Annotated in this window: 116 protein-coding genes (2 of these 116 cut by a window edge); 39 read left to right on the forward strand and 77 right to left on the reverse strand. The window is 71.9% G+C overall.

The window, feature by feature from the left end; all coding sequences use genetic code 11:
* From rpoC to ABRP24_RS02510, 6 genes are all read right to left on the reverse strand, one after another.
* Positions 1-557: the start of a DNA-directed RNA polymerase subunit beta' gene (gene rpoC, locus ABRP24_RS02485; protein ID WP_349847669.1), read on the reverse strand. 3,325 nt of this gene lie to the left of the window's left edge; 557 of the gene's 3,882 nt are visible here — the first part of the coding sequence; it begins with the start codon at positions 555-557; its stop codon lies beyond the left edge, outside the window.
* Positions 558-601: 44 nt separating this feature from the next.
* Positions 602-4,090 carry a DNA-directed RNA polymerase subunit beta gene (gene rpoB, locus ABRP24_RS02490; protein ID WP_349847668.1) on the reverse strand — a complete coding sequence of 1,163 codons (3,489 nt, stop codon included), beginning with the start codon at positions 4,088-4,090 and terminating at the stop codon, positions 602-604.
* A gap of 401 nt (positions 4,091-4,491) precedes the next feature.
* A complete protein-coding gene (locus ABRP24_RS02495) occupies positions 4,492-5,127 on the reverse strand; it encodes a hypothetical protein (RefSeq protein WP_349847667.1) in 636 nt (211 codons plus the stop codon).
* Positions 5,128-5,459: 332 nt separating this feature from the next.
* Positions 5,460-6,155, reverse strand: coding sequence for a response regulator transcription factor (locus ABRP24_RS02500; RefSeq protein ID WP_301566027.1), 696 nt, complete (start codon positions 6,153-6,155; stop codon positions 5,460-5,462).
* Entirely contained in the window at positions 6,152-7,366 is a 1,215-nt protein-coding gene (locus ABRP24_RS02505; RefSeq protein ID WP_349847666.1) for a histidine kinase, read from the reverse strand. Before ABRP24_RS02505 ends, ABRP24_RS02500 begins: the two co-directional genes overlap by 4 nt.
* Positions 7,363-7,884 carry a hypothetical protein gene (locus tag ABRP24_RS02510; RefSeq protein ID WP_071245515.1) on the reverse strand — a complete coding sequence of 174 codons (522 nt, stop codon included), beginning with the start codon at positions 7,882-7,884 and terminating at the stop codon, positions 7,363-7,365. Before ABRP24_RS02510 ends, ABRP24_RS02505 begins: the two co-directional genes overlap by 4 nt.
* A gap of 131 nt (positions 7,885-8,015) precedes the next feature.
* On the opposite strand from ABRP24_RS02510, the gene ABRP24_RS02515 reads away from it, so the two are divergent.
* From ABRP24_RS02515 to ABRP24_RS02540, 6 genes are all read left to right on the forward strand, one after another.
* Positions 8,016-8,858 (forward strand): spermidine synthase, encoded by an 843-nt coding sequence (locus ABRP24_RS02515; RefSeq protein WP_071245518.1) that lies wholly within the window; start codon positions 8,016-8,018, stop codon positions 8,856-8,858.
* Positions 8,859-8,966: 108 nt separating this feature from the next.
* Entirely contained in the window at positions 8,967-9,725 is a 759-nt protein-coding gene (locus ABRP24_RS02520) for a DUF4064 domain-containing protein (protein ID WP_349847665.1), read from the forward strand.
* Positions 9,726-9,868: 143 nt separating this feature from the next.
* Positions 9,869-10,699 (forward strand): hypothetical protein, encoded by an 831-nt coding sequence (locus ABRP24_RS02525; RefSeq protein ID WP_111056561.1) that lies wholly within the window; start codon positions 9,869-9,871, stop codon positions 10,697-10,699.
* The gene (locus ABRP24_RS02530) at positions 10,696-11,187 is read left to right on the forward strand and encodes a SprT-like domain-containing protein (protein ID WP_349847664.1); all 492 of its coding nucleotides are present in this window, start codon (positions 10,696-10,698) and stop codon (positions 11,185-11,187) included. Before ABRP24_RS02525 ends, ABRP24_RS02530 begins: the two co-directional genes overlap by 4 nt.
* A 47-nt stretch (positions 11,188-11,234) precedes the next feature.
* On the forward strand, positions 11,235-11,930 hold the full coding sequence (locus tag ABRP24_RS02535; protein WP_027466753.1) for a CGNR zinc finger domain-containing protein: 696 nt from the start codon (positions 11,235-11,237) through the stop codon (positions 11,928-11,930).
* A gap of 386 nt (positions 11,931-12,316) precedes the next feature.
* The gene (locus ABRP24_RS02540; RefSeq protein ID WP_349847663.1) at positions 12,317-13,576 is read left to right on the forward strand and encodes an Nramp family divalent metal transporter; all 1,260 of its coding nucleotides are present in this window, start codon (positions 12,317-12,319) and stop codon (positions 13,574-13,576) included.
* A gap of 30 nt (positions 13,577-13,606) precedes the next feature.
* On the opposite strand, the gene ABRP24_RS02545 is transcribed toward ABRP24_RS02540, so the two are convergent.
* Both ABRP24_RS02545 and ABRP24_RS02550 read right to left on the reverse strand, forming a co-directional pair.
* Entirely contained in the window at positions 13,607-13,909 is a 303-nt protein-coding gene (locus tag ABRP24_RS02545; RefSeq protein WP_027466755.1) for a DUF427 domain-containing protein, read from the reverse strand.
* A 42-nt stretch (positions 13,910-13,951) separates the two neighbouring features.
* Positions 13,952-14,557 (reverse strand): hypothetical protein, encoded by a 606-nt coding sequence (locus ABRP24_RS02550; protein WP_244993276.1) that lies wholly within the window; start codon positions 14,555-14,557, stop codon positions 13,952-13,954.
* Positions 14,558-14,648: 91 nt separating this feature from the next.
* Between ABRP24_RS02550 and ABRP24_RS02555 the strand changes: the two genes are divergently transcribed.
* The 4 genes from ABRP24_RS02555 to ABRP24_RS02570 all read left to right on the forward strand — a co-directional run bounded on the left by ABRP24_RS02555 (position 14,649) and on the right by ABRP24_RS02570 (position 16,946).
* On the forward strand, positions 14,649-15,287 hold the full coding sequence (locus ABRP24_RS02555) for a GNAT family N-acetyltransferase (RefSeq protein WP_027466757.1): 639 nt from the start codon (positions 14,649-14,651) through the stop codon (positions 15,285-15,287).
* Positions 15,288-15,388: 101 nt separating this feature from the next.
* Positions 15,389-15,871 (forward strand): hypothetical protein, encoded by a 483-nt coding sequence (locus ABRP24_RS02560; protein ID WP_349847662.1) that lies wholly within the window; start codon positions 15,389-15,391, stop codon positions 15,869-15,871.
* A gap of 132 nt (positions 15,872-16,003) precedes the next feature.
* On the forward strand, positions 16,004-16,576 hold the full coding sequence (locus ABRP24_RS02565) for a DUF1684 domain-containing protein (protein ID WP_111191902.1): 573 nt from the start codon (positions 16,004-16,006) through the stop codon (positions 16,574-16,576).
* A 10-nt stretch (positions 16,577-16,586) separates the two neighbouring features.
* On the forward strand, positions 16,587-16,946 hold the full coding sequence (locus ABRP24_RS02570) for a GntR family transcriptional regulator (protein WP_250899017.1): 360 nt from the start codon (positions 16,587-16,589) through the stop codon (positions 16,944-16,946).
* Positions 16,947-17,108: 162 nt separating this feature from the next.
* On the opposite strand, the gene ABRP24_RS02575 is transcribed toward ABRP24_RS02570, so the two are convergent.
* Positions 17,109-17,942: an endo alpha-1,4 polygalactosaminidase gene (locus ABRP24_RS02575; RefSeq protein WP_349847661.1), complete on the reverse strand. Its 834-nt coding sequence runs from the start codon at positions 17,940-17,942 to the stop codon at positions 17,109-17,111.
* A gap of 288 nt (positions 17,943-18,230) precedes the next feature.
* Between ABRP24_RS02575 and ABRP24_RS02580 the strand changes: the two genes are divergently transcribed.
* On the forward strand, positions 18,231-19,841 hold the full coding sequence (locus ABRP24_RS02580; protein ID WP_027466761.1) for a DEAD/DEAH box helicase: 1,611 nt from the start codon (positions 18,231-18,233) through the stop codon (positions 19,839-19,841).
* Positions 19,842-20,092: 251 nt separating this feature from the next.
* Positions 20,093-20,296 carry a CsbD family protein gene (locus tag ABRP24_RS02585; protein WP_027466762.1) on the forward strand — a complete coding sequence of 68 codons (204 nt, stop codon included), beginning with the start codon at positions 20,093-20,095 and terminating at the stop codon, positions 20,294-20,296.
* A gap of 87 nt (positions 20,297-20,383) precedes the next feature.
* Here the strand turns inward: ABRP24_RS02585 and ABRP24_RS02590 are convergent, their stop codons facing one another.
* Positions 20,384-20,926: an NUDIX hydrolase family protein gene (locus ABRP24_RS02590; protein WP_027466763.1), complete on the reverse strand. Its 543-nt coding sequence runs from the start codon at positions 20,924-20,926 to the stop codon at positions 20,384-20,386.
* A 73-nt stretch (positions 20,927-20,999) separates the two neighbouring features.
* On the opposite strand from ABRP24_RS02590, the gene ABRP24_RS02595 reads away from it, so the two are divergent.
* Positions 21,000-21,620 (forward strand): alpha/beta hydrolase-fold protein, encoded by a 621-nt coding sequence (locus ABRP24_RS02595; RefSeq protein ID WP_349847660.1) that lies wholly within the window; start codon positions 21,000-21,002, stop codon positions 21,618-21,620.
* A 71-nt stretch (positions 21,621-21,691) separates the two neighbouring features.
* On the opposite strand, the gene ABRP24_RS02600 is transcribed toward ABRP24_RS02595, so the two are convergent.
* Positions 21,692-22,366 (reverse strand): PadR family transcriptional regulator, encoded by a 675-nt coding sequence (locus ABRP24_RS02600; RefSeq protein ID WP_027466765.1) that lies wholly within the window; start codon positions 22,364-22,366, stop codon positions 21,692-21,694.
* Positions 22,367-22,526: 160 nt separating this feature from the next.
* On the opposite strand from ABRP24_RS02600, the gene ABRP24_RS02605 reads away from it, so the two are divergent.
* Both ABRP24_RS02605 and ABRP24_RS02610 read left to right on the forward strand, forming a co-directional pair.
* The gene (locus ABRP24_RS02605; protein ID WP_349847659.1) at positions 22,527-27,284 is read left to right on the forward strand and encodes a DEAD/DEAH box helicase; all 4,758 of its coding nucleotides are present in this window, start codon (positions 22,527-22,529) and stop codon (positions 27,282-27,284) included.
* Positions 27,285-27,376: 92 nt separating this feature from the next.
* Entirely contained in the window at positions 27,377-28,156 is a 780-nt protein-coding gene (locus ABRP24_RS02610; RefSeq protein WP_110859462.1) for an Fpg/Nei family DNA glycosylase, read from the forward strand.
* Here ABRP24_RS02610 and ABRP24_RS02615 read toward each other — a convergent pair.
* Positions 28,147-29,061: a LysR family transcriptional regulator ArgP gene (locus ABRP24_RS02615; RefSeq protein WP_110859461.1), complete on the reverse strand. Its 915-nt coding sequence runs from the start codon at positions 29,059-29,061 to the stop codon at positions 28,147-28,149. The genes ABRP24_RS02610 and ABRP24_RS02615 overlap by 10 nt on opposite strands.
* Before the next feature lie 69 nt (positions 29,062-29,130).
* On the opposite strand from ABRP24_RS02615, the gene ABRP24_RS02620 reads away from it, so the two are divergent.
* Complete coding sequence (locus ABRP24_RS02620) at positions 29,131-29,862, forward strand: LysE family transporter (protein WP_349847658.1); 732 nt, start codon at positions 29,131-29,133, stop codon at positions 29,860-29,862.
* A 111-nt stretch (positions 29,863-29,973) separates the two neighbouring features.
* Here ABRP24_RS02620 and ABRP24_RS02625 read toward each other — a convergent pair whose 3' ends face one another.
* From ABRP24_RS02625 to ABRP24_RS02635, 3 genes are all read right to left on the reverse strand, one after another.
* Positions 29,974-31,449 carry an amino acid permease gene (locus ABRP24_RS02625; RefSeq protein WP_349847657.1) on the reverse strand — a complete coding sequence of 492 codons (1,476 nt, stop codon included), beginning with the start codon at positions 31,447-31,449 and terminating at the stop codon, positions 29,974-29,976.
* A 238-nt stretch (positions 31,450-31,687) separates the two neighbouring features.
* Entirely contained in the window at positions 31,688-32,560 is an 873-nt protein-coding gene (locus ABRP24_RS02630; protein WP_349847656.1) for a hypothetical protein, read from the reverse strand.
* Between the two features lie 18 nt (positions 32,561-32,578).
* A complete protein-coding gene (locus tag ABRP24_RS02635; protein ID WP_051597007.1) occupies positions 32,579-33,400 on the reverse strand; it encodes an alpha/beta fold hydrolase in 822 nt (273 codons plus the stop codon).
* A 210-nt stretch (positions 33,401-33,610) separates the two neighbouring features.
* Between ABRP24_RS02635 and ABRP24_RS02640 the strand changes: the two genes are divergently transcribed.
* Positions 33,611-34,177 (forward strand): hypothetical protein, encoded by a 567-nt coding sequence (locus ABRP24_RS02640; RefSeq protein ID WP_349847655.1) that lies wholly within the window; start codon positions 33,611-33,613, stop codon positions 34,175-34,177.
* Positions 34,178-34,186: 9 nt separating this feature from the next.
* Positions 34,187-34,780: a TetR/AcrR family transcriptional regulator gene (locus ABRP24_RS02645; RefSeq protein ID WP_138802081.1), complete on the forward strand. Its 594-nt coding sequence runs from the start codon at positions 34,187-34,189 to the stop codon at positions 34,778-34,780.
* Between the two features lie 39 nt (positions 34,781-34,819).
* On the opposite strand, the gene ABRP24_RS02650 is transcribed toward ABRP24_RS02645, so the two are convergent.
* The 4 genes from ABRP24_RS02650 to ABRP24_RS02665 are packed head-to-tail and all read right to left on the reverse strand — an operon-like array spanning position 34,820 to position 37,467.
* Positions 34,820-35,080: a type II toxin-antitoxin system RelE/ParE family toxin gene (locus tag ABRP24_RS02650; protein WP_017885834.1), complete on the reverse strand. Its 261-nt coding sequence runs from the start codon at positions 35,078-35,080 to the stop codon at positions 34,820-34,822.
* The gene (locus tag ABRP24_RS02655; protein ID WP_027466775.1) at positions 35,077-35,337 is read right to left on the reverse strand and encodes a type II toxin-antitoxin system Phd/YefM family antitoxin; all 261 of its coding nucleotides are present in this window, start codon (positions 35,335-35,337) and stop codon (positions 35,077-35,079) included. The genes ABRP24_RS02650 and ABRP24_RS02655 overlap by 4 nt, the downstream gene beginning before the upstream one ends.
* 28 nt (positions 35,338-35,365) lie before the next feature.
* Positions 35,366-35,878: a methylated-DNA--[protein]-cysteine S-methyltransferase gene (locus tag ABRP24_RS02660; protein ID WP_071245560.1), complete on the reverse strand. Its 513-nt coding sequence runs from the start codon at positions 35,876-35,878 to the stop codon at positions 35,366-35,368.
* The gene (locus ABRP24_RS02665; protein ID WP_349847654.1) at positions 35,875-37,467 is read right to left on the reverse strand and encodes an AlkA N-terminal domain-containing protein; all 1,593 of its coding nucleotides are present in this window, start codon (positions 37,465-37,467) and stop codon (positions 35,875-35,877) included. The genes ABRP24_RS02660 and ABRP24_RS02665 overlap by 4 nt, the downstream gene beginning before the upstream one ends.
* Before the next feature lie 89 nt (positions 37,468-37,556).
* On the opposite strand from ABRP24_RS02665, the gene ABRP24_RS02670 reads away from it, so the two are divergent.
* Entirely contained in the window at positions 37,557-38,141 is a 585-nt protein-coding gene (locus tag ABRP24_RS02670; protein ID WP_349847653.1) for a molybdenum cofactor biosysynthesis protein, read from the forward strand.
* 39 nt (positions 38,142-38,180) lie between these two features.
* On the opposite strand, the gene ABRP24_RS02675 is transcribed toward ABRP24_RS02670, so the two are convergent.
* The 5 genes from ABRP24_RS02675 to folE all read right to left on the reverse strand — a co-directional run bounded on the left by ABRP24_RS02675 (position 38,181) and on the right by folE (position 42,390).
* On the reverse strand, positions 38,181-38,723 hold the full coding sequence (locus ABRP24_RS02675) for a type 1 glutamine amidotransferase domain-containing protein (protein ID WP_071245566.1): 543 nt from the start codon (positions 38,721-38,723) through the stop codon (positions 38,181-38,183).
* Between the two features lie 682 nt (positions 38,724-39,405).
* Positions 39,406-40,059, reverse strand: coding sequence for an HAD-IA family hydrolase (locus ABRP24_RS02680; protein ID WP_349847652.1), 654 nt, complete (start codon positions 40,057-40,059; stop codon positions 39,406-39,408).
* A gap of 56 nt (positions 40,060-40,115) precedes the next feature.
* Positions 40,116-40,865 carry a pyrimidine reductase family protein gene (locus ABRP24_RS02685; protein ID WP_349847651.1) on the reverse strand — a complete coding sequence of 250 codons (750 nt, stop codon included), beginning with the start codon at positions 40,863-40,865 and terminating at the stop codon, positions 40,116-40,118.
* A complete protein-coding gene (folP, locus tag ABRP24_RS02690) occupies positions 40,862-41,782 on the reverse strand; it encodes a dihydropteroate synthase (protein ID WP_214521985.1) in 921 nt (306 codons plus the stop codon). The genes ABRP24_RS02685 and folP overlap by 4 nt, the downstream gene beginning before the upstream one ends.
* Complete coding sequence (folE, locus tag ABRP24_RS02695) at positions 41,779-42,390, reverse strand: GTP cyclohydrolase I (protein WP_214522049.1); 612 nt, start codon at positions 42,388-42,390, stop codon at positions 41,779-41,781. Before folE ends, folP begins: the two co-directional genes overlap by 4 nt.
* A gap of 157 nt (positions 42,391-42,547) precedes the next feature.
* On the opposite strand from folE, the gene ABRP24_RS02700 reads away from it, so the two are divergent.
* Positions 42,548-44,023, forward strand: a complete 1,476-nt coding sequence (locus tag ABRP24_RS02700) for an NCS2 family permease (protein WP_349847650.1) — start codon at positions 42,548-42,550, stop codon at positions 44,021-44,023.
* 147 nt (positions 44,024-44,170) lie between these two features.
* On the opposite strand, the gene ABRP24_RS02705 is transcribed toward ABRP24_RS02700, so the two are convergent.
* From ABRP24_RS02705 to ABRP24_RS02715, 3 genes are all read right to left on the reverse strand, one after another.
* Positions 44,171-44,623 (reverse strand): hypothetical protein, encoded by a 453-nt coding sequence (locus ABRP24_RS02705; RefSeq protein ID WP_349847649.1) that lies wholly within the window; start codon positions 44,621-44,623, stop codon positions 44,171-44,173.
* Between the two features lie 39 nt (positions 44,624-44,662).
* Positions 44,663-44,911: a hypothetical protein gene (locus ABRP24_RS02710; protein WP_349847648.1), complete on the reverse strand. Its 249-nt coding sequence runs from the start codon at positions 44,909-44,911 to the stop codon at positions 44,663-44,665.
* Between the two features lie 99 nt (positions 44,912-45,010).
* On the reverse strand, positions 45,011-45,475 hold the full coding sequence (locus ABRP24_RS02715; RefSeq protein WP_349847647.1) for a prevent-host-death protein: 465 nt from the start codon (positions 45,473-45,475) through the stop codon (positions 45,011-45,013).
* A 103-nt stretch (positions 45,476-45,578) separates the two neighbouring features.
* Here ABRP24_RS02715 and ABRP24_RS02720 point away from each other — a divergent pair, with 103 nt between their 5' ends.
* Together ABRP24_RS02720 and ABRP24_RS02725 are read left to right on the forward strand one after the other, a co-directional pair.
* Positions 45,579-45,842: a hypothetical protein gene (locus tag ABRP24_RS02720; RefSeq protein WP_349847646.1), complete on the forward strand. Its 264-nt coding sequence runs from the start codon at positions 45,579-45,581 to the stop codon at positions 45,840-45,842.
* 26 nt (positions 45,843-45,868) lie between these two features.
* Entirely contained in the window at positions 45,869-46,384 is a 516-nt protein-coding gene (locus ABRP24_RS02725) for a DUF1697 domain-containing protein (protein WP_349847645.1), read from the forward strand.
* A 107-nt stretch (positions 46,385-46,491) separates the two neighbouring features.
* Here the strand turns inward: ABRP24_RS02725 and ABRP24_RS02730 are convergent, their stop codons facing one another.
* The 3 genes from ABRP24_RS02730 to ABRP24_RS02740 form a co-directional block, all read right to left on the reverse strand.
* Positions 46,492-47,259, reverse strand: coding sequence for an SDR family NAD(P)-dependent oxidoreductase (locus ABRP24_RS02730; RefSeq protein ID WP_349847644.1), 768 nt, complete (start codon positions 47,257-47,259; stop codon positions 46,492-46,494).
* A 187-nt stretch (positions 47,260-47,446) separates the two neighbouring features.
* Entirely contained in the window at positions 47,447-49,957 is a 2,511-nt protein-coding gene (locus ABRP24_RS02735; RefSeq protein WP_349847643.1) for a glycosyl hydrolase family 65 protein, read from the reverse strand.
* Positions 49,958-50,030: 73 nt separating this feature from the next.
* Positions 50,031-50,798: an HAD family phosphatase gene (locus tag ABRP24_RS02740; RefSeq protein ID WP_111056544.1), complete on the reverse strand. Its 768-nt coding sequence runs from the start codon at positions 50,796-50,798 to the stop codon at positions 50,031-50,033.
* A 201-nt stretch (positions 50,799-50,999) separates the two neighbouring features.
* Between ABRP24_RS02740 and ABRP24_RS02745 the strand changes: the two genes are divergently transcribed.
* Entirely contained in the window at positions 51,000-52,355 is a 1,356-nt protein-coding gene (locus ABRP24_RS02745) for an APC family permease (protein ID WP_035809271.1), read from the forward strand.
* A gap of 71 nt (positions 52,356-52,426) precedes the next feature.
* Here ABRP24_RS02745 and ABRP24_RS02750 read toward each other — a convergent pair whose 3' ends face one another.
* From ABRP24_RS02750 to hxlB, 3 genes are all read right to left on the reverse strand, one after another.
* Entirely contained in the window at positions 52,427-53,149 is a 723-nt protein-coding gene (locus ABRP24_RS02750; protein WP_027466790.1) for an alpha/beta hydrolase, read from the reverse strand.
* Positions 53,150-53,272: 123 nt separating this feature from the next.
* Positions 53,273-53,896 (reverse strand): 3-hexulose-6-phosphate synthase, encoded by a 624-nt coding sequence (gene hxlA / locus ABRP24_RS02755; protein WP_027466791.1) that lies wholly within the window; start codon positions 53,894-53,896, stop codon positions 53,273-53,275.
* A gap of 11 nt (positions 53,897-53,907) precedes the next feature.
* On the reverse strand, positions 53,908-54,471 hold the full coding sequence (gene hxlB / locus ABRP24_RS02760; protein ID WP_349847642.1) for a 6-phospho-3-hexuloisomerase: 564 nt from the start codon (positions 54,469-54,471) through the stop codon (positions 53,908-53,910).
* A 110-nt stretch (positions 54,472-54,581) separates the two neighbouring features.
* Here hxlB and ABRP24_RS02765 point away from each other — a divergent pair, with 110 nt between their 5' ends.
* On the forward strand, positions 54,582-55,427 hold the full coding sequence (locus ABRP24_RS02765) for a LuxR C-terminal-related transcriptional regulator (protein WP_071406217.1): 846 nt from the start codon (positions 54,582-54,584) through the stop codon (positions 55,425-55,427).
* Here ABRP24_RS02765 and ABRP24_RS02770 read toward each other — a convergent pair.
* The 8 genes from ABRP24_RS02770 to ABRP24_RS02805 form a co-directional block, all read right to left on the reverse strand.
* Positions 55,411-55,929, reverse strand: coding sequence for a helix-turn-helix domain-containing protein (locus ABRP24_RS02770; protein WP_027466794.1), 519 nt, complete (start codon positions 55,927-55,929; stop codon positions 55,411-55,413). The two genes, ABRP24_RS02765 and ABRP24_RS02770, sit on opposite strands and share 17 nt — an antisense overlap.
* Positions 55,930-56,025: 96 nt before the next feature.
* A complete protein-coding gene (locus tag ABRP24_RS02775; RefSeq protein WP_349847641.1) occupies positions 56,026-56,709 on the reverse strand; it encodes a response regulator in 684 nt (227 codons plus the stop codon).
* A complete protein-coding gene (locus ABRP24_RS02780) occupies positions 56,706-59,198 on the reverse strand; it encodes an ATP-binding protein (RefSeq protein WP_027466796.1) in 2,493 nt (830 codons plus the stop codon). The genes ABRP24_RS02775 and ABRP24_RS02780 overlap by 4 nt, the downstream gene beginning before the upstream one ends.
* Before the next feature lie 130 nt (positions 59,199-59,328).
* Entirely contained in the window at positions 59,329-59,928 is a 600-nt protein-coding gene (kdpC, locus tag ABRP24_RS02785; RefSeq protein WP_173032680.1) for a K(+)-transporting ATPase subunit C, read from the reverse strand.
* Positions 59,929-59,930: 2 nt separating this feature from the next.
* Entirely contained in the window at positions 59,931-62,030 is a 2,100-nt protein-coding gene (gene kdpB, locus ABRP24_RS02790; RefSeq protein ID WP_173032678.1) for a potassium-transporting ATPase subunit KdpB, read from the reverse strand.
* Positions 62,027-63,709 carry a potassium-transporting ATPase subunit KdpA gene (gene kdpA, locus ABRP24_RS02795; RefSeq protein WP_301600545.1) on the reverse strand — a complete coding sequence of 561 codons (1,683 nt, stop codon included), beginning with the start codon at positions 63,707-63,709 and terminating at the stop codon, positions 62,027-62,029. The genes kdpB and kdpA overlap by 4 nt, the downstream gene beginning before the upstream one ends.
* The gene (locus tag ABRP24_RS02800; RefSeq protein ID WP_259410128.1) at positions 63,709-63,798 is read right to left on the reverse strand and encodes a potassium-transporting ATPase subunit F; all 90 of its coding nucleotides are present in this window, start codon (positions 63,796-63,798) and stop codon (positions 63,709-63,711) included. The genes kdpA and ABRP24_RS02800 overlap by 1 nt, the downstream gene beginning before the upstream one ends.
* A complete protein-coding gene (locus ABRP24_RS02805; RefSeq protein WP_155896901.1) occupies positions 63,795-63,932 on the reverse strand; it encodes a hypothetical protein in 138 nt (45 codons plus the stop codon). Before ABRP24_RS02805 ends, ABRP24_RS02800 begins: the two co-directional genes overlap by 4 nt.
* 125 nt (positions 63,933-64,057) lie before the next feature.
* Here ABRP24_RS02805 and ABRP24_RS02810 point away from each other — a divergent pair, with 125 nt between their 5' ends.
* Complete coding sequence (locus tag ABRP24_RS02810) at positions 64,058-64,396, forward strand: hypothetical protein (RefSeq protein WP_259410127.1); 339 nt, start codon at positions 64,058-64,060, stop codon at positions 64,394-64,396.
* Here the strand turns inward: ABRP24_RS02810 and ABRP24_RS02815 are convergent.
* Entirely contained in the window at positions 64,383-65,327 is a 945-nt protein-coding gene (locus tag ABRP24_RS02815) for a WYL domain-containing protein (protein WP_349847640.1), read from the reverse strand. The two genes, ABRP24_RS02810 and ABRP24_RS02815, sit on opposite strands and share 14 nt — an antisense overlap.
* 62 nt (positions 65,328-65,389) lie before the next feature.
* Between ABRP24_RS02815 and ABRP24_RS02820 the strand changes: the two genes are divergently transcribed.
* Positions 65,390-65,809: a VOC family protein gene (locus ABRP24_RS02820; RefSeq protein WP_214523032.1), complete on the forward strand. Its 420-nt coding sequence runs from the start codon at positions 65,390-65,392 to the stop codon at positions 65,807-65,809.
* Positions 65,810-65,828: 19 nt separating this feature from the next.
* Here ABRP24_RS02820 and ABRP24_RS02825 read toward each other — a convergent pair whose 3' ends face one another.
* Complete coding sequence (locus ABRP24_RS02825; protein ID WP_349847639.1) at positions 65,829-66,704, reverse strand: putative RNA methyltransferase; 876 nt, start codon at positions 66,702-66,704, stop codon at positions 65,829-65,831.
* Positions 66,705-66,738: 34 nt separating this feature from the next.
* Here ABRP24_RS02825 and ABRP24_RS02830 point away from each other — a divergent pair, with 34 nt between their 5' ends.
* The 4 genes from ABRP24_RS02830 to ABRP24_RS02845 are packed head-to-tail and all read left to right on the forward strand — an operon-like array spanning position 66,739 to position 69,737.
* On the forward strand, positions 66,739-67,494 hold the full coding sequence (locus ABRP24_RS02830; protein ID WP_349847638.1) for an SDR family oxidoreductase: 756 nt from the start codon (positions 66,739-66,741) through the stop codon (positions 67,492-67,494).
* A gap of 49 nt (positions 67,495-67,543) precedes the next feature.
* Positions 67,544-68,164 (forward strand): hypothetical protein, encoded by a 621-nt coding sequence (locus ABRP24_RS02835; RefSeq protein WP_349847637.1) that lies wholly within the window; start codon positions 67,544-67,546, stop codon positions 68,162-68,164.
* Between the two features lie 51 nt (positions 68,165-68,215).
* Complete coding sequence (locus tag ABRP24_RS02840) at positions 68,216-69,154, forward strand: aldo/keto reductase family oxidoreductase (RefSeq protein ID WP_111056531.1); 939 nt, start codon at positions 68,216-68,218, stop codon at positions 69,152-69,154.
* Positions 69,155-69,191: 37 nt separating this feature from the next.
* Positions 69,192-69,737 carry a GNAT family N-acetyltransferase gene (locus ABRP24_RS02845; protein ID WP_301597235.1) on the forward strand — a complete coding sequence of 182 codons (546 nt, stop codon included), beginning with the start codon at positions 69,192-69,194 and terminating at the stop codon, positions 69,735-69,737.
* Between the two features lie 81 nt (positions 69,738-69,818).
* On the opposite strand, the gene ABRP24_RS02850 is transcribed toward ABRP24_RS02845, so the two are convergent.
* The 14 genes from ABRP24_RS02850 to ABRP24_RS02915 all read right to left on the reverse strand — a co-directional run bounded on the left by ABRP24_RS02850 (position 69,819) and on the right by ABRP24_RS02915 (position 84,915).
* The gene (locus ABRP24_RS02850; protein WP_349847636.1) at positions 69,819-70,364 is read right to left on the reverse strand and encodes a hypothetical protein; all 546 of its coding nucleotides are present in this window, start codon (positions 70,362-70,364) and stop codon (positions 69,819-69,821) included.
* A gap of 72 nt (positions 70,365-70,436) precedes the next feature.
* A complete protein-coding gene (locus ABRP24_RS02855; RefSeq protein ID WP_155896902.1) occupies positions 70,437-70,649 on the reverse strand; it encodes a hypothetical protein in 213 nt (70 codons plus the stop codon).
* Between the two features lie 64 nt (positions 70,650-70,713).
* Complete coding sequence (locus ABRP24_RS02860) at positions 70,714-70,944, reverse strand: hypothetical protein (protein ID WP_027466809.1); 231 nt, start codon at positions 70,942-70,944, stop codon at positions 70,714-70,716.
* A 34-nt stretch (positions 70,945-70,978) separates the two neighbouring features.
* The gene (locus ABRP24_RS02865; protein ID WP_349847635.1) at positions 70,979-74,191 is read right to left on the reverse strand and encodes a GH92 family glycosyl hydrolase; all 3,213 of its coding nucleotides are present in this window, start codon (positions 74,189-74,191) and stop codon (positions 70,979-70,981) included.
* Between the two features lie 46 nt (positions 74,192-74,237).
* The gene (locus ABRP24_RS02870) at positions 74,238-75,833 is read right to left on the reverse strand and encodes a protein kinase (protein WP_349847634.1); all 1,596 of its coding nucleotides are present in this window, start codon (positions 75,831-75,833) and stop codon (positions 74,238-74,240) included.
* Between the two features lie 122 nt (positions 75,834-75,955).
* Positions 75,956-76,774 (reverse strand): phosphatase PAP2 family protein, encoded by an 819-nt coding sequence (locus tag ABRP24_RS02875; RefSeq protein ID WP_214523024.1) that lies wholly within the window; start codon positions 76,772-76,774, stop codon positions 75,956-75,958.
* Positions 76,775-76,817: 43 nt separating this feature from the next.
* Positions 76,818-78,503: a bifunctional 3'-5' exonuclease/DNA polymerase gene (locus ABRP24_RS02880; protein ID WP_349847633.1), complete on the reverse strand. Its 1,686-nt coding sequence runs from the start codon at positions 78,501-78,503 to the stop codon at positions 76,818-76,820.
* Positions 78,504-78,557: 54 nt separating this feature from the next.
* Positions 78,558-78,752: a hypothetical protein gene (locus tag ABRP24_RS02885; RefSeq protein WP_017887924.1), complete on the reverse strand. Its 195-nt coding sequence runs from the start codon at positions 78,750-78,752 to the stop codon at positions 78,558-78,560.
* A gap of 34 nt (positions 78,753-78,786) precedes the next feature.
* Complete coding sequence (locus tag ABRP24_RS02890) at positions 78,787-79,560, reverse strand: hypothetical protein (RefSeq protein WP_301581728.1); 774 nt, start codon at positions 79,558-79,560, stop codon at positions 78,787-78,789.
* The gene (locus tag ABRP24_RS02895) at positions 79,557-80,417 is read right to left on the reverse strand and encodes a carbohydrate ABC transporter permease (RefSeq protein ID WP_071245605.1); all 861 of its coding nucleotides are present in this window, start codon (positions 80,415-80,417) and stop codon (positions 79,557-79,559) included. Before ABRP24_RS02895 ends, ABRP24_RS02890 begins: the two co-directional genes overlap by 4 nt.
* Positions 80,414-81,391 (reverse strand): sugar ABC transporter permease, encoded by a 978-nt coding sequence (locus ABRP24_RS02900; RefSeq protein WP_349847632.1) that lies wholly within the window; start codon positions 81,389-81,391, stop codon positions 80,414-80,416. The genes ABRP24_RS02895 and ABRP24_RS02900 overlap by 4 nt, the downstream gene beginning before the upstream one ends.
* Before the next feature lie 9 nt (positions 81,392-81,400).
* Positions 81,401-82,726: a sugar ABC transporter substrate-binding protein gene (locus ABRP24_RS02905; protein WP_349847631.1), complete on the reverse strand. Its 1,326-nt coding sequence runs from the start codon at positions 82,724-82,726 to the stop codon at positions 81,401-81,403.
* 23 nt (positions 82,727-82,749) lie between these two features.
* Positions 82,750-83,979, reverse strand: a complete 1,230-nt coding sequence (locus ABRP24_RS02910; protein WP_349847630.1) for a Gfo/Idh/MocA family oxidoreductase — start codon at positions 83,977-83,979, stop codon at positions 82,750-82,752.
* Positions 83,980-84,126: 147 nt separating this feature from the next.
* Positions 84,127-84,915: a DeoR/GlpR family DNA-binding transcription regulator gene (locus ABRP24_RS02915; RefSeq protein ID WP_027466817.1), complete on the reverse strand. Its 789-nt coding sequence runs from the start codon at positions 84,913-84,915 to the stop codon at positions 84,127-84,129.
* A 133-nt stretch (positions 84,916-85,048) separates the two neighbouring features.
* Here ABRP24_RS02915 and ABRP24_RS02920 point away from each other — a divergent pair, with 133 nt between their 5' ends.
* From ABRP24_RS02920 to ABRP24_RS02940, 5 genes are read left to right on the forward strand one after another with little or no spacing between them, the layout of a single operon-like run.
* Entirely contained in the window at positions 85,049-85,927 is an 879-nt protein-coding gene (locus ABRP24_RS02920) for an SIS domain-containing protein (RefSeq protein WP_349847629.1), read from the forward strand.
* A complete protein-coding gene (locus tag ABRP24_RS02925) occupies positions 85,927-86,838 on the forward strand; it encodes an ROK family protein (protein WP_349847628.1) in 912 nt (303 codons plus the stop codon). Before ABRP24_RS02920 ends, ABRP24_RS02925 begins: the two co-directional genes overlap by 1 nt.
* Positions 86,835-87,953: an N-acetylglucosamine-6-phosphate deacetylase gene (gene nagA / locus ABRP24_RS02930; RefSeq protein WP_349847627.1), complete on the forward strand. Its 1,119-nt coding sequence runs from the start codon at positions 86,835-86,837 to the stop codon at positions 87,951-87,953. Before ABRP24_RS02925 ends, nagA begins: the two co-directional genes overlap by 4 nt.
* Positions 87,950-88,975, forward strand: a complete 1,026-nt coding sequence (locus ABRP24_RS02935; RefSeq protein WP_349847626.1) for a PfkB family carbohydrate kinase — start codon at positions 87,950-87,952, stop codon at positions 88,973-88,975. Before nagA ends, ABRP24_RS02935 begins: the two co-directional genes overlap by 4 nt.
* Complete coding sequence (locus ABRP24_RS02940; protein WP_111056516.1) at positions 88,972-89,808, forward strand: class II fructose-bisphosphate aldolase; 837 nt, start codon at positions 88,972-88,974, stop codon at positions 89,806-89,808. Before ABRP24_RS02935 ends, ABRP24_RS02940 begins: the two co-directional genes overlap by 4 nt.
* A 70-nt stretch (positions 89,809-89,878) precedes the next feature.
* On the opposite strand, the gene ABRP24_RS02945 is transcribed toward ABRP24_RS02940, so the two are convergent.
* The 3 genes from ABRP24_RS02945 to ABRP24_RS02955 all read right to left on the reverse strand — a co-directional run bounded on the left by ABRP24_RS02945 (position 89,879) and on the right by ABRP24_RS02955 (position 92,561).
* Positions 89,879-91,285 carry an L-serine ammonia-lyase gene (locus ABRP24_RS02945; RefSeq protein WP_349847625.1) on the reverse strand — a complete coding sequence of 469 codons (1,407 nt, stop codon included), beginning with the start codon at positions 91,283-91,285 and terminating at the stop codon, positions 89,879-89,881.
* Between the two features lie 56 nt (positions 91,286-91,341).
* A complete protein-coding gene (locus ABRP24_RS02950; RefSeq protein WP_027466823.1) occupies positions 91,342-91,536 on the reverse strand; it encodes a PspC domain-containing protein in 195 nt (64 codons plus the stop codon).
* A 98-nt stretch (positions 91,537-91,634) separates the two neighbouring features.
* Positions 91,635-92,561 (reverse strand): NADP-dependent oxidoreductase, encoded by a 927-nt coding sequence (locus ABRP24_RS02955; protein WP_349847624.1) that lies wholly within the window; start codon positions 92,559-92,561, stop codon positions 91,635-91,637.
* Positions 92,562-92,656: 95 nt separating this feature from the next.
* On the opposite strand from ABRP24_RS02955, the gene ABRP24_RS02960 reads away from it, so the two are divergent.
* Positions 92,657-93,475, forward strand: coding sequence for a shikimate 5-dehydrogenase (locus tag ABRP24_RS02960; protein WP_301581711.1), 819 nt, complete (start codon positions 92,657-92,659; stop codon positions 93,473-93,475).
* Positions 93,476-93,550: 75 nt separating this feature from the next.
* Here ABRP24_RS02960 and ABRP24_RS02965 read toward each other — a convergent pair whose 3' ends face one another.
* The 7 genes from ABRP24_RS02965 to ABRP24_RS02995 form a co-directional block, all read right to left on the reverse strand.
* A complete protein-coding gene (locus ABRP24_RS02965) occupies positions 93,551-93,994 on the reverse strand; it encodes an SRPBCC family protein (protein ID WP_027466826.1) in 444 nt (147 codons plus the stop codon).
* A gap of 4 nt (positions 93,995-93,998) precedes the next feature.
* Complete coding sequence (locus ABRP24_RS02970; protein ID WP_301624310.1) at positions 93,999-95,444, reverse strand: NAD(P)/FAD-dependent oxidoreductase; 1,446 nt, start codon at positions 95,442-95,444, stop codon at positions 93,999-94,001.
* Positions 95,445-95,483: 39 nt separating this feature from the next.
* Entirely contained in the window at positions 95,484-96,176 is a 693-nt protein-coding gene (locus ABRP24_RS02975; protein WP_349847623.1) for a hypothetical protein, read from the reverse strand.
* A gap of 118 nt (positions 96,177-96,294) precedes the next feature.
* The gene (locus tag ABRP24_RS02980; protein ID WP_027466829.1) at positions 96,295-96,963 is read right to left on the reverse strand and encodes a hypothetical protein; all 669 of its coding nucleotides are present in this window, start codon (positions 96,961-96,963) and stop codon (positions 96,295-96,297) included.
* 216 nt (positions 96,964-97,179) lie between these two features.
* Entirely contained in the window at positions 97,180-97,707 is a 528-nt protein-coding gene (locus ABRP24_RS02985) for a GNAT family N-acetyltransferase (RefSeq protein ID WP_051597013.1), read from the reverse strand.
* Positions 97,708-97,734: 27 nt separating this feature from the next.
* Positions 97,735-99,012: an ABC transporter permease gene (locus tag ABRP24_RS02990; protein ID WP_349847622.1), complete on the reverse strand. Its 1,278-nt coding sequence runs from the start codon at positions 99,010-99,012 to the stop codon at positions 97,735-97,737.
* Positions 99,009-99,737: an ABC transporter ATP-binding protein gene (locus tag ABRP24_RS02995; protein ID WP_051597014.1), complete on the reverse strand. Its 729-nt coding sequence runs from the start codon at positions 99,735-99,737 to the stop codon at positions 99,009-99,011. The genes ABRP24_RS02990 and ABRP24_RS02995 overlap by 4 nt, the downstream gene beginning before the upstream one ends.
* A gap of 80 nt (positions 99,738-99,817) precedes the next feature.
* Between ABRP24_RS02995 and ABRP24_RS03000 the strand changes: the two genes are divergently transcribed.
* Positions 99,818-100,447: a TetR/AcrR family transcriptional regulator gene (locus tag ABRP24_RS03000; RefSeq protein ID WP_349847621.1), complete on the forward strand. Its 630-nt coding sequence runs from the start codon at positions 99,818-99,820 to the stop codon at positions 100,445-100,447.
* A gap of 81 nt (positions 100,448-100,528) precedes the next feature.
* Here the strand turns inward: ABRP24_RS03000 and ABRP24_RS03005 are convergent, their stop codons facing one another.
* From ABRP24_RS03005 to ABRP24_RS03040, 8 genes are all read right to left on the reverse strand, one after another.
* Complete coding sequence (locus tag ABRP24_RS03005; protein WP_027466832.1) at positions 100,529-101,554, reverse strand: glycine betaine ABC transporter substrate-binding protein; 1,026 nt, start codon at positions 101,552-101,554, stop codon at positions 100,529-100,531.
* The gene (locus tag ABRP24_RS03010) at positions 101,551-102,315 is read right to left on the reverse strand and encodes an ABC transporter permease (protein ID WP_111056509.1); all 765 of its coding nucleotides are present in this window, start codon (positions 102,313-102,315) and stop codon (positions 101,551-101,553) included. Before ABRP24_RS03010 ends, ABRP24_RS03005 begins: the two co-directional genes overlap by 4 nt.
* Positions 102,312-103,583, reverse strand: coding sequence for an ABC transporter ATP-binding protein (locus ABRP24_RS03015; RefSeq protein WP_017887899.1), 1,272 nt, complete (start codon positions 103,581-103,583; stop codon positions 102,312-102,314). The genes ABRP24_RS03010 and ABRP24_RS03015 overlap by 4 nt, the downstream gene beginning before the upstream one ends.
* Positions 103,570-104,217, reverse strand: a complete 648-nt coding sequence (locus ABRP24_RS03020; protein WP_071245638.1) for an ABC transporter permease — start codon at positions 104,215-104,217, stop codon at positions 103,570-103,572. The genes ABRP24_RS03015 and ABRP24_RS03020 overlap by 14 nt, the downstream gene beginning before the upstream one ends.
* Before the next feature lie 208 nt (positions 104,218-104,425).
* Positions 104,426-105,163, reverse strand: coding sequence for a DinB family protein (locus ABRP24_RS03025; RefSeq protein WP_349847620.1), 738 nt, complete (start codon positions 105,161-105,163; stop codon positions 104,426-104,428).
* Complete coding sequence (locus tag ABRP24_RS03030) at positions 105,160-105,771, reverse strand: hypothetical protein (protein ID WP_349847619.1); 612 nt, start codon at positions 105,769-105,771, stop codon at positions 105,160-105,162. Before ABRP24_RS03030 ends, ABRP24_RS03025 begins: the two co-directional genes overlap by 4 nt.
* Positions 105,772-105,829: 58 nt before the next feature.
* Positions 105,830-106,705: an aminoglycoside phosphotransferase family protein gene (locus tag ABRP24_RS03035; protein ID WP_349847618.1), complete on the reverse strand. Its 876-nt coding sequence runs from the start codon at positions 106,703-106,705 to the stop codon at positions 105,830-105,832.
* A 117-nt stretch (positions 106,706-106,822) separates the two neighbouring features.
* Complete coding sequence (locus tag ABRP24_RS03040) at positions 106,823-107,473, reverse strand: ScbR family autoregulator-binding transcription factor (protein WP_349847617.1); 651 nt, start codon at positions 107,471-107,473, stop codon at positions 106,823-106,825.
* 90 nt (positions 107,474-107,563) lie between these two features.
* Between ABRP24_RS03040 and ABRP24_RS03045 the strand changes: the two genes are divergently transcribed.
* On the forward strand, positions 107,564-108,007 hold the full coding sequence (locus ABRP24_RS03045; RefSeq protein ID WP_027466840.1) for a disulfide bond formation protein B: 444 nt from the start codon (positions 107,564-107,566) through the stop codon (positions 108,005-108,007).
* A 42-nt stretch (positions 108,008-108,049) separates the two neighbouring features.
* On the opposite strand, the gene ABRP24_RS03050 is transcribed toward ABRP24_RS03045, so the two are convergent.
* Positions 108,050-109,207, reverse strand: a complete 1,158-nt coding sequence (locus ABRP24_RS03050) for a PP2C family protein-serine/threonine phosphatase (RefSeq protein ID WP_301566069.1) — start codon at positions 109,205-109,207, stop codon at positions 108,050-108,052.
* Entirely contained in the window at positions 109,204-109,980 is a 777-nt protein-coding gene (locus ABRP24_RS03055) for a ThuA domain-containing protein (protein ID WP_232536545.1), read from the reverse strand. Before ABRP24_RS03055 ends, ABRP24_RS03050 begins: the two co-directional genes overlap by 4 nt.
* 141 nt (positions 109,981-110,121) lie before the next feature.
* On the opposite strand from ABRP24_RS03055, the gene ABRP24_RS03060 reads away from it, so the two are divergent.
* Positions 110,122-110,472 carry the beginning of a DUF4832 domain-containing protein gene (locus ABRP24_RS03060; protein ID WP_301628803.1) on the forward strand. The gene runs 1,092 nt beyond the window's last position, so the window shows 351 of its 1,443 coding nt (coding positions 1-351); its start codon is at positions 110,122-110,124; its stop codon lies off the right edge, out of view.

Below are 110,472 nucleotides of genomic sequence, written 5' to 3' on the forward strand. Positions count from 1 at the left end.
TCCTCAAGGGCTGCGAGGTCGTCCTCGAGCCTCTTGAGGCGGTCGGCGATGATCGAGTCGCGCTGGCCCTCGAGGGTCTTGATCTCGAGACGCATCTCGTTCTCGAGACCCGGCATGTCCGCGTGACGGCCCTCTTCATCGATGTCGATGATCATGTACGCCGCGAAGTAGATGACCTTCTCGAGGTCCTTCGGCGCCATGTCGAGGAGGTACCCGAGGCGCGACGGGACGCCCTTGAAGTACCAGATGTGCGTGACGGGGGCAGCGAGCTCGATGTGGCCCATGCGCTCACGACGGACCGAGGACTTGGTGACCTCGACGCCGCAGCGCTCGCAGACGATGCCCTTGAACCGGACACGCTTGTACTTGCCGCAGGCGCACTCCCAGTCGCGGGAAGGACCGAAGATCTGCTCGCCGAACAGACCGTCCTTCTCGGGCTTCAGGGTGCGGTAGTTGATGGTCTCCGGCTTCTTGACCTCGCCGTACGACCACTGACGGATGTCCTCGGCGGTCGCGAGGCCGATCCGAATGGCGTCAAAGGAAGTTGCTTCGAGCAATGTTCTTCTCTCTTGCTGATTCAGGCTTCGATGTACGGGCGGGATCAGATGTCGTCGACAGAGGACGACTCGAACCGCGAGGAGATGTTGATGCCCAGCTCCTCCGCAGCGCGGAAGACCTCGTCATCGTTGTCGCGCAGGCTGACCGCCTGGCCGTCGGCCGAGAGGACCTCGACGTTCAGGCAGAGCGACTGCATCTCCTTCATGAGGACCTTGAAGGACTCGGGGATGCCGGGTTCCTGGATGTTCTCGCCCTTGACGATCGCCTCGTAGACCTTCACGCGGCCGAGGATGTCGTCGGACTTGATCGTCAGGAGCTCCTGGAGGGCGTAGGCGGCGCCGTACGCTTCGAGCGCCCACACCTCCATCTCACCGAATCGCTGTCCACCGAACTGCGCCTTACCACCCAGCGGCTGCTGCGTGATCATCGAGTACGGACCGGTCGAACGCGCGTGGATCTTGTCGTCGACCAGGTGGTGCAGCTTGAGGATGTACATGTAGCCGACCGAGACGGGCTCCGGGAACGGCTCGCCGGAGCGGCCGTCGAAGAGCTGCGCCTTGCCGGACGAGCCGATCAGGCGCTCGCCGTCGCGGTTCGGGAGGGTCGAGTCGAGGAGGCCCTCGATCTCGCGCTCGTACGCACCGTCGAACACCGGGGTGGCGACCTTGGTGCCGGGCTCGGCGCTGTGCGCTGCCTCCGGCAGGTTCTCGGCCCAGTCCTGGATGCCCTCGACGTTCCAGCCCTGCTTGGCGAGCCACCCGAGGTGGATCTCGAGCACCTGGCCGAAGTTCATGCGGCCGGGGACGCCGAGCGGGTTGAGGACGATGTCGACGGGGGTGCCGTCGGCGAGGAACGGCATGTCCTCGACCGGAAGGATGGTCGAGATGACGCCCTTGTTGCCGTGACGACCGGCGAGCTTGTCACCCGCGGTGATCTTGCGCTTCTGGGCGATGTAGACGACCACGCGCTGGTTGACACCAGAGCCGAGCTCGTCGTCGCCGTCCTGCGAGTCGAACACCTTGACGCCGATGATCGTGCCCTCTTCACCGTGGGGCACCTTGAGCGAGGTGTCGCGGACTTCGCGCGACTTCTCGTTGAAGATGGCACGGAGCAGACGCTCCTCGGCGCTCAGCTCGGTCTCGCCCTTCGGCGTGACCTTGCCGACGAGGATGTCGCCGGGGCGGACCTCGGCACCGATGCGGATGATGCCGCGCTCGTCGAGGTCGGCCAGCAGGTCCGGGCTGACGTTGGGGAGGTCACGGGTGATCTCCTCCTTGCCGAGCTTGGTGTCGCGGGCGTCGACCTCGTACTCCTCGATGTGGATCGAGGAGAGCGTGTCGTCCTTGATGAGGTTCTGCGACAGGATCATCGCGTCCTCGTAGTTGTAGCCCTCCCACGGCATGAACGCGACGAGGAGGTTCTTGCCGAGCGCGAGCTCGCCGTTCTCCGTCGCGGGACCGTCGGCGATGACCTCGCCCTGCTCCACGCGCTCGCCTGCGGAGACGATGACGCGGTGGTTGTAGCTCGTGCCCTGGTTGGAGCGGTCGAACTTGCGCAGGTAGTAGGTCTGCGTGCCGCCCTCGTCGAGCTGCAGGGTGACGGCGTCGGCCGAGACCTCGGAGACGACACCGGCCTTGTCGGCGGTGACGACGTCGCCGGCGTCGATGGCCGTGTAGCCCTCCATGCCGGTGCCGACGAGCGGCGACTCGGAACGGAGCAGCGGGACGGCCTGACGCTGCATGTTCGCACCCATGAGGGCGCGGTTCGCGTCGTCGTGCTCGAGGAACGGGATGAGCGACGTCGCGACCGACACCATCTGGCGCGGGGAGACGTCCATGTAGTCGACCTCGTCCTTGGCGACGAGTTCGACCTCGCCACCCTTCTTGCGGACGAGCACCTTGTCGTCGGCGAAGTGGAAGTCGTTCGTCAGCGGGGCGTTGGCCTGCGCGACGACGAAGTCGTCCTCTTCCGAAGCGGTGAGGTAGTCGATGGTCTTCGTGACCTCGCCGTCGACGACGCGACGGTACGGGGTCTCGATGAAGCCGAAGGAGTTGATCCGACCGAACGACGCGAGCGAACCGATCAGGCCGATGTTCGGGCCTTCCGGGGTCTCGATCGGGCACATGCGGCCGTAGTGCGACGGGTGGACGTCACGGACCTCGACGCCGGCACGCTCACGGGACAGACCACCCGGGCCGAGGGCCGAGAGACGACGCTTGTGCGTCAGGCCCGCGAGCGGGTTGTTCTGGTCCATGAACTGCGACAGCTGGGACGTTCCGAAGAACTCCTTGATCGCGGCGACGACCGGACGCACGTTGATGAGCGTCTGGGGCGTGATCGCCTCGATGTCCTGCGTGGTCATGCGCTCGCGGACGACGCGCTCCATGCGGGACAGACCCGTGCGGACCTGGTTCTGGATGAGCTCGCCGACGGCGCGGATGCGACGGTTGCCGAAGTGGTCGATATCGTCCACGTCGAGGCGCAGCTGCACCGGCTCGCCGTCACGGACGCCGTCGATCGTGGTGCGCTCAGCGTGCAGCGACACCAGGTACTTGATCGTCGCGACGATGTCGTTGACGGTGAGCACCGAGTCGGACAGCGGGGCGTCCATGCCGAGCTTGCGGTTGACCTTGTAGCGGCCGACCTTCGCCAGGTCGTAACGCTTCGGGTTGAAGTAGAAGTTGTCGAGGAGCGCACGCGCGGCCTCGGCAGCGACCTGCTCGCCCGGACGGAGCTTGCGGTAGATGTCCTTGAGCGCCTCTTCCTTCGTGAGGACGGCGTCCTTCTCGAGGGTCGACTCGATCGACGCGAAGCCCTGGAACTCGTCCATGATCTCTTCGCTCGTCAGGCCGAGGGCCTTGAGGAAGACGGTCACGGACTGCTTGCGCTTGCGGTCGATGCGCACGCCCACCTGGTCGCGCTTGTCGATCTCGAACTCGAGCCAGGCACCACGCGACGGGATGATCCGCGCCGAGTAGATGTCCTTGTCGGAGGTCTTCTCCTGCTGGCGCTCGAAGTACACGCCGGGCGAACGGACGAGCTGCGACACGACGACGCGCTCGGTGCCGTTGATGATGAACGTGCCGCGTTCGGTCATGAGCGGGAAGTCGCCCATGAAGACCGTCTGCGTCTTGATCTCACCCGTCATGTGGTTCATGAACTCGGCGTTGACGTACAGCGGAGCGGCGTAGGTCTTGCCGCGCTCCTTGCAGTCGTCGATCGAGTACTTCGGGTCTTCGAGCTCCGGCGCGGTGAACGAGAGCTGCATGGTCTCGCCGAGGTCCTCGATCGGGGAGATCTCCTCGAAGATCTCCTCGAGCCCCGAGTGCAGCGCGAGGTCGGTACGACCCTGCTCCTGCCCTTCGGCGAGGCGGGCCTTCCAGACGTCGTTGCCGACGAGCCAGTCGAAGCTCTCCGTCTGGAGTGCGAGCAGATCAGGAACCGTGAGGGTGTCCGTGATCTTGGCGAACGAGAGTCGCGAGTGGTTGCGACCGTTCTTGGGGTTGGTGGATGCGTTGGGCGCAGCAGCCAAGGGTGTGACCTCCGGTAGGCCCCGTCGGGCCGACACTGACGAGCAGTGTGTAGGTGAGTGGATTGATCGCTCGGCGAACCCTGAGATGCAAGCCCTGCGACCACGCCGACGCGTGCCTGACGCGGAACGTCGGTGCACGTGTGGGATGATCTCCGTGAGCGGTACCCGCCGCCATATACGGGTCCGGCTGCACCAGGGCGAGATGAGTTTCTGTCTCAGAACTCTGCGTCGACCGCAATATGACGACACGGATGCCAGGGAGCGCGAACTGTCATCATAGTTCGCTCCGTGGCGCGCTGTCCAGTCCCGGCTTGACCGGATTCGGCAGTGGCGTGTATAAGCCGCCACACACCGCTTCCATTCCCGTGCTCAGCCGGGTCCGTGCTCAGCCGAGCCCCTGATCAACCGAGACGCTCGCGCTCGACGTGATCCGCGCCTCCCGGCCCGCCTGGCAGCCCGGCCAGCGCACGGAACGCGTCCTCCGGTCGACGCGTGCGGACGAACGTGACCCGGCCCCGGTCGTCCGTGAGCTCGATCCCGAGCCCCGGCGTGAGGATGAGCGCACGCACGCCGCGACGGATCCGCAGGCCGACACCGCCGTAGGTGGCCGCGTCCGCCTCGACCAGGCGGACGTCGGTGATCCGCCGGCGCGGGATGCGCCGCGGCGGGAGCGGACGGAAGTGCAGGGTCACGTGCCGCTCGGTGACGGTGAACCCGGCACGCGCGAGCAGGAGCAGCGCCCCGAGGGCGACGGCGAGCAGGGCCGGCACCAGCAGCGCGACCTCCGGCGCGTCCCCGGGCCAGCCGAGCACGGCGGCGGACAGGCCGGCGCCGCCGACGAGCAGCGCCGTGCCGACGACCCGCATCCAGGTGGGCGCCGTCTCGCGGTCGGCGTGGAACGGCAGGGAGGCGCGCGACGGCCGGGAAGCGCGGGTAGGTCGGGAGGCCCGGATCACCCGGGTGGGTCGGGTGCCGGCCCGGCGGGTGTCCGGGGTGGTGGAACGAGCGGTGGGCACGCTCATGGTGTCGGCGGTCATGACGGAGGTCTCCTGCGGCGGATCAGCAGTGGTGCACTCGTCATCGGGTGCGGTGCGTTCGACGGCCAGCGCGCGCGGGTGGCCGGAGGGGTGGCGCGCAGCAGCACGCCGACGACGCGCGCGCTCGAGCGGTGGGGGCGCTCACGGGCACGTCGTGGTCACGGTGTCCGGGCGGACGCGTGGTGTGTGGGGCACACACGCATCGACGCTCTGGCGTCGTGACGACAGTCGTCAACGGTACGCAACGAGTCTTGGCGTCCGCTGGTTGTCCATGTGTACGCATTCACGTGTCCGCGGTGCGTCGCCTGGGGACGACGGGGTGCTGCTGACGGTCAGCGCAGGACGCGGGCGACGGCCTCGGCGCGGGTCCGGACCCCGAGCTTCGCGAACACCTGGTTCACGTACGACTTCACGGTGGGGACCGTCAGGAACAGCTCGGCGGCGATCTGCGGGTTCGTCCGGCCGTCCGCGATCCGCTCGAGGACGTCCAGTTCGCGCGGGGTGAGATCCGGGAACCGGGCAGCGAGGGACCGGCCCGGATCAGCTCCCGCCGGCGCAGCGGAACCAGCAGCGGAACCAGCAGCGGCCCCGGCATCGGCACCAGCACCACCGGCGAGGCGCGCCACCAGCCGCGCCCCCACGGTCGCGTCGAAGGTCGACTGCCCGGCGGCCACCGCCCGCACCGCGGTCGCGATCTCCGCCCGCCCGGCGTCCTTCGTCAGGTAGCCGCGCGCTCCCGCCCGCAGCGCGGTGACGATGGAGTCGTCGTCGGCGTAGGTCGTCAGCACCAGGACCGCCACCCCGGGGTGCTCGGCGACGATCCGCGCGGTCGCGGTCGGCCCGTCGACCCTCGGCATCCGCAGGTCCATCAGGACGACGTCGGGCACGTACCGGTCGACGGCGGCGATCGCCTCGGCACCGTCCGCCGCCTGCCCGACGACCTGCAGGTCGGGCACGAGCGACAGCACCGTCACCAGGCCGTCGCGGACGATGGCCTGGTCGTCGACCACGAGCACCCGGATCGTCACGAGCGGTCGTCCTCGGCGACGCCCGGAGCGTCCGCGGTCTCCGCATCGACCGAACCGTCGACGGGCAGGTGCATGGCGACGACGAACTCGTCGTCGGAACGCTCGGCCTCCACCGTGGCCTCGCTGCCGAGTTCCGCGAACCGCTCGCGCATCCCGAGCAACCCCTGTCCACCGCTCGGCAGCGGGTTGGCCACGACGACGTCCACGGCGTCGCCGTCCCGGATCACCGACAGGGACACGGGGCGGCCGGGAGCGTGCCTGCGGGCGTTGCTGAGGGCCTCCCGGACGACCTGGACCACGGCGGCCCGGTGGGCGTCGTCGAGGACCGCGAGGGCCGCGTCGCCCTGCACGACGACCTCGCCGCCGAACGAGCGGTGCGCGTCGAGCAGGGCCGTCAGGCCCGACGCCTGATCGGCGGACGGACTGGAGGCACGGGTCGGCTCCGGCTGGTCGGGCTGCGGTTCGTCGCGGAGCGCGTGCACCGCACGCCGCGCCTCGGCCAGGCCGACCGCGGCCAGCGCGCGGGCATCGCCGGCTCGGCGGGTGGCCTCGTCGACGCGGCCGGCCTCGAGCAGGGCCTCGACCGCGTCGAGCTGCAGCACCAGGCCGCCGAGCGAGTGGGCGAGGACGTCGTGGATGTCCCGGGACGCCCGCGACCGGTCGGCGAGGAGCCGTGCGCGCTGCTGCTGCCGCTCGGTCTCGCGGGCCTGCGCCGTCGTGATCCGGACCTGCCGACGGCTGAATCCGACGAGCACGCCGAGCAGCAGCCCGCCGCTGACGCCGAGGACGAGCTGCACCGACGCCTGCTCGAGCGTCGCGGTGACGGCGACGACCACGACGGCGGCGAGCGCGGCGACCGCGGCCGTCCAGACCGGCAGGCGGAGGTCGGCGCCGAGGACGACGAGCCCGACGATCACCGGGACGACCAGGAGCGAGTCGGTCGGCACCACGACGCAGGATCCGGCGGCGGTCATCACGCCGGCTGCGGCGACGAGCACGCGGGGCGTGCGTGCTCCTTCGCGGACGGCCCAGGCGGCGAGCGCCACGGCCCCGAGGACCCAGACCCACGCGGGGTGGTGGAGCAGGAGGCCGTTCCGGACGAACCAGAAGGCGACCACGGCGATCCCGACGGCGTTGAGTCCCCAGGAGAGCACCGAGCGGGACCGGACCCCGGCGGGGTCGGTCGGGTCCGGGTCGGTGGGCAGGCTCACCGGACCATCATGCCGCGGCGGGCGGCCTCCGACCGGTCGCCGCCGCGGGGGATGCGCTGGTCGACGACCAGGGCACGGGCGGCCCGGTTCAGGGCGAGCACGAGCAGGATCGTGCCGGTCGAGGTGAGCAGGTGCGCGCCGAGGTGGCCGCCGAGGACGTCGAGCCCGATGCGGGCGGCGATCAGGACGAGCCAGAGCGCGGCGCCGAGCCAGCCCGTGCGGGACTGCAGGGTGCGGCCCTTGGCGTCCGGCGTCGTGACGGTGCGGAACCGGGTCATGGCCCCCATCGCGAGGCCGACGCCGACGGTGAGCAGGGCCTCGAGGCCGAGGAACACGACGTCGGTGGTGGTGACGGTCGTCGTGGTCTGCGCGAGGACGACCACGCCGACGATCGCCATCACGAGCGGACCCCGCCAGATGCGCGCCGGGTCGAGGAACCGCCAGGTCGCCTGCCGGTACGCCAGGAGGCCGACGAGGGCGAGGCCGATGAGCACGTTCGCGAGGAGCTGGACCGACATGGTGTGCCTTTCGAGGTGGTCCGGCGGGGCGTTCCCGACCGGTGTGATCAGCCTCGTTCCGGGCGTCCCCCGGGCACACCAACCAGGGGTGGGGGCGCGGGTGGTGATCGCGGTGGTGTTCCATTGACGGCATGGCTGATGCGTTCGACGGGTTCCGGATCGGTGCGGGGTACTCGGTGGTGGAGCCGGACCGGCACCGACCGGGGTCCTTCACCCTGGTGGTGGACGGCACCCCGCAGTCGCACGTGGACCTCGAGGACCCGACCCACCTGGCGTTCGAGTACATCCGGCGGATCGGGCACGCGATCGACCTGCTGCCGGACGGCCCGATCACGGCACTGCACCTGGGCGCCGGCGCCCTCACCCTGCCCCGCTACGTCGCGGTGACCCGTCCGGGTTCGCGGCAGCAGGTGATCGAGCTCGAGCGTGACCTGGTCGAGCACGTGCGCGAGGCCCTGCCGTTCCCCCGTGGCGCGTCGATCCGGGTGCGGTACGGCGATGCCCGGGAGGTCCTCGGCAAGCTGCCCGCCGGGCTCCGCGGCACCGTGGACCTGGCGGTGGTGGACGTCTTCGGCGGTTCGCAGATCCCCGCACACGTGACGAGCGTCGAGTTCTACCGCGAGGTCGCCGCGTTCCTGTCGCCGACGGGCATCGTCGCGGTGAACGTGGCCGACGGCGCCGGGTTGGCTTTCGCCCGCGGGCAGGCGTCGACGCTGCAGTCGGTGCTGCCGTCGGTCGCGGCGGTGGCGGACACCGGGATGCTCAAGGGCCGGCGGTTCGGGAACATCGTGCTGCTCGGGTCGCCGACCGACCTGCCGGTGGCGGACATGCCGAGGCGGTACTCGTCCGACCCGATGCCGGCCAAGGTCGTGCACGGTGCGGAGCTCCGGTCGTTCATCGCCGGGGCGCCGATCGTCACGGACCAGACGGCGGTCGCGTCGCCGGAGCCGAACCGGAGCGTGTTCGGGGGCTGACGCCCGCCCACGGCGTCGCCGGGGACGGACTTCGGGCACTCGACGGGTCCGGCTGTCAGGATGGTCTGAACGACCGCGCAGCTGCGCGACCGAGCGATGGGAACCCTGATGACGAACGACGACCGGAACGACCAGGACCGGACGGGCGACGGCCAGGCGCCGCGCTGGGGCGACGCCCCGCAGCAGCAGCAGCCCGACGCCGATGCCCCGCGGTACGGCGAGCGGGTGGACCCGGCGCCGACCTCGACCCCGCAGTACGGCGAGCAGTACGGGCAGGGCCAGCAGCAGTACGGGCAGGGCGAGCAGCAGTACGGGCAGCAGCAGTACGGCCAGCCGTCGAGCACGCCGAGCTGGAACGACCAGCAGCGTCACGACCAGGGCCAGCACCACGACCAGCAGCCCTACGCCGCCGCGCCCGCGCACTCCGGTGCCCCGGCCTGGCAGAGCCACGACGAGCCGAAGCCCAAGAAGAAGAAGACCGTCGGCATCATCGCCTTCGTGCTCGGCCTGCTCGCGCTCGTGCTCGGCGTCGTCGGCGGCTACGTCATGGGTTCGGCCATCAGCAACAGCGGTGTGATCGACCAGATCACGCAGAACGGTTCGACGAACCTCACGCCCGAGCAGATGCAGAGCGAGGTCATGAGCGACCCGGACGTCCGCTCGCAGCTCGTGGGCGGCATCGCCGTGATCGGCATCGCCGCGTTCCTCGGGCTCTGGGCACTGGTGCAGGGGATCATCGCGGCCGTCGCCAAGCGCGGTCGTGTCTGGGGCATCCTGGCGATCGTCCTGGCGGTCGTCGCGACCATCGCGACGTTCGTCACCTACGCCGGCGTGGCCGCCGCCGGCGCGATGGGCGCCAACTCCTGATCGACCCCTCGACCGAACGGCCCGTCGCGCTCCGGCACGGCGGGCCGTTCGTCGTCCCGGGGGTACGCGCCCACGCCTGCACCCGCGCAACCTGAGCGCGTCGCACCGACCGCTCCCGGGAGACCGCGGCTACCCTCGAACCGATGTCCCTCCCGCCCGACGACCGCCAGCAGCCCGACCTGTCCGACCGTTCCCGTGAACCGCGCCACGCGGCTCCCGTGACGGCCGGAGTCAGCCCGGGCAGCACCTTCGCGCCCATCAGCCTGCGACCCGCGGTCGACGTCGACGCCGTGCACCAGCGGCTCCGTGACCTCGGTCAGAGCCGCAGCACCGACGCCCTCGCCGAACGGGCCGAGCTCCTCCGCCTGCTCGGCCGTCTGGACGAGTCGCTCGTGATCGCCGAAGAGGTGTTCCGCCTCGCGATGTTCACCGGGGAGCGCCAGGACAAGGTCGCCGCGCGGATCCGTCGTGCGCACGTCCTGCACGACCTCGGCCGGCATGACCGCGCCGCCGCCGAGGCCGCCATGGCCCGCGACACCGCCGCCACCGAGGAGTGGCCCGAGCTCGAGGGCGCCGCGGCCGAGATCGAGGGCTGGTCGCTGTTCGAGAACGACCGCTTCGACGAGGCCCGCGCCGCACTCTCGCGGGCGTACCAGGCCTTCCGGCAGGCCGGTGCGCCGTCCGAGCGCACCGACGCGCTGCGCACCGCGGTCGAGGCCGCCATGCGGGCATCGATCACGAACCCGGCGGAACCGTCCGACCGGCCCCGGACGGCCCGCGAGGTCGCCGCCCGCCGCGCCGAGGACGACGAACCCACGACCCGCGTCGCCGAGCCGGTGAAGCAGGTCCCGCCGATCCGCCGGCGCGTGCTCGGTGCGCCCGACGCCGCCCGGACCGAGGCCGACGACATCTGGGGCCGGATCGCGGCCCGGGCAGCGAAGAAGGGCCAGGCCGACCCGCGTTCCGAGCAGTGACCGCGCTCGAGACCGTCCGGCTCCGCGCCGAAGCGATCATCGCCGAACACCTCGGCGCCGGGACGTGGGCGTTCGGGTTCGACCACGCCAAGACCCGCGCGGGTCAGTGCGACTTCGCGCGGAAGCGGATCACGGTGAGCCGCCACCTGGCCACCCGGTTCTCCGACGACGACGTCGAACAGGTCCTGCTGCACGAGGTCGCGCACGCCCTCGCCGGCGCCCGGGCGGCACACGGACCGAAGTGGAAGCGCACGGCCGCGTCGATCGGGTACACGGGTTCCCGGCTGCACGACGGGCCGATCGCCAGCGAGCTCGCCCCCTGGATCGGCACCTGCCCCGCGGGACACGAGCACTTCCGGTACCGCACGCCCACCCGTCCCCTGGCCTGCGCCCGCTGTTCCCGGCGGTTCGACGCCCGGAACGTCATCACGTGGCGGCGTCGGACCGCGGACGACGACGCGGCCACGATGGCGTCGACTACCGCATGAGGTGCCCGACGCACGGAGGCGCGCCGGTAACCCGTTAGCCTGGGCGGATGCACACGGGGCAGCACATCCGCACGGACGCCGGTTCCTCCTGGTTCTTCGACGCCGGACGGATCGCGCTCGACTTCGCGCACACGGGTGGCTTCGCCGACGACCCCACCGGACGCCGACCGCGGTCGCAGCTCGGGGAGCTGCTCGCGAGCCCGGCCGACCTGGACGAGTGGCTCAGCGAGCACACCGAGCCGATCGACGTCGGTGCCAGTGCCCGCGAGCTGCAGGACGCCCGTGCCCTGCGTGCCGCGATCGCCCGGCTCGCCGTGGCTGCCGCCCCCGCGCCGGCGAGCACCGCCGCGGAGCGCACCGCCGTGGCGGCGGGCCTGCGTGCCGGAGCCGGCCGCACGCGCCCCGCGCCCGACGACATCGACACCGTCAACCTGTTCGCCGCCCTGCCGGACGTGCCCCCGAGCCTCCCGGGTGGCCGACGCCGCGCCGGAGCGAACCGGGTCCGCCTGGCGCAGGCCCTGTCGAGCGTCGCGCGCGACGCCGTCGCGCTCTTCACCGAGGTCGGCTTCGACGACGTCGAGGCCGACGGCCGGCCGACGCGCCTGAGCCGGTGCTCGGCCGAGGACTGCGGCCTGGTGTTCTACGACTCGTCGCGCGGTGGGACCCGTCGCTGGTGCTCGATGCAGCGGTGCGGCAACCGGGCGAAGGTCCGGGCGCACCGCGCTCGCCGCGCCGCCGAGTGAGCCCGAGCAGACACCTTCCTCTCGTCGTCCGGGAGGGCTCGAGTCGCGACACCCCGCTCACCTCCGCCGAGCGGTCTCCAACCGTCGCCCGACCGCGTCGCAACCGTCAGGTTGCGACCATCCGACGCGAAGCAAGCGACGAGTCGTGACCAGCCACCAGCCGGGAGGCGCGTGGCGGCGCCGCCACGGGCCTCCTGTCCGCCTTCTGCGAGCGGTCACGACACCCCGCGCACCTCGGCCGAGCGGTCACCGACCGTCTGCTGGCTGCGTCCCAGCCGACGAGTCCTGACCACCCGACACACGCACGCTCGAGCGGCGACCGGCCAGCACCACGACACGACGAATAAAAAGATTCGGTGAGCCGAATTCTCTGGCAGGATCGGTGCATGACCGACACTGCCGGCCCCCGGCTCGACGAGAACCCATCCGGTGCCCCGCGTCGTCGCGCAGCCGGGCTCACCCTGCTCGGCCCGGCCTTCGTGGCGGCCATCGCGTACGTCGACCCGGGCAACGTCGCCGCCAACCTGACGGCCGGCGCCGAGTACGGGTACCTGCTGCTCTGGGTGCTCGTGGCCGCGAACGCCAGCGCCGTGGTGGTGCAGTACCTGTCCGCCAAGCTCGGGGTGGTGACGGGCAAGTCGCTGCCCGAACACCTCGGCCTGCGGATGCGACGAACCCCGCGCCTGCTGTTCTGGGGCCAGGCCGAGATCGTCGCCGCCGCGACCGACATCGCCGAGGTCATCGGCGGCGCGCTGGCGCTCTACCTGCTCTTCGACCTGCCGCTCGTGGTCGGCGGGATCATCACCGGGCTCGTCTCGATGCTCCTGCTGACCCTGCACAGCCGCCGGGGCACGCGCCTGTTCGAGACCGTGGTGACGGCGATGCTCGCGATCCTGACGGTGGGCTTCTGCGCCGGGCTGCTGTTCGCCAGGGTCACACCGGCCGACCTGGTCGCCGGGCTCGTGCCGCGGTTCGAGGGCGCGGGGTCGGTGCTGCTCGCGGCCTCGATGCTCGGGGCGACCGTGATGCCGCACGCGGTGTACCTGCACTCGGCGCTCGCCCGGGACCGCCACGGGGACGTCCCCGCCGGGCCGGAGCGTCGCCGGGTGCTCGTCGCGACCCGGTGGGACGTCGGGCTCGCGCTGATCGTCGCGGGTGGGGTGAACATCGCGATGCTCGTCCTCGCCGCGGCCACCCTGCCCGGAGTCGCGGGCACCGACTCCATCCCCGGTGCGCAGCGCGCCATCGCCGAGAACGTCGGCCCGGTCGTCGGGGTGCTCTTCGCCGTGGGCCTGCTGGCGTCCGGCCTGGCCTCGACCTCGGTGGGCTGCATGGCCGGCGCGGAGATCATGAAGGGCCTGTTGCACGTCCGGATCCCGCTCGTGGCCCGGCGCGCGATCACCCTGGTGCCCGCGATCGTGCTGCTCGCGCTGAACGCCGACGCGACGATGCTGCTCGTCGTCAGCCAGGTGGTGCTGAGCTTCGGGATCGCCTTCGCGATCGTGCCACTGGTGGTCTACACGTCGCGACGGAGCGTGATGGGGACCGACGTGAACGCCGCGCCCACCCGCGTGGTGGCGTGGGTGATCGCGGCGGTCATCGTGGCGCTCAACGTCGCACTGATCGTGCTCACCCTGACCGGCTGAGGCGCAGCCGGTCAGGGTGACGGGCGGTCGTCACTCGACGACCTGGACGTCCTTCCAGAACGCGACGTAGCCCGAGTAGTCCTTGCCGACGCGGTCGAACGACGACGGGATCGGCGTCGGGTACGACCACGCGCGGTCCTGCAGCGCCTGTCCGTCGACGTTCACCGTGAAGTACTGGGTGTCGCCCTTCCACGGGCAGTGGTACTGGGTGGGGCTCTCGGTGAAGAGCTCGGTCTTCACGCTCGACGGCGGGAAGTACCAGTTGCCCTCGATCTTGATGAGGTCCTCTTCGGGGGCCTCCGCGATCACCGTGTCGCCGACGACTGCCTTCATGGCGTTGCTCCTTCGCTCGCTGGTTCCGTGACGGGGCGAACGCTACGCGCGCTCCCCCGATTCCCGCAGGACGGTCAGGTCCGGGCCCGCGGCGAGCGCCGCGTGCACGTCGTCACGGCTCAGGACGGCGGCTCCCTCGGACGCGCTGACCAGGTGCCGCACGGCCCGGCGCAGCCCCGTGTACGCCGCGCAGGCCGCGGCGGCCTCGGGTGAGGTGTGGTCGATGCCGACCTCGGTGAGCGCGTCGACGACGGCTCCCGCGGCGAGCAGGTCCTCGACGGCGAAGTCGGGTGCGTCGGCGACGTCGACGGACTCCCCCGCCGCCTCGGCCGCGTCGTCGAGGGCCGCGGTGTGGTGCAGCCCGGCGGCCACGATCGCGACGACGCACCGGTCACCGCGTGCGGCCTGGAGGCCCGTCACCCGTTCCGCCACCGCCGCCGCGTTGCCGAGGTGGCCGAGCACGACCTCCGGACCCTGCGGCAGCTGGGCGGTCACGTTCCGCAGCGCGCGCCGCTGTGCGGCGGCATCGGGAGTCGGCGGCAGGGCGTCGACCCAGACGAGCAGGTGGGTGCCGTGGGCGATGCGAGCCGCACCCCCAGGACCCCACGCGAACCGGACCTGGTACTTCTCCTGGGTGCGTTCTGCCACGTCCGTCACGATAGCCGCCCGGGCGATGCTGTCCCTCTCCACAGGGTCGCTGTCCGACCGGGTTCCACCAGGGTCGTCGACCCTAGGATGCATGGTCATGGAGATCGCCCCCGTACCCACCCTGACCGGCGACCGTGTGACGCTCGAGCCCCTCGGGCAGGAGCACGCGGAAGACCTGCGGGCGGCGGTCGCGGACGGCGATCTGTGGCGCACCTGGTACACCTCGGTGCCCGCCCCGGCACAGGTCGAGGCCGAGATCGACCGGCGGCTCGCCGAGCACGAGGCCGGCCGTATGGTGCCCTTCGCCGTGCGGGACCGCCCGACCGGCCGGGTGGTGGGTGCGACGACCTTCATGAACATTGACTCGGGCAACCGCCGTGTCGAGATCGGCAGCACGTTCCTGGCCAGGTCCGCGCAGCGATCGGGGATCAACACCGAGTCGAAGCTGCTCATGCTGTCGCACGCGTTCGAGGCGTGGCAGTGCATCGCGGTCGAGTTCCGCACCCACTGGCACAACCTGCAGTCCCGAGCGGCCATCGCGGGCCTCGGCGCCAAGCAGGACGGCGTGCTCCGGAACCACGCGATCGGCCGTGACGGCACCCTGCGCGACACCGTGGTGTTCTCCGTCATCGCGTCGGAGTGGCCGGCGGTCCGCCTCTCACTGGCCGAGCGGCTCCGGCGGCACGACCGCGCCGAGGGGTCCCGCCGTCGGTCGGCCCGGCACGCCTGAGGCGTCGCGCCAGCGTCGTCGCGCCAGCGTCGTCGCGCCGGCATCGTCTCGCCCGCCGAGCCACGGCGCGCCGTCCAGCCCGCGGGCGTAGCGTCACCGCCATGCACGTCGGCCTCCGGATCGTCCTCGATGCGCCGGTCGACGCCGTGCGCGATGCCCTGCTGTCCCCGTCCGTGATGGTGGCGGTGACGAAACCGTTCCTGGCGTACCGCTCGCTCGACCCCCGGGGCTTCCCGGAGCGCTGGGAGCCCGGGCACCCGCACCCGATCACCGCGGACGCCTTCGGCCTGGTGCCGAGCGGCGACACGCACGTCGACCTCGACCTGTACGAGGTCCGGGGAGTCCCCGTGCAGCGCGACAACGGCGGCGGCACGTCCGGGTTGTTCGGGCGGATGACGATGTCGCACCGGATGGCCGTCGTCCCCGCGCCGGGTGGCCGGACCCTGCTGCTCGACCGCCTGACCTACCGGATGCGACCGGCCGTCCTCGGGCTCGCCCTGTGGCCCGGCATGTGGGTCATCTGGCAGTGGCGGGCGTTCCGGATGCGCGCCCTCGCGCCCAGCTGGCGGACCGACGGCGAGTGACGTGACGCGGGTCGGGCCTCCCGTCCACCGCGGAGCGGGCGTAGCCTCGACCACGTGAGCCAGACGCGCCCCCAGGAGCCGACGACCGACGACCGCGTGCGCAGCACGCTGGCGACGACGGATTGGCGGCGGATGACGTTCGACCTGTACCGCCGCGTCCGCGCCACCCCGGACCCCCAGACGGCGCACGCGCTCTGGCGCGAGACCCGGGACGCGATGTTCGCGGAGCACCCCGCGTCGCCGCTGCTCGACGAGGACGCCCGCGACTTCGAGTCCCTGCCGGTGCCGGACTACGACCCCGCGTGGCGGTTCCAGGTGCGCATCGAGGCCACGGAGCCCGCCGAGTTCGACTTCGAGACCGGCACCGACGGCATCGTCCACTTCGACCGGCTCGGCCTCGTGCGGGTCCCCGGGGTCGGCACGCTCGACGTCTGGAAGCACGGCGGCTACGCGGGCGGGGTGTTCGTCCCGGTCAAGGACGCCAGCGCCGGCAAGGCCCGCGGCACCTACGGCGGCGGACGCTACCTGCTCGACACCATCAAGGGCTCGGACCTGGGCGGCGACGACCTCGGGTCGCTCGTGCTCGACTTCAACTTCGCGTACAACCCGTCGTGCGCGTACGACCCGGCGTGGGCGTGCCCGCTCGCGCCTCCGGGCAACACCGTGCCGGTCCCGATCCCCGTCGGCGAGCAGTACGACTTCTAGGGTGGAACGCATGACAGGACTCGTCGCCCTCGACGTCGGTGGCCGCGTGCCGCCGTTCGAGCAGGTCCGATCGCAGATCGCCGCGCAGATCACCGCCGGGTACCTGGTGGACGGCGAACGGCTGCCGAGCGTGCGTGGACTGGCGGACGAGCTCGGGCTCGCCGCCGGCACCGTCGCGAAGGCCTACCAGCTGCTCGAGGAGGCCGGACTCGTGCACACCGCACGGGGCGCCGGCACCCGTGTGGTGCGACCGGCGGCGGTACCGGACGCGGTGGCCGATGCCGCTCGTGCCCTGGCCGCTGCGGCCCGCTCGGCGGGGCTGTCGGCGGACCAGGCCGCGACCGCGTTGCGGGAGGCCTGGCCGGCGTAGCGCTGGCGGGCGTGCGGGCGCGGGTGGCTGGCTGGCGCAGGTGACTGGCTGGCGCTTCCGGGCGTACCCGGTCGTTCCGGCGTACCTGGTCGGAAGTTCTGACCCGGTACGCCCGATCCGACCAGGCATCGCAGGCGTTCTGGGAAGGACCGTTCCGAGCGCTCAGCAGTGCTCGTAGACGTACCCGTCGTCCGTCGGGGTCACCAGGTCGCGGTCGCGCAGGATCGTCATGGCCGGACGGCTCTCCAGCCCGCAGACCGACGCCCACGAGCCCTCGAGCGTGTCCGAGTACTCGACGTCGATGACCCGTCCGCCGTAGGCCTTCGTGTACGCGGCGCACTCCCGGTACTGCACGCACTCCTCGGCGACGACGAAGTCGAACCCGGTCTGCTTCCTGCCGGACGCCCCGAGCTGCGGGGTGTTCTTCTGCCCCACGGCCAGGCCGTGCCGGTGTCCCTCGGCGACGAGCGACTTCGCGAGCGCCAGGTTGCCGGCACGGGTCAGCCGCTTGCCGCTCCGGGTCCACGAGTCGAGGTTGTCGAACTCCACCGCGTCGAACCCGCGGTCACCGCAGCGGGCGACGCTCTTCGCGAGCACCTTCGTGATCAGGGCACGCTTCGCCGCGGTCCGGGTGTCGAGGAGCATCTCGTCCGGCCACCCCGGGTCCGAGACCGGCTTTCCCGCACGGTCGCGGAGGATCGCCGACGGGTACGACTTCTTCCACGTGCTGGCGGCCTCGGGCTGCGTCTGGAATCCGTTGACGTAGCAGATGTTGTACTTGCCCTTCGCCGGGCGGTCGGTGCTGTCGCGCTCGACGATCGTCACGCCGGAGGGCGGGGTGTACCCGCCGCCGAGCTGGTAGTCCACGCGACCCGAGGTCGGCAGGTTGCGGTAGCTCCCGGCCGCGCTGGTCGTGGCGGCCTCGGCGCAGCCGGCGGCGCCGAGGACGGCCACCAGGGCCATCGCGGTGGTCAACAGGACGGATCGCGTGCGCACCCCGGAATCCTCGCACGCCACGGGCGAACGACCCTGCCCTCGCCGTTCCGGGGATGTGCACGCTATGCTGGTCGTACTCGAGGCGCCGATCGCCTCGTGCGTCGTACGGACGCCCCGAACTCCCGACCAGCTGTCTCCAGACTCCGGTCGATGATCGAGCACCTCACGAAGGTGCCCAGGCTTCTCTGCTGCGGCGACTGCGCCAGCCACATCCGTTGGCGCGCATCCCGCCCGCGCGCTGCCTCAGAGCGCGCCCACAGCCGGACTGCTCCGGCTCGAAAGGTCACCATGACCACCGAAGACATCCGTTTCTCCGACCTCGGCGTCCCCGCGCCGATGGTCTCCGTCCTCGCCGACCAGGGCAAGGACATGGCGTTCCCCATCCAGGCGGACACCCTCCCGGACTCCCTGCAGGGCAAGGACGTCCTCGGCCGCGGCCGCACCGGCTCCGGCAAGACCATCGCCTTCGCGATCCCGCTCGTCGCCCGCCTCGCCGCCAGCGGCCGCAAGCGCCGCGCCGGCCGCCCCCGCGCCCTGGTGCTCGCGCCGACCCGTGAGCTCGCGACGCAGATCGACGTCGCCCTCGCCCCGCTCGCCAAGGCCATGGGCCTCAACACCACGACCATCTTCGGTGGCGTCGGTCAGGGTCGTCAGGTCGACGCCCTGCGCGGCGGCGTCGACGTCGTGGTCGCCTGCCCGGGTCGCCTCGCCGACCTCATGCAGCAGGGCCACGTGAACCTGGGCGACATCGAGGTCACCGTCCTCGACGAGGCCGACCACATGGCCGACATGGGCTTCCTGCCCGGCGTGACCAAGATCATGCAGGCGACGCCCGAGAACGGGCAGCGACTGCTGTTCTCCGCCACGCTCGACAACGGCGTGGACAAGCTCGTCAAGAAGTTCCTGCACAACCCGGTGATGCACTCCGTCGACGAGGCGAACAGCCCCGTCGAGGCGATGACCCACCACCTGTTCGAGGTCGCCGACGCCGACGCAAAGAAGCACCTCGTGAGCGCCCTCGCCTCGGGCAACGGTCGCCGCATCCTCTTCATGCGCACGAAGCACCACGCCAAGCGCCTGGCCAAGCAGCTCAGCAGCCAGGGGATCCCGGCCGTCGACCTGCAGGGCAACCTGTCGCAGGGTGCCCGTGAGCGCAACCTCGCGAAGTTCTCCTCCGGCGAGGCCCTCGTGCTCGTCGCCACCGACGTCGCCGCCCGCGGTGTGCACGTCGACAACGTCGAGCTCGTCGTGCACGTCGACCCGCCCACCGAGCACAAGGCGTACCTGCACCGCTCGGGCCGCACGGCGCGTGCCGGTTCGTCCGGTGACGTCGTCACGGTGACGATGCCCGCCGAGCGTCGCGACGTCGCGCAGATGATGCGTGCTGCCGCGATCAAGGTCACCCCGCAGCACGTCACGGCGACCTCCCCGGCCGTCACCGCGCTCGTCGGCGAGGTCGCTCCGATCCGCCACGTCGCCGAGGAGCAGCCCACCCAGCAGCGTCAGCCCAAGCAGCGCTCGGCCGAGTCCGCCGGTGACGGCGGCGGTCGTCGCCGTGGTCGCGGCGGTCGGTCTGGAGGCGCGGCGCAGCCCGCGCGCTCCGGCTCGGCTGGCGAGTCCGCCGGTTCGGCCGGGGGCCGTCAGGGCCGTCCGGCCCGTGGCGCACGGACCGAGGGTGCCGGGCGCTCCGGTGCCGCGGCCGCCGGTTCGACCGGTGGTCGCCGCAGCGGCGGCAACCGTCGCTCGGGCAGCAGCGACGTCGTGCGCGGCGGCTCGTCGGCCGTCTGGTCGTCCGAGGGCGGCTACGCCGCGGGTCGGTCCGGCAACGAGTCGGGCGGCAACCGTCGTGGTGGCTCGCGCCGCGCCTCCCGTCCGGCCGGCGCTGCCGACCGCCACTGACCCACGCGGTCTGACCCGCGCGGCCTGACCCCGTCGGGCTGAGCTCGTCAGTGCGCGCAAGACACCGGTGTTCACGTTTCGAACCCCCGCATCCCGCGGCGTGTTCCGTGAACACCGGTGTTTTGCGTCCGGGGACGGGCGAACCTTGGCGGGGGCTGGGGGTGGGGTACTCCGCCGGGCGTACGGTCTCACTCACCGGATGCCGCGCAAGCGGCTGACGGGGAACACGTCCGCTTCTGGAAGGAGTGCCTATGGCTGGCATCGATGACATCAAGAACGCCGCTGAGAAGGCGGCAGGCAAGGTCAAGGAAGCCGCCGGCAACGCGACCGGCAACGACCGGCTGAAGGCCGAAGGCCAGACCGACCAGGGCAAGGCCTCGGCGAAGCAGGGCGTCACCGACGTCAAGGACGCCGCGCACGGCGTCGCCGACAGCTTCAAGGACGACAAGCACTAAGCCGGTTCGCGACCGCGCTGCGAAGCCCCCGGATCCGATCGGATCCGGGGGCTTCGTCGTGCGCGGGGCGTGGACGCCCCGATCGGGCTAGTGCAGGGCACCGACCGATGCCAGGCCGGCCCGCAGCAGTGCGCCGCGACCGCCTTCCATCTCGTCGGCGACGGCGTCGGACGCGGCTTCCATCGGGCTCATCCACGTGAGCTCGAGGGCGTCCTGCCGGGGCTCGCACGTCCCCGTGACGGGGACGACGTAGGCCAGCGAGATCGCGTGCTGCCGCTCGTCGGTGTACACCGAGGCGCCGGGCAGCGGGAAGTACTCGGCCACGGTGAACGGCGTCGGGCTCGAGGGCAGCTGCGGGAACGCCATCGGCCCGAGGTCCTTCTCGAGGTGGCGGAACAGCGCGGTGCGGATCGACTCGCCGAACATCACCCGGCCGGACACCAGGGTGCGGGCGATGAGACCGCTCGGGGAGACACGCAGGAGCACGCCGACCTCGGTCACGACGCCGAGGCCGTCGGTGCGGACGGGGACCGCCTCGACGTAGCAGATCGGCAGACGACGGCGGACGTTCGCGAGCTCCTCGTCGGACAGCCAGCCGGAGTCGGGGTCGGGGGTGCGCAGCGAGGACATGCACCGTGTCTACCAGGGACGGCGGCGAGTTCGGCGGAAGGCGCGGGAGTTGGGGATGGTTAGCGTTGTCCACATGATCGATGCGAACCTGGTGCAGTGGACACGGAGTGCCGCCGACCGGAGGGGCACACCCCTGCTCGTGGCGATGCACGGGGTGGGCTCGAACGAGCACGACCTGCTCGGGCTCGCCCCCGCGTTGCCGCCCGCGTGGACCGTCGCGTCGCTCCGCGCGCCGATGCCGTGGGGGCCCGGCTTCAGCTGGTACCCGCTCGGCACGCCCGGCTCCCCAGCGCCCGAGGCGGTCGACGCCGCGGCCGCCGAGGTGCTCGACTGGATCGACTCCGTCGCCACCGACCACCCGCGGATCGGGCTGCTCGGGTTCTCGCAGGGCGGCTCGATGGCGCTCCAGCTCCTGCGCGCCCGGCCCGCGGCGTTCGCGTTCGCGGTGTCGCTGTCGGGGTTCGTCGTGCCCGGCGTCACGGACTCCCGCGACGAGGCCGTGTCGGCCGTGCGACCACGGGTGTTCCTCGGGCACGGTGACCTCGACCCGGTGATCCCGCCCGAGGCCACCGCCCGGACGCAGGCGTGGGCCGCAGCGCACACCGACGTGACCGACCGTTCCTACGCGGGCTTGCCGCACGCCGTGTCGACGGCGGAGCTGGCGGACGTGGCGGCCTTCGTCGACGCGGTGTAGGCGCACGACGACGGACAGGAGGCCCGGTGCCAGCTGGCACCGGGCCTCCTGTCCGTCATGGGTGACGTCCGTCAGTCGGCGAGGATCTGGAGCAGGTCCTTGCGGAGCTGGTCCACCTTGGCCGTGGCGGCCTTGGCCTGTTCCTCGGTCGCGGTGCTGCGGTACATCTGCAGGACGCCCATGGTCTTCCGCAGCGCCTCGAAGAACTCGCGCTGGGCGTCCGGGATGCCCGGGGCCCCGTCGAGTGCCGCAGCGATCTCGTCAGCCTTGGCCTCGGTCTCGGCCTTGCCGGCGTCGGTGAGCTCGAAGAGCGTCTTGCGGCCGTCGCCCGACGAGACCACGAGGTCTTCGTCGACGAGCTGCTGGAGCGTCGGGTAGACCGAGCCGGGGCTCGGCTTCCAGGCGCCGCCGGTGCGCTCGGCGATGGTCTTGATCACGGCGTACCCGTTCTGCGGGCCCTCGGCCAGCAGACCGAGGATCGCGAGGCGGACGTCACCGCGGCGACGGCGTTCGCGGCCGAAGCCGGGCCCGCCGAAACCGGGGCCGAAGCCCATGCCCGGGCCGAAACCGGGGCCGAACCCGCGACCACCGAAGCCGCGGCCGCCGTGGTCGTGGTCACCGCGGTCACGGCCGGGGAACCCGGCGCCGTGGTGCTGCCGCGCGCCGCCGAAGCGGGGGCCGCGCGGGCCGAACCCGCGCTGGTCGCGGGGGGACGTGTTGCTGTCGTCGTCATACGAGGGGCGCATGAGGAGTCCTTTCATCGTGCTGAGTCGGCTCGCGACCGGTCTGACCTGATCGTCTTCGTCGTATCGCGATGTGTTTACGATAGATCGGTAACTATCGCTCTGTCAAGGGGTACGTGCGCTCGGCCTGCTGTCGGTGGTGGCGGGCAGGATGGGACGGACCATGACGGACGTCTTCGAGCGCTTCTCCCCCGCGACCACCGAGTGGTTCCGCGGCGCCTTCGACGCACCGACGCCGGCACAGGCCGGGGCGTGGGACGCCATCTCGACCGGGCAGCACGCACTCGTGATCGCCCCGACCGGCTCCGGCAAGACCCTGGCGTCGTTCCTGTGGTCGATCGACCGGCTCATCAGCGCGACGGACCGCCCGCCGGCGAAGCAGCGCACGCGGGTGCTCTACGTCTCGCCGCTCAAGGCCCTCGGCGTCGACGTCGAGCGCAACCTGCGGAGCCCGCTCGTCGGCATCACCCAGACCGCTCGGCGCCTCGGCACCGAACCGCCGGACGTCACGGTCGGGGTGCGCAGCGGTGACACCCCGTCGTCCGACCGCCAGAAGCTCCTGCGCCAGCCGCCGGACATCCTCATCACCACGCCCGAGTCGCTCTACCTGATGCTCACCTCGCAGGCACGCGAGACCCTGGTGAACGTCGACACCGTCATCGTGGACGAGGTCCACGCGGTCGCCTCGACCAAGCGCGGCGCGCACCTGGCCGTGTCGCTCGAGCGCCTCGACGACCTGCTCGACAAGCCCGTGCAGCGCATCGGGCTGTCCGCGACCGTCCGCCCGCCGGAAGAGGTCGCGCGGTTCCTCGGCGGCCGTGCACCGGTGACGATCATCGCGCCGCCCGCGCAGAAGACCTTCGACCTGCGGGTCGTCGTGCCCGTCGACGACATGACCGAGCTCGGGGCGCCGCCGGTCGGCGCGGACGCATCCGAGTCGCCGACGAACGGGTCGATCTGGCCGCACGTCGAAGAACGTGTCGTCGACCTGATCGAGGAACACCGCTCGACCATCGTGTTCGCGAACTCGCGCCGGCTGGCCGAACGGCTCACGGCGCGGCTCAACGAGATCCACGAGGAACGCGTGCTGGCCGCCGCCGGTGACGGCGTGCTGGTGCCGGCGGGGGCGTCCCCGGACGACGACGGGCTCCCCGTGGCGCGGGGTCGACCACAGTCTCCGGCCCGTACCTCGGCGCACGCCGTCGCGCCCCAGGGGGCCAAGCGACCGCCGGCGCAGCTGATCGGCGGGTCCGGGCAGACGGGTGGCGGGGGCTCGGACGCCTCCGTCCCGGTGCTCGCCCGCGCACACCACGGCTCGGTGTCGAAGGACCAGCGCGCGATCATCGAGGACGACCTGAAGTCCGGTCGGCTGCGGTGCGTCGTCGCGACGAGTTCACTCGAGCTCGGCATCGACATGGGCGAGGTCGACCTGGTCGTCCAGGTCGAGGCGCCGCCGTCGGTCGCGAGCGGCCTGCAGCGCGTCGGTCGCGCCGGCCACCAGGTGGGTGAGATCTCCCGCGGCGTGCTGTTCCCGAAGCACCGGGCCGACCTCGTCAACAGCGCGGTCACGGTCGAGCGGATGGTCACGGGTCAGATCGAGTCGATCTCGGTGCCGGCGAACCCGCTCGACGTCCTGGCGCAGCACACCGTGGCCGCCGGGGCGATCGACACCCTCGACGTCGAGCACTGGTTCGAGCTCGTGCGGCGGAGCGCCCCGTTCAGCGGCCTGCCCCGGTCGGCGTTCGAGGCGACGCTCGACCTGGTCACGGGCAGGTACCCGAGCGACGAGTTCGCCGAACTCCGGCCACGGCTGGTCTGGGACCGCGTGCACGGCACCCTGACCGGGCGCCCCGGTGCACAGCGACTCGCGGTGACGAGCGGCGGGACGATCCCCGACCGCGGCATGTTCGGCGTCTTCATGGTCGGCGAGAAGGCGTCCCGTGTCGGCGAGCTCGACGAGGAGATGGTCTACGAGTCGCGCGTGGGCGACGTCTTCGCCCTCGGTGCGACGAGCTGGCGGATCGAGGAGATCACCCACGACCGCGTCGTCGTGAGCCCGGCGTTCGGGCAGCCCGGACGCGTGCCGTTCTGGAAGGGCGACGGCATCGGCCGGCCCGCCGAGCTCGGCCGGGCGACCGGTGCGTTCGTTCGCGAGGTCGAGGGCGCCTCGGACGACGACGCCCGCGCCCGCGTCGCCGCCGGTGGGCTGGACGAGCGCGCGATCACCAACCTGCTGACCTTCCTGCGCGACCAGCGCGCGGCCACCGGTCACGTGCCGAACGACACCACGCTCGTCATCGAGCGCTTCCGCGACGAGCTCGGGGACTGGCGACTCATCCTGCACTCGCCCTACGGCATGCAGGTGCACGCGCCGTGGGCCCTGGCCGTCGCCGCACGGCTGCGCGAACGGCACGGCATCGACGGTGACGCGATGGCGGCCGACGACGGCATCGTCGTCCGCATCCCGGAGACCGACGCCGAGCCACCGGGTGCCGACCTGTTCGTGTTCGAGCGCGACGACCTCGAGGCCCTGGTCACCGACGAGGTCGGCGGCTCGGCGCTGTTCGCCGCCCGGTTCCGCGAGTGCGCGGCGCGCGCCCTGCTGCTGCCCCGACGGAACCCCGGGCAGCGGTCGCCGCTCTGGCAGCAGCGGCAGCGGGCCTCGCAGCTGCTCGAGGTCGCGCAGAAGTACCCGACGTTCCCGATCGTGCTCGAGACCGTGCGCGAGGTGCTGCAGGACGTCTACGACGTGCCCGCGCTGCTCGGGATCGCCGACGACATCGCCGGACGCCGGATCCGCCTGGTCGAGACGGAGACCGAGCAGCCGTCGCCGTTCGCCCGGTCGATCCTGTTCGGGTACGTCGCGGCCTTCATGTACGAGGGTGACACCCCGCTCGCCGAACGCCGGGCAGCGGCCCTGTCGCTCGACTCGACGTTGCTCGGCGAACTGCTCGGACGCGCGGAGCTGCGCGAGCTGCTCGACCCGGCGGTCATCACCTCGGTGGAGCGCGACCTGCAGCGGCTGTCGCCGGACCGCCGTGCCCGTGATGCCGAGGGACTCGTGGACGTGCTGCGGCTCGTCGGCGCGCTCGACCTCGACGAAGCGGTCGACCGGAGCTGGCTCGCCGACACCGCCGACCGTCCAGCGGCCACCGCCGAGCTGCGGAGCACGCTCCAGGTGTTGGAGCGGGACCGCCGGGTGCTCTCGTTCTCGCACGCCGGCGCGACACGCTGGGCCGTGATCGAGGACGCCGCCCGCCTGCGCGACGCCCTCGGGGTCCCGCTGCCGATCGGTGTGCCCACGGCGTTCGTCGAGCCCGTGGCCGACCCCCTCGGCGACCTGATCGGCCGCTACGCCCGGTCGCACGGACCGTTCTCCGCGCAGGAGGCCGCCGGTCGCCTCGGGCTGGGCATCGCCGTCGTGCAGGACACCCTGCGCCGACTCGTCGCCGACCGCCGGGTGGTGGAGGGCGAGTTCCGCCCCGACCGCCAGGGCGCCGAGTGGTGCGACGCCGAGGTCCTGCGACGGATCCGCACGAAGTCCCTGGCAGCCCTGCGGCACGAGGTCGAACCGGTCTCGCCGGACACCCTCGCCCGGTTCCTGCCCGCGTGGCAGCACGTGCAGACCCCCGGGACCCGCGGTGGACTCCGTGGCGTCGACGGTGTCCTGCAGGTGATCGACCAGCTCGCCGGGGTCGCCCTGCCCGCCAGCGCCTGGGAGACCCTGGTGCTGCCGTCCCGTGTCACCGACTACTCGACGAGCATGCTCGACGAACTCACCGCCACCGGCGAGGTCCTGTGGTCCGGCGGGGGGACCCTGCCCGGCAACGACGGCTGGGTGCGCCTGCACCTGGCCGACACCGCGGCGACGACGCTCGCCGAGCCCTCCGGGGACGAGACGACCGAGCTGCAGCGGGACGTGCTCGGTGCCCTGGCCGGCGGTGGCGCGTACTTCTTCCGGCAGCTGGGCCAGGCCGTGGGCAGCAGCGACGACCAGGCGCTCACCACCGCGCTCTGGGACCTGGTGTGGGCCGGGCAGATCACGAACGACACGTTCGCCCCGCTGCGCTCGATGCTCGGCGGCAAGGCGAAGAGCTCGAGTGCTCCGCGGGCTCGGGCCTACCGCGGCCGTCGGCGTCCGACGATGCCGACACAGTCCGGGCCGCCGTCCGTCGGGGGTCGCTGGTCGCTCCTGCCGCTGGCCGAGTCCGATTCGACCGTGCGGGCCGCCGCGACCGCCGAACAGCTGCTCGAACGCTACGGCGTCGTCACCCGCGGAGCCGTCCAGGTCGAGGGCGTCCGGGGTGGTTTCGCCGGGGTGTACCGGGTGCTCTCGCGGTTCGAGGAGTCCGGCCGGGCTCGTCGCGGGTACTTCGTCGAGGGGCTCGGTGCCGCCCAGTTCGCCACCGGCCCGACCGTCGACCGGCTGCGCACCTACGCCCGCGAACTCGGCGACGACGAGCGCGACGATCCGGACCGGAAGCGCGAGGCGCTCACGCTCGCAGCGACCGACCCGGCGAATCCGTTCGGGGCCTCGTTGCCGTGGCCGACGGGCGACGCAGACCACGATGTCGCAGCCGACGACGCCGAACCCGCCCCGTCGGGGACTGCGGTCGGCAGCGGCGTGAAGACCGCGCGGGGCCACCGGCCCGGCCGGAAGGCGGGCGCACTGGTGACGACCGTCGACGGCAAGCTCACCGTGTACGTGGAGCGCGGTGGCAAGTCGGTGCTGACATTCACCGACGACGCCGCGGACCTCGCTGCCGCCGCCGCCTCGATCGCCGGCATCGTCCGGACCGGGCTGCGGAAGCTCTCGGTCGAGCGGGTCGACGGGGACTTCGTGCTCGAGACGCCGCTCGGCGGCGCGCTCCGGGCCGCGGGGTTCACGGCGACCCCGCAGGGGCTGCGGCTCCGTGTGTGAGGCGAGCCGCGCCTCCCGGCAGTGCAGCGACCACGTGCCGGACGCGACCCGTGCCGCCCGGACGGGCTGCGCGCACCCGTCGGAGGTGACCTGTGCCTGAAGGCGACACCGTCTACCGGGCTGCCCGCCGCCTGCACACCGCGCTGGCGGGCAAGGTCCTGACGAAGAGCGACTTCCGGGTCCCCGCCTTCGCGACGCTCGACCTGGTCGGCCGCACCGTCGACGAGGTCGTCCCCCGCGGCAAGCACCTGCTGCACCGCATCGGCGACCTGACCGTGCACTCGCACCTGAAGATGGAGGGCCGGTGGGACGTCTACGCGCCCGGTGACCGCTGGCGACGCCCTGCGCACCAGGCCCGGGCGATCCTGGACGCCGAGGGGGTCTCCACCGTCGGTTTCGCCCTCGGGGTGCTCGAGGTCGTGCCGCGCGACCAGGAGTCCGAGGTCGTCGGACACCTGGGGCCCGATCTGCTCGGCCCGGACTGGGACGCCGACCTGGCGCTCGCCAACCTCACCGAGGACCCCGAGCGCCCGGTCGGGCTGGCACTGCTCGACCAGCGGGTGCTCGCCGGGCTCGGCAACGTGTACCGGAACGAACTCTGCTTCCTGCGCGGTGTGCTGCCCACGCGTCCGGTCGGGCAGGTGCCGGACCCGGCGCGGACGATCACGCTCGCGAGCCGACTGATCCTGGCGAACCGTGACCGCAGTGCCCGCGTCACCACCGGCGTCGACCGCCCGGGGCGACGCTTCTGGGTCTACGGTCGTGCCGGCAAGCCGTGTCTGCGGTGCGGGACCCCGATCCGGCACGGCGAACTCGGCGACTCGGAACTCACCCTGCGCGACACCTACTGGTGTCCGCGCTGTCAGACCTGACGCGCGGGGTGCAGGCGCGACGAGGCGGTCGCACGGACGGCGTCGGTGACCCGTTCGAGGAGCGGTGACGCCAGGTTCCAGCGCTGCCACCACAGCGCCACGTCGGCGTGCCGACCGGGGGCCAGCTCGACCAGGACGCCGCGGTCGATCGCCTCGAGGCACTGCGCCTCGGGCAGCAGCCCCCACCCGAACCCGAGCGTGACCGCACGGGCGAAGTCGGCGGAGGTCGGGACGAAGTGGCGCGGGCCTCCGGGAGCGTGACCGAGGACCTGCCGCAGGTACCCCTGCTGCAGGTCGTCGTCGCGGTCGTAGTCGACGAGCGGGACCTCGTCGAGCCGCCGGAGCATCCGCCGCTCGGTGCCGGTGTCGCCGAGGTAGCGGGCGACGAACGCCGGGGACGCCACCGCCCGGTACCGGTCGATGCCGAGCGGCACCGACGAGCAGCCCTGCACCGGATCCGCCTCGGCCGTCACGGCACCCATCACCGTGCCGGCGCGGAGCAGTTCGGCGGTGCGGTCCTGGTCCTCGCGGTGCAGGTCGAAGACCACCTCGGTGTCGGCTCGGACGAGGGCGAGGGCGTCGAGGAACCAGGTGCCGAGCGAGTCGGCGTTCACGGCCAGCGGGATCGACGGCACCACAGATGATCCGCCGCCGAGTGCTCGGGAGGTCTCCTCGTCGAGCAGCCGGACCTGCCGTGCGTGCCGGAGCACCACTGCGCCGTCCGCGGTCGGGCGCACCGGGGTGGTGCGCTGGAGCAGGACCCGACCGACCTGCTGCTCCATGGACTTGATCCGCTGCGACACCGCCGACGGGGTGATCGCCAGCGCGCGGGCCGCCGCGTCGAGCGTGCCGTGGTCGACGGCGGCGAGCAGCGTCTCGAGGTGCTCGCGCTGGAACCGGGTCATGCAGTTGAGCTTACGGCGCTGCAGGAACGTGAGCTGTACTACACCGGGGTCGGGCCTTAGCGTCGGACCGTGACCACGCTCCTGCCCCTGCTCTCCGGCCTCGGCACCGGCCTCGCACTGATCGTCGCGATCGGTGTGCAGAACACCTACCTGTTGCGCCTCGCCGTGAGCGCCGGGCTCCGGGTGGTGGCCGCTGCCGTCGTGGTGTGCGCCGCTTCGGATGCGCTGCTCATCGTCGCCGGGGTGCTCGGGGTCGGCGCCGTGGTCGAACGGTTCCCCGTGGCGCTCCTGGTGGTCCGGTTCGTCGGTGCCGCGTTCCTGCTCACCTACGGGGTGCTCGCGGCACGGCGTGCGCTGCGGCCCTCGGGGGACGCGATGCGCGTGGCCGACGAGGCGGCCGACGACGGCGTGGTGGGCGCCAGCGCGGGCGCGGGCGCGGGGGTCGGCGCGACCACCGGCGCGACGGTGGCGGCGGGGCGGACGCGCACCGCGCCTCCCGGCCAGGTGGTGACCATGCGGACGGCGGTGCTCACCATGCTCGTCTTCACGTGGGCGAACCCGCACGTCTACCTGGACACGCTGGTGTTCCTCGGGTCGGTGGCGAACCAGCAGGGCGCGGACGACCGGTGGCTCTGGACGATCGGTGCCGTCACGGCGAGCTGCCTGTGGTTCGGTGCGCTCGGGTTCGGCGGACGCCTGCTGCGGCCGCTGTTCGAGAAGCCGCTGACGTGGCGGGTGTTCGACGGGCTGGTCGCCGTCGTGATGCTCGCGTTCGGCGCGCTCCTGCTCGTCGGCGCGTAGCGGCGCGCGGCGGCGCGCGGCGGCGGCGGGCAGCAAAACACCGGTGTCCACACGTCGAACCGCGTTGTGCGGGTGTGCAACGTGCGAACACCGGTGTCTTGCGGAACCGCCCTACTGCATGCGCTGGCCGACGCGGCTGTGGCGACGGCTGTAGCCGAAGTAGATGACGAAGCCGATGACCAGCCAGACGACGAACCGGAGCCAGGTCTCGACCTCGAGGTTCAGCATCAGCCAGAAGCACAGCACCGCCGAGATGATCGGCAGCACCGGCGACCACGGCACGCGGAAGGCCCGCGGGGCGTCGGGCCGCGACCGGCGCAGCACCACGATGCCGATCGACACCAGGACGAACGCGGACAGCGTGCCGATGTTGATCATGCCCTCGAGCTTGTCGACCGCGGTGAACCCGGCCAGCAGCGCCACGACGACACCGGCGACGACCTGCACGCGGACCGGGGTCTGCGTCTTCGGGTTGGTCTTCGAGAACCAGCGGGGCAGCAGGCCGTCGCGGCTCATCGAGAAGACGATGCGGGACAGGCCGAGCAGCAGCACCATGACGACGGTGGTCAGACCGATCAGCGAGCCGATGGCGATGATGCCGGCGGCCCACGGCAGTCCGACGATGTTGAACGCCGAGGCCAGCGACGGCGTCTTCTCCTCCGCCAGGCGCTGGTACGACACCATGCCGGTGATGACGATGCTGACGCCGACGTAGAGCAGGGTCACGATGCCGAGGCCGATGAAGATGCCGCGCGGCAGCGTCTTCTGGGGGTTCTCGGTCTCCTCCGCGCTCGTGGCGACGACGTCGAAGCCGATGAAGGCGAAGAACACCAGGGACGCCGCGGCGAGCAGGCCGAAGACGCCGTACTGGGCGGGCTCGGCACCGGTGAACCAGGACACGAGCGACTGGGTCCAGACGCTGCCCTCGGCGCCCTTGGCGGGCTCGGCCGGCGGGATGAACGGGGTGAAGTTGGCGGCCTTGACGAAGAACGCACCGGCGACGATGACGAACACGACGATGGCGACCTTGATGACGGTGATGACCGCCGACACCCGCGAGGACAGGCGGGTGCCGAAGGCGAGGAGCACCGTGAAGATCCCGACGATGAGCACCGGACCCCAGGTGAACGGGATCGGACCGAGCTGGGTCGTGCTCGGCAGGCCGACACCGAACACCTTGAACGCTTCGCTGAGGTAGATGCCCCAGTACTTCGCGATCACGGCACTGGCCGTGAGGGTCTCGAGGATGAGGTCCCAGCCCACGATCCAGGCGAGGAGCTCACCCATCGTGGCGTAGGTGAACGTGTACGCGGAGCCGGCGACGGGGATCGTCGACGCGAACTCGGCGTAGCACATGATCGCCAGGCCGCAGGTGACGGCGGCGAGCAGGAAGGAGATGATGACGCCGGGCCCGGCGAAGTTCGCGGCGGCGTTCGCGCCGACCGAGAAGATGCCGGCGCCGACGGCGACCGCGATCCCCATCGCGGCGATGTCGAACGTCTTCAGGGAGCGTTTCAGGGACCTGCCCTGCTCCTCGGAGTCGGCCAGGGAGGCCTCGATCGACTTGATGCGGAGCTTCGTTGCCATGGGGTGGATCCCGTCATCGGCTGGCGGCGGACCTCGGAAGGGTACTGGTGTACCACTGTGTCACGCAAAGCGTCCGCCCGGACGGTCGCCGGGTCCGTCGACGGCCAGGAGGCCCGGCACCGGTCCGGCACGCACCGCTCGGTCGGCCGACGGTGCGTCCAGGGCCGCGGCGCGACGGCGGGGTGCGGTTGCGGAGTGCGGTCGCAGAGTGCGGTTGCGGAGTGCGGTTGTGGTCGCGTCAGCGGCCGGCGCGCCAGTCCGCCAGGAACCGGGCGCCGGCCTCGTCGTGGATCACGCCGTCGGGGGCCGTGAGCACCGGGTACGGCGTGGTCGGCACCCCGTCGGCGGGACGGACGTCGACGTGGGCGACCTCGTGGCCGTGGGCGTGCAGCCAGTCCGCCATGGCGTAGTCGCTGCGGGAGTCCCCCACGGTGCGCCAGGTGACCGGGAGCTCGCCGTCCTGCCCGAGGAGCTCGAGCGAGCGCTCGGCCCCGAGGTCCTTGCCGCTGCGGTCGGACTCGACGTCGGTCGAGATGATCGTGGGGTCGATGCGCCACTGCACGGCGCCGTCGGCGTCGGGGCGGACGTCGTCGAGTCGGCGGACACCGAGCCCGCGACGCTCGAGCGCGGCCATGGCCTTCGCGTCGAACTCCGGCTGGCGGGCCAGGTAGGTGGCGTTCGGCACCTCGACACGCTGCTCGATCGACACCATGGCGCGCTTCGTCTCGTCGAAGAACACCAGGTCGGCGTACTCGTCGCGGACCAGCTCGCGCATCTCGTCGGCGTAGTCCCGCGGCAGCGCGAGGTCCTCGGCGACCGTCAGTTCGCCCATGCCGCCGTCGTACTGCGGACCGATCGAGCACCACACGGCGCCCTTCTCGCAGACCGCGTGGACCCGCCCGCCCTCGGCGAGGCCACCGGCGAGCAGCGGGCCGACGACCTCGGAGCGGATGAACGCGTCGCTGCGTCCGGTGTTGAAGACGATCGGGATGCCCTCGGCGGCGAGCGCGACGATGTCCGCGACGATGCTCGGGATCGCGATGGTGCGGGAGACCGGGCTGGCGATGGGCCCGTCGACGTCGAGCAGGAGACCGAGGCGGGGTGCGTTCACCCGCCCATCCTCTCGCAGTCAGCTGCTGGGCGAGACGATCCGGCTCCGGACGCGGTCGATCAGGGCTCCGAGGGCCGCCGGGGCGGGGACGTGTCCCTGCCCGGGCACCTCGGTGTACTCCGAACCGGGCACGGCGTCGACGAGGGCGCGGGCAGCACGACGCATCCACTCGAGTCCGTCGCCACCGGCGCCGACGAGCACCGGCACCCCCACTGCGGCAGCGACGCGCTCGGGCACGGCGAGGCCGTTCAGCACACGGACCTCGCGGCTGAGCACGTGGGCGTCGACGACCAGGGAGCGCCAGAGCGACCCCTTGAGCCGCAGTGCCGTGACCTGGCCCATCGGGACCCCGAGCACCTGGGTCAGGAACCCGCGGACGGCCTGGGCCCGGCGGCCGGCACCGACGTGTTCGTCGAGCAGGTCGGCGAACACGACGTCGTCGGCGTGGGGGTCGACCGAGGCGCGGTACGGCGGTTCCCACAGGACTGCACCGTCGACGGGCAGTCCGGTGGCGAGCCCGTGCAGGACGACGCCGGCGCCGACGCAGATGCCGACGGCGGTGGTCGGTGCGCCGATGCTCTCGACGACGGCGCGCAGGTCGTCGACCTCGCGCTCGATCGCCCACGTCGCGGAGTCACCGCTGGCACCACGGCCACGGCGGTCGTAGGTCACCACGCGGTGGGTCGAGCCGAGCTCGGCGACCACGCGGTCGAGGTACGGGGTCCCCCGGTGGTCGAAGGCACCGCCCACGACGACGACCGCCGGCCCGTCCCCCGCCTCGGAGACGGCGATGGTGGTGCCGTCGGAGGAGACGACCGTTCGGTCGACTGGAGGGAGCATGGGGTCCTTTGCGAGCTGTCGACGGCGATGCGTCGGGCCTCGGAGGGGACCGTGCGGATTACCGGTCCTCCGAGTGTCGCAGGCGTGGAAGCCCGTGTCTCCCCCCGCTTCCAGGGGCAGAACCCCGTCGCTCGACACCGGGGTTGTCGCCGTGCCATGCTGTTTGAGTACACCTGTACTCACACGATCACCGCCACTGCACGGGGAACCATGACACTCATCGCCATCGTCGCCTGCGAGATCGCCTTCTGGGTCGCGATCCTCGGCGGCCTGACCACCCGGTACCTGCTGCGACGGCCGCGGACGGGTGCGGCGATGCTCGTCGCGGCACCCGTGATCGACGTCGTGCTGCTCGCGGTCGTCACGGTCGACCTGCTCGGCGGTGGGACCGCGTCGTGGCACCACGGGCTCGCGGCGATCTACATCGGCTTCTCGGTCGCGTACGGGCACCGGATGATCGCGTGGGCGGACGTCCGGTTCACGCACCGGTTCGCCGGCGGTCCGGCACCGGAACGCCTGAGTGGACGGCGGTACACGGCCCGGTGCTGGGGCGACGTGCTGCGGACCGGGCTCGCCGTGCTGATCGCCGGTGGGATCATCGGCGGACTCGTCCTCGTCGTCGGCGACCCGGAGCGCACGGACGAACTGCAGGGCACGGTCGCACTGCTCGGGGTGGTCCTGGGCGTCGAACTGCTGTGGGCGATCAGCTACACGATCTGGCCACGCCGAGTCACCACCGCAGCCGCGGACCCGGCCAGCGCGTCGAGCCGGCCGTAGGCTGACCCGGTGCCCCGCCGTGTCGACCTCGAGGAACGGGGATCCCTGGTGGCCGCGGCCTGCCTGCGGATCCTGGAGCGGGACGGCCTCAGCGCACTGTCCGTGCGGAACGTCGCGGACGAGGCCGGCATCGCCCCGGCGTCACTCCGCCGCGTGTTCCCGACGCAGGACGCCCTGCGCGAGCACTGCCTGACGATCATCGAGGAACGGGTCACCGCTCGGCTCGCCGCCCTGCGTTCGACGGGTCGTGCGCTCGCACTGGACGTCCTCGCCCAGGTGCTGCCGCTCGACGCTGAGCGCACGACCGAGATCCTGGCGCAGGTGCAGCTCGGCGTGCTCGCGCGCACCGACGAACACCTGGCCGCGAGCGCCCGACGCCTGAACGACGGGGTCAGCCGGGTGTGCACCCGGGCGCTGGAGATCCTGCGCGAGGACGGCAGCTTCGGTGCCGATCGCGACCTGACCGATGAGGCGGACCGGCTGCACGCGCTGATCGACGGGCTGGCGATCGAGCACACGTGGGACCCGACGGCACGTGCGCCGGAGCGGGTCCTGGCGCTCGTCGAGCTGCACGTGGACAGCCTGCGCGGCGCGATCGGCTGACGACTGACGACTGACGGCTGACGGCTGACGGCTGCCGGCTCAGCGGTCCCGGTAGACCTCGCGCCGATGCCCAGCGTCGACGACCACCACGACGAGCTTGCCGTCGTCGATCCGGTAGATCAGTCGGTAGTCCCCCGAGCGGACTCGCCATCCGGGCCGGTTCACGAGCTTGCGTGCGGCGGGTGGCCGGGGGTGCTCGGCGAGGATCGCGAGGAGCCCCTCGATCCGCCGCCGTCCGTCGAGCGGGAGCTTGCGGATGACGCGTTGCGCGGCCGGGATGACCTCGACCGAGTACGTCACCCGAGGCCGAGTTCGCGCTTGAGGTCGTCCCACTTGACGTTCTCGCCACCGATGCGGGCACTCTCGGCGACGGCTTCGTCGTAGGCGACCAGGTCGTCCAGGTCCTCCGCCGCCTCGAGCAACCGGTCGAGGACGGCCGCGTCGACCACGGCAGCGACGCGCTTGTTCCGCCGGGTCAAGTAGACGGGTTCGTGACGGGCGTCGTCGATGATCGACGCCAGACGGCCACGGGCTTCGGAGATCGACACTTCGCTCACCTGTACATTCTAGAGTGTTTTGTACAAATCAGACGAGTGCCGTGGTGCCGACTGACTCCCGTTCGAGCAGGGAGCGCTTGACGTCGAGGCCCCACGCAAAGCCCCCGAGCGTGCCGTCCGAGCGCAGCACCCGGTGGCACGGGACGAAGAGCGCCGGGGCGTTCCGGGCGCACACGCTCGCCGCCGCCCGCACCGCGTCGGGCCGGCCCATCGCCGCCGCGAACCCGGTGTAGGTCAGGGTGCCGCCGGCGGGGATCCGGCGGAGCTGGCGCCACCCCTCGGTGAAGAGCTCGGTGCCGAACTGCCGGACCGGTACCTGCATGGCGTGCTCGACCTCGCCCGAGTAGAAGGCGTCGACGGCCTCGGCCGAGGCGACCACGCCGTCGAGCACGCGGTCGGGGCGGTGGCGGTCGGCCAGGCGGGCGAGGATCCGCTCGACGGAGTCGGTCCACCCGGAGGCGAGGACCCTGCCCTCGGCGTCTTCGAGCACGGTGAACGGCCCGTCGGGGGTGTCCAGGGTCTGGATGGTTGCGTCGGTCATCGGTCGTCCTTCCGGGGGTCCTCGGGGGCACGCGCTGCACGGGCGCCGGCGGTCGCGGTCATCGCGCGGTCGATGATCGGTCGCCAGCAGTGCATCGTGAGGTAGCTCCGCCAGGGGGCCACCTGCTCCGACCATAGGGAGAGCTCACGCGCCGTACCGGGCAGCCCGAGTTCCTGTGCACCGTTCCGCACGGCGAGGTCGCTGTGGAGGAAGATGTCGGGGTGGTGCCGGACCCGCAGCGCGACGTAGTCGGCGGTCCACGGCCCGATGCCCTTCACCGCGAGCAGTCCGTCGCGCAGGTCACCGAGGGACTGCCCACTGTCCACCACCAGGGACCCGTCGGCGAGCGCGGCGGCCACCCGCAGGATCGTGTCGACGCGGGCGGCCGGGCCACGCAGGACCTCGTGCCCGCGTTCGGCGATCACCGCCGCGGACGGGAACAGCAGCCCGCCGGGCCGGATGGCGTCCGGCACCGTCGCTCCGAGTGCGGCCACGAGCCGGGTCTGCGCGGTGCGCGCCGCGGCCACCGAGACCTGCTGCCCGATCAGGGTGCGGAACACGATCTCGTGCGCGTCCACCGCGCCGGGGAGCCGGAGACCGGGCACCCGGGTGACGGGTCCGGCGAGCTCGGGCACGGCCCCGAGGACGGCGTCGACGGCGACAGGGTCGGCGTCGAGGTCGAACAGTGCCCGGACACGCGCCACGAGGGCCGGCAGGTCGGAGAGGTCGGCGACCCGCACGCGCAGGTCGATCCCGGTGCCCCGCCCGGCCACGTCGGGGACGGCGGCCGACGCGGTGAACCAGCCCGGGCCTCCCGGCAGGTCGACCAGCCGCCCGTACGACGTGACGCGGCCGGCGGGGTCGGTGTCCACCTGCTCCGTGCCCGGCAGGGCGTGCAGCGCGTGCCAGTCGAGCAGGCCCTGCGCGTCGAAGGGTGCCCGGGCCGGCAGGTGGACGCGGAGTGCGCCGTCGCCGCCGTCCGTGGCACCGTCGACTCCCCCGGACCGGCGTGCGCGGAGCTCGGTCGGGGTGACGGCGAAGACCTCGCGAACGGTGTCGTTGAACTGTCGGACGCTGGCGAACCCCGCGGCGAACGCGACGTCGGCGACGGGCAGGTCGGACGAGGTCAGCAGGGTCCGCGCGGTCTGCGCCCGGTGCGCCCGGCTGAGCGCCTTCGGCCCGGCGCCCAGCTCGGCCGTCATGATGCGGTTGAGCTGCCGCTCCGAGTAGCCCACCCGCGCGGCGAGCCCGGGCACGCCGTCGCGCTCGACGACACCGTCGAGGACGAGCCGCATCGCCCGGCCGGCGACGTCCTCGCGCAGGTCCCACTCGGGGCTGCCGGGGGTCGCCTCCGGCAGGCAGCGCTTGCAGGCGCGGAAGCCGGCCAGGTGCGCTGCGGCGCTCGTGCGGTAGAAGGTGACGCCCGAGACCCTCGGCGTGCGGGCCGGGCAGCTGGGCCGGCAGTAGATGCCGGTGGAGTGCACGGCGGTGACGAACTGGCCGTCGAAGCGCGCGTCGCGCGAGGCGACGGCGCGGTGCCGTTCGGCGTGCAGCGCGTCGGGCTGCACGTCGGTGTCCGGGGTGGTCATGGGCTCAGCCTGACATGGGCCGCCGACGTCGACTGGCGGGAATCGGACGGAGCAGCGCACGGCCGGGAGGCCCGGCTAGCGTTGGCCGCGTGACTTCCGCAGACGACGTGGCCGGTCTCGACGACCTGCCGTTCCGGACCGAGGTCGAGGTCGCGCTGCTGCTCGTCTCACCGCGGCACCGGTACGAGGGGCGCCCGGCCGACGGCGCGCTGCCGATGGCCGCGGACGATCCGGACGAGTCACGCGACCGGATCGAGCTGCGGGCCGGGCTGGGCATCGTCGGCGACCGGTACTTCGCGGCCCGGGCGCACGTGCACGCCTCGGTCACGGTGATCGGCCTGGAGGGGCTCGAAGCCGTCGGTCAGGCGATCGGCGCCACCGTCGACCCCGCTGCGACCCGCCGGAACGTGTTCCTGCGGGGCGCCGACGTCGAGGCACTGCGGGGCGAGCCGTTCTCGCTGGAGAGCGTGACGCCGGACACGGGTGACGGACCGGTCCGGTTCCGTGGCTACCGCGCGGCGAACCCCTGCGCCTGGATGGACCACGAGGTGGCACCCGGGGCGTTCCGGGCGATGCGGGGTCGGGGCGGCGTGCGGTGCGACCCAGAGTCCGACGGTGTGCTCACCCTCGGACCCGCGGTGCTCCGCACGGCCCGCCCCGTGGCGCTCGGCTGACGCGGTCGCCGAGCGGCGAGACGCTCGTCGGCGCAGTGCTCAGGCGGTGAGGGCGCTCTCGATCGCGTCGACGAACGCCGGCAGGTCGTCCGGGGTGCGGGAGGTGATGAAGCCGCCGTCGACCTGGACCTCCTGGTCGACCCACTCGGCTCCGGCGTTGCGCAGGTCGGTCTGCAGCGACGGGAAGGACGTGACGGTCTTGCCCGACAGCACGCCCGCCTCGACGAGGGTCCACGGACCGTGGCAGATCGCCGCGACCGGCTTGCTCGCCTCGGCGAAGGCCTGCACGAGCGTCGCGGCGCGGGACTCCTGTCGCAGCGTGTCGGCGTTGATGGTGCCGCCGGGGATCACGAGGGCGTCGAAGTCCTTCGCGTCGACACCGGCGATGGTGGTGTCCGGCTCGAGCGTCTGCCCCGGGTCCTTGTCGCCGACCAGCGTCTGGATCGTGCCGGTCTCCTTCGCCGCCACGGTCACCGAGGCACCGCGCTCACGCAGCTGCTCGGTGGGGACGACGATCTCGTCCTGCTCCACGCCGTAGTTCGTCGTGATGACGAGGATCTTCTTGCCGTCGAGGGTTGCCATGATCGCTCCTTCCGCGGCCCGGTCGTTCCGGCCGCACACCCGAGGGTCGTCGGCGTCGGCTGGGCAGGCGTGCAGGGGCGGGTGGGGGGGTCCGGTCGGGCGGTCGGGCGGTCGGGCGGTCGAGCGGTCGGGCGGTCGGGCGGTCGCAACACCCCGCTCACGTCCGCCGGGCGGTCGTGGACCGTCGGCTGGCGGCGGCGCAGCCGACGGTTCCTGACCACTGGGCGCAGGCCGGGCGGGGAGTCCTGACCGACGGGCGAGGCGCCGTGGACGCGCCCACGGCCGGCCTGGAGGCACGGTGCCGGCCCGCCACGGGCCTCCAGGCCGCCACCGGCCGGTCGCAACACCCCGCTCACGTCCGCCGAGCGGTCACGAAGCGGCGGCTGGCGGCGGCGCAGCCGACGGTTCCTGGCCACTGGGCGCAGGCCGGGCGGGGTGTCCTGACCGACGGGCGAGGCGCCGTGGACGCGCCCACAGTCGGCCTGGAGGCACGGTGCCGGCCCGCCACGGGCCTCCAGGCCGCCACCCGGCCGGTCGCAACCCCCCGCTCACGTCCGCCGCGCGGTCGCAAAACGTCGGCTGGCGGCGGCACAACCGACGGTTCCTGGCCACTGGGCGCAGGCCGGGCGGGGCGTCTTGACCAGCCGGCGGGCCGACGCGCCAGGCAGGACGGGCGCCGCGCTCAGCCGCGGATGCGGAAGGCGTCACCGTCGCGCTCGACGGTCAGGCCGTCGTACCCGTGGACCCGGTGCAGGCCGGCCGTCACCGGGTGCTCGAGGGGCCCGACGACGACCGTGGTCGCGCCGGAGGCGATGGCGGACTCGAGTCCGGCCGGGGCGTCCTCGAACGCCACGCAGTCGGTCGGGTCGACGCCGAGCAGGGCAGCTCCGCGCAGGTAGCCGTCGGCGTGGGGCTTGCCGTGCTCGACGTCCTCCGAGGGGACGAAGGCCTCGGGCACGGCGAACCCGGCGGCCACCATCCGGCCCGCGGCGAGGTCACGCGGGGCGCTGGTCACGAGGGCCACCGGGACACCGAGTTCGACGAGTCGCTGCACGAAGGCGACGGCGCCGGGGATCTCGAGGATGCCCTCGGTGCTCGCGGTCTCCTCGGCCACGAGCTCCGCCGCGATCCGCTGCTGCTCGGCCAGGGGCAGGTCGGGCAGGAAGCGCCGCAGGGTGTCGATCGCCTGCCGCCCGTGCGAGAACGCGAGGATCTCGTCGGGGTCGATGCCGTTCGCGTTCCCGAACCGGGTCCAGGTCGCCTCGACCACCGCGGTCGAGTCGACGAGGGTCCCGTCCATGTCGAAGAGGACCCCGGACGCCACGATGTCGATCACGCGCCCGACCCTAGTCCACGGGCGTCAGCGCGCCCCCGACGCCCGCACGGGCGGTGTCAGCGCACCCGGACGTACCGGGTGAGCAGCACGCCGCCGGCGCCGAGCAGCACGTGCGCCGGTCGCATCCGCCGGAGCTCCGGCGACGACCCCCGGGCGATGCGCGGCCCCGCCCCGCCCTCGAGCGACGGGTCGATCGTCAGGGTCAGCTCGTCGACGGCGTCCGCGGCGATGAGTGCTCCGAGGAACGACGGCCCGCCCTCGCAGTGGATCATCCCGAGGCCACGGCCCGCCAACAGCCCACGGATCCGTCCGGCGTCCACCGAGTCCGGGTCGTCGTCCGCGCTGCACGCCACGACGTCCGCGACCTCGGCGAGCGCCCGGGCCTTCGACGACGCAGCCGCCGTCGCCGAGGTCAGGACGATCGGGCGCACCGGTGCCTCGGTGAACACCCGCGACGTCGGGTCGAGCGACAACGACCCGGTGACGATGGCGAACACGGGGTGGTCCGGCTTGCCGTGCGCCCGACGCCAGGCGACGTCGGCGTCGTGCAGGACCATCGGCCCGTAGCCCTCGTCGCGGACGGTGCCGGCGGCGACGAGCACGACGTCGGCCACCCGCCGGAGCAGGTCGAAGACGCGCAGGTCGTCGTCGCCGCCGAGCGACCCGGACACCCCGGCGGCCGAGGCCGAACCGTCCAGCGTGGCGACGAAGTTCACGCGGAGCCAGGGGGCCCCGGCGTCGGCGGTGTAGAGGTCGAGCAGTTCGTCGTCGGACAGGTCCGCGATCGACGGGGGCAGGACGTTCACGTGTTGTGCCTCGATTCCACGGGGGTGCGCCATCCGAGCGTGGCCTCGACCATGCGCATCGCGTCGACGCTCTCGGCGACGTCGTGCATCCGGACGATCCGGGCGCCGAGCATCGCGCTCACGGTCGCCACGGCGAGCGATCCGGAGAGCCGTTCACCGCGGGGGCGGCCGAGCGACTCCCCCACGAAGTCCTTGTTCGACACCGCGGCGAGGACCGGGTAGCCGAGCGCGACGACCTCGGGCAGTCGACGGGTGAGCTCGAGGGTGTGCACGGTGTTCTTGTGCAGGTCGTGGCCCGGGTCGACGATGATCCGCGACTCGGGGATGCCCGCGGCGAGTGCCCGGTCGACCCGTTCGCGCAGGAACGCGACGACCTCGCCCGCGATGTCGCCGTACTGCGGCGGCGCCGGCAGGGGCCGTCGGGGTTCGGCGAGCGAGTGCGTGATGACGACGGTGGCGTCGGAGTCGGCGACCACGGCGGCCATCCGCGGGTCGGACAGGCCGGTGGTGTCGTTGACGACGGTCGCCCCGGCCGCGATCGCCGCCGCGGCGACCTCGGGACGGAAGGTGTCGACGCTGATGACGACGTCGGACTGCTGGGCGAGCTGCTCGACGACGGGCACGACGCGGTCGATCTCGTCGGAGGCGGGCAGCTCCGGGCCGGGGGCGAACTTCACGCCGCCGATGTCGACCCAGTCGGCGCCCTGTTCGGCGGCGCGCACCGAGGCGGCGACGGCCCGGTCGAGCTCGAAGGTGGCGCCGCGGTCGTGGAACGAGTCGGGGGTGCGGTTCACGATCGCCATCACGGCGATGCGGTGGTCGAAGTCGATCGTGCGGCGGCCGAACGTCCGGACCGGGTGGCGCAGGTCCGGCACGACCCAGCCGGGTCCGGCCGTGCCGTCGGGGAGGCCCGTCATGCGTCCGCCCCGGCACTCGCGTCGTGCCCGGCGTCGGTCGCATGCCCCGCGCCGATGAGCGCGATCGCCTCGGCCCGTCCCGCCGTGTCGGCCAGCGAACCGGTCGCCGCCACCGTCACGGTCGTCGAACCGGTCTGGCGCTCCCCACGCGTCGTGACGCACTGGTGCTGCGCGTCGAGGACCACCAGGACGCCCTCGGCGCCGAGCCCCTCGGCGATGGTGGCGGCGACCTGTTCGCCGAGCCGCTCCTGCAGCTGCGGACGGGAGGCCACCGCGTCGAGCACCCGCGCCAGCGTGCCGAGCCCGATGAGGCGATCGCCCGGAGCGTACGCCAGGTGCGCGACCCCGAGGAACGGCAGCAGGTGGTGCTCGCAGACGGAGCGGAACTTGACGTCGCGGACGATGACGAGTCGACCGCGCTCACCGTCCTCGGCGTGCACGGTGCCGTCCCGGGCGATGGCGACCGCGTCGGTGCCGATCCCGGAGAAGAACTCGGCGTACGAGTCGGCGACACGGGAGGGGGTGCGGGTGAGTTCCGGGCGGTCGGGATCCTCGCCGATGGCGAGCAGCAGCTCGCGGACGGCGGCCTCGACACGGGCGCGGTCCATGGGTGACGTCACCCGCTCATCCAACACCAGCCATGGCCGGAGAACGCGGGCAGACGCCCAGCGCGAGGTGCGCGATCCGCGTGGAACGGGCCTCCCGGCTGTCACAACCTGTGAGACCGGTGTGACACGCCCGAAACCCAGCGTCCTTTAAACTCTCGTGGTGAGCGCCCCGCAGACCGACACCACGCCCCGGAACCGCTTCGCGACCGGCCTCGATCGATTCTTCTCCATCTCGCAACGCGGATCGTCGATCCCCCGCGAGGTCCGCGGTGGCCTCGTCTCGTTCGTGACGATGGCGTACATCGTCATCCTGAACCCCCTCATCCTCGGCGGGTTCAGCGCCGACCAGGCCGCCAAGGACGTCAGCGGCGGATGGCTCGAGAACGCTCAGGTGGCCGCGGCGACCGGTCTCGTCGCCGGCGTGATGACCATCGCGATGGGCATCATCGCGAACCTGCCGTTCGGCATCGCCGCGGGGCTCGGGATCAACTCGTTCCTCGCCGTCAGCGTCGTGCACCAGGTCACCTGGGCCGAGGCGATGGGCCTGGTCGTCATCAACGGTGTGATCATCGTGATCCTCGCGTTGACCGGCATCCGGACGATGATCTTCACCGCCGTCCCGGCACAGCTGAAGGCCGCGATCACGGTCGGCATCGGCCTGTTCATCGCGTTCATCGGGCTCGTCGACTCCGGCTTCGTGCGGTCCTCCGGGCTCGCGTCGCCGCCGCTGCAGCTCGGCGAGGACGGCTCCGTCGGCGCCCTGCCGACCATCGTGTTCCTGATCGGCCTGATCATCATCGGCACGCTCATGGCCCGCCGGGTCAAGGGTGCGCTGCTCATCGGCATCGTCGCGACCACGATCATCGCGATCATCCTGCAGGCGATCTTCCAGGTGCCGACCTCGGTCGACTCGAAGACCGGCTGGAACCTCAACGCCCCCGGCCTGCCGAGCGCACTGTTCGCCGTGCCGGACCTGTCGCTCGTCGGCCACGCCGACGTCTTCGGTGCCTTCACCCGCATCGGCCCGCTCGCCGCGTCGATGCTCGTCTTCACCCTCGTCTTCACGAACTTCTTCGACGCCATGGGCACCATGACCGGTCTCGCCAAGGCCGCCGGTGTCGCGAAGCCCGACGGCACGTTCCCCCGCCTGAAGTCGGCGCTCGTCGTCGAGGGCGTCGGCGCGATCGCCGGTGGTGGCGCGTCGGTGTCGTCGAACACCGTCTTCATCGACTCGGCCTCCGGCATCGGCGAGGGCGCCCGCACGGGCATGGCCTCGGTCGTCACCGGCCTGCTGTTCCTGGCGTCGATGTTCCTCACGCCGCTCACCCAGGTCGTCCCGCTGGAGGTCGCCGCCGCCGGGCTCGTCGTCGTCGGTGCGCTCATGGTCGCGCAGGTCGCGGACATCTCGTGGTCGGACTTCGGCTCGGCCCTGCCGGCGTTCCTGACGATCGTCGTCATGCCGCTGACCTACTCGATCGCCAACGGCATCGGCGCCGGCTTCATCAGCTGGGTGCTCATCAAGCTGCTGTCCGGCCGTGGCCGTGAGGTCTCGTGGCTGCTCTACGTCGTCGCCGCGGGCTTCCTGCTGTACTTCGCGCGGGGGCCGCTGGAGGCGCTGCTCGGCGTCGGCTGAGGCATTCGTCCGAGCTTGCTTCGGCACGGTTCGGTTCTGCACAACCGAAGACGGCTCGCGCCACGGGATCCCGTGGCGCGAGCCGTCTTTGGTTGTGCGACGGCGGGCGAGGGACGCGGCCGGCCGCGTCGGCCTGGAGGCCCGTGGTCAGTCCGGCAGGTCGCTCGGCGTGGCCTCGTGGTGGCGCTGGTCCTGGGTGCGACGGTCTTCCTTCATGCCCGCCTCGAACAGGTGGCGACGGCCCTGCACGAGCTCGTCGCGCGCCGTGCGCTCGAGCTCCTTGGCGAGGGCGTAGTAGCCGTCGTCGTAGTCCTCGACGATCTGGAACGTCCAGCGGCCCGCGATGACGTTGCGGCCCACGAGTTCGGTGTCGATGCGTTCGGCGAGTTCGGTGTGCCCGGCCTTGCGCAGCTGCTCGACCGCCTCACCGAGGTTCAGGTCAGCGGTGCCGGTCAGTCGGTGGAACCCGTAGAGCAGGCCGCGGGCGTGCTCGATGACCTCGACCGCGGCGGACAGGCTGCCGAGCGCCTCGACCGTGGCCTCGGACACCCCCTCGGGAACCTGGTGCTGCTCGTCGGGGCCCTGTGCGTCGTTCGTCATGGGTCCCGTCTACACGACGGCTGCCGAGGCCGAGCGCAGTCACTTCGTCTGGTTGGGGTGGTGGGTGTGCACGTCGGTGATGCACACCGCCCGGTCATCCACGTCGACCGTGAACCAGATCCGGGCGCCGCGCTTCAGCTCGAACTGACGACGCGTCCACTCCCGGCCGGAGTGCCGAATCACGCCGATTTCCCCGCGAAGGGCGTGGCAGGACAGGTCCTCGGTCAACGGATCCGTGGTCAGCCGATCCCAGGCGGCAGCGACTGCGTTCCGCTGCACCGCCACCACGTCGCGCCACCCTGTTCCGCGCCGCGCGTCCCGAAGACGATCGTGTACTCCGTCGAACGGATCGGCCGGGGGACCCCGCCGCGCCGGCCCGCTACCGCGTCAGGGCTTCTCGACGCGGATCGGCTCAGCGAGGATCTCCGGCTCTCCGGTGTCCCAGCCCGCTGCGATCGCCTCGGCGCTGTTGCGCCACGCCTGCATCTCGAGCAGGAGTCTGCGCGGCTGCCGGAGCGAGAACGAGCCACGGGCGACGTCGACGATCTCCCGGGCGAAGCGCTGCTGGTCTGCGGCGCTGAGGAGCTTGATCCACGGGTACGGGATCGCCAACCGATCGTGGAGTGGCAGTTGCTCGTTGAGCGTCACCGCTGCGATGAGCTGCGCCGCGATGTCCAGGACCGCCTCGTCGTCGTCGGACCGTTCCTTCGTGGTGAGGACGAGGGGCTTCCCGTCGCGACGGGTGACCTCGAGCGGGGCTTCTTCCGCGGCGGCGAACACCTGCTTGGCGTGGCGGGAGAGGTCAGAGGACTGCACCGACCGTCGGGATCGGGGCGGAGCAACGAGCGTCATGGATCGAGCCTATTCAGAACGTGTTCTGAACGCAACGGTCGGTTGCGACGTCGGAGGTCGACATCTACCATTCGAACACACGTTCGAATGAGGAGACCCGATGATGATCACCGACACGGCCGCCACGGTGTGGTGGGCCGAGGGCACGCCGACCCGGCTGGTGTGGGCAGGACGGCGCTGGCGGGTGAGCGACACCCCCACCCGGCTGACCGTGACGCGCGCTGAACTGCCCACCGCGATCACCCATGCGCCCGAGCGCACCGTGGGCGGGCGGTTCCAGGCGACCAGCGACGACGACGGCGAGGCCCTGGTGGTCGACATCGTGCCGCAGGGCACAGGCTGGGGCGTGGCCCGGACGTGGACGTGAGCGGCCCGGACCGCTACCGTCCGGACATGGACAGGTGGGTGGCGCTGCTGCGCGGCGTCAACGTGAACGGCATCACGATCCGGAGCGCCGAGCTCGCGGAGCTCTTCCGAGGGCTCGGGTTCGACGACGTCCGCACCGTGCTCGCCTCGGGCAACGTCGTGTTCTCCGCCGACGTGCCCGCCGAGCAGCTCAAGACGTCGATCGAGCAGGGGCTGCGCGACCGCTTCGGGAACGACGCCTGGATCGTGCTCGTCCGGCACGACGCCCTCGCGGCCGTGGTCGACGGTTTCCCCTTCGCGCGTTCCGACGAACGGCACGACTACGTCGTGTTCGGGTCCGACGACGGTGCGCTCGACGCGTTGGTCGGGGACGTCGAACTCGACGAGTCGGTCGAGCAGGTCGCCCACGGCGACGGGGTCGTCTACTGGTCGTGTCCGAAGGGTTCGAGCACCGACACTGCGTTCGCCAAGCGGGCCGGCGCCGCACGCTTCAAGCGCACGACGACGACCCGCAACACGAACACGCTGCGGAAGCTCCTGTGACGCTCGTGCACTCGAAGCGGGCCGAGACTCGCTCCCGCGGACGATCCGGGCGTTCCTGACCGCCCGAAGTGTCCGCCGCGCCGAGTCTCCGCCGACGCCGGGGTGGCTCAGGCCTGCGGCGGCTGCCCGTTGCTCGCCATGGTGCCGCCGTCCACGGGTAGGACCGCACCCGTGATGAACGAGGCCGCGTCGCTGGCCAGGAACAGGATCGCCTCGGCGACCTCGGCAGAGCGGCCCCCGCGGCCGAGGGCGATGCGCTCGGTGAACTTCGACTGCAGGGCCTCGTCCTCCGCCTGCTCCTGGGTCAGGTCGGTCCAGATGAGTCCCGGAGCGACGGCGTTCACGCGCACGCCGAACTGCCCGTTGTCGAGTGCAGCGGCCTTGGTGAAGTTCGTCACGCCACCCTTCGCCGCGTTGTAGGGGCTCATCCGCCAATCGGCGTCCTCACCGGAGACCGACGACGTGTTGACGATCGACCCCTTCGTCTCGCGCAGGAACGGCAGGGCCGCCCGGGTGCCGTAGAACACACCGGACAGATCGGTCTCGATGACCCGGCGCCACTCGTCCGTGCTGATGTCGGTGATGTCGCCCGAGCTGAAGGTCCCGGCGTTGTTCACCAGGACGTCGAGCCGGTCGAAGCGGTCGATCGCCGCCGAGACGACGGTCTCCCAGTCCTCCGGGCTCGCCACGTCGGCGTGCAGGGCGACGACCCGGTGCGTCGGCAGGGAGTCACCCACCGCGCGGACCTTCTCCTCGACGCTGTCGGTCAGCACGACCGACGCGCCCTCGTCGATGAGCGCCCGCACCGTCGCCTCACCGATGCCGGACCCAGCGCCCGTGACGATCGCGACCTTGCCCTCGAACCGCTTGCCCATGATGTCTCCTCTCGTTGCACGAACCGTGCCCGGGGAGACGCCATCGACCCGAGGGGCACGGCAGACCACGGTGCCCCGGGCCGACTGGACGCGTTCGGAGGCGCCGGGAACACCCCGGGGACGCAGGTCGCCCCGGCCCCGCGAGGCGGAACCGGGGCGACGTGCGACTGCGGCGCAGGGACGGGCGTCAGCCGGTCGAGTCGTCGAGGTCGAAGTCGCGCTCCAGTGAGATCGTCGGGATCGACGCGGTGATGACCGAGCCGTCCGCCCGCAGCGTGCCCTGGATGTCGCTGGTGGTCGGGGCGTGCCCGGACATGCGCGGCCCGTGGTGCGGCAGCGGCACCACGGTGGGCTCCCCGGCCTCGATGTCCCACTGCTGGTTGTGCACCCACACCGTGAAGCCCGAACCGGTCTCGACCGTGAGGGTCATGGCTTCCTGCTCCAGGTCCACCCGGACCCGCGACCCGCGCACGGTCAGACGGTAGGACAGCCGGTCCCAGTGCTTCGGCAACCGCGGGTTGAAGGTCATCCGACCACCGTGGTCGCGCATGCCCCCGAAGCCGTTGACGAGCGCACCCCAGATGCCACCGGTCGACGCGATGTGCACGCCGTCCGAGGTGTTGCCGTGCAGGTCCGCCAGGTCGACGTAGAGCGCGGTCTGGAAGTACTGGTCGGCCAGGTCGTGGTACCCGACCTCGGCCGCCATGATCGACTGGACGACCGCGGACAGAGTCGAGTCACCGGTGGTGAGTGCGTCGTAGTAGTCGAAGTCACGACGCTTCTCGGCCGCCGTGAACTCGTGCCCCTGCAGGAACAGCGCGAGCACGACGTCGGCCTGCTTGAGCACCTGGAACCGGTAGATCACCAGCGGGTGGTAGTGGAGCAGCAGCGGGCGCTTGGACTCGGGGGTGTTCTCGAGGTCCCAGAGTTCCTTGTCGAGGAACTGGGCGTCCTGCGGGTGGATGCCGCGGTGCGGGTCGAACGGGATCTCCATCGACTCGGCGGCGTGCTCCCACTCGACGAGCTCGTCCGGCTGCAGGCCGGTCCGGCGCACCATGCGGTCGTACTCTTCGGCGTCGTCGGCGGCGAGCTCGCGGCAGGCGTTGACGGCGAACCACAGGTTCGCCCGCGCCATGACGTTCGTGTACAGGTTGTCGTCGACGACGGTCGTGTACTCGTCCGGCCCGGTGACGCCGTCGATGTGGAACTTCTTGTCGCCGTTGGACCGCCAGAACCCGAGGTCGGCCCAGAGCCGGGCGGTCTCCACGAGCACGTCGATGGCGCCGCGCTTCAGGAACTCGCGGTCGCCCGAGGCCCGGACGTACTGCATGAGCGCATGCGAGATGTCGGCATCGATGTGGTACTGCGCGGTGCCGGCGGCGTAGTACGCGCTGGACTCTTCCCCGTTGATCGTCCGCCACGGGAACAGGGCACCGCGCTGGTTCAGCTCGCGGGCCCGAGCCCGTGCCGCGTCGAGCATGTTGTAGCGGAAGCGCAGGGCGTTCCGGGCGACGATCGGCGCCGTGTACGACAGGAACGGCAGGACGTAGATCTCCATGTCCCAGAAGTAGTGGCCGCCGTAGCCGGAGCCGGTGACGCCCTTCGCGGCGATGCCGTGGCCGTCGGTGCGGGCGGTGGCCTGCGCCAGCTGGAAGAGGTTCCAGCGGACGGCCTGCTGGATCGCGGGCTGACCGGCGATCTCGACGTCGCTGCGGGCCCAGTAGTCGTCGAGCCAGTCGCGCTGCTTCGCGAAGGTCTCGTCGACGTTCTCGGCGTGCGCGCGGTCGAGCGTGCGGTCGCACCGGTCGGCGAGCTCGCGCACGGGCACCCCGCGGGAGGTGTGGTAGACCACGTGCTTCACGAGCCGGATGGGCTGCCCCGCGCGGGCCTGCACCCGGTAGACGTGCTTCGCCAGGTCGTCCTCGATCGAGGACGACTCGTCCCAGCTGTTCTCGGTCTCGATGTGGTGCTCGACGCCGACGCAGATCGTCATGCCGGAGCTGGACGCCTGGTACCCCAGGACCGAACGGCCGCCGGTGCTGCGCTTGAGCTTCGGCACGAGCACCCGCTCGGTGAACGACTCGGCCTTGCGCGGGTCGAAGGCGTTCGCCGCGGCCCGCATGCCGGCGTGGTACTCGTCCTGCACGTCCTGGCGGTTGAGGATCTGGCTGGACAGCAGGATCGAGGCGTCCGCGTCGAGCACGGTGACCTCGTAGTCGATGACGGCGAGGTGCCGGTCGGTGAACGACACGAGTCGACGTGCCCGGATGAGCACCCGCTTGCCGGACGGCGTCGACCACTCGGTCTCGCGGAACAGGTAGCCGTCGCGGAACTCCAGCCGGCGGGTGTGCCGGAGGATGTCGGCCTCGGCCAGCACGAGCGGCTCGTCGTCGACGTAGAGGCGGATGACCTTGGCGTCCGGCGCGTTGATGATCGTCTGCCCGGTCTTCGCGAAGCCGAAGGCGTCCTCCGCGTGCCGGATCGGCCAGGTCTCGTGGAACCCGTTGATGTACGTGCCGTACTGCACGCCGCCACGGCCTTCGTCGAGGTTGCCGCGCAGGCCGAGGTACCCGTTGCCGACGGCGAAGTTCGTCTCGGCGACGCCCTGCTCGTCGGGGGTGTACTCGGTCTCGACGAGGGCCCACTCGTCGATCGGGTAGCGGACGCGGTCGAGGGGGTCCGAGGTGATGGGGTTCATGCTGCTCCGTGGGAAGGGAGGGAGATGGGTACGTCGGTGCGGCCGGCAGGTAGGGAGTGTCCGGCCGGGTGGCCTACGTCGTGCTGGTGGCCGGTGCGGGCAGCTCGTCGATGAGTTCGGCGAGGTCGGACACCACGACGTCGGCACCGTGCTCGCGCAGGGCGTCCGCCCCGGCGCCGCGGTCGACACCGACGACGAGACCGAACGAACCGTTGCGGCCGGCTTCGACCCCGCTGGTGGCGTCCTCGACCACGACGCACTCGGCGGCGGTGAGCCCGAACCGGGTCGCCGCGTCGAGGTAGGTGTCGGGCGCGGGCTTGCCGGTCAGGCCGTCCTGGCGCGCGACGAGCCCGTCGACGACCACCGGGAACCGGTCGAGGATGCCCGCCGTCCGGAGCACCGAGGTGGCGTTCGCCGAGCTCGAGACGACCGCGACGGACAGTCCGGCGGCGATCGCGGCGGTCAGGAACCGCAGCGAACCCGGGTAGGGCTCGACGCCGTGCTCGTCGAGCTCGGCGGTGAACTCCGCGTTCTTCCGGTTGCCGAGCCCGCACACCGTGTCGGTGTCGGGCGCGTCGTCGGGGGTGCCCTGCGGCAGGTCGATGCCGCGCGACTCGAGCAGCGAGCGTACGCCGTCGTAGCGGGGCTTGCCGTCGATGGAGGTGAAGTAGTCCTGCTCGGTGTACGGCGCCACCCCGTGCGCTTCGAGGTACGGCGTGAACAGTCGACTCCAGGCCCGCATGTGGACGTCGGCGGTCGGGGTGAGCACGCCGTCGAGGTCGAACAGGAGCGCGCGCTGGTCACTGAGTCGAGCGGGCGTGCGGTGGTCCTGCGTCGTCATCTGCGGTCCTCCGGGGACTGGTGGTGGACGTGTGGCTCCCGACGAGTCTAGGACCGCTCCAGTCCGGACGTTCCGACGCGCCGCACCCTGTGGAGAGAGTTCACCGGCCGCTCCGCTGTGCAGGGAGGACCCCCGCCACGGCGCACCTGTGAGGCCTCTGATACACACCCCGGCACGCTGACCCGGACGAAAGGCACCACCATGACCAGCGACACCACGGCCGCACCCCACGACGGCACGCAGTCGAAGCTCCGCCAGGCGATCACCGGCCCGCTGCTGTTCCTCTTCATCCTCGGCGACGTGCTCGGCGCCGGCATCTACGCCCTGATGGGGACGCTGGCGAAGGACGTCGGCGGTGCACTCTGGGCACCGCTGGTGCTCGCGCTCCTGCTGGCACTGCTCACGGCGGGCTCCTACGCCGAACTCGTGACGAAGTACCCGAAGGCCGGCGGTGCCGCGGTCTTCGCCGAACGCGCCTACAAGGCGCCCATCGTCTCGTTCCTGGTCGGGTTCAGCATGCTCGCCGCCGGCGTCACGAGCGCCGCCGGCCTGTCGCTCGCCTTCGCCGGCGACTACCTCGGCACGTTCGTCGACCTGCCGCCCGTGCCCACCGCGATCGTCTTCCTCGCCCTGATCGCCTGCCTGAACGCCCGCGGCATCTCCGATTCGCTCAAGAGCAACGTCGTGATGACGATCATCGAGGTCTCCGGCCTCGTCATCGTGATCGTCGTCGTGGCCGTGATGCTCGGCGGTGGCGGCGGTGACGTCTCCCGGATCGGCGCGTTCCCGTCCGAGGCCAACCCGGCCCTGGCGACCCTGAGCGCCGCGATCGTCGCCTACTACTCGTTCGTCGGCTTCGAGACGTCCGCCAACATCGCGGAGGAGGTCCGCGACCCCCGCCGCGTCTACCCGAAGGCCCTGTTCGGCGCCCTCGCCACGGCCGGCGTCGTCTACGTCCTCGTCGCCCTCGCCAGCGCGATCGCCCTGCCCGCTTCGGAGCTGTCCGAGTCCAGCGGCCCGCTGCTCGCGGTCGTCTCCGCCACCGGCGTCCCGATCCCCGACTGGGTCTTCAGCCTCATCGCCCTGGTCGCCGTCGCGAACGGCGCGCTGCTCACGATGATCATGTCGAGCCGCGTGACCTACGGCATGGCCGAGCAGCGGCTCCTGCCCGCCCTGCTCGCGAAGGTCCTGCCGAACCGGAAGACCCCGTGGACCGCCATCGTCGCCACCACGATCGTCGCGATGCTCCTGACCCTGGTGGGTGACGTGGGCGTGCTGGCCGAGACCGTCGTGCTCCTGCTGCTCTTCGTGTTCATCAGCACCAACGTCGCCGTCCTGGTGCTCCGCCGCGACCACGTCGAGCACGACCACTTCCGGGTCTGGACGTTCGTCCCGGTGCTCGGGGTGCTGTCGTGCATCCTGCTGCTGACGCAGCAGAGCGGTCAGGTCTGGCTCTACGCCGCGATCCTGCTCGCCGTCGGCGTGGTCCTGTACTTCGTCGCCCGGTTCACCGGGCGACGTTCCGGACGCGACCACGAGGCGGGCGTGATCCACTGACGGCACGTCCCACGGGCCTCCAGGCAGACCGTCTGGAGGCCCGTGGTGCGTCCGCCGGTCCACCCGCGTGGTCAGCGCAGGTCGCGCACCCAGGCCTCGATCGCGTCCGAGATCTGCTGGCGGGCATCAGCACGGCTGATGGTCGCCGTGCGGTCGCCCGGCTGGTCGCCGTAGGCGCCGAAGTCGGCGTGGTTCGAGCCCTGGATCTCGGTCATGGTGGCGGTCGACGGCAGCTTGTCCCGCGCGGCGTCGACCTTGGCCGGGGTCGACAGACCGTCACGCGAACCGGAGACGCTCAGCACGTCGATGTAGGAGCGGCTGATGTCGTTCGCGCAGTAGCTGCCGAGCAGCAGCAGGCCGTCGGCGTCCTGGGCGAGCTGGCACGCGCGGACCCCGCCGAGGGAGTGCCCGCCGACCGCCCAGCGGGTGACGGAGGGTGCGTGGGCCTCGAACGTGGCGAGCGGCCGGGTGTCGAAGAACGCGAGGTTCAGCGTCGGCTTCGTGATGACCACCGTCGTACCGTTGGCGACCACCTGCCGGAACGTGGCCATGTAGGCGTACGGATCGACCTTCGCGCCGGGGATGAAGACGATCCCGACCCCGTCGGCCTGGCCGGTCGGGGTCATCACCACCGAGTCACCGGCGTCCCGGACCGCGATCCGGTCGTCGCGCCAGACCTGCAGGGCGGCACTGCGGGTGCCCTGCATCACGATGTGGGCCCAGACGAGGAACACCACCGCGATCAGCACGACGACGGCGACGATCCAGGTGGTCCAGCGCAGCGCTCGGTTCATGTGGCCACCGTACGGCGCATCCGGACGGCGGCGTTCGCTTCGTGAGCAGGAATGGTCGGGTGCGACGTTCACACCCGACCATTCCTGCTCACGATGTCGCCCGGGAAGGGCGACCGGGACGCGCTACTTGATGGCGGCGCGGATCTCGGCGGCTGCTGCGCCGACGTCCGAGGCGCTGTAGATCGCGCTGCCGGCGACGGCGATGCGGGCACCGGCCTCCTGCACCGAGGCGACCGAGGACGCGTTCACGCCGCCCGCGATCGAGAACGGGACGCCCGACTCCTTGCCGGCGTCGAGCAGCGTCGAGAACGTGAAGCCCTCTTCGGCCTGCTCGTCGAGCCCGGCGTGGACCTCGACGAACTCGGCGCCGAGTGCGACGACCTCGCGGGCACGGGCGGCCTTGTCGGAGACGCCGATCAGGTCGACGACGATGCCCTTGCCGTGCTTCTTCGCGGCCTTGACGGCGCCGACGATCGTCGAGTCGCCGGCGACACCGAGGACGGTGACCAGGTCGGCACCGGCCGAGAAGGCGATGTCGGCCTCGAGCTCACCGGCGTCCATGGTCTTGAGGTCGGCGAACACGATCTTGTCGGGGTGTGCTTCCTTGATCGCGGTGACGGCGGACAGGCCGGCGCTCTTGATCAGGGGCGTGCCGAGCTCGAGGACGTCGACGTGCGGCGCGGCCGCGGCGGCGAGCTCGAGGGCGGCTTCGGTGGTCAGGGTGTCCATGGCGAACTGGAGCTGCATGGGTGTGCCTTTCATTCGAGGTTGGCGTGACGGGGCCAGAGGTCGTCGGCGGACTGCCCGCCTCGGGTCCACAGGGTGTGGAACACGGCGTCGCCCACCAGGGCGACGGCCTGTTCGAAGAGGCTGCCGGCGTACTGGGCCGAGGCCGTGCCGGAGCGGTCGGTCTTCGTCGCGGCGGGCAGCACGATCGTGACCTCCGCCAGCTCGGAGAGCGGGGAGTCGTCGGTGGTCGAGAGCGCCACGACGGCGGCTCCGACCTCGTGCGCGGTGCGTGCGGCCTGCACGATGCCGGTGGTCGTGCCGGAGCCGCTCGCGACGAGGAGCAGGTCGCCCGGTCGGATGGCCGGGGTGGTGACCTCGCCGACGACGTGCGCGTCGAGGCCGAGGTGCATGAGGCGCATCGCGGTCATGCGGAGGGCGAGTCCGGAGCGACCGGCGCCGTGGACGAACACCCGGTCGGCGCCCTCGATCAGGTCGAGTGCGCGCTGGGCCGGGGCGTCGTCGAGGCGGGCCGCCAGGTCGCCGACCTCGCGGACGACCAGGTCGAGCGCTGCGGAGACGGTGGTTGCTGCCATGCCCTCGATCCTTCCGTCGCGCGCCTCGGCACGCCGCTACCCGCCCCGGCAGGGACCCCATCCCATCGGGTGGGCCCGTCCGCTCGGGTGGGACGGGTACCGTCGCGTCCATGGACGCATCGGTCGACACCCTGGAGGCCCGGGGCGGCTCCGCCATCCGGCTCGCGGCCGCCGAGCACGCCCGCACGGTCGCCGAGCAGGCGGATCGGCACGCGCTGACCCTCGAGTCCGTCCTCGCCGTGCTCCGGTCGTCGCGGGTCACCGACGCGGCCGCCAGGGCCGAGGCCGTCGAGATCGCCTCGGCCGCCCTCGTCGACCTGCGCACCGTGACCGATCAGCAGCGGAGCACCCTGCTCGAACCCGTCACCGGCGCGTTCTCGCGGTTGCGCGCCGACCTGCGGCCGCTCGTGCGCTTCGGGGACCTCGACGTGCAGTTCGTCGAGCCGCCGGCCACCGGCCGTGCGCTCCCGGGTGACGTCGCCCACGCGGCCCGGGCGATCGTCCGGACCGCGGTGCTCGCCCTGGTCGACGACGGTGCGGCGAAGCGGGTGCGCATCCAGTGGGACTGCGACGGCCGGAACCTGCTCATGCAGCTCCGCGACGACGGCTCCGGCACGCTCGACGTGCACGACGACGCCATGCGGCCGATCGCGGAGCGGGTCGTCACGCTCGACGGGCGGGTGCAGGTCGCGAGCACGCCCGGCTGGGGGTCCGTGCTCGACATCTCACTGCCGCTCGACCCGCGGCCGACCGAGGTGGACGCGGTCGACGACGGCGACCTGACCCCGCGGGAGCGCGACGTCCTGCGGCTCGTGGCGACCGGTGTCGGCAACCGGGAGATCGCCGAGGGACTCGGCATCAGCGTCAACACCGTGAAGTACCACGTGGCGAACCTGCTCCGGAAGCACGGCGCCCGGACCCGGGCCGAGCTCGCGGCGTTCAGCTCCCGGGCGTGAACCGACGGGACCGCGACGAGGCGTCCCGACGAGACCGCGACAACGGGTACCGACGGTCGAGCGCGGGCTCGACGACGGTCGCCATCAGGAACTGGGAGAGCAGCCGCCCACCCGCCCAGTAGATGGGGATGACGAAGATCGCGGCACCCGGCCAGATGCGCGAACCGATGAGCGCCAGGGTGCCGAGCGTCACGACGATGCCGACACCGGAGTACAGGTACTGCCAGCCGCGCGAAGCAGCGTCGCGCTGCGCCTGCTCGCGCTCGGCGCGCTCGTCGAGACCGCGCACCCCGGGGTCGAGCGACGCCGGCTCCTCGGTGGCGAACAGGTCACGCACGGGGACCTCGAGGGCCGTGGCCACCGCGGACAGCGACTCGAGGCTCGCGTCGTTGCCGCTCTCCATCCGTTGCACCGTCCGCACGGCGATGCCGCTCGTCTCGGCCAGTCGTTCCTGGGTCCAGCCCCGCAGTCGTCGGAGTTCACCGATCCGCATCTCGTTCATGTCCTGAACAGTAGGGAACCGCGGAACGGCACACCACGACAGGGACCCGCCACCGACACGACAGCTTCCCGCCAGTTCCCCGACAGCGGTGGTCCCCTACGCTCCGGGGGCGAAGCGGTACCCCATGCCGGACTCCGTCACCAGGTAGCGCGGGTGCGCGGGGTCGGGCTCGAGCTTCCGCCGCAGCTGCGCCATGTACAGCCGCAGGTACCCGGAGTCGTTGCCGTGCGTCGGCCCCCAGACCTCGGTCAACAGCATCTCGCGGGTCATCAGGCGGTCGGGGTTCGTGACCAGGACCGCGAGCAGGCGCCACTCGGTGGGCGTCAGGCGGATCGCCGGACCCTCGGCCGGGGTGACCTGCTTCGCCACGAGGTCGACGAGCAGCGGTCCGATCGCGATCGTCGGGGTCTCCTCCGACGCCACCACCCGTCGCCGTCCGAGTGCCCGCAGCCGGGCGAGGAGCTCGTCCATCTGGAACGGCTTCGTCACGTAGTCGTCGGCACCTGCGTCGAGCGCGTCGACCTTGTCCGACGAGTCGGTGCGCCCGGAGAGCACGAGGACCGGCACCTGCGACCAGGCCCGGACGCCCTCGAGCACGCCGATGCCGTCGAGCCGGGGCATGCCGAGGTCGAGCAGCACCAGGTCGGGGCGCTCGGTGATGACGGCGTCGATCGCCTCGCGCCCGTCCCGAGCCGTGACGACGTCGTACCCGCGCGCCGAGAGCGTCACCGAGAGCGCGCGGACGAGCTGCGCGTCGTCGTCAGCGATCAGGACCTTCATCGGATCTCCACTCCCACGTGCCCGGCGATCGGCAGCCGCACCACGACGGTGAGCCCACCGCCCGGGGTGTCGTCGACCTCGATCGTGCCGCCCATGCCCTCGGTGAACCCGCGCGCCAGGGCCAGGCCGAGCCCGAGGCCGGTCTCGTTGTCGGTGTCACCGAGTCGCTGGAACGGCTGGAACACCTCGTCGCGGCGGTCCTCGGGGATGCCGGGGCCGTGGTCGGCGACGCGGAGTTCCACCCCGCCGGCGAACGCGCTCGCGGCGACCCGGACGTGGGTGCCGTCCGGGGCGTACCGGGCGGCGTTGGCGAGCAGGTTCACGACGACGCGCTGCAGCAGGACCGGGTCGGCGAGCACCGGCGGCAGATCCGCGGGCAGGTCGAGGTCGACGTCGTCCGGGCCGAGCTCCAGCTCGTCGAGGGCGGGGGCGACCACCGTCTCGAGCGCGATCGCCGCCGGGGTGACCGCGAGGACACCGGCCTGGACCCGGCTGACGTCCAACAGGTCTGCCAACAGCACCGCCAGCTGACCGAGGCTCTCGTCGGCGGTCGCGAGCAGCGCCTCCCGGTCGGCCCCGGACAGGTCGATGTCGGACGCACGCAGCGTCTGCACGGCGGCGGAGGCCGCGGCGATGGGGCGGCGCACGTCGTGGCCGACGGCCGCGAGCAGCGCGCTCCGGACCCGGTCGGCGGCGGCGATGCGCTCGGCGCCGACGGCGGTGCGTGTCAGTTCGCGGTGCTCGACGGCTGCGTCGAGCTGCTGCTCGACGACCCGCAACAGCCGGCGCTGGGTCGGGTCGTCGGGCGCGCCAGCGAACTCGAGCACGGCACCGGACGCCAGCGTCGTCGACGCGTCCGGCGTCGCACCGAACTCGCCGGAGGTCGCCGGCACCTCGTCGCCCTGGCGGATCCGGACGCCGGCGAAGCCGAACGCCTCTCGTGTGCGGTCGAGCAGTGCCTGCAGGGCGTCGTCGCCGCGGAGCACGCTGCCGGCGATGCCCATCAGGAGCCCGGACTCAGCCGAGGCCCGACGGGCAGCACGCGACCGCCGGGCGGACCGGTCGACCACGAAGCTGACCAGCACCGCACTGATCACGTACATGACCAGGGCGAACAGGTGCCACGGCTGCTGGACGGTGACCATGTAGAGGGGTTGCACGAAGAAGTAGTCGAGGCTCAGCCCGGACAGCACGGCCGTGAAGACCGCCGGCCACATCCCGCCCACGAGCGCCACGACCAGGACGAGCAGCTGGTACGCCAGTACGTCCACCGTGATGGCGTCCGGGTCGCTGCCGATCGACAGCACCCAGGTGAGCAGCGGCCCGACCAGGACCGACAGCACGAACGCGGCGACCACCCGGCCGCGGGACAGGCTGCCGCCGAGCTTGGGCAGGGTGATCCCGCCGCCGGCGCGCTCGTGCGTGACGACGTGCACGTCGATGTCGCCGGACTCGCGGATCACGGTGTTGCCGATCCCCGGACCGGTCATGGCGGCCGCGAGCCGGCTGCGGCGGCTGACCCCGATCACGATCTGGGTGGCGTCGATCGACCGCGCGAACCGCACCAGCGTGCTCGGCACGTCGTCGCCGACGACCTGGTGGTACGTGCCACCGAGCTGCTCGAGCAGGGTCCGCTGCTTGCCGAGCGCGCCGGGGTGCCGGACGCGCAGGCCGTCGTTCGTCGTCACGTGCACGGCGGCGAGTTCCCCACCGGCGCTGCGGGCGGCGATGCGGGCGCCGCGGCGCAGCAGGGTCTCGCCCTCGGGGCCACCGGTCAGGGCGACGAGCACGCGCTCCCGGGTCTCCCACCGGTGCTCGATGCCGTGCTCGGCGCGGTAGGCCTTGAGCGCGTCGTCGACCTCGTCGGCGAGCCAGAGCAGGGCGATCTCGCGCAGTGCGGTGAGGTTGCCGAGGCGGAAGTAGTTCGACAGCGCGGCGTCGATCCGGGCCGCCGGGTAGACGAGCCCGTCGGAGAGCCGTTCGCGCAGCGCTGCCGGGGCCAGGTCGACGACCTCGATCTGGTCGGCCGCACGCACCACGGCGTCGGGGACGGTCTCGCGCTGCACGGTGCCGGTGATCTCGCGGACCACGTCGCCGAGGGACTGCATGTGCTGCACGTTGACGGTCGAGATGACGTCGATGCCGGCGTCCCGCAGCGCTTCGACGTCCTGCCAGCGCTTCTCGTTCGGGCTCCCCGGGGCGTTCGTGTGCGCGAGTTCGTCGACCAGCGCGACCTCGGGTGCCCGGGCGATGACGGCGTCGAGGTCGAGGTCGTCGAGGTCGACACCCCGGTGCGAGACGGTGCGGCGGGGCACGACCTCGAGCCCGTTCACCAGTGCTGCGGTGGCGGCGCGCTCGTGCGTCTCGACGACGGCGACGACCACGTCGCGACCCTCGTCGAGCAACCGACGCCCCTCTTCGAGCATCGTGTAGGTCTTGCCGACACCGGGCGCCGCACCGAGCAGGACCCGCAGCTTCCCGCGCTTCACGTGCTCATCCTCTCGCGTGCGGGGGTCGGCGCGGGGGCTGGGCACAACCAAAGTGACCTCGCGCCGCGCGATTCCGCGGTTCCGCGCGACTTCGGTTGTGCGCAGCGCACTCGCGCCGGGCCACCCACGCTCAGGACGCCTTCGCCAGCGCCAGGTTCAGCGCGAGCACGTTCACCACGGGCTCACCGAGGAACCCGAGCTGCCGCGACTCGGTGTGCGACGCCACCAGCTGCTGCACGGTGTCCACTGACAGGCCGCGCGCCGAGGCCACACGGGCCACCTGCTGCGACGCGTAGGCCGGGCTGATGTCCGGGTCGAGCCCCGAACCGGAAGCGGTCACGGCGTCGGCGGGCACCTGCGCGGCGGAGACCCCGTCGGCCTTCGCCAGCGCCGCACGACGCTCCTCGACGGCCTTGAGCAGGTCCGCGTTGTTCGGCCCGAGGTTCGAGCCGGAGGACGCCCCGGCGTCGTAGCCGTCCCCGGCGGCGGACGGCCGCGACTGGAACCAGCGGTCGGCCTGCTTGCCCGTGAACGACTGCCCGATCAACGAGGAACCGACGACCTTGCCGGACGAGTCCGTGACCATCGAGCCGTTGGCCTGGTCGTGGAACGCCGCCTGGCCGACGCCCCAGACGGCGAGCGGGTACCCGACGCCCAGGACGACGGTGGCGACGAGGGTGAGGCGGATGGCCACACCGGCGGAACGGAAGGTGGAACGTGCAGATGCCATGACTAGAACCCCGGGATGAGACCGACCACGAGGTCGATCAGTTTGATGCCGATGAAGGGGACGACCACGCCGCCCAGCCCGTAGACGAGCAGGTTGCGGCCGAGGATCGACGACGCTGCGGCCGCGCGGTACTTGACGCCACGCAGGGACAGCGGGATGAGCGCCACGATGACGAGCGCGTTGAAGACGACCGCCGACAGGATCGCGGACGACGGGCTGTGCAGCCCCATGATGTTGAGCGCCGCGAGCCCCGGGAACGCCGCCTGGAACATCGCCGGGATGATCGCGAAGTACTTCGCGACGTCGTTGGCGATGGAGAAGGTGGTCAGGGCGCCGCGGGTGATGAGCAGCTGCTTGCCGATGCGGACGACGTCGATGAGCTTGGTCGGGTCGGAGTCGAGGTCGACCATGTTGCCCGCCTCCTTCGCCGCCGTCGTGCCGGTGTTCATCGCGACGCCGACGTCCGCCTGCGCCAGGGCCGGGGCGTCGTTGGTGCCGTCACCGGTCATGGCGACGAGGTTGCCGCCCTCCTGCTCGCGCTTGATGTACGCGAGCTTGTCCTCCGGGGTGGCCTCGGCGAGGAAGTCGTCGACGCCGGCCTCGTGGGCGATGGCGGCCGCGGTGCGCGGGTTGTCGCCCGTGATCATCACCGTGCGGATGCCCATCGACCGGAGCTCGGCGAACCGCGACGCCATGCCGTCCTTGACGACGTCCTTCAGGTGCACGACACCGAGCAGCGTGACCGCGCCCGTCGACGAGCGGCGACCGACGACGAGCGGGGTGCCGCCCTGGTCGGAGATCTCCGCGACGGTCGCATCGATGGCCGACACGACACCGGCTTCGGTGGTGTCCGCCCAGGCGAGCACTGCCGCAGCGGCACCCTTCCGGATCTGCGAGCCGTCGGGCAGGTCGAGACCCGACATGCGCGTCTGCGCCGTGAACGGCACCTCGACGGCGCCGTCCGGCAGGCCGACGGCGGCGCCGTCCTCGCGCGCCAGGTCGACGATCGAGCGCCCCTCAGGGGTCGAGTCCGCAGCACTCGACAGGGCTGCCGCTTCCATCAGCGAGGCCTCGCTCACACCCGGCACGGGCACCACGCGGGATGCCCGTCGGTTGCCGTAGGTGATCGTGCCGGTCTTGTCGAGCAGCAGCGTCGTGATGTCACCGGCGGCCTCGACCGCGCGGCCCGACATCGCCAGCACGTTGTGCTGCACGAGCCGGTCCATGCCGGCGATGCCGATCGCGGAGAGCAGGGCTCCGATGGTGGTCGGGATGAGGCAGACGAGCAGGGCGATGAGCACCGGCACGCTGACCGTCGCACCGACGAGCCCCGCGATGGGCTGCATCGTCAGGCAGACGATCACAAAGACGATCGACAACGAGGCGAGCAGGATGTTCAGCGCGATCTCGTTCGGCGTCTTCTGCCGTGCCGCACCCTCGACCAGGCGGATCATCCGGTCGATGAAGGTCTCACCCGGCGTCGAGGTGATGCGCACCACGATCCGGTCCGACAGCACCCGGGTGCCGCCGGTGACGGCACTGCGGTCACCGCCGGACTCGCGGATGACCGGCGCGGACTCACCCGTGACGGCCGACTCGTCGACCGACGCGATGCCGTCGATGACGTCCCCGTCGCCCGGGATGACCTCGCCGGCGACGACCACGACCACGTCGCCCTTGGCCAGGTCGACGGACGCGACCTCCTCGGTCTGGTTGCCGGTCGCGGCCGCGTCGGTCGTCGCGTACCCGAGCACCCGGCGGGCGCTCGTGGTCGAACGGGTCTTCCGCAGGGTGTCGGCCTGCGCCTTGCCGCGACCCTCGGCCACCGACTCCGCCAGGTTGGCGAAGACGACGGTGAGCCAGAGCCAGACGGCGATGGCGATCGTGAACGCGGACGGCTCGACGACGGCGGCCGCCGTCGTCAGCGCTGCGCCGACCTCGACGATGAACATGACGGGGTTCCGCCACATGAGTCGCGGATCGAGTTTCCGCAGGGCGCCCGGGAGGCCCGCCACCAGTTGGCGGGGTCCGAATGCGGACGAGCGGGTGGCCGGTTCCACGGCGGTGCGCGGTTCCGACTCCGTGGTCACGGGGGTGGTCATGACAGTCCTTCTGCGAGCGGACCCAGTGCGAGCACCGGGAAGTAGGTGAGTGCGGTGACGATGACGGCGACGCCGCCGAGCAGCCCGATGAACAGCGGGCGGTGGGTGGGCAGCGTGCCGGCGGTCTCCGGCACCCGGTCCTGCGCGGCGAGGGACCCGGCGAGCGCCAGGACGAACACCATCGGCACGAAGCGGCCGAGCAGCATCACGACGCCGAGCGAGGAGTTCATCCACGTGGTGTTCGCGGTGAGCCCGCCGAAGGCCGAGCCGTTGTTGTTCGCACCCGAGGTGAAGGCGTAGAGCAGCTCGGTCAGCCCGTGGTTGCCGGGGTTGAAGATCGACGTCCCGAGCACCTGTTCGCGGACCCCGGGGATCACGAGCGAGAGCCCGGTGGCCAGGAGCACGAGCGTCGGCGTGACGAGGATGTACAGCGCCGCGAAGGTCATCTCCTTGGCGCGGATCTTCTTGCCGAGGTACTCCGGGGTGCGACCGACGAGCAGTCCGCCGATGAACACCGTGATGACGGCGAGCACGAGCATTCCGTACAGGCCGGATCCGACGCCGCCGGGGGTGACCTCGCCGAGCATCATGTTGACGAGCGCCATCATCCCGCCGATCGGGGTGTAGCTGTCGTGCATCGCGTTGACCGCACCGGTGGACGTCGAGGTGGTCGCGGTCGAGAAGAGCGTCGAACCGAGGATGCCGAAGCGGCTCTCCTTGCCCTCCATCGCGGCCCCGGCAGCGTGTGTGGCGACACCGCCGCCGCCGAGCTCGGCGATCGACATGACCGACAGCGACACGAGGAAGATCGCACCCATCACGGCGAGGATCGCGTACCCCTGGCGGTCGTCGCCGACCAGTCGCCCGAACGTGCGCGGGAGCGAGAACGGGATGACGAGCATCAGGAAGATCTCGACGAGGTTCGTCCATGCCTGCGGGTTCTCGAACGGGTGCGCCGAGTTGGCGTTGAAGTAGCCGCCACCGTTCGTGCCGAGTTCCTTGATCGCCTCCTGCGAGGCGACGAACCCGTCGGGGATGTGCTGCGTGCCGCCGATGAGCGTGGTGACGTCGGTACCGCTCCCCCACGACTGGACGACCCCGCCGGCGACGAGGATGATCGCGAAGACGAACGCGCCGGGCAGCAGCAGGCGGCCGAGGCCGCGGACGATGTCCACCCACACGTTGCCGAGCGTGCCGGACTTGCGGCGGGCGAACCCACGCACCAGGGCCACGGCGACCGAGAGACCGACGGCCGCGGACAGGAAGTTCTGCACCGCGAGGCCGGCCATCTGCACCGAGTAGCCGAGGGTGGCCTCGGGCGAGTAGGACTGCCAGTTCGTGTTCGCGACGAACGACGCCGCAGTGTTGAACGCGAGCGAGGGTCCGACAGCGGGAAGCCCGAGGTCGCCGGGCAGGACGACCTGGATGCGCTGCAGCAGGTAGACGAGCAGGAGCCCGGCGACGCTGAACAGCAGCACGCCGCGCAGGTACACGGGCCAGGACTGCTCGGCGTCCGGGTCGACCCCGATCAGCCGGTAGACCCCGCGCTCGACCCGGTTGTGGCGGACGGGCGTGAAGACCTTCGCCATCCAGTCACCGAGCGGGCGGTACGCGACGACGAGCAGCAGGACGAGGGTGGCGACCTGGGCGATGCCCGCCCAGACGTCCGCGGCGCCCACTAGAAGCGCTCCGGACGCACGAGCGCCCAGACGAGGTACACGACTGCGGCGATGCCGAGGACGGCGGCCGAGATGGTGATGCCGATCACAGCCGTTCCACCCCCTTGGCGATCAGTGCCACCACGCCGAACACGGCGAGGACACCGGCGACGACGAACACGTCGAACACGAGGGACTCCAGAAGATCTGCGGTGTCCGCGCCGGGTGACGCGGACGGCACCATGTGTGGTGCCGAGACCGATGCTGGGTCCTGCGCCGCGCCTCCAGGCCGCTCCTAACGGATCCCTGACGCCGCCCTGGCGGACGCATGCACGCTCCTAACGCGTTCCGGCGTCCTACGATCGAGACGTGACGATCCCCGTGGTCCCCGCCCGTCCCGGTACGACGGCGTCCGTCGTGGCGGCCGGACTGCTGGCGGTCGCCGGCGTCGGGTTCGGTGTGCTCTGGGGGACGGTGTTCGCGCCGCTGTGGCTCTTCGGCGAACGGCGACAGATGCTGCTGTGGTTCTGGGCGGCACCGTTGTCCGTCGTGCCGTGGCTCGTGGCCGTCGCGGCGCTCGTGCTCGCCGCGACGGGGTGGTTCCGCGGTGGTGGCCGGAGCCGGGCGGCGTTGACCATCGGGTGCATCGCGTTCGTCGTGCTCGCGCCGGTGGCGATGTTCTTCGGCGGATCCATCACGGGCGACTGACGCGCAACCGGTCGACGAGGTCGGCCACGGCCTCGACGAGCTCGTCCGGACCCACGACGACGAAGTCGACCGCAAGTCCCGCGACCACGCCGGCGAGCCCGTCCCACGACCACGATCCGAGGGTGACGCGGGTCCGGTCGTCCTCGAGCTGCTCGACCAGGGCGTCCTCGGGCAGGTACGGCGTGATCCGCCGCGCATCGTCCGCCGTCGTGGTCAGCGAACCGGTGCACGGCCACACGTCGTCGACCGCGGACCCCTTGAACCGCGCGGACACGAACGCGGCCGCATCGCCACCGGGGATCGGTCGCGGCGTGAAGGGGACGCGGGTGCGCATCCGGGGCGTGATCCGGTCGATGCGGTGCGTGCGCCAGTCGTCGCGGTCGACATCCCGGTCGAGCAGGTACCAGCGACCGTTCCGGGCGACGACGGCGTGCGGTTCCACCCGGTGCGGGGTCTCGTCGTCGCCGTACCCGAAGCGGAAGACCTCCCGCAGGTGGACGGCCTCGCTCACCGCCACCAGGACCTCCGGGTCGGTGGTGGTCCGGCTCGCCGCGGTCACGGCCTGCACCGCGTCGACCCGGGACCGCAGCCGCGCGGGCATCACCTGCCGAACGGTCGCGAGGGCACGAGCCGCCGACTCGGCGACGTCCGCCCCCGAGGCCGGTGCCACGGCGAGCGCCAGGGCGATCGCCACCGCCTGGTCGTCGTCGAAAAGCAGCGGGGGCAGGTCGGATCCGGCCTCGAGCCGGTAGCCGCCGGCCGGTCCGCGGAGCGCCTCGACCCGGTACCCGAGCCCGCGGAGCCGATCGACGTCGCGGCGGACGGTGCGGGGACTGACGTCGAGCCGCCCGGCGAGCTCGTCCCCCGGCCAGTCGCGGTGCACCTGGAGCAGGGAGAGCAGCGCGAGCATCCGTGCGGAGGGTCCGGCCATGACGTCCATCTTCGTCCGAGAAGCGGACACGATCTGACCGCATTGCCCGACATCCTCGTCCCATGAGCATCGAGACGACAACCCACCTCAACTTCGACGGCGACGCCCGCGCGGCGCTCGACTTCTACGCATCGGTCTTCGGCGGCGAGGTCACCGCCGCCACCTACGGCCAGATGGGCGCCCTGGACGACCCAGCCTGGGCGGACCGGATCGTGTTCGGTCAGGTCTCCACGACCGCCGGCTTCCGCGTCATGGCCTTCGACGTCTGGCCCGGGCAGCCCTACGACCAGGGATCGAACGCCTTCTACGTGTTCGTGCACGGCGACGACACCGCCGAGGTCCAGCGGTACTGGGCCGCACTGTCCGACGGCGCCGAGATCCGGCAGCCCCTGGAACCCTCGGCCTGGGCACCGTTGGCCGGGCAGCTGCGCGACCGCTTCGGCGTGGTCTGGCAGCTCGACGTCGCCCCGGCTGGCGACTAGTCGGTCCTCACGGTCGCGGTCAGCGCGTCGGCGTCCACGTCGACACGGTGACCGCGGCCGTCACCGTCGCCGGCTCGAACACGGTGTCCGCCGCGACGTGGTGGTGACTCGGCCCCATGTGCACCACGTCGTGGACGTCCTCCGCCGACAGCTCCATGGTCCACGTCAGGTCCTCGGAGGACCGCAGCGCGAACGACGGCGTCAGGGAGTCGTGCAGCCGGCGCTCCTTCTCCGGGTCCACGCTGATCGTCGCCTCGGCGAGCTCCGCCAGGTGGCCGGTCCGCGGGGTCACCACCGCGAGCACGCCGTCGGCGTGCAGGACGCGGGCGTACTCGGTCTGGTTGCGGGGTGCGAAGACGTCGAGCAGGACGGCGGCAGCGCCGTCGACGACCGGGAGGCGCTCGGTCACGTCCCCGACGACGGCCCCCGCGCGCTCGTGGGCGCGTGCCGCACGCCGGATCGCGACGGCCGACAAGTCCAACGCGACCCCGAGACGTGGACCCGGCCGACCGCCGGCCGGAGCAGACGCGTCCGGCGCGGCCACGGGCCTCCCGTCCGGAACGTTCGCAGCGTCCAGCGCGTGCGCCAGGTAGGTCCCCGGACCGGAACCGACGTCGAGCACGACGCCGGGCGCGGCGGCGTCCGCGACGATCGCGGCGAGCGCCCGCTCGACGGGCGCGTAGTGCCCACGCCCCAGGAACCGCAGCCGCGCGTCCACCATCTCCGGGGTGTCCGCGGTCAGTGCGCGGCGCTTCGCGGGCAGGAGGGTCAGGTGGCCCTGCTTCGCCTCGTCGAACCGGTGCCCGTTCGGGCAGCCGACCTGGCCGCCGTCGACGCGGCCGAGGGGCTCGGCGCACACGGGGCAGGCGAGCATCGGCAGCAGGTCGTCACGCACCGGCCCAGCGTACGGGCCTCGGTAGCCTGACCGGATGTCGCTGCAGCAGCTCTTCGGCCTCGACGGCCGCACCGCACTCGTGACGGGAGGCAGCTCCGGCATCGGCCGAGCGATCGCCACCGCACTCGCCGACGCGGGTGCTCACGTCCTCGTCGCCGCCCGGACGCCCGCGACCATCGACGCCACCGTCGCCGGCATCCGCCAGGCGGGCCGCTCGGCCGACGGCGTCGTCGCGGACCTGTCCTCCCGCGCCGGAGCCCACGCACTCGCGGACTCCGCTGGCGACGTGGACGTGCTGGTGAACTCCGCCGGGATCAACCTGCGGCCGCCGATGCCCGAACTCGACGAGGCCACCTGGGACGCCACGATGGCCGTCAACCTCGACGCGCCGTTCGTGCTCGGGCAGCGGCTCGCACCCGGGATGGCGGCCCGCGGGTACGGGCGGATCGTGTCGATCAGTTCGCAGCAGGCCCACCGCCCCTTCGCCGCCAGCGGCGCGTACGGGGTCTCCAAGGCCGGCCTGGAGGCGCTGGCCCGGTCCCAGGCAGAGGCCTGGTCCGTGCAGGGGGTCACCTCCAACGTCCTCGTCCCCGGTTTCGTACGTACCCCGCTCAACGAGCGGCTCGGTTCCGACCCGGCGACGGTGGCGGCCCTCGCCGCACGGACGCTGGTCGGCCGGAACGGGCTGGCGTCGGACTTCGCCGCGGCGGCGGTGTTCCTCGCCGGGCCCGGGTCGGCCTACGTCACCGGGCAGTCCATCGCGGTGGACGGCGGGTTCTCCGTCCACTGACCTCGAGGTGCGCCGACGGCAGTGTGCTGCGCGGCAGTACGGTCAGGACATGGCAGTCATCGAGCAGGCAACGCTCCGCCCCTCCAAGGCCCAGGCGCTCGCCGCCTGGCTCCCTGACCAGGCGTGGAGCGGCGTCGTCGCGGGATCGCCGCTCCAGGTCGTCGGGCAGTTCCGGTTCGACGACCCCGCTGGCCAGGTCGGCATCGAGGTGCTCCTCGTCCGCACCGACGACGGCCGGGTCCTGCAGGCGCCACTGACCTACCGGGATGCACCACTGCCCGGCGCCGACGCGTTCCTGGTCACCGAGATGGACCACTCCGTGCTCGGGCGACGGTGGGTGTACGACGCCGTGGGCGATCCGGTCCATGCCGACGTCCTGCGCCGGGCGATCGTCACCGGTGGGCACGAAGCGGAGCTCGAGTTGGCCAACGGTGCCGGACAGCGGCCGAAGGACGCCTGGGCCCGCGGGAGCGGCTCGGCATCCGACTCCCCCACGATCACCTCGGTGCGAGCGACCGCTGCGGACGCCCTGACGTCGATCGCGAGCGACCATGGCACGATCGTCATCGCTCGGGTCGTCGGCACGGACCTGCCCGAGGGCGAGACGCTGGAAGGGACGTGGGTCGACGGCTCCGGGGTGCTCGCCGCCCTGCTGCCCGAACGCGCCTGAGGTACTGGCAGGGCCTGCCTGCACCGGGGACCGGCTGGCAGGATCGAGGGCGTGAAGACACTGGAGTTGCCACAGACAGACCTCACCGCTTCCGACGTCGTCGTCGGACTGATGCGGATCAACGACATGAGCGACGAGGACATCCGTTCGCTCTACAGCGCCTCGCGCGACGCGGGCGTGAACATGTTCGACCACGCCGCGGTGTACGGCGAATGGCACGGCTGCGAGCAGCGGTTCGGCGCGGCGGTCACGCTGTCGCCCGCGGAACGCGCCGAGATCGTGCTGCAGACCAAGGTCGGCATCCGACCGACGCCGAAGGGCGCCTACTTCGACTTCTCGTACGAGCACATCCTCGAGTCCGTGCACGAGTCGCTCGAGGCGCTGCAGACCGAGTACGTCGACGTCCTGCTGCTGCACCGCCCCGACGCCCTGGTCGAGCCGGAAGAGGTCGCGAAGGCCTTCGACGAGCTGCACGCCGCCGGCAAGGTGCACCACTTCGGCGTCTCGAACCACACCCCCGGCCAGGTCGACCTGCTCAAGAAGCACGTCCGCCAGCCGCTCGCGTTCAACCAGGTGCAGCTGAGCATCACGCACGCCAACGTGATCTCGCAGGGTCTGACAGCGAACATGGGTGGCCTCGAGCAGTCGGTTGATCGCGACAACGACATCCTCAACTACTCACGCATCAACGACGTCACGCTCCAGGCCTGGTCGCCGTTCCAGAAGGGCTTCTTCGACGGCGTCTTCCTGGGCGACCGTGAGCAGTACGCCGAGCTGAACGACGTGCTCGAGGAGGTCGCAGCGGCGCACGGTGTCACCCCGACCGGCATCGCGGTCGCGTGGATCACCCGCCACCCCGCGCACTTCCAGGTCGTCCTCGGCACGACGAACCCGCAGCGTGTGCGGGACTCGGCCGCCGGCTCGGACGTCGAGCTGTCGCGCGAGGAGTGGTACCGGATCTTCACCGCGGCTGGACACACCGTTCCCTGAGCGGGAACGGCCCGGTGGGGTCGGGCAGGGTGGGGTCGTGCTCCACGATCTCGCCCTGCCCGTCCGCCTGACCACACGCTCCGGCGAGGTGACGCTGCGGAACGCCACGGAAGCGGACCTCGACGCACTCATGACGCTGTTGTCCGACGACCCGATCAGCGCCGCGCGTGGAGACGTCGCCGCACCGGCGGACCGCCCGCAGTACGCCGAGGCACTCCGGTCGATCGTGGACGACCCGGCGAACGCGCTGCTCGTCGCCGAGGACCCCGACGGGCAGCTCGTCGGGACGCTGCAGCTCACCCGGATCCCCGGCATGGCTCGTCGTGGCGCCACCCGATTGCTCGTCGAGGCGGTGCGGGTCAGCAGTGCTCTGCGATCCGGCGGCATCGGGAGTGCCCTGATGCGCTGGGTGACCGACGTCGCGGCACCGGCCCTCGGGACCCCGCTCGTGCAGCTCACGTCCGACGCTGCACGGACCGATGCGCACCGGTTCTACGAGCGCCTCGGCTTCACCGGCTCGCACGTCGGGTTCAAGTACCGGGTCTCCGACCCTTCCGCCATCCCGCCTGATATGTCACACTGAGACCAGTCGCCCCATCGAGGTGGGTGCGGAAGTGATCCCCGGGAGCTCCTGCGGTATAGCGGGGCCCGGGGATTCGCGCGTTCACCGACGGTGTTCGTGGACGCTCAGCACATGGCCCAGCTGCTCGAGGTAGGCCGTTTCCCCTCGCCGAGCCAGCGCGACCACGCCGCACACCGCGTCCGCCGCCCAGAGAAGTGGCTCGCGGCCACCCGGCAGGTGCTCGAACGCCAACCCGTGCACCAACTTGCGTGATCGCAAGGCGTCGAGGTGCGCACGATCGTTCCGGTCCGAGGGCCCGCGAGATTCGAGGACGACTCGATCGACACCGCCCGCGCGGAGTTCCAAGATCAAGTGCTCAAGAGCGAGACGGCGACGACGCTCGCTCCGGACGGATGGGTCGGTCACGCTCACGACCCCGATGGCTGCGAACGGATGGTCGCACAGCATCCCGACGATCCCGGTGCGGTGCCGGGCGTCGCTCTCGGACCAGTGCAGCTTCCGCGCCGATCGTGGCTTGATGGCGCAGAGCGAGTCCTGGAACCGCTCACCATCGCTGTCGGCAACTGTGACCGCCCCGAGGATGTACGCGCCGGGGTCACGTTCGTCTCCGGGCTCGGATTCGTCCACGTACGCCGTCGGTACCATTCCGGAATACTACCGGTCGGATGGGACCGCGCGGCCGCTGCAGCCGGGCGCGCGCTAGTCGTCGGAGTCGGCGCCAGCAGACCTCGGCGTCGGCACGTTCACGTCGACCGGGGAAACCCCGGCGGGATCGGCCGAGGCACCACCCACGACGTCGAACGAGATCCCGAGCATCGCCGGGTCCTCGTCGAGCTCGAGCCCGTCCTGACGGACCTTGTCCTCCGGGATTGCACGGCCACCAGACGGGTCCCACGAGTTCGCGATCGACATGCGCACGAGCATGCCCGAGCCGCTTGGCAATCGCCCAAGAAACCCCGGAGGAACCCCGGAACGGTCAGAGGTCGTCCGGGTGCAGCCGCTCACCGGCCTGCGGACGCCGGAACACCGGGCCGCCGCCAGCCTCGTCCTCGTCGTGGTGGCTGACGGGCGAGACGCTCGGGTCGACGGAGTCGTCGCCGACGTCGGCGCCGCGGTCCTCCTCCATCTCGAGCTCGGACTCGTCACTGCCGTCCACGGGGATGGACCGGCCCTGCTGTTCGGGATCGAACGGTGCGCTCATCGACATGGGGCGAGCATGCTCCCGCTCGGTGAACGCCGGGTCAACGCTGTCCGTCGGCCGCGATGAGTTCGAGCTGCGTCAGTGCCAGGTCGGTGCCGGCGGTGAACGTGAACGACGAACCCCCACCGAGGATCCGGAACACCCGGGTCTGGCCGGCCCACGTGAACTCCGCACCGTCGACCGCGGTGACGGCGTCGTCGAGGCCGACCTGCCACGAGTAGGACCCCGGCGATGCCACCGTCACGGTGTACAGCGAGGCGGCGGCGCACGCCACGTCGAAGGACACGGACTCCCCCGCCGCGAGCGCCGTGACGGTGCGGCCGGTGTCGTCGGTGAGCGCCGAGGCCCCGACGGGCAGGACGTCCACCGGGGCGTCCCGGTAGCCGTGCACGTCGGAGGCCGAGACGGGGCGGGTGTCCGACGCCCATCCCTGCGGTTCGTCGGACAGTGTGAACTCGATCCGCGACGCGGCCACGACCACGCTGTGCGGGATGGTGACCGAGGTCCAGGGCGAGCCGTCGACCGTCACCGACGCCACGTACGCGCCTGCGGAGCCGGTGGCGATCTCGATGACGGTAGGCGATCCTCTCCCCACCGGCACGGCCTGCCCGCCGCTGGCGCGTCGGTCAGGAACCGGCGGCGTGGGCCCAGGCTGCCGCAGCACCGTCCTGCGGACCGACGGCGGCACGAGCACGTAGGTGCCGGTCGACGGCGCCAGCGGGTACAGCCCGATGGTCGCGAAGACGTACCAGGCGCTCATCTCACCGTTGTCCTCGTCGCCGGGGTAGCCCTGGCCGAGGTCGGACCCGACGAACAGGCGCTCGAGCGATTCGCGGACGATGCGGTGCGCGTCGTCGTGCCGCCCGGTGAACATCGGGAAGAAGGGGATGTGGTGCGCGGGCTGGTTCGACAGCCCGAGCATGCCCATCCGGACGTCGCGGGCCTCGGTCATCTCGTGGATCGGGAAGCCGTACGAGCCGGAGCGCGCCAGGGCCCCGGTCTCGGGGGTCGCGAAGAACGCGTCGAGAGCGGCGTCGAAGCGCTCGGGCCCGCCGTGCAGGTCGACGACGCCGGCACCGTCGTGCGGCGCCGTGAACGCGGTGCCCCACGCGTTCGTCTCGGTGTAGTCGTCGCCCCAGTCACGCGGGTCGAACTCGGTGCCGACCCGCCACGAGCCGTCCGGGTCGCGGCCGATGAAGAACCCGCGCTCGGAGTCGAAGACGTGCCGGTACTGCAGCGACCGGCGGGCGAACCACTCGGCCTCGGCCTCGTAGCGGGACAGGTCGGCGGGCGTCCGGGCCCGCGACGCGAGCAGGCCCGCCATGACGGCCAGACCCCAGTCGTTGATGGCCGCGTCCAGGGTCCACGACATCCCCTCGTGGGTCGCCGTGTCGACGTGGCCGCGGAAGGCGCCCGGGAGGCTCCCCTTGCGTCCGACGCGCTCGTCACGCGGCGGGACGGTCGCGTTCCGCACCGCGCTCCGGTACGCCTCGGCGAGGTCGAAGCCACGCACGCCCTTCACGGCCAGGTCGGCGAAGACGGTGTCGCTCGTGGTGCCGGTCATGCAGTCCTCGGCACCGGGGGCACTCCAGCGGGGCGTCCACCCGCCGTCGTGGTGGTGCTCGACGAAGCCCTGCGCGAGTTCGCCCGCGGTCTCGGGGGTCAGGAGTCCGAGGAGCGGCCAGGCCGTGCGGTAGGTGTCCCAGAAGCCGTTCGTGGTGGTGAACGGGCCCTCGACGATCTCCGGCCCGGGCTCGTCGCGGATCGGGTCCGCCAGCACGTCGCCGTACGGGGAGCGGTGCCGCGGGGTGCCGGTCAGGGCGGTCTCCCCGGCACGGTTCGGGTAGAGGAACAGCCGGTACAGGCCGGAGTACAGGCTCGTCAGCTGGTCGGGGCTCGCGCCGTCGAAGGACAGCGTCGCGAGCTTCTCGGTCCACAGCGCCTCGGCACGGGCGCACATGGCGTCGAACGAGCCGGCATCGTCGAGGTTCGCGCGGGCGTCCTCGATCGAGACGGTCGAGATGCCGAGCAGGACGTCGACCGGGCCGCCGGTGCCCCCGGGTTCCCCCACGGACAGCCAGCCGCGCAGCTCCTGCTCGCCGATCGTCGTGTGGTCGGCGGTGACCCCGGCGACCCGCAGGTGCACGTGGTGCGGCGGGGTGCCGGGGCGGTCGTCGAGGACGGCCTCGACCACGGCCGTGCCGTCGGTGATCGTCACGGAGACGTCGGACACCCGGCCGTGGTGGTCGAGCACGACGCTGCGGGTGCCGGTGAACCGGAACCCGAGGGCGAACTCCCCCGCGGTCAGCTCGGCCGTCACATCGTGCTCGAGGGCGACCCGGTAGCGGTGCGGGCCGTCCTGCTCGTCCTCGTGGTCGAACCCGAGCGCGCGGGCGGACCGGTCGACGTCGGGGGTGTCGAGTGGCGACGGCATCACCTGGAACACCCCGCGGTCGCCCATCCACGGCGAAGGGATGTGACTCGTCGCGAAGGCCTGGATCGCCGGGCGGAGCCGCCCCTGGCCGTCGAGCCGGTCGTGCTCCTGGTACGCGTACGGCCAGCGGTTGCTCGAGGCGTCCGTCATCGGCAGGCCGAACACCCCGCCGTGCGGGACACCGACCAGCGGGGCGTTGTTGCCGCGGGAGAACCGGGAGGATGCCTGGGTACCCCGGGTCGTCCGGACGTGGCCGAGCGGGGTCGTCGGGGTCGGACGCGCGGGACCGATCCGGACGGCGTCGAGCCAGCCGCGCAGTGCGGGACGCTCACCGTCGGCGGCCGCAGCCGGTGCGTCGGAGCCGAGCCGGGCCTCCAGGCGGTCGACGACCAGCCCCGCGAACGGCGTGAGGTCGACCGCGCGACGGTTCCACTGGTCCACCCACTGCTTGCGGGCCGCGTCCTGCGCGTCCGGGGTGACCGCGTCGCCGTACTGGTCGCGGACCCCGGCGTGGTCACGCAGCCGCGAGCCGTCGGTGAAGACGACGTCGACGGCGAAGGCCGTGGCGTCCCAGAAGTGCGGCAGGTCTGCTTCCGTCGGTTCCGACGCCCCGTCGGGCAGGGTCCGCTCGGGGAACCAGACCCAGGAGAGCTCGTCGCCGGTGGCGATGGTGCGTCCGGTGAAGCCGGGGACGATCGCCTCGGCCACCGACGTGCCAGCTGGTCGATCGACGAGCCAGCCCTCCGCGGAACCGAAGCCGACACCGTTCCGAGCGGCCACGGCCGTCGTCGGACCACCGCTCCGTTGCAGTTCTCGCACGGGGCGAGCCTATTTGCTCCAGGGACTGGACGAAAACCCCGGCGTGTCAGTCCTTGTTCTGCCCGGGGGCACTGCCGGACTTGCCGGGAGCGGTGTCCGACGTGGTGTCGACCGCGCCGGTGTCGGCGGCGCCCGTGCCGTCCTGCGGCTCCTGCACCGGGTTCGAGGCCGGGGTGCTCGGCTCCGGGCCGACGGGCGGGTCCTGCGTGGGCTGCTCCGGCTGGGTCGGTTCGCTCGGCTGCTCGCTGGGTTCCTCGGCGGGCTGCGAGGGCTGCTGCTCCTGTGAGGGCTGCTGCTCGGCCGGTTCGCTCGGCTGCTGTTCCTCGCCAGGGTCCTCGGACGGCTGCTGCTCGGTCGGCGCGGTCGACGTCGTGTCCGTCGGGGCCGGGGTGCCGTCGTCGTCGCCGTTGAGGGCGAACACCGCGACCCCGATGCCGATGAGCACCAGGACGATCACGATGATCGCGGCGATGAGTGGTCCGCGCTTCTTCTTCTCCGGCTGGTCCTCCGGCTGGTCGCCCCGGACCGGGCGGGGCGTGACCGGTGGCGGGGTCGGCCCGCTCGGGCCCGATGCGCTGCGGTCGGCTGCCTGGGCGCCGAGGACGGTCGTCGAGACGTCGTCGGCGGGGTTCGGGCGCTGGGTGTCGAGGACGCGGGTGGCGTCGTCGCCCGGACGCGCGCCGCCGTTCGGCAGTTCGCTCGCCGGCATCGCCTGCGTCCGGTCGTCGGCGTTCGCCGCTGCGGCGGCACCGGCGCCGACCGCGGCCCCCGCAGCGCCGGCAGCCGCGGCCGTCACCGCACCGGGCGCGCCGGGCAGCAGCTGCGTCGCGTTCGTCGGCTCGTCACGGCCCAGCGCGCGCAGGCGCTCGGCCGCCTCGGCTGCCGTCGGTCGCTCCGCCGGGTCCTGCGCGGTCATCACGTGCAGCAGGGTGCGCCAGGCCGTGGGCAGCTGCCGGTCGATCTCGGGCGGACGGGTCAGCCGGGCGGTGGCCGACTCGACCGCACTGCCCGGGAACGGCTGACGACCGGTCATGCACTCGAGCAGCACGAGCCCGAGCGAGTAGACGTCGGCCTTGCCGGTGATCTCCTTCGCCAGGACCTGCTCCGGGGCCAGGTACGCGGCCGTCCCCATCACGGTCCCCGTCCCCGTCACCCGAGAGGCGTCGCGGAGCAGGGCGATCCCGAAGTCGGCGAGCTTGACGTGCCGACCGTCGCTCTCGAGCAGGACGTTCGCGGGCTTCACGTCACGGTGGACGATCCCCTGCGCGTGCACGGCGGCCAGGCCGTCGGCGACCTGCGCGCCCAGGCGGGCGGCGGTCGCGGGGTCGAGCGGGCCCTCGCGCAGACGGGTCGCCAGGTCACTGCCCGGCACGAGTTCCATGACGAGGTACGAGTCGCCGTCGACGTCGTCGAGTGCAGCGTCGTAGAGCGTGACGAGCTCGGGGGCCCGCAGCGTCGCGAGGGTCTGGATCTCCGCCTCGGCGCGGGCGCGCTCACCGCGGTCGACGGGGCCGATGCGGAACACCTTGACCGCGACCTCGCGGCCGAGTTGCTCGTCGACCGCCCGGTACACGGACGCCATGCCACCGTGTCCGAGCGTGCCCGTGACGCGGTACCTGCCGCCGAAGACCCGTTCTTCCATGCCCGGCAACCTACCGGTCGCGGCTGACGGCGCTCTGCCGTTCGGGGCGCCGGCGGGGCGGGGCCTGGCGACTTCGTGAGCAGAAGATGTCGGGTGCGGGCGAGCGACCCGACGTCTTCTGCTCACGAAGTGATGCGGTCGACGTCCGGCGCGGGCTCGGCACCGTGGTGGAGCGCCGTCAGGTACAACCGGTGCGCCGTGATCACGAGGGCGAGCCAGGCGAGTCCGAGCGCCCACGCCGCCAGGACGTCGGTCAGCCAGTGGTGCCCGAGGAACACCCGCGACGCCCCGACCGACAGCACGAACAGGGTGCCCACGACGATCGTCCACACCCGGGTGACGACGCGCGACTGCCGCAGGAGCAGGAGGTACACGATGGTGCCCACGATCACCGTGGAGTTGAGCGTGTGGCCCGACGGGAACGACGGCGACGTCTCGTACGGCGGCACCGCGTCGGACAGCGGCGGACGGGCGCGACCGATCAGGTCCTTGCCCGCGATCGTCATGAGCAGCGAACCACCGCTCGCGGCGACCAGGAGCACCAGGGGCGTCCACGCACGGCGCTGGATCGTGAAGCCGACCAGGAACCCGAGCGCGACGATCGGCATCCCGATCGTGCCCGCGATGTCGGTCCACCAGGTGACGAGCGTGTCCGCCGTGGGTGATCGGAGTGTGAGCGCCCAGTCGAGGACGGGTCGGTCGAGCACCGCGACGTCGTCGGCTTCACGGACGGCGTCGTAGACCTCGGAAGCGATCCACGTGGCGAGGACGGCGACGCCCAGGCCGATGGCGAGGGTCAGCAGCAGGACGGGCATGGCGCCGAAGCGCCTGCCGAGCGCGGTCCACGCACCGGCGACGCTGCGGCCGGCACGGGAGCGCCAACGGGTCAGGTCGACTTCGCCGACGGTGCGGTCGGCGGCGTCCCCGTGTTCGGTGTGCATCCGTCCACACTGCCCGAAGCCGCCGGGAGCCGTCCCGGCCGTCTCAGTCCTTCGCCTCCGAGTACGCCCCGACCACCCCGACCGACAGCGGGAACGTCACCGGGAAGTCCTGGAACAACAGCCGTCCGGCATCGACGGCGGCGTCTCGGATCTGCTGCGCCACCCACTCCGCGTGCTCCGCCGGGGCGTGCACCACGATCTCGTCGTGCACGAAGAACACCAGGTGCGGCCCGTCCGTCACGGCTCCGGGGAACCGCGCGAGCAACCGCGACCGCAGGGAACCCATCCACGCGAGCGCCCATTCGGCCGCGGTCCCCTGCACCACGAAGTTCCGGGTGAACCGTCCCCAGCTCCGGGCACGGGACTCGACCGCACGCTGCATCGCCGGGGTCCCCTCGACCGTGTACGCCTGGTTCCGGGCCTCGAACCACGAGTCCTCGGGCACCGGTGACGTCCGACCGAGCAGCGTCGTCACCGGCTCGCCGCGCTCCCCCGCACGCGCGGCCCGTTCCACCATGTCGAGCGCCTGCGGGAACGCCCGGACCAGGCGTGGCACGAGCCGACCGCCCTCGCCCTGGGTCGCCCCGTACATCGCGCCGAGCATCGCCACCTTGGCCTGCTGCCGGGTCTCGACCGCCCCCGACGCCACCACGCCGTCGTACAGGTCGCGCCCGTCGCCGGCCGCGGCCATCGCCCGGTCGCCGGACATCGCGGCGAGCACCCGGGGCTCCAGCTGCGCGGCGTCCGCCACGACGAGCTTCCACCCGGGGTCGGCGATGACCGCGCCGCGGATGCCCTTCGGCAACTGCATCGCTCCCCCGCCGTCGGCCGCCCAGCGCCCGGTGACGACACCACCGACGACGTACTTCGGGTGGAACCGTCCGTCGCGGATCCAGTCGTCGAGCCAGGTCCAGCCGTTGGCGGTGAGCAGTCGCGCCAGGCGCTTGTACTCGAGCAGCGGCTCGATGACGGGGTGCTCGATCTCCTGCAGCTCCCACTTCCGCGTGCTCGTGACCATCAGGCCGGCCCGGCGCAGCGACTTCAGGACGTCGGCGGGTGAGTCCGGGTTGAGCCCGGGGTCGTCGAGGCGCTCGCGCACGACGGCGGCGATCTCCTCGAGGCGGCGCGGTCGCACCCCGTAGGGCACGCGCGGCCCGAGGGCGTCCTCGAGCAGCCGCTCGTGCACGTCGGCACGCCACGGCAGCCCGGCGTGCAGCATCTCGGCCGCCACGAGCGCACCGGCCGACTCCGCGGTGAGCAGCAGGCGGAGCGCACCCGGAGCGCTCGACCCCGCCACCGCGGCGAGCTGTGCCCGGAACTCCGCCACTGGATCGACCTCGTCGTCGGGCGCAGCGGCGGTGAACAGGGCGTCGTCGAAGAGCTGGGCCTGCGTCGGCCGGACCACGCGGGGTTCCGCGACCGGGGCGTCCAGGGCGTCGGCCGGCCGAGCGGCGAGCGCGGATCCCCGTGCCGCGAGCGCAGCCCGCAGGACACGACGACCGAGGCGTAGGTCGACGCAGCGTCCGACTCGCCCGCCAGCGGCGAGCACCGCCGGGTACCAGCGGGCGGTGTCGTCCCACACCCAGCGCACGCCCGGTGCGTCGTGGGCCGCGACGAAGGCCGGGAGGCCCGGCTCGTCCAGGCGGATCGGCTCGCCTCCGGCGGTCCCCGCGTCGGTCAGGGGCGTCGCGAGGACGCCGCCGTCGACGCGGCGGAGGACGAGGTGCACGACACGATCATGCCGTGCCCCACCGACCCCGGCGGACCAGGGCCGGAACGGGTGTCACTCGCCGGGTCGGACCGCCGCGGTGTCGGCGACGTCGATGCGGACGTCGCCGTCCTCGGCACGGGAGACCTCGACCCGCGGGTCGGCGTCGTGCTCGTCGGATCCGGACATGCGGCGGAACGTGTCCTGTCGGCGTTCCTCGAACGTCATGTCGACACCGTCGTCGAGGTGGTCGTGGTCGGGCTTCGTCATGCCGTGCACGGTACGCGGCCGCGGCTGCGGGCGGTCACGCGACCGGTGCCGTGCCGGTCCGCTCGGTCCAGTGCCCACCGCTCGCCCACCGGTCGAGCACGGCCGCGCGCAACCGACCGGACGGCGCCGCGGACCGTGCGGCGGCCAACGGCACCCCGAAGACGAACTTCGCGACGCTGGCGTCCCCCTCGGTCGCATCGTGCTCCCCCGGCGGGACGAGACGGAAGCGCCGGGCGAAGCGCACGAGGTTGGCATCGGGACCGAGCGCCGCCGGCAGGCCCGGATCGAGCATCCAGGAGCGGCACTGCCACCGATCCGCAGCGAGCTGCGGCGCGAAGCCGCGCAGGACCTCGGGTGCGCGGGCGAACGAGCGGTCGCAGGCCACCGGGTCGAGCGGCCCGGTCTCCGGCACGTGCACACCCCAGGCCGGCGTGCCGTCCGCCAGGTGGTCGCCGAGTTCGAACTGGAGGCGCCCCACGGCCACCACACGCCCGGTCACCACGGCGACGAGCCACTCCACCCCGGTGCCGTGCAGCCCGTAGCGTGCGAGCTTGCGGTCGACGTCGGCGACGGATGCCTCGGCGAGCGCGCGCGGGAGCCCACGCTCCGCGAGGGCGTCGGCGGTGTCCGGCACCGCGGCGCGGAGCGCCGCCACCAGCCGCGCGTCCCGCTCCGCGGACCCGGCGTCGGCGACGGTGGCGGCCAGTGCGGCCGCCACCGTCGCGGAGTCGTCCGGTGACCCCACGGCGGCGGCGAGGACCGCGACGGACGCGGGACGGGCCTCCCGGCCGGGGGTCACGGTGGTCACTTCAGACCGGACGACGCGAGCCCGTCCATCACCCGACGCTGCAGCACGACGAACATGATGAGCACCGGTGCCATCGCCATCAGGCTGGCGGCCATCAGCACCGGGTAGTCGATCGTGCGGTCGCTCGACAGCGTCGCGAGGCCGGCGGCGAGCGGCATGTCCTCGGCGCGGGTGGAGACCACGAGCGGCCAGAGCAGCTCGTTCCACGACCACAGCACGGTCGTGATCGCGAGCACGCTGATCGAGGGTCGGGCCAGGGGCAGCATGATCCGCCAGAACGTCTGGAACGGGTTCGCGCCGTCCATCCGCGCTGCCTCCTCGAGCTCGGGCGGCATGTTCAGGAACGCGGTCCGCATCAGGAACGTGCCGAAGGCGCTGAACAGCCCGGGTGCGACGATCCCCATCAGGGTGTCGAGCCAGCCGAGCCCCTGCACGATCTGGTACTGCGAGATCAGGTAGACCTGCGAGGGCACGAGCAGGATCGACAGCACGATCGCGAGCAGGGCTGCCCGACCGCGGAACCGCATCCGGGCGAAGGCGTACCCGGCGAGCGTGCACAGGACGATCTGCGCGAGCGTGCGGATGATCGTGACGTACACCGACGTGCCGAGCTGGCTGAGGAACGGCAGGCGTTCGAAGACCTGCGCGTAGTTCTGCCACTGCAGCTCCCCCGGCCAGAAGACCGGCGTGACGGACTGCACCTGCGCGTTCGTGGAGAGCGACATGATGATCTGCCACAGGAACGGGAACGCCATCGCGAACCCGCCGATGCCGAGCACGACGTGGATCCACCAGTGGCTGCCGCCGCGACGGCCGGGCCGACGCGCGGTCCGAGGCGGTGTGACGGTGGCGGTCATCCCTGCACCCACTTCCGTTGGACGCGGAACTGCACGAGCGTGACGATGCCGATGAGCAGGAAGATCACCATCGCGATCGCGGCCGCGAAGCCCTTGTCGTTGTCGACGAACCCGGCACTGTAGAAGTAGAAGACGAGCGACATCGTCTTCGGGATCACCGGGTTGGTGCTGCCGAGGATCGCGTACAGCAGGTCGAACAGCTGGAAGCTCGAGATCGTCGTGACGATCACCACGAAGAAGATGCTCGGGCTGAGCAACGGCACGGTGACCGAGCGGAACTGCCGCCACCGGCTCGCGCCGTCGAGCTCCGCGGCCTCGTAGAGCTCCGGCGGGATGTCCTTGAGCCCGGCGCCGAGGATGATCATCGAGAACCCGAGGGACGACCAGAGGCCGACCAGGCTCACCGCGATCAGCGCGAAGCCGGGGGTCGAGATCCAGTACGGGCCGTCGATGCCGAAGTTCCCGAGGAACCAGTTCACGATGCCGTAGTCGCCGTTGTACATGATGCGCCAGACCAGGGCGATCGCCGCGGGCATGGCGACGTACGGCAGGAAGAAGAGCACCCGGTAGAACTGGGCGAACCGCAGCCCCGGGGTGTTCAGCAGACTGGCGAGCCACACCGCGATCGGGATCCCGGCGAGGACGATCACGGTGTAGATCACCGTGTTGAGCAGCGACTGGTAGAGCTGCGGGTCACCGACGAGTCGGACGTAGTTGGCGACGCCGGTGAACGTGGCGCCCCCGAAGACGCCCCAGCTGGTGAACGAGTACCAGAACGTCTGGATGATCGGCCAGATGTAGAAGGTACCGACGCCGAGGAGCAGCGGGAGTACGAAGAGCCACGGCCACCAGCCGTCGGTCCGTCGTGGCGCTCGGCCGCCGTCGGCGCGCGGCGCGGGGGCGCCCCGCCCGGACGAACGCGTCGTCCGGGCGGGGGTGGCTGCGGCCGGGGGCCGCTCGGTGTTGATCGTCACGCGCGGGTCCTACTTTTCCTTGGCGAGGGCGGCGTCCATCTTCTGTGCGAGGTCCTCTGCCACCTGGTCGACGGGCTTCGACCCGTCGAAGGCGCTCGGCAGCAGGGTGGTCTCGAGGGTGTTCCACGCGGCGGTGTTCTTCGACACGGGCAGCGGCTTCGCGTAGTCCACCGCGTCGAGGAACACCTGCAGGTCGGCGTCGGGCATCGTCTTCGTGAAGGCGGTCTGCGTGCCCTCGTACGCCGGGATGACCGCGCCCATGTCGCCCTGCTGCTGCTGGGCCGTCTTGCCCGCGAGGTAGACCTGCAGCGCCTGGGCGGCTGCCTTGTCCTTGCTCGCCTCGGACACGACGTTCGAGACACCGTGGATGACGGTCGCCTGCTCCTTGCCCTTCGGCAGCGGGTAGGCGACGACGTCCTTCTCGAGCTCGGTGCCGGTCAGCGCGGAGCGGAACCAGCTGCCGCCCTGGTACATCGCGAGCTTGCCCGAGGTGAACCACTGGTCGGCCGTGGTGTCGGTGAGCTGCTTGATCGAGGGCGAAGCCCCCGAGTCGATCAGGTCGGTCCAGAACTGCAGGCCGTCCTCGGAGGGCTTCGTGGCGTACTCGGACTCGGTGCCGTCCGCGTTCACGACCGATCCCCCGGCCTGCAGGATCGTGTTGTAGTACGTCGTCTGGCCGTCCATGCCACCGGCTGCGCCGTAGGCGCCCTTCGCCCGCAGCTTCTCGGACAGCTCGGCGCCGGTCTGCTGGAAGTCGTCCCAGGTCCAGTCCTTGGAGGGCAGGTCCATGCCGGCCTGCTCGAACAGCGACTTGTTCACCCAGACGCCGATGGTGTCGAAGTCCTTCGGCACGCCGTACTGGGTGTCGTCGTACGTGTACAGGTCGTTGAGTGCGCTCGAGTACTTCGACGCGTCGATGTCACCCGACTCGACCTCGCCGGTGATCGGCGCGAGCTTGCCGTTGGCCGCGTACAGCTGGAAGTTCGGGCCGTTCATCCAGAACAGGTCGGGCAGGGTGTTGCTCGAGCCCTGGGTCTGCAGCTTCGTCCAGTAGTTGGCGAACGGCGTGACGTCGACGCTCACCTTGATGTCCGGGTACTCCTCGTTGAAGCCCTTCAGGTTGGCCTTGATGGCCTTGACCTGGTTCTCGTCCCAGACGGCGTAGGTCAGCGACGCCTTGGTGTCCTTCGGCGCGGCTTCGTAGTCGCCTCCGGAGCCGGACGCCCCGGACGACGAGGAGCAGCCGGCCAGGAGTGCGGCCGCGCCGAGGGCGGCGACGGCGCCGAGGAGGACGCGGCGCACGCCGGTTCCTCGGGTGGGGATGTGTGCGGTCATCGGGGTGTCCTTTCGCACGGCCGTCAGGAGCCGACGGTCTGGGCGGGATGCGGGGTGGAGGGGGTGGAGGGGGTGAAGTGCGCGATGGTGTCGGCCGGCAGTGGGGGGACGTCGATGGGGACGGACCCGTTGCGGAGCGAGCGCGTGGCCAGCGCGCCGGCGGCGACCGCGGCACGGGCCGCGATCGGGGAGAGCTCCGACGGTTCGCCGAACGCGACGGACCGCAGGAACTCGGTCATGGTGAGCAGGTCGGCGTCGGCGTGCCCGTCCTCGACGCCGTCGATCGGGTACTCGCGGTCCCCCGCTGTGTCCCATCCCCGGCGGTGCGTCCAGACCTTCACGACGCCACCACCGGTGTCGCCGATGTTCTCGAGGCGTCCTTCGGTGCCGATCACCGTGTAGTTCCGCCAGTAGTCCGGGGTGAAGTGGCACTGCTCGTAGCTGGCCTGCACCCCGTTGTCGAGCGTCATCATCACCATCGAGACGTCCTCGACGTCGACGACGGGGTTCAGCCCGGTCTGGGCGAGCGGCGGCCAGTTGTCGTGGGAGAACCAGTCCCCCATGAGCTCGCCGCTGCGGTCGCGCCGGTCGGTGACGTCGCCGTAGACCGACAGCGAGCCCATGCCGACGACCCGGGCGGTGTCGCCCCCGCCGAGCGCGTGGATGACGTCGAGGTCGTGGCTCGCTTTCTGCAGCAGCAGGGAGTTCACCTTGCTGCGGTCGGCGTGCCAGTCCTTGAAGTAGTAGTCACCGCCGTTGCCGACGAAGTGCCGGCACCAGACGGCCTTGACCTGACCGATCTCGCCGCGGGCCACGATCTCGCGCATCAGGCGGACGACGGCGGCGTGCCGGAAGTTGTGCCCGACGTACAGCGGCGTGCCGGTTTCCGCCGCGGTGTTCAGGACCTCGTCGGCGTCCTCGACCGTGATGGCCAGCGGCTTCTCGAGGTAGACCGCGATGCCCGCGCGGAGCAGGTCGATCGCGATCTCGGCGTGGGTCCAGTCCGGCGTGGTGACGATGGCCGCGTCGACGTGGCCGGTGAGGTCACGGTGGTGTTCGACCACCAGGGCGTCCGGGTACTCGTCGTGCCCACGATCCCGGCCGGCCGCGGTGACGTCCGCGACGGCCACGACCCTGGCCTGCAGCGACGGGTCGTCGGCCGTTGCCTCGGCCACGTGGCGCGCGATGGCGGACCGCTGGCCCATCCCGATTACCGCGACGCGGAGTCCTGCGTTGTCAGCGCCCATGCTCATCGCTCCCTTGCGTGAATGTGACGCCCATGATGCCGAATCGATCATGAATGCACAATAGGCGCTCACGGATCGCTCACGCATCCGTGCCGGGGAGGGTTTTACACGATCGAAACGTCCGGACCGTTCCGGGGTGGCCGCTGGGGGCCCTCAGTCGGCGACGACGAGCTCCACGCCTGCGCTGGCCAGGTCGGCGGCGAACGAGGCCGGCACCGGCTGATCGGTGACCAGGACGTCGATGCGGTCGAGCGGGCAGATCCGGGCGAAGGTCGACCGCTCGATCTTGGTCGAGTCGGCGACCACGACGACCCGTCGCCCGACCGAGGCGAAGTGGCGGCTGACCTCGGCCTCGCCCTCGTGCATGGTCGTCGCGCCGTACTGGCCGGTGAGCCCGTCGACACCGAGCACCACGAGGTCGAGGGCGAACTCGTCGAGGGTGTCCCGGACGAGCGGCCCGACGAGCTCGTAGGACTGCCGCCGCGCCACACCACCGGTGACCACGATCTTCACGTTGGCGCGGACGGACAGCTCGTACCCGACGTTCAGGGCGTTCGTCACGATCGTGATGCCGAACTCGCCGTCGGCGCGGATGAACCGCTCGCTCTTGCCGAGTTCACGCGCGACCTCGGTCGTGGTGGTCCCGCCGTTGAGCCCGACGGTCTCCCCCGGCTGCACCAACCGGGCGGCCGCGCGGGCGATCGCCGTCTTCGCCTCGGCCTGCCGGGCGATCTTGTACTGCAGCGGGAGCTCGTACCCGGCCCCGAGTGCTGCCGCTCCCCCGTGCGTGCGCGTGACGAGCCGCTGGTCGGCGAGGGTCGCGAGGTCACGGCGAGCCGTCGCGGCGGAGATCCCGAGCAGCTCCCCGATCTCGGCGATCGACACGTTGCCGCGTTCACTCACCAGTTCGAGCAGGGCGTTCAGCCGCTGTTGGGGGGTCATGACGGTCATCCTACGGCGTCACCACCGTCCCCCGGTGATCGGAAATGACGTTTTGCCCTTCCCTTGCGCACGATCGCTCGCTACGCTTCCTGATCATCGATCACCCGGATCGATCCGGACCCGGAAGGCTCCCATGACCGACACCTTCGTGAGCGCTGAACTGGCCTCGCAGCCGGAGACCTGGCGTGCAGCCGCCGCGCTCCTGCCGACCTTCGCCGATGCGCTCCCCCAGCCGGGCGAACGCGTGGCCGTGATCGGCTGCGGCACGAGCTGGTTCATCGCCATGAGCTACGCCGTCGCCCGTGAGCAGGCGGGCCTCGGCGTGACCGATGCCTTCGCCGGGTCCGAGTACCCCGCGTCCCGCGAGTACGACCGCGTGCTCATGATCAGCCGCTCGGGCACGACGACCGAGATCGTCGACCTGCTGCAGGCCCTGCCGTCGCAGCGGACCGTCCTGATCACGGCCGTCGCCGACAGCCCCGCCGCGGCCGTCGCCGACCAGGTGATCGCCCTGCCGTTCGCCGACGAGCGCTCGGTCGTCCAGACCCGCTTCGCCACCACGACGCTCGCACTGCTGCGGGCCTCCATCGGTGACGACGTCGACGCGCTCGCAGCCCAGGCCGAGACCGCACTGACGGTCCCCATCGACGACTTGCTCGACGCCGAGCAGGTCTCGTTCGTCGGTCGTGGGTCCGCCGTCGGCCTGACGTTCGAAGCCGCGCTCAAGACGCGTGAGGCAGCGCAGTTCTGGGCCGAGTCCTACCCGGCGATGGACTACCGGCACGGTCCCATCGCGATCGCCCAGCTCGGACGGCTCGTCTGGTCGCTCGGTACTGCGCCCGACGGACTGGCCGACGAGGTCGCCGCCACCGGCGCCCGCTTCGTCCAGCACGACCTCGACCCGATCGCCGGACTCGTCGTCGTGCACCGGTTCGCCGTCGCCCTGGCCGAGGGACGCGGGCTCGACCCGGACAACCCCCGGTCGCTCACCCGGTCGGTCATCCTCACCTGATGGGTGGCGCAGGCGCGGTGCTCGGGGTCGACGTCGGCGGCACGGGCATCAAGACCCGGCTGACGACCGCCGACGGTCTCGTCCTCGACGAGACCCGGGTACCGACGCCGCGCGACGACCCGGGCGCCGAGCGCCTCGCCGCCGTCGTCGCCGGACTGGCCGCACAGGCCACGCGACGGGTGCAGCTCGGAGCCATCGGGGTGGTGACCCCCGGCGTCGTCGACGAGACCCGCGGCACCGTGGACCTGTCCGTCAACCTCGGGTGGCGCGACGTCCCGGTGCGTGACCTCGTCCGCGCCGAGCTCCTGCGGCAGGGGATCGACGTACCGATCGCCTTCGGCCACGACGTCCGCGCCGGCGCCCTGGCCGAGGTCCGGGCCGGCGACCCGGCGCTCTCGCGGGGGTCGGTCTCGTTCGTGCCGGTCGGCACCGGCCTCGCGAGCGCCCTGGTGGTCGACGGCGGCGTCGTGTCCGGCGGTGGCTGGGCGGGGGAGATCGGACAGGTCCGGATCCAGGCCGGCCCGCACGCAGGCCACCGCGTCGAGGAGATCGCGTCCGCCGGGGGAGTCGCACGTCGTTCCGGCGTGCCGTCCGCTCACGCCGCCATGCTCCTGGTCCGCCAGGGCGACCCCGCAGCCCGTGCGGTCTGGGACGACTGCGTCGCGGTCCTGGCCGACGCACTCGCCTGGACCACCGCGGTCGCCGGGGTCCACACCATCATCGTCGGCGGGGGACTCGCGGAGTCGGGCCCGCTCCTGCTCGACCCGCTGCGCGACGCCGTCTCGGAGCGTCTGCAGGGCGTCCGTGTCCCCGTCATCGTGCCCGCCCGGCACGGTGACGCAGCCGGCGCCATCGGAGCGGGGCTCCTCGCACGCACGCTGCTCGAGACCGAGACCGGGGTCCTGCTGTGACCACCCTCGTCCGGGCCCATCGCATCGTCACGGCCCAGGCAGACCTGCACGACGGCTGGCTCGTCATCGGTGACGACGACACCGTTCTGGCGACCGGCACCGGGTCCCCGATGCGCACGGACACCGCCGTCACCGTCGACGGTGTGGTCGTGCCCGGGTTCGTCGACCTGCACGCCCACGGGGCGCTCGGGCACGACTTCGCCGGGTGCTCCGCCGAGGATGCCCGTGTCGCCGCCGGGCACCACCGGTCACGGGGCACGACCACCCTGGTCGGGTCCATCGCCACGGGCGAGCGCGCGGACACCGTGGCGGCCCTCACCCGGCTCCGGCCGCTCGTCGCGGACGGCACGCTCGCCGGGCTGCACCTGGAGGGGCCGTGGCTCGCGCCCGCCCGTCGCGGGGCGCACCGCGTGGACCTGCTGCACGCTCCGGACCCCGCCGAGGTCGACGCCTACTGCGACGCCGCGGGTGGCGCCCTGCGGATCGTCACGCTCGCGCCGGAGCTTACGGGTGCACTCGAGGCCGTCGCCCGTTTCGTCGAAGCCGGGGTCGTCGTCGCCATCGGCCACACCGACGCCACCGCCGAGCAGACCCGCCGCGCGGTCGACGCCGGAGCCTCGCTCGTCACCCACCTGTTCAACGGAATGCCCCCGCTGCACCACCGTGCGCCCGGGCCGGTCGGGATTGCGCTCTCCGACGACCGTGTGCTGCTCGAGTGCATCGTCGACGGCCACCACCTCGATCCCGTGACGGTCACCCTCGTGCAGCGCAGTGCTCCGGGCCGGATGGTCCTGGTCTCCGACGCCATGGCTGCGACCGGCTGCCCCGACGGCACGTACTCGGTGGCCGGATCGGCGGTGACCGTCCGCGACGGGCTCGCCGTGCTCGCCGACGGTTCGTCGCTGGCGGGCAGCACGATCACGGTCGCCGACGCCGTCCGCCGCCTGCTCGACGCCGGGACCGACCTGCCCGAGGTCGTCGCGGCGTCCGCGGGGCGTGCCGCACGCCTGCTCGGGGCTCCGGCACCGCTCAGCGTGGGCGGCCCCGCCGACCTGGTCGTGCTCGACCCGGAGCGCGGCAGCGTCCGAGCCCTGCCGACGGCGGTGGTCGCATGATCCTCGTCGTCACCCCGAACCCGGCCGTCGACGTGACCTACCGGGTCGCCGAACAGCGCATCGGCGAGACCCAGCGCGTGCTCGAGGTCCAGCGGCGCCCCGGCGGCAAGGGCCTGAACGTCGGGCGGGTCCTCGCCGCCACCGGCATGCCGACCCACGCCGTGCTGCCCCTCGGCGGCGACGGCGGGCGCTGGATCGCCCACGCCCTCGACGACCTCGGGCTCGTCCACACCGACGTCGCCGTCCGTGGTGAGACCCGCACGACCGTGACGGTGGTGGACGACCTCGCCCACCCGACGATGTTCGGCGAGCCCGGACCCGTGCTCAGCCCCGACGAGTGGGACACGGTCACCGCCGCGGTCGAGACACTGCTCGACGGCGATGCCGGCCGTACCGCCGGTACCGCCGGTGCCCCGCCCGCAGCCGCCCTGGTCGTGTCGGGCTCGCTGCCCCGCGACTCCGATCCCGCGGTCGTCGCCCGCTGGGTCACCGCCGCTCGCCACCGCGGTGTGCTCTCGGTGGTCGACTGCTCGGGCACCGCGCTGCTGGCGGCCGCCTCGGCCGGGGCAACGGTCTGCAAGCCCAACCGCGAGGAACTGCTCGAGGCCACGGGCACCGACGACGAGCGCTCTGGGGCGCTCCGGCTCCTCGGACTCGGTGCGACGGTCGTGGTCGTGTCCCGCGGATCCGACGGCATCGCCGCCCACACCGCCGAGCACGTGCTCGAGGTGCCGGCGGTCCCCGGGGTCTCGGGCAACCCGACCGGCGCCGGTGACGCCGCCACCGCCGGGCTCGTCGGTGTCCTCGTCGAGGTGCTCGTCGGTGACGGTCTCCCCTCGTCCGACGGCAGCGTCCGGGCCCTCGACGACGCCACCCTGCTCCGAGCCCTGCGGTCCGCCGCCGCACACGGGGCCGCGGCCGTCCTCCAGCCGGTGGCCGGCGCGGTCGACGCGGCAGACGTCCACCGCTTCCTGTCCACACCGCCCGATCCCGCCCACGACCGAACGAGGACCCCCGCATGATCACCGACCTCGCCCTCACCGGCCTGCTCGACACCGCCCGCACGGCCCGTCGCGGGGTCGGTGCGTTCAACGTGGTGCTGCTCGAGCACGCCGAGGCGATCGTCTCCGGCGCCGAGCTGGCCGGTCTGCCGGTGATCCTGCAGATCAGCGAGAACTGCGTCCGCTACCACGGCGGCCTCGCACCGATCACGACCGCGACGCAGGCGGTCGCACGTGCCGCCGACGTCGAGGTCCTCGTGCACCTCGACCACATCGAGGACCCTGAGCTGGTGGCGGCCGGCGTCGACCTGGGCGTCGACTCGGTCATGTACGACGGTTCGCACCTGGACTTCGCCGCCAACGTGGCAGCGACCCGCGAGCTCGCCGCGCGGTGTCACGCCGCGGGTGTCGCGATCGAGGCCGAGCTCGGCGAGGTCGGCGGCAAGGACGGCGTGCACGCGCCCGGCGTCCGCACCGATCCGACCGACGCCGCCGCGTTCGTCGCCGACACCGGGGTCGATGCCCTGGCGGTTGCGGTGGGGACCTCGCACGCGATGCAGACCCGCGAGGCCTCGGTGGACCGCGACCTGGTCGAGCGCCTCCGTGCCGCGGTGCCGGTGCCGCTCGTGCTGCACGGGTCGTCGGGCCTGTCCGACGACGAACTCCGCGGCGCCGTGCACGCGGGGATGACGAAGATCAACATCTCGACGCACCTGAACGGCCTCTTCACCCGTGCGCTCCGCACCGTGCTCGACGAGCGGCCGGACGTCGTCGACCCGCGCAAGTACGTGTCGGCGGGCCGGGACGCCATCGCCACCGAGACGGCGCGACTGCTGACGCTCCTGCACGCCTGACGCGCGAGCGGAGCAGACGAAGCGACCGAGCACGCGCGAACGAGCAGACGGAACCGCCCGACCGCGCCGCTCAGCAGAGCGGGACGTTCACCGCGAGCCCGCCCATCGCGGTCTCCTTGTACTTCGACGACATGTCCGCCCCGGTCTGCCGCATCGTCTCGACGACCTGGTCGAGCGACACGTGGTGCACCCCGTCGCCGCGCAGGGCCATCCGGGCGGCGTTGATCGCCTTGTTCGCCGCGATCGCGTTCCGCTCGATGCACGGGATCTGCACCAGACCGCCGATCGGGTCGCAGGTCAGCCCGAGGTTGTGCTCCATCGCGATCTCGGCGGCGTTCTCGACCTGCTCCGGCGTGCCCCCGAGGACCTCGGCGAGCCCCGCAGCCGCCATCGACGCCGCCGAACCGACCTCGCCCTGGCAGCCGACCTCGGCGCCGGAGATCGACGCCCGTTCCTTGTAGATCGACCCGATCGCCCCGGCGGTGAGCAGGAACCGCACGACGGCGTCGTCCCGTTCGGCGGCGGGGGCCTCGGCGACCGTGGGCACGTAGGTGAGCGCGTAGTACAGGACCGCGGGGATGATGCCGGCTGCGCCGTTCGTCGGGGCGGTGACGACGCGGCCTCCGGTGGCGTTCTCCTCGTTGACCGCCATGGCGACGAGGTTCACCCACTCCATCGCGAAGAGCGGGTCGTGGTCGGGGTCCTCGCGGGTGAGCTGCTCGTGCCAGGTGGCCGCGCGACGGCGGACGTCGAGCCCACCGGGCAGGCACCCACCTCTGCGGACGGAACGGTCGACGCACGACTCCATGACACCGTGGATGCCCAGCAGTCCGGACCGGATCTCGGCGTCCGTCCGGGTGACGGCCTCGTTCGCCAGGGCGACGCCGCTGATCGGCAGGCCTGAACCGGCACACGCGGCGAGCAGCTCGGCGCCGCTCGAGAACGGGTGGGGCACGGCGTCGTCGACCGGGATCGCGGCACCGGCGACCGCAGCCGACGCGTCCGCCGCGGGCTGGGCTGCCTCGTCCCGCGCGATGAACCCGCCACCGATCGAGTAGTAGGTCTCGTCGGCCAGATCGGTCCCGGCGGCGTCACGGGCACGCAGCCGCATGGCGTTCGGGTGCCGGGGGAGCATCGTCAGGGGGTGCAGGACGATGTCGGCGAGGCGGAACGGCACGCTCGCACCGCCGTCGAGCCGCAGGACACCGTCGCGTTCCAGGGCATCGAGCGCGAGGACCATGGCATCGGGGTCGACGGTCTCCGGGTGTGACCCCATGAGCCCGGCGACGACGGCACCGAGGGTGCCGTGACCCTGCCCGGTCGACGCGAGGGACCCGTACAGGTCGACCACCACGGACGTGACGGGCAGACCACGGACGAGGGTGGCGAACTCGGCACCGGCCCGCATCGGGCCGACGGTGTGCGAGCTCGAGGGGCCGACACCGACGCTGAACAGATCGAAGACGGAGACCGGCACGCCGCCACACTAACCCGCCCGGACGGACCGGTGCTCAGCGCCGCGACCCCGACCGCTCAGCGCCGCCGACCACCCTCGGGTGGCATCACGAACCACAGCACGACGTACGCGATCCACAGCGGCCCGGGGAAGAAGCTCAGGATGACCCAGACCACCCGGACCAGGGTGCGCGACAGGTTGAAGCGGTCGGCGAGACCGGCGCAGACGCCGGCCAGCAGACGACCGTTGCGGGGACGGGAGAGTGTGCTCATACCGACGACGCTACGCAACGCCGCCGGTCGAGCGCATCCGGGACGCACCCCGAGCGTGGTGGGGGAAACCCCCGGGCCGGCCCTGAGCGGCGCTGGGATCAGGGGATGAGGACGATCTTGCCGCGGGTGTGGCCCTGCTCGAGCTCCTCGAAGGCGTCCTGCACGCGGTCGAGCGGGTAGGTCGCGGCGACGGGCACCTCGATCGCGCCGTTCGCGACCTCGAGGGCGAGCGCCCCGAGGATCTCCGGGTCGGCGGTGTCCGCGCTGCCCGAGGCCTTCGCCCCGGCCTCGGCGGCCTCGTCGAACGCGATGATCGTCTCGATGCGGTCGACCGGCACCCCGAGGGCGATGCCGAGCCGGACGTACTCGGCACCGTGGGTGTCGATCACGGCGTCGACGCCGTTCGTCGCGAGTTCGGTGATGCGCTCCTGCAGCCCGTCGCCGTACGCGACCGGGCGTGCACGCTTGGAACGGAGCCACTCGTGGTTCGCCTCGGACGCGACGGCGATGACGTCGATGCCCTCGTTCGCGAGCAGCTGGGTGACGAAGCCGCCGACCCCGCCCGCGGCGCCGGACACCACGACGGTCTCGCCCGGACGCGGATCGACCGCGCGGACGGCTGCGGCCGCGGTGGTCGCGATGACGTCGAGGCCACCCGCCACGGTCCAGTCGAGCAGGCGTGGCTTCTGGACGACCTGGACGGCCGGCACGGAGACGTACTCGGCCTGGCTCGCGCGGTCCCACGACCAGCCGATGACCTCTTCGCCCTCGTCGACACCGTCAACCTCGGCCCCGACGGCCACCACGATGCCGGCGAAGTCGGTGCCCTGCCCGGACGGCAGGTCGCCGCCGAACGCACCCTGGCGGATGGCGGACTCACCGGGGTTGATGCCCGCGGCGCGGACGCGGACGAGCACCCGCCCGGGCGTCACCTCGGGAACGGGCACCTCGGCGACGTGCAGGACCGATCGGTCACCCCACTCGTCGAAGCGGACAGCGCGCATGGTCTCCGGGATCTCAGTCATCGGCACCGACGCTACCCCGGCGCGCGGCACCCGGTCTGCGTGGACCGCTCCATCCCTGCGAGGACGCGAAACGGAGAGGGTGCGAGACTGGGGGCATGCCCATCCTGAACAAGGACATGCAGGTCTGCATGTCGCTGGCCGCGCGACCGAGCAACATCGGCACCCGGTTCCACAACTACCTGTACGACGAGCTCGGCCTCAACTTCCTGTACAAGGCGTTCACCACGACCGACCTGCCCGGCGCCGTCGCCGGCATCCGTGCGCTCGGGATCCGCGGTTGCTCCGTGTCGATGCCCTTCAAGGAGGCGATCATCCCGCTGGTCGACCACATCGAGGACTCCGCCGCCGCGATCCAGTCGGTCAACACGGTCGTGAACGACGACGGCGTGCTCACCGCGTCGAACACCGACTACGAGGCGATCGCCGCCCTGCTCGGGTCCCACGAGGTCGACCCGGCTTCGCGCGTGCTGCTCCGCGGCTCGGGCGGCATGGCCAAGGCCGTCACGGCGGCGTTCCGCGGTGCCGGCTTCGACCGGTTGACGGTCGTCGCCCGCAACGAGCAGACCGGCCCGGCCCTCGCATCGCAGTACGGGTACGACTGGGTGGCCGACGAGCACGAGGCGGGGGAGACCGACCTGGTCGTCAACGTCACCCCGCTCGGCATGCGCGGCGATCAGCAGGACGCACTCGCCTTCGCGCCGGAACGGATCGAGGCGGCGCACACCGTCTTCGACGTGGTCGCGTTCCCGTCGGAGACCCCGCTCGTGCGGGCAGGCCGGGACACCGGCAAGCACGTCATCACCGGCGCCGAGGTCATCGCCCTGCAGGCAGCCCGCCAGTTCGAGCGGTACACGGGCGTCGCCCTGACCGACGACCAGGTGGCGCGGGCCAGCGAGTTCTCGCGCGCCGAGTAGTCGACGCACCCACAGGGCGGACGGGAGGCCCGTGGCGGCGCCGCCACGGGCCTCCCGTCGGTCTCGTGGGACGTCTCAGGCGTTCGCCGCGCGCCCGACGGCCACCCACTCGAGGCGGCGGAGCGTCTCGCGGTTGCGGATCCAGATGAGCGGCTGCATGAGGAAGTCGGGCACGTACGAACCCGGCCCGGCCACCGCGTTCTCGGTGATCGTGACCTTGCTGCCGTGCCGGTGCGGTTCGACCGTCAACTCGACGCGGGCCTCGCCGATGGGCCAGCCCTTCGGCTGGATGACCATGCGGTGCGGCGGCTCCCACACCAGCGACGTCGTGACGTCGTTGATGACGATCGGCCACGCGCCGAACGAGTGGTGCAGGTGGGTACCGACCTGCGGCCAGCCGGACTCCTCCTTGCGCATGCGCGAGGCCCCGACCACCCAGGTCGTGTAGAGCCACCCGTCGCCGAGCACGTCGAAGACGGCTTCGGGACGGCAGTGCAGGATGCGGACGTTCTTCGCCATGTGATCAGCCTTCCGGGGTGAGGTCGACGTCCTCCGGCAGGCCGAAGGTGTGCCGGAGTGCGCTCTTCGCCGCGTGCCACCCGGCCATCCCGTGCACGCCGGGGCCGGGCGCGGAGGACTCGGAGCACAGGTACATGCCGCCACCCATCCGCCACGGGTCGCTGGACAGGACGGGGCGCTTGACGAGCTGCCAGAAGCTCGCGGCACCGGCGGCGATGTCGCCACCGACGTAGTTCGGGTTGTACTCGCCCATCTGCACGGCGGTGCGGGAGCTCGACGACAGGATCGTGTCGCGGAACCCCGGCGCGAACCGCTCGATCTGGCGGGTGACGGCCTCGCTCGGGTCGACGTCCGACCCCGCGGGGACGTGCGCGTAGGCCCAGAAGACGTGCTTGCCGGCCGGTGCCCGGGTCGGGTCCACCACGGTCGGCTCCGCCCCGAGCACGTACGGGCGCTCGGCGTGCTGCCCGTGCGCCACCGCCCGTTCCGCCGCCGCGATCTCCTGGCGGGTCCCGCCGATGTGGACGGTCCCGGCCTTCCGCAGCGACTCGTTGGTCCACGGCACCGGGTCGGACAGCGCGAAGTCGACCTTCGCCGCCGCGTTGCCGAACCGGAAGCGACGCAGCGCCCCGCGCTTCGGCGTCGGGATCTGCTTGCCCGCGATCCGGAGCATGCCCGGCACGCTCGTGTCGAACAGCACCGCCTTCGCCGGGGTGAGGTCACCGAGCGACCGGACCTCCTGCCCGGTGACGATGCGGCCGCCGTGCGCGACGAGGTCGGCGGCGAGCGCGTCGACGATCGCCTGGCTGCCGCCGATCGGCACCGGCCAGCCGCGGGCGTGCGCGTACGAGCCGAGCGACAGTGCCGCCGCCGCGGTGGACAGGGACGGCAGGTGCTGGATCGAGTGCGCGGCGACGCCGGACACCATCGCCGGGGCGGCCTCACCGCGGAAGCGCAGATTCCACGCGGCGGTGCCCTGCTCGAGCGCCCGCAGGCCGAAGCGCAGGACGGTCAGGGGGTGCCGCGGCACGTGCAGCAGCGCGTCGGTCGCGAAGTCGGCGACCTGGTCGGCGTTCTCCGCCAGCGGGGCCATCAGCTGCTTGAAGGCCGGACCGTCGACCCCGAGCTCGGCGGCGGTGCGGTCGAGGTCCTGGTAGGCGATGCCGGCGCGGCCGCCGTCGAGCGGGTGGCCGTACTGCACCTCGGGCAGGCGGAGTTCGATGCGCTCCTCCATCCGGAACAGCCGGAAGAACTCCGACTGCAGGGCCATCGGGTGGACGGCGGAGCAGACGTCGTGCAGGAAGCCGGGCAGGGTGAGCTCGGCCGTGCGGGCGCCGCCGCCGATCGTGTCGTTCCGTTCGACGACCTCGACCGACAGTCCGGCGCGTGCGAGCGTCACCGCTGCCGCGAGCCCGTTCGGTCCCGCTCCGACGACCACCGCATCAACCATGCACCGAGCCTAGGGACTCGTGACTGCGTGTGGGGTCGGTCAGATCACCGAGGCGCCTGTCGACACCGCCATCCGCTTCCGAGCCAGGACGTCGTCGATACGGTGCGCACCGGTGATGAAGGCCGCTGCGTCGGGATCGATCGCTCCGGCGATCGCGACGATGTCGTCGCGGATGGCCGCCAACGGCGCGTTGTGGATCGGTTCGTGGTGGGCGAGCCGGTTCCGGAACCTGCGCACCGCATCGAGTCGCCGGTGCAGCTGCTTGCGTCGGACCGCCCCCAGGCCGGGGAACGCGTGCACGAGCCGCGGCTGCCAGAGCGTCGTCTCGTAGCTCCAGATCGGGCCTCGGGGGATGCCCGCATCGGTGAGGCCGACCCAGAAACCGAAGCTCGTCGCGGCGACCACCTGATCCGGTTCGGGATCGGCGAAGCCCCGTCGACGCAGGGTTCGAGTGGCGTCGTCGACCGCTCGACGTTCGCGTTCCAGCAGGTGGACTGCGGCGTCGTTCCACCAGTCGTCACGACGCCCCCGGCGGAGTTCGTCGTGGAGCGCGTTCCGGACGACCACTTCGAGGCAACCGACGGGACCCCGGAACGCCGACGCGATCTCTGAGTTCCAGGCGTAGAGCCGGGCAGCGAGGTCGGTACGGCCGTCGTAGCGGGCCGCGTACCGGTCGAAACGCGCTGCGCTGAGCAGCCTCGGGAGTGCCTGCAGCGTGGCTGGATCGATCATCGCGCCCCTCGTCGCACTCCTCTGAGACAGCAATCGCCCCAGGAGTCCGGCGAGCCGAATGGTCCTGGGGCGTTACTCGATGAGCGTATTGAAGTCGAGGCGGTATATCAAGTACCGGTCAGGTGCGCGAAGTGTCGGGATCAGCGGGGTCCGACTCGTCCTGGTCACCGTCGGCGTCGTCGGGCTCGTCGGCGTCGACCGGGGTCGATCCGACGGGGTGCTCGGCGAGCAACTCGGCGAAGTCCTCGTCGAGCATCTGCTGCAGTCGGTCGTCACGGCCGATCTCGTAGTCGTCCGCGGGGCGCTGGGCCCAGCCGAGGCGCCCGACGACGGTGGTGCCGATGTCGTCCCAGGCGCGGGCCCGCGCGGCGAGCACGATGCCGTCGACGAAGTGCTGGTCGTCGCGCCGCTTGTCGAGCATGGTGGCGAGCTGCTCGTAGGTGGCCTCGCGCATCCGGAGCTTCAGGTCGTCGCCCCGCCGGTAGTCGTGCTGGTGGCGGGAACGGCCCTTCTGCTTGCTCGAGGTGGAGCGGATCTCCCGCATGCGTGCGGCGTCGCCCCGCTGTTCCTCGGCCATGCGGTGGAGTTCCTCGCGCGTGGCCTCGGCGATGAGCGCGTGGTCGAAGTACCCCTGGTCACGCAGGGCGTTCGTGATGATGCGGTTGGCCACCGCGATGGTGACGGCGGCCTTCGCGATGAGGAAGCCCTCGTCGACCGCCCGCTTCAGTTCGACCTGGCTGATGGGTCGATCGCGCACGTCGGGGTTGCGTCGTCCGAACAAGGCCATGCTCCGACGATACCGGCGACCGGTGTCGGTCGGCCTGCACGACGGTCGCGCGGGCACCCGGTGCCGACGCGCCGCGCACAACCGAAGTGCCGTCGAACCGGCGGTCGGCGCGGTTCGGATGGGCTTTGGTTGTGCGGCGCTGCGGCACACCGGGAGCGCGGCCAGCGGCCAGCGGCCGTCGGCCGCGGCCGGCGGCCTGCACGACGGCGACGGGCGTCAGAGCAGCAGGCCGTACACGGCGACGTCAACACGCTCGGGGCCGAGGGGCAGCGCGCCGCGCAGGGTGCCCTCGTGCTCGAAGCCGAGCCGCTCGGCGAGCCCCCGGCTCCGCGCGTTGTCGACCGCCGTCCGGATCTCCATCCGTGCGGACCCGCGCGCCCGGGCGACCCCGATCAGCACGGTGGCGGCCCGCCGGACGACACCACGGCCCTCCTGTCCGGCGTCCACCCAGTAGCCGAGCGATGCCTGGCCCAGGTACGGATCGAACGTCAGCGAGGCCACCCCCACGATGCGGTCGTCCGCCCGGATGACGCAGGGCAGCGCGCGGTCCATCGCGAACTGACCGAGCAGCCGCTCGGTGTGCAGGGCGATGGCCTCGCGGGTCTGGGGGTCCCAGGCCCAGGGCTCGGCGGCCCGCAGACGATCGGTGTTGGCGTGCACGAGTGCGAGCACCGGGTCGACCGTCGTCAGGTCGCGCAGCGTCAGCGTGTAGCCGTCACCGAGGTCGCGTCCGAACGTCGTCACCGTCCAGACACTAGGCACCCCTGCCTGTCACTCGTACCGGAGCGCCTCGATCGGGTTCTGCCGTGCCGCTCGTCGTGCCGGCAGGGTGCCCGCCAGGAACGCGATGAACATCACGACGAGGATGATCGTGGCGACGGAGCCCGGCGCGAACTGCATGATCTGCAGCCCCGGCAGGTCCTTGAGGAGCGTGCCGGCCAGGACGTTCGAGATCCCGGTGCCGAGCAGGATCGCGACCCCGGCGCCGATGGCACTGCCGAGGAACCCGATGAACACCGCCTCGAGCGAGAACAGCGTGTAGACCTTGCCGCCACCCATGCCCATCGCCTTCATGAGGCCGATCTCGCGGGTGCGCTCCTGCACGCTCATGAGCAGGGTGTTGATGATGCCGAAGCCGGCGGCGACGAGCGCGATCACGGCGAAGGCGTTCAGGACCCCGACGATGCCGCTGATGACGGTCTGGAACTGGCCGAGCTGGTCCTGGATGGTCTGACCGAGGAACCCGTCGTCGGCCAGGGACTTCTTGACCGTGGTGACTGAGGCGTCGGAGTCGAGCGTCGCGGTGGCGCTGGCGTAGGACGTGGCGATCGAGTCGGGCTTGCCGATCTCCTGCGCGGCCTGCATGGCGTCGGTCAGTGCGGCGTTCGCCCCGGCACCGCTGCCGAACAGCGACTCGTTCTGCACCCCGACGACGGCGGCGGTGAGCGTGTGCGGCTTGCCCTGGTAGTCGTCGACGGCGATCGTGAGCTCCTTGCCGACGGCGGCCGAGGCGCTGCCGAGGCCCATGTTCTTCAGGTAGTCGGTCGGCAGCATCACCTGGTTGGCGTCGGTCTCGTCGTCGAGCTGCTTGCCGCTCGCCAGGTCGGCGTCGAGCTCGCCGGCGTTGGCCGTGAGCGACACGACGTACTTGCCCTGGTCCCCGTACTCGGCGTACTTCGGTGCGAGGGCGACCGCGGGGCGGAGGCTCTTGATGCCGTCCGTCTTCTTGATCGCGTCGACGTCGGACTGCGACAGGTACGAGAACGACGCCGGGCCGCGGTCGACGCTCTGGCCGGACTCGTCCGGGTCGTACTTCGCCGGGCCGCTGTCGGTCGAGGTGCTGTCGACCGCCTTCGTGATGGTCAGCGAACCGGTGTCGCCGATCGAGGAGACCTGGCTGTCGATGTAGTTGCTGACGCCCGTGCCGATCGCCGACGTGAGGGTGATCGTGAAGGCGCCGATGAAGATCGCGATGACGGTCAGGGTCGTGCGCAGCTTCGAGCGGAAGGTGTTCGAGACCGCGGTGCGCAGGAGGTCGAGGAAGTTCATGCGGAGTGCCTTCCGTGCGTGGCAGACGCGTCGACCACGTCATCGGGTCCGCCGACGATCAGGCCGTCGCGGACGTTCACGCTGCGGTCGCAGCGCGCGGCGAGCTCTTCGTCGTGCGTGACCACGACGAGCGTGATCCCCCGCTCGCGCTGCAGCCCGAACAGCATGTCCTCGACCACCTGTCCGGTGTTCGTGTCGAGGTTGCCGGTCGGCTCGTCGGCGAAGATCACGCTCGGCTCGCCGACCAGCGCCCGGGCGATGACCACGCGCTGCTTCTGGCCGCCGGACAGGTCGTTGGCGTCGTTCTTCGCCTTGTCGGCCAGCCCGAGCGCATCGAGCGCCGCCATGCCCCGGCGCTTCCGCTCGGCTCCGGAGACACCGGCGATCTTGAGCGGGAGCACGACGTTGTCGAGCACCGAGGTCTTCGGCGTGAGGAAGAACTGCTGGAACACGAACCCGAAGGTGCTGTTCCGGGTGCGGTTGACCTGCCGCGCACCGAGCGTCGCCGCGTCGGTGCCGTCGAGCAGCACCTGTCCGGCAGACGGCTTGTCGAGCAGTGCGAGCAGGTGCATCAGCGTCGACTTGCCGGAGCCGGACTTGCCGACGATCGCCAGGCTCTCGCCCTGGTGCACCGCCAGCGACACCCCCTTGAGCGCGTCGAACCGCGTCGCGCCGCGGCCGTAGGTCCTGGCGAGGTCACGGGCCTCGAGCACGGGAGTGGTCATGGGTTCACCGTAGTGTCCGATGCACGACTGCAAGTTTGCGTTTGCTGTAGATCATGTGACGTTCCGGTTACAGTCGGGCCATGCCCGACTCCGCGACGTCGTCAGAACTCGGTCTCCGTGACCGCAAGCGCATCGAGACCCGCAACCGCATCGCCGAGGCGGCTCGGTCCCTGGCCCTCGAGCAGGGCGTCGACGGCACCACGATCGAGCAGATCGCCGCGCGGGCCGACGTCTCCCCGCGGACGTTCTTCAACTACTTCGAGAGCAAGGAGGACGCGGTCCTCGGGCACACCGAGCTCGACCTCGAACCCGCCACTCTCGAGGCGCACCTGGCGACCGTCGCGGGGGAGCCGGCGGCGCAGGCCGTCGTGGACCTGGCGTTCCTGGTGTTCGGGTCGTCGTTCGGCGACGAGCACGAGCGGCTCGAGCGCAAGGCCGTCATCGTGCGGTTCCCGCAGCTGATGCGTCGGCAGGTCGCGCGGATGACCACGGTCGCCGAGGCGATGACCGGCGCCGTGCGCACGATCCTCGAACGCGACCCGGCCTGGGGCCCCGAGGCGGCGACCCCGCAGGCGGCCGAGATGCTCCTCGGAATGTGCATGACGGGCCTCCGCAGTGCCGCTCGGCACGAGGGTTCCGACCCGGAGCAGGTGCGGGCGGCGGTGGTCGCGTCGATCCGCGACACGGCTGCGCGCATCGCCGCGGCCTGAGACGCGACCACGAACGCAGGGGAGGCACGGTGCCAGCTGGCACCGTGCCTCCTGTCCGTGACGTGGATGCGTCGAGAACGGTCAGGGCTTCGTGATGAAGCCCTCCTTGACCATCCAGTCGAAGGCGACGTCGGCCGGCTCACGCCCCTCGACGTCGACCTGACGGTTGAGCTCCTGCAGCACGGCGTCCGTGAGCTTCGGCGAGATCTGGTCGTAGATCCCCTCGAGCTGCGGGTACTCCTTGAGCGTCTTCGAGTCGATGACGGGCGCGACGTTGTACGCCGGGAAGAAGCCCTTGTCGTCCTCGAGCACCGTGAGCCCGAGCGACTTGATGCGGCCGTCGGTGGTGAAGACCTCACCGAAGTTGCACTTGCCGCGGTCGGTGGCCGTGTAGACCGTGCCGGTGTCGAGGATGCTCACGTTGCTGCTCGGCACCCCGTTCGACCCCGAACCGCCGAGCTCCAAGCCGTACTTCTTGAGCATCGGCTTGAAGCCGTCGGCACGGGAGTTGAACTCCGACTCCACGCAGAACGTGCGCTGGTCGACCGGCAGCTTGGTGATGTCGGAGAGCGTCTTGACGTCCCCGAGCTCCTTGACGGCCTCGTTGCGGACGGCGAACGCGTAGGTGTTGTTCATCGGCGCCGGCTTGAGCCAGGTCAGTCCGTTGCCGGCGTCCTCCTTCTTCACCGCCGTCCACTGCTCGGTCTTGTCCGGGATCCCCTTCGTGTGACCCATGAAGGTCAGCCAGGCGGTACCGGTGTACTCGTACGTGAAGTCGGCGGCGTGCGAGGTCATCAGCTCACGGACCGCGACGCTGCCGGGCACGTTCGTCTCGTCGGTGACGTCGAACCCGGCGGCCTTGGCGGCGAGCACGGCGATCTTGCCGAGCACGAGCTGCTCGGTGAAGTTCTTCGACGTCACGGTGATGTGGGCGCCGGCCGGCAGGTCGTCGATGCGCTGGATGGAGCCGGCGCCGGCCTCGGGCACGAACGACGTCGCGGGCTGCAGGCCGCACCCGGTCAGGACGAGGGCGGTGGCACCGGCGACGAACGCGGCGGCTCCGACCCGGGTGCGGGTGCGGCGGGTGCTGCGTGTGCGGCGGGTCATCGGAGTCCCTTCGGTCGTGCGACCGTCTCGACCACGCGGCCGAGCCAGTCGATGGAGAGGGCGAGCAGGGCGACGAGGAGGGCCCCGGCGACGAGCACCTTCGGCAGGAACAGCGTCACGCCCGTCGTGATGAGCAGACCGAGTCCGCCCGCACCGACGAAGGTGGCCAGGCTCGCCGTGCCGACGAGCAGCACGAGGGCGGTCCGGATGCCCGAGAGCATCACGGGCACCGCGAGCGGCAGTTCGACGCGCATCAGCACGCTGAAGGCGCTCATGCCCATGCCGCGACCGGCCTCGACCAGGCGGTCGTCGACGCTCTGCACGCCGATCATGGTGTTCCGGAGCACCGGCAGGATCGCGTAGAGCACGAGCGCGATGACGGCGGACGAGCTGTTCAGGCCGAGCCAGGCGGCGAGCAGCACGATGAGGCCGACGGCCGGGGCCGCCTGCCCGAAGTTCGCGACGGCGAGCACGTACGGGCTCGCCCGGCGCAGCGGCCCGCGGGTGAGCACGACGCCCAGCGGGATGCCGATCACGAGCACCAGGACCGTCGACTGCAGGGTCAGCACGAGGTGCTGGCCGGTCAGGGCCAGGATGTCCGCCGGGTTGAGCGTCGTGCGCTCCGTCGGGGTCAGGTCCGCCGTCGCGAGCCACACCGCGAAGCCGGCCAGGACGACCAGGATCGCGATCGGCTGGAACAGCAGGCCCTTCCACGAGGTGCGTGCACCGGTGGCGGGGCCGGCGACGGCGACTGCGCTCACAGGTCTTCTCCGGTGGGCATCGCCGACACCGGTGACGACGGCATGGTCTCGATCGGGTTCGTGTTGGTGCCGACCGGCGTGTAGGCCTGGTCTCCGGCGGCGGTCGCGCGGGAGCGGGTGATCGCCTCCATCACGGTCTCGACGGTGATCACGCCGCGGAACGCGTCACGACGACCGGTGACGAGTGCGGCTCCGGCGCTCGAGACGAGCATGGTGTCGAGCGCGTCGTTGAGGGTCGCTGCCTCGCCCACGACGGGCAGGCCGGGCTCGACGCCGTCGGGGATGCGGTCGAGACGCTCGAGCTGGCGGCGCGACGGCCACCCGATCGGACGCTGGCGGTGGTCGACGACGACGGCGTGCTGGTGCCCACCGGCCTCGTTCATCCGCTGCAGCACGGCCTTGACCTCTTCGCCGGGCGAGCAGGTCACGGCCGACTCGACCTCGACGTCGCGCACGCGGTTCAGCGTGAGCTGCTTCAGGCCGGCACCAGAACCGATGAAGTTCTCGACGAACTCGTTCGCCGGCTCGGCCAGGATCCGCTCCGGGGTGTCGTACTGCACGATGTGCGCACCCTCGGTGAAGATGACGATCCAGTCGCCGAGCTTCACGGCCTCGTCGAAGTCGTGCGTGACGATGACGATCGTCTTGTGCAGTTCCTCCTGGATCCGCAGGAGCTCGTCCTGCAGGCGCTGGCGGGTGATCGGGTCGACCGCACCGAACGGCTCGTCCATGAGCAGGACGGGCGGGTCCGCCGCGAGCGCACGGGCCACGCCGACGCGCTGCTGCTGCCCACCGGAGAGTTCGCGGGGGAACCGGTCGCGGTAGGTGTCGGGGTCGAGCGAGACCAGGTCGAGCAGCTCGTCGACGCGCGCCGCGATCTTCTCCTTCGACCAGCCGAGCATCTTCGGCACGATCGCGATGTTCGCCGCGACCGTCATGTGCGGGAAGAGACCGCCGGCCTGGATCACGTAGCCCATGCGGCGGCGGAGCTCGTCACCGTCGATGCCCGTGACGTCGTCGTCGCCGACGACGATCCGGCCCTGCGTGGGCTCGATCAGGCGGTTGATCATCTTGAGGGTCGTCGTCTTGCCGCAGCCGGACGGGCCGACGAGCATGACGATCTTGCCGGCCGGGATCTCGAGCGTGATGCCGTCGACGGCGGGCTTCGACTGCCCGGGGTACCGCTTGGTGACCTCGTCGAGCAGGATGCTGCGCCCGGTGACGTCCCCGTCGGGCGCGGTGGTGGTGGCGGAGTCAGTGCTGGACACGGATACCTCTCGAGATGGTCAGGCGGCCGAGGCCGATGAGGAGCAGGTCGAGGACCAGGGCGAGCAGGACGACGCCGACCACCCCGACCACGACGGAGAACAGGGCGTTGGCGCCGCCGAGGCGGGACAGCCCGGAGAAGATGAAGCCGCCGAGCCCGGGACCGAGCGCGTACGCGGCGATGGCGGCGATGCCCATCACCATCTGCGCGGCCACGCGCACGCCGCTCAGGATGATCGGCCAGGCCATCGGCAGTTCGACCTGCAGCAGGGTGCGGAACCGGCTCATGCCGATGCCGCGCGCCGACTCGACGACTGCAGGCGGGATCTCGGCGAGACCGACGACCGCGTTGCGCAGGATCGGCAGCGCGGCGAAGAAGACGACCGTCACGACCGACGGCAGGACACCGAAGCCGAGCGGGACGATGAGCAGGCCGATGACGGCGAACGACGGCAGGGTCAGGCCGATGGCCGACACCCCGTTCGCGAACGCGGTCAGGCGCGGGCTGCGGTAGACGAGTGTGGCGAGCACCACGGCGATGACCGTGGCGAGGACGACGCACTGGACGACCAGTGAGAAGTGCTGCCACGATGCGAACCAGATCTGGTTCCATCGCTCCACGACGTACTGGAACACGGGTGGGCGCTCCCCTTCCGGTCGGCTGAACTGCCCACAGATCGGGGCACGAGCTCGGCCAAAGCTACGCAGCAGCCGGACCGGTTGTACAACGCAACCCCGCCTGCACGACGGTTTCCCTTGCGGTTGCGAGGTGGACAACCCCTGGTCAGCGGGGGTTTACCAGGGCGAGGCTGGGAGAACGGTAACGATCGGTCTGCCTGCTCGGCTATGCGTCGAGGTCGCGCAACCCTGATCGCTCCGCGATGTCGACGAGCTGCTCACGCCACCGGACCCATTCCTCCGGGGACTTGTCGGCCAGGTTGCCGTCGCCGTCGCCGGCCAGGCCGTCGAGCATCTCGCGCACGATGTCGGCGTGACCCGCGTGCCGGGCGGTCTCGTACGCCATGTGCACCAGGATCCGGTGCAGGGTGACGTCCCGGTGCCCCTCCGGCCACCACGGCACGGTCCCGGTGGCGGTGAGGTCGAGCGCTTCGATCGTGGCGTCGGCGTGGGCGGCACTCCGGTGGTGGAAGGCCACGATGTCGGCCATGGTCTCGTCGAGCGAGGCGTACATGTCCTCGCCGTCCTCCGACTCGAGCCAGGCGGGCTGGTCCGGCAACGGCCGCCCGAACACCTCGCCGAAGTAGCCGGCCTGCACCCCGGCGACGTGCTTCACCAACCCGAGGACGTTCGTGCCCGTCGGCGTCACCGGCCAGCGGGCCTGCCGCTCCGCGAGCCCGTCGAGCTTGGCCAGCAGGGCCGCGCGGTGCTTCTGCAGGTACCGGTGCAGCGTCCGCTTCACCGCGGCGTCGGCGGCAGCGGCGTCCGCGACCGCGCCGTCCGCGGCCGTCGTGCCGTCGGGGTTCCGCGTGGACCCTTCGTCCGACAGCAGGGCGTTGCCGCTCGCGGCCAGGGTGCTGGTGCTCGCGGGGTGCACCTCGGGGACCGCTTCGACGTCGCTCATGCCCCCGATCGTGCCACCCGGAGCTCCTGCAGGCGCGTCGACTCCTGCACGGCCACCCGTTCGGCGGTCAGCAGCAGCCCGGCGACCTCGGCGCCGGTGCGTGCCGGGGCGTCGTTCCAGCTCGTCAGGTCACGCACCCGGCCCATCCGGATGTCCGGCGCGGGGCACCAGAGCACGGGCTCGCCCTCGTCGCGGGCGAGGGCGTGCCACACGACGTCGAGCGCGTGCTGCACCCGGGGCGCGTGGACCGCGTGCGGCCCGCCGGCGGCGGACACGACCGCGCCGACCAGGCAGGCACCGACGAGCGGCCGGCCCTGCAGGTCCATCGCGGCGGCACTGGAGGCCTTGCGCTCGCGGCCGTGCTCGTCGAGGTAGGCGAACCAGGCGTGCTGGACCCACCCGCGTTCGACGACGGCGCGGGCGTCGGAGAGCAGGTGGACGAGTTCCCCGAGTTCGCGCACCCGGTCGTCGACCCGTCGCGCGCGGGCGGCGGCGCGGCGTTCGGACAGACGGTCGAGCAGGCCGCGGAGACCGCGTCGCTCGGGTCGGACGGGGGCGGGGGAGGCGTCGGTGGCGACGTCGTGCTGGACGCGGAGCTCGAGGGTCATGGCGGCCCCTCCGATCGGCTGTGCACGGATGGTGCGGTCACGATAGCCCCGCGGGGACTCAGTCGTCCAGCACCGCGTCGATGCTCCGTCGCGCGACGCTCCGGAAGGCGCGTTCGTCGGCGGTCGCCAGCGCGGACGCGAGCGCGACCACCCACCCGCGTGCGCGCAGCCAGGTGGCCTCCGGGGCCGCGACCCGCGCGCGGAATGCCCGACGCCCCGGCCGGTCGAGCGTCAGCCAGGCGGTGGCGAGGTCGACGGCCGGGTCGCCCGCGGTGACGTCCCCGAAGTCGATCACGGCCGACAGACGGTCGACACCGTCCGACGGGTCGACGAGCAGGTTGAAGGGGTGCAGATCGCCGTGCACCCAGACGGGAGGCCCGGCGTGCGCGGGCACGGCCGCTGCGGTCCGCCACAGCGCGGCCAGCTCTCCGGCCCGGTGCACGCCGTGGTCGTCGAGTCGCGCCAGCACGGCCTCGCTCCGCGACGCGAGCGGCACCGCACGGAACGGGTTCGCCGGGGCGTCGTCCGGGGCCAGGACGTGCAGGAGCCCGACGAACGCGGCGAGCGCCTCGGCGACGGGGACCCCGGCCGCCCGTTCACCGATCGCCGTGCCGGGCAGCCACGGCACGATGCTCCACGACCACGGGTACCCGAGGGCGGGGCGGCCGGTCCGCACCGGGGCCGGCACCGGGACGACCGATCCGACCCGGGCGGCGATGTCGGGCAACCAGCGCTGTTCGTGCTCGACGAGGCGTGCGGCCAGCTCCCGACGGGGGACCCGGACGGCCAGGTCGTCACCCAGGCGCAGCACCACGTTGTCCCAGCCGTTCGCGACGACCTGGAGCGGGAGCCCGGCCAGGTCTGGGTGCTGGTCGCGCAGCAGGGCCCGGACGAGCGGGACGTCGACGTCGACCTCGGCAGCGGGTGTGGGCACGGCGTCAGGCTAGTGGGCCGCCGGACACACGCCCGCGAACTGGGGCCGGTGGCGCGACACCCTTCTCGCTAGTCTCAGAGGCGAGGTGACGTGGGTGTTTCCCTGGGGGGACCCGCGTCACTCCGGAGCGATGAGCGCGACGAGCCTCGGGATCTCCGGACGCAGCCGTTCGGTGACGAACGCGTCCAGCAGGACCGTCCAGAGTTCCCGCAGGCCCGCGAACAGGTCGGCCCGGCGGGTCATCACGTCCGAGACGGTCTGCACGCCGGTGTAGGCGCGGACGACGACCCGGCCGACCAGGTCCGGGTCCCACCGCTGGTCGAGCTCACCCACCTCGACGGCCTGCCGTGCGAACCCGGCGACCACCGTGGTCCAGTCGGTGTACGGGTCCTGCCGCGCGATGTCGCTCGCGGCCACGTCGGTCGACAGCCGCACCCCGGCGCTCACGACGACCTCGGACGTCATCTGGACCGCGAGCCCCTGGCACAGCCACATGATCGACTCGAGCGGGGTGGTGCCCCGGGCCACCGCGGCCTCGCCGTACCGGCGGGAGATCGCGTGCTGCTCGGCGACGACGGCCCCGGCCATGTCGGCCTTCGACGTGAAGTGGAAGTACAGCGCACCCTTGGTCATCCCGATGCGTTCGGCGATGCCGTCCATCGAGGCACCGACGTACCCGCGTTCGTCGAACTCCGCGGCCGCGCCCTCGATGATCGCCGTGCGGGTCGCGAGCGACCGCTGTTGCCGGGTCGGTCGGTCCTGCGCCATGGGGTCCGATCGTAGTCAGCGCACACTGCCGCCGGGGTCCACTGGCCGCATTCGGCAGGCGTTCGGCCGGGTGCCCTACGGTCGGTCGCCATGGACGGATGGCGGAACCCTGCGCGCTGGGCACGGACGGGACGGTGGCTGCTGCTGCCGATCGCGGTGCTGGACTGGGTCGCGCTCGCGCCGCAGACCATCGTGGTGCTCGCGTTCCTGCTCGCCGTCGTCGGGCTCGCCGGCATGGGTGCGGCCCTCGTGGTGCACATGCTCCGCCGGTCCCGTGGGGCGATGGCCGGCCTCGGGGTCGTCCTGCTGCTCGGTGGCCTCGTCGTGTTCGGCCTCGATCCGTTCCCGGGCTCGTTCCCGCTCATCGAGTCGTGGTGGCCGGAGTCGATCACGCAGCCGCAGCACGTCGGCAGCGCGTACTGGCAGCTCGCCGGCCTGGGCATCGAGCTCGCCGGGTTCGCCCTGCTCGCCACGCTGCTCGTGGTCGCGCTGACCGGAACCCCGCGGCCGCGGCCGGACCGCTTCCGCTCCTGACCCACCGCGGGCAGCACGCCACGCCTGGGCGGCGGACCCCGCTCAGTGCCGTGTGAGCACCACCAGCGTGACGTCGACCGCGGCGTCCGTGGGGATCGCCGTGCGCACCCGTTCGACCGCCGTGGCGCCGTCCGGAGCCGAGAGCACCAGCGCGGCGAGGTCGTCCAGGTGCCGGAGCCCGTCCAGCGTCAGGACGCCCTGGGTGCAGATCGCCAGCCGGTCTCCGGGTTCCAGGTCGAGCGCCCCGGGCGACCGCGGGATCGACTCCGGCTGCAGCCCGAGCGGCAGGTCGAGCGGGTGCAGGACGCGGGCCGGACCGTCGGCGGGGACGAGCACCGCCAGGCCGTGGCCGGCGTCGCCGAAGTCGACGTGACCCGACGTGGGGTCGAGCCGCAGGTGGAAGAGCGAGCCGACGGCGGCCGCAGCCGACAGGTCGGCGGTGACCTGCGCCTCCAGGCCGACGATCGCGTCCGACATGGCCGAACCGGTCCGTGCCGCCACGGCACCGCGGACCGCCGCGGCGAGCAGGCCCGACGCCGGGCCGGCCGCGCTCACCCGGCCGACGGTGACGTGCAGTGCACCGTCCGGTGCGACGCGCCAGTCGGCGATGTCACCCCCGCCGTCGTCGTGCTGTGCCACCAGGACGTCGAGGTCCCACCCCGGCACCGCGACCGGGTCCGGCACCAGGCCGTCGAGCACCCGACGGACCCGTCCGCGGTCGATGGCGACGCCGAGCTCGCGCTCCGCCCACCGGGCCAGGTCACCCAGCAGGGCGACGTCGTCCGGCGAGAACGTGCGCGGCACCGCGTCCATCAGGCACAGCGTGCCCACCCGGGTGCCGTCGACCATGGTCAACGGTGCGCCCGCGTAGAACCGGATGCCGTGCTCCGCCACCGCCGCCGTGTGCGCGAACCGGGCGTCGAGCGACGCGTCCGGGATCACCATCGGTTCGCGGGTGAGCACGGTCGACGCGCAGAACTGCTCGCTGGCGGGGACACTCGATCCCTGGTGCCAGCCGAAGGTCGACTGCGTGGTGACGAGGTCGTGGTGGACGAGGTTGAGGAAGGTCAACGGGACGTCGAACGCCTCGTGGGCCATGCGGGTGATGCGGTCGAAGCGCTCCTCGGGTCCTGATCCCAAGATGGCGAGCGCCTCGATCACCGCGGTGCGCCTGTGCGCACCGTCGAGATGGTTGGTCACCCGACCTGTCTACCCCTATCGTCCGACAGGAACCAGTCCCGCGGGTGGGGGTCGGCGGTCAGTTCGCGGCGCTCGGAGACCGGGGCTGCCCAGGCGGCGGCGTTCGACAGCACGCGCTGGATGTCCGGGTGGTGGTACACGGGGTACTCCTGGTCGCCGGGCGAGAAGTAGAAGACCTTGCCGAGCCCCCGGCGGTACGCGACGCCGGAGCGGAAGACCTCGCCGCCCGCGAAGGTCGACAGGAACACCTCTTCGTCGGGGCGCGGGATGTCGAAGTACTCGCCGTACATCTCCTGTCGGTCGATGACGATCGGGTGCGGGACCCCGGCGGCGATCGGGTGCTCGGGCGCGACGGTCCAGACGAGTTCGCGCTCGCCGTCGTTCCGCCACTTCAGCGAGCAGGTCGTGCCCATCAGGCGCTTGAACGGCTTGGAGTAGTGGCCGGAGTGCAGCACCACCAGGCCCATGCCGGCGTGCACGGCGTCGACGACCAGGTCGACGACGGCGTCGCTCACCTCGTCGTGGGCGGCGTGGCCCCACCAGAACAGCACGTCCGTGGTGGCCAGCCGTTCGGCGGTGATGCCGTGGTCGGGTTCCTGCAGGGTGGCGGTGGAGACGTCGGCCCCGGGCTGCAGCTGCCGGAGCGCCTCGGCGATCACGGTGTGCATGCCGTCGGGGTAGTGCCCGATGACCGTCGCGTCACCGCGGGTCTCGTGCACGTTCTCGTTCCAGACGACGATGTTCAGGGGACGGTTCTCGGTCGACGGCGACATGCAGGCAACGCTACCCGTGCTCGGTTCGCGCATCCACTGGCGTTTTCTGATCGTTTGCCCTACCTTCAGATCACATTCGCGCAGGACGGCAGCGCCAGGGGGCGCCGATCACCGTCCGCGCCGAGGACAGGGGCTCGTCCGATGCAGCACCGCACCATCACCACCGTCGCACTCGCGGCGGCACTCGCACTCGCCGTACCGACCACCGCGTGGGCGTCGTCGCCCACCGGCCACCACCCGACACGGACCGCGACCACCTCGACCGTGACCTACACGGCGAGCGACGCGGTCATCCCGAACCCCTCGCGCGGGTTCGACCACACCACCGAGACGCACTACCGCGCCGACGGCACCGGGTACACGCCGCTCGACGCCGCGACGCTCCGCGGCTACCGCGCCGAGGGGGTCACCCAGGTCGTCCGGGTGTTCTACATGGAGGCGTTCGTCCAGCAGCGGCAACTCAGCCCGGCCTGGCTGCGGCTCGTGCAGCGC

Origin of the sequence: Curtobacterium sp. WHRI 8282 (genome assembly GCF_040223925.2) — a bacterium.
In the GTDB taxonomy this organism is placed as follows: Bacteria; Actinomycetota; Actinomycetes; order Actinomycetales; family Microbacteriaceae; genus Curtobacterium; species Curtobacterium flaccumfaciens.

Bases quoted from the DNA above. Each gene is read 5' to 3' on its own strand.
- ABRP24_RS02935 (WP_349847626.1), top strand. From the start codon at position 87,950: ATGATCCTCGTCGTCACCCCGAACCCGGCCGTCGACGTGACCTACCGG.
- ABRP24_RS02970 (WP_301624310.1), bottom strand. From the start codon at position 95,444: ATGGTTGATGCGGTGGTCGTCGGAGCGGGACCGAACGGGCTCGCGGCA.
- ABRP24_RS02725 (WP_349847645.1), top strand. From the start codon at position 45,869: ATGGACAGGTGGGTGGCGCTGCTGCGCGGCGTCAACGTGAACGGCATC.
- ABRP24_RS02545 (WP_027466755.1), bottom strand. From the start codon at position 13,909: ATGAAGGCAGTCGTCGGCGACACGGTGATCGCGGAGGCCCCCGAAGAG.
- ABRP24_RS02980 (WP_027466829.1), bottom strand. From the start codon at position 96,963: ATGGCCTTGTTCGGACGACGCAACCCCGACGTGCGCGATCGACCCATC.
- ABRP24_RS02885 (WP_017887924.1), bottom strand. From the start codon at position 78,752: ATGACGAAGCCCGACCACGACCACCTCGACGACGGTGTCGACATGACG.
- ABRP24_RS02835 (WP_349847637.1), top strand. From the start codon at position 67,544: ATGGCAGTCATCGAGCAGGCAACGCTCCGCCCCTCCAAGGCCCAGGCG.
- ABRP24_RS02815 (WP_349847640.1), bottom strand. From the start codon at position 65,327: ATGGCCGGACCCTCCGCACGGATGCTCGCGCTGCTCTCCCTGCTCCAG.
- ABRP24_RS02730 (WP_349847644.1), bottom strand. From the start codon at position 47,259: ATGGGCAAGCGGTTCGAGGGCAAGGTCGCGATCGTCACGGGCGCTGGG.
- ABRP24_RS02585 (WP_027466762.1), top strand. From the start codon at position 20,093: ATGGCTGGCATCGATGACATCAAGAACGCCGCTGAGAAGGCGGCAGGC.
- ABRP24_RS02940 (WP_111056516.1), top strand. From the start codon at position 88,972: ATGATCACCGACCTCGCCCTCACCGGCCTGCTCGACACCGCCCGCACG.
- ABRP24_RS02920 (WP_349847629.1), top strand. From the start codon at position 85,049: ATGACCGACACCTTCGTGAGCGCTGAACTGGCCTCGCAGCCGGAGACC.
- ABRP24_RS02665 (WP_349847654.1), bottom strand. From the start codon at position 37,467: ATGACCACCCCGGACACCGACGTGCAGCCCGACGCGCTGCACGCCGAA.
- hxlA (WP_027466791.1), bottom strand. From the start codon at position 53,896: ATGCAGCTCCAGTTCGCCATGGACACCCTGACCACCGAAGCCGCCCTC.
- ABRP24_RS02625 (WP_349847657.1), bottom strand. From the start codon at position 31,449: ATGGCAACGAAGCTCCGCATCAAGTCGATCGAGGCCTCCCTGGCCGAC.
- ABRP24_RS02555 (WP_027466757.1), top strand. From the start codon at position 14,649: ATGGTCATGGAGATCGCCCCCGTACCCACCCTGACCGGCGACCGTGTG.
- ABRP24_RS02495 (WP_349847667.1), bottom strand. From the start codon at position 5,127: ATGACCGCCGACACCATGAGCGTGCCCACCGCTCGTTCCACCACCCCG.
- ABRP24_RS02705 (WP_349847649.1), bottom strand. From the start codon at position 44,623: ATGACGAACGACGCACAGGGCCCCGACGAGCAGCACCAGGTTCCCGAG.
- kdpB (WP_173032678.1), bottom strand. From the start codon at position 62,030: ATGACCACCCCCGTGACCACGGAGTCGGAACCGCGCACCGCCGTGGAA.
- folP (WP_214521985.1), bottom strand. From the start codon at position 41,782: ATGACGGGCCTCCCCGACGGCACGGCCGGACCCGGCTGGGTCGTGCCG.
- ABRP24_RS02965 (WP_027466826.1), bottom strand. From the start codon at position 93,994: ATGGCGAAGAACGTCCGCATCCTGCACTGCCGTCCCGAAGCCGTCTTC.
- ABRP24_RS02615 (WP_110859461.1), bottom strand. From the start codon at position 29,061: ATGACCCGGTTCCAGCGCGAGCACCTCGAGACGCTGCTCGCCGCCGTC.
- ABRP24_RS02860 (WP_027466809.1), bottom strand. From the start codon at position 70,944: ATGTCGATGAGCGCACCGTTCGATCCCGAACAGCAGGGCCGGTCCATC.
- kdpC (WP_173032680.1), bottom strand. From the start codon at position 59,928: ATGGCATCTGCACGTTCCACCTTCCGTTCCGCCGGTGTGGCCATCCGC.
- ABRP24_RS03045 (WP_027466840.1), top strand. From the start codon at position 107,564: ATGGACGGATGGCGGAACCCTGCGCGCTGGGCACGGACGGGACGGTGG.
- ABRP24_RS03040 (WP_349847617.1), bottom strand. From the start codon at position 107,473: ATGGCGCAGGACCGACCGACCCGGCAACAGCGGTCGCTCGCGACCCGC.
- ABRP24_RS02675 (WP_071245566.1), bottom strand. From the start codon at position 38,723: ATGGCAACCCTCGACGGCAAGAAGATCCTCGTCATCACGACGAACTAC.
- ABRP24_RS02600 (WP_027466765.1), bottom strand. From the start codon at position 22,366: ATGCGCCCCTCGTATGACGACGACAGCAACACGTCCCCCCGCGACCAG.
- ABRP24_RS02870 (WP_349847634.1), bottom strand. From the start codon at position 75,833: ATGGAAGAACGGGTCTTCGGCGGCAGGTACCGCGTCACGGGCACGCTC.
- ABRP24_RS02895 (WP_071245605.1), bottom strand. From the start codon at position 80,417: ATGACCGCCACCGTCACACCGCCTCGGACCGCGCGTCGGCCCGGCCGT.
- ABRP24_RS02955 (WP_349847624.1), bottom strand. From the start codon at position 92,561: ATGACTGAGATCCCGGAGACCATGCGCGCTGTCCGCTTCGACGAGTGG.
- ABRP24_RS02990 (WP_349847622.1), bottom strand. From the start codon at position 99,012: ATGAACTTCCTCGACCTCCTGCGCACCGCGGTCTCGAACACCTTCCGC.
- ABRP24_RS03005 (WP_027466832.1), bottom strand. From the start codon at position 101,554: ATGACCCGCCGCACACGCAGCACCCGCCGCACCCGCACCCGGGTCGGA.
- ABRP24_RS02915 (WP_027466817.1), bottom strand. From the start codon at position 84,915: ATGACCCCCCAACAGCGGCTGAACGCCCTGCTCGAACTGGTGAGTGAA.
- ABRP24_RS02960 (WP_301581711.1), top strand. From the start codon at position 92,657: ATGCCCATCCTGAACAAGGACATGCAGGTCTGCATGTCGCTGGCCGCG.
- ABRP24_RS02995 (WP_051597014.1), bottom strand. From the start codon at position 99,737: ATGACCACTCCCGTGCTCGAGGCCCGTGACCTCGCCAGGACCTACGGC.
- ABRP24_RS03030 (WP_349847619.1), bottom strand. From the start codon at position 105,771: ATGACCCTCGAGCTCCGCGTCCAGCACGACGTCGCCACCGACGCCTCC.
- ABRP24_RS02805 (WP_155896901.1), bottom strand. From the start codon at position 63,932: ATGGTGCCGTCCGCGTCACCCGGCGCGGACACCGCAGATCTTCTGGAG.
- ABRP24_RS02950 (WP_027466823.1), bottom strand. From the start codon at position 91,536: ATGAGCACACTCTCCCGTCCCCGCAACGGTCGTCTGCTGGCCGGCGTC.
- ABRP24_RS02750 (WP_027466790.1), bottom strand. From the start codon at position 53,149: ATGAACCGAGCGCTGCGCTGGACCACCTGGATCGTCGCCGTCGTCGTG.
- hxlB (WP_349847642.1), bottom strand. From the start codon at position 54,471: ATGGCAGCAACCACCGTCTCCGCAGCGCTCGACCTGGTCGTCCGCGAG.
- ABRP24_RS02540 (WP_349847663.1), top strand. From the start codon at position 12,317: ATGACCGACACTGCCGGCCCCCGGCTCGACGAGAACCCATCCGGTGCC.
- ABRP24_RS02520 (WP_349847665.1), top strand. From the start codon at position 8,967: ATGACGAACGACGACCGGAACGACCAGGACCGGACGGGCGACGGCCAG.
- ABRP24_RS02595 (WP_349847660.1), top strand. From the start codon at position 21,000: ATGATCGATGCGAACCTGGTGCAGTGGACACGGAGTGCCGCCGACCGG.
- ABRP24_RS02590 (WP_027466763.1), bottom strand. From the start codon at position 20,926: ATGTCCTCGCTGCGCACCCCCGACCCCGACTCCGGCTGGCTGTCCGAC.
- ABRP24_RS02775 (WP_349847641.1), bottom strand. From the start codon at position 56,709: ATGAAGGTCCTGATCGCTGACGACGACGCGCAGCTCGTCCGCGCGCTC.
- ABRP24_RS02660 (WP_071245560.1), bottom strand. From the start codon at position 35,878: ATGACCGACGCAACCATCCAGACCCTGGACACCCCCGACGGGCCGTTC.
- ABRP24_RS02635 (WP_051597007.1), bottom strand. From the start codon at position 33,400: ATGCTCCCTCCAGTCGACCGAACGGTCGTCTCCTCCGACGGCACCACC.
- ABRP24_RS02765 (WP_071406217.1), top strand. From the start codon at position 54,582: ATGGACGCATCGGTCGACACCCTGGAGGCCCGGGGCGGCTCCGCCATC.
- ABRP24_RS02510 (WP_071245515.1), bottom strand. From the start codon at position 7,884: ATGTCGGTCCAGCTCCTCGCGAACGTGCTCATCGGCCTCGCCCTCGTC.
- ABRP24_RS02720 (WP_349847646.1), top strand. From the start codon at position 45,579: ATGATCACCGACACGGCCGCCACGGTGTGGTGGGCCGAGGGCACGCCG.
- ABRP24_RS02925 (WP_349847628.1), top strand. From the start codon at position 85,927: ATGGGTGGCGCAGGCGCGGTGCTCGGGGTCGACGTCGGCGGCACGGGC.
- ABRP24_RS02525 (WP_111056561.1), top strand. From the start codon at position 9,869: ATGTCCCTCCCGCCCGACGACCGCCAGCAGCCCGACCTGTCCGACCGT.
- ABRP24_RS02740 (WP_111056544.1), bottom strand. From the start codon at position 50,798: ATGACGACGCAGGACCACCGCACGCCCGCTCGACTCAGTGACCAGCGC.
- ABRP24_RS02535 (WP_027466753.1), top strand. From the start codon at position 11,235: ATGCACACGGGGCAGCACATCCGCACGGACGCCGGTTCCTCCTGGTTC.
- ABRP24_RS02745 (WP_035809271.1), top strand. From the start codon at position 51,000: ATGACCAGCGACACCACGGCCGCACCCCACGACGGCACGCAGTCGAAG.
- ABRP24_RS02560 (WP_349847662.1), top strand. From the start codon at position 15,389: ATGCACGTCGGCCTCCGGATCGTCCTCGATGCGCCGGTCGACGCCGTG.
- ABRP24_RS02715 (WP_349847647.1), bottom strand. From the start codon at position 45,475: ATGACGCTCGTTGCTCCGCCCCGATCCCGACGGTCGGTGCAGTCCTCT.
- ABRP24_RS02735 (WP_349847643.1), bottom strand. From the start codon at position 49,957: ATGAACCCCATCACCTCGGACCCCCTCGACCGCGTCCGCTACCCGATC.
- ABRP24_RS02605 (WP_349847659.1), top strand. From the start codon at position 22,527: ATGACGGACGTCTTCGAGCGCTTCTCCCCCGCGACCACCGAGTGGTTC.
- ABRP24_RS03000 (WP_349847621.1), top strand. From the start codon at position 99,818: ATGCCCGACTCCGCGACGTCGTCAGAACTCGGTCTCCGTGACCGCAAG.
- ABRP24_RS02875 (WP_214523024.1), bottom strand. From the start codon at position 76,774: ATGCACACCGAACACGGGGACGCCGCCGACCGCACCGTCGGCGAAGTC.
- ABRP24_RS02640 (WP_349847655.1), top strand. From the start codon at position 33,611: ATGACACTCATCGCCATCGTCGCCTGCGAGATCGCCTTCTGGGTCGCG.
- ABRP24_RS03055 (WP_232536545.1), bottom strand. From the start codon at position 109,980: ATGTCGCCGTCGACCGAGAACCGTCCCCTGAACATCGTCGTCTGGAAC.
- ABRP24_RS02570 (WP_250899017.1), top strand. From the start codon at position 16,587: ATGACAGGACTCGTCGCCCTCGACGTCGGTGGCCGCGTGCCGCCGTTC.
- ABRP24_RS03025 (WP_349847620.1), bottom strand. From the start codon at position 105,163: ATGAGCGACGTCGAAGCGGTCCCCGAGGTGCACCCCGCGAGCACCAGC.
- folE (WP_214522049.1), bottom strand. From the start codon at position 42,390: ATGGACCGCGCCCGTGTCGAGGCCGCCGTCCGCGAGCTGCTGCTCGCC.
- ABRP24_RS02820 (WP_214523032.1), top strand. From the start codon at position 65,390: ATGAGCATCGAGACGACAACCCACCTCAACTTCGACGGCGACGCCCGC.
- ABRP24_RS02580 (WP_027466761.1), top strand. From the start codon at position 18,231: ATGACCACCGAAGACATCCGTTTCTCCGACCTCGGCGTCCCCGCGCCG.
- ABRP24_RS02565 (WP_111191902.1), top strand. From the start codon at position 16,004: ATGACGTTCGACCTGTACCGCCGCGTCCGCGCCACCCCGGACCCCCAG.
- ABRP24_RS02830 (WP_349847638.1), top strand. From the start codon at position 66,739: ATGTCGCTGCAGCAGCTCTTCGGCCTCGACGGCCGCACCGCACTCGTG.
- ABRP24_RS02905 (WP_349847631.1), bottom strand. From the start codon at position 82,726: ATGACCGCACACATCCCCACCCGAGGAACCGGCGTGCGCCGCGTCCTC.
- ABRP24_RS02515 (WP_071245518.1), top strand. From the start codon at position 8,016: ATGGCTGATGCGTTCGACGGGTTCCGGATCGGTGCGGGGTACTCGGTG.
- ABRP24_RS02975 (WP_349847623.1), bottom strand. From the start codon at position 96,176: ATGATCGATCCAGCCACGCTGCAGGCACTCCCGAGGCTGCTCAGCGCA.
- ABRP24_RS02910 (WP_349847630.1), bottom strand. From the start codon at position 83,979: ATGAGCATGGGCGCTGACAACGCAGGACTCCGCGTCGCGGTAATCGGG.
- ABRP24_RS02855 (WP_155896902.1), bottom strand. From the start codon at position 70,649: ATGTCGATCGCGAACTCGTGGGACCCGTCTGGTGGCCGTGCAATCCCG.
- ABRP24_RS02770 (WP_027466794.1), bottom strand. From the start codon at position 55,929: ATGAACGAGATGCGGATCGGTGAACTCCGACGACTGCGGGGCTGGACC.